This window comes from Pedobacter sp. BMA (assembly GCF_001027745.1).
Taxonomy (GTDB): Bacteria; Bacteroidota; Bacteroidia; order Sphingobacteriales; family Sphingobacteriaceae; genus Pedobacter.
In genome coordinates this window covers 230,687-346,029 of the sequence record NZ_LECU01000003.1, presented here as the reverse complement: position 1 = coordinate 346,029, position 115,343 = coordinate 230,687, and the positions used below count along the sequence as shown (strand labels likewise).

Here is a 115,343-nt window from a genome sequence, read left to right as displayed (position 1 = left end):
TGCTTCCATTACCGATTCTCTGGTAAAAGAAATTGAAGGGCTTGATTATAAATCGCCCGATAAAGCCCTCGAATCGAGTTACGATAATTGGGCACTTTCTGAAATCTTTAAAGTTCTGAAGAATAAAGACAAGTCGGATTACTATAAAAACAAAGCCCTCGAATATAAAAAGTACTGGAACAAGGATTTTAAAGACCTGAATAAAAATGATGTTGACCGGATGCAGGCACGTGGATTGTACCAGGGAACCATCTGGCAATACAGGTGGTTTGTTCCTTACGATTTTAAGGGCTTGATTGAATTGGATGGGGGAGAACAAGCTTACCTGGCGAAATTAGATGAGTTTTTTGAGCGAGATTTATACAATCATGCCAATGAGCCGGATTTGCAGGTTCCTTTAATGTATAATGTTACTAAAGCAGGATATAAATCGCAATACTGGATGCACCAGCTGGCCGCAGATACTGTGATACAGAACTACTTTAATGATAACAGCCGTGGCATTGGTTCATTCATTGGAAAGATTTATAAAAACGAACCGCAGGCATATCTGAGAACAATGGATGATGATGCCGGCGCCATGAGTGCCTGGTATGTTTTTACCGCAAGCGGCTTTTCTCCTGCATGCGTGGGATGGCCGGTGTATTACCTGAATGTTCCACTTTTTCCGTCTTTGTCTTATACATTACCGAATGGAAAGCGCTTTAAGATCGAAACCGAAAACTTCAGCCTTAATAACAAATACATTAAAGCGGTATACTTAAATGGAAAGGAATACCACAAAAACTATATTACGCAGGATGATATCAATGCGGGCGGTGTGCTCAAGATTGTTGCCTCAGCTACACCAATAAAACGCAGCAGCACTGAGAACTGGATATCTGCCATGGAATAAGTGTTTAATACTTCTGGTGAAACGTGCAGGTGTTTTTACTAAAATTCATTTTTTTCACTTTAGCGCTAAAACAAAATTTAAAATGCCATGTTGTGGATATATAAAACATTTACGTCATGGCACCATTAAAAATAAGCGAAGAGCAAAATGCAGCACTTACCAATAAAAGTAGTGTGGAGGAGCGTCAGGAACAGCCATTAGAGCTACATCCGGAAGCGTATAAGGTGAATGGTCCTTCACCAGAAAAAATGAAGACGGTATCATCTTCATTGAGAAGCTACGCAAGCGGTTTGTACGGTTTGTTGTAATAAAAACTTTTGTATTCAGGTGTTTGCTTTTTCAAATACCTTCAAATTAATTTTCATACCCATAGATGCATAAAGTCTGATGGGTATTTTTTTGTCCCGACGTCAGTGAAAGAGTAATTAAATCCCCGTTTTTTATTTTTAAGTGGATTTTATTCTACATAATATGCTGAAGATGTAGTTCGTAAGTTGATTGCCCGATTGGATTGATTTTTGAATTTATGTTTGAACCAAACAGATGTGCCTTATTGCTACACTATAAGGCTTTCGGACAAACATAAATCATTGATTAATGATCAAATATCTAAAGCTGCTCTTGATTACGGTAATCTTTGTTGCGGTACAATTAAGCAGAAGCCATGCACAGTACATGCTTAAAGAAGCTGATGCGCAATACCAGTTGTACAACTTTAAGAAAGCAATTGATTTTTATGAGCAGGCATATAAAAAGAAACCAACTCTGTATGCGGCTGAGCGGCTTGGTGAATGTTACGCGTTTACAGGCAACTATACACAAACCGAAAGCTGGTATGCTATTACTGCCGGCATGCCAGATACTCATCCTGAAAATGTACTGCACTATGCCCGGGCACTCCAGCAAAATGCGAAATATGCTGAGGCCAAACAGGCTTATAGAAAGTATAAAGAATTGAATAAAGATTCCGCTGCTACCCAAAACAACACCTGGCTTTTGAGCTGCGATTCATCACTGATTTGGATGCAGAATCCAACAAGAACCATTGTTTCAAACCAGGGAAAGCTAAATTCTCCCCAATCAGATTGGGGTGCCTTTCTGCACAACAATACTTTAACATTTGCTTCCGATCGGGGAAATGTTGCCAATGGCTCAATGTCGCAAATACCATTCCTGGTTTTTGATGGAGCCAAACGACCTGATAAAACAGTGTATGGCTGGACAGGGAATGCCTACCTCAAGCTTTATTCAGTAAACAGCGCGGGGAACCTTCAGTTATTTCCTGTAGATGCCAATACCGCCTACCATTTAGGACCCGCAAGTTTTACGTCAGATGGACTGGAAATGTATTTTACGGTAACCAAAATCCCTCAGAAACCTGTTTATGTCAGCGGTAAGCTGGCCACGGTAAACGTAGAGATATTCTCGAGCAAACAGAATGCCTCGGGAAAGTGGTCGGCACCAGTACCTTTTAAATTCAACCGGGTAAACGAATACTCCCTAGGCGATCCATTTATTAGCCCTGATGGAAATAGTTTATATTTTGTATCGAACATGAAGGGAGGTAAAGGCGGTACAGACATTTACCTGAGCAAAAAAACGAATGCCGGCGAATGGGAGCTTCCGGTAAACCTGATGGATATCAATACGGAAGGAAACGAACGGACCCCTTATTTTTATAATAATTATTTTTATTTCAGTACCGACGGAAGAATCGGGATGGGGGGACTCGATATATTTGAATCACAACTTATTGAAGGTAAATTTTCGGCAGCAAAGAATCTGGGCTATCCAGGCAACTCACCACAGGATGATTTTGCATATATCAAATCGGGCCCCAAAAGTGGCTATCTCAGTTCTAACCGAAACGGAGGATTGGGAAGCGACGATATCTATCGCTTCGAAGAGCAGCAGGTGTTTGCCTTCAAACTCAGTGGAAGGGTTTTCGATAAACTCAGTCGCCAGCCTTTAGGGGATGCCATTGCAACACTTACTAAAACAGACGGACGGACTTTAAAAATACAGACAGATGAAAACGGAACCTTTAGATTTAACCTGGACGCAATATCCAATTATAATCTAGTCGCCGATAAAACAGGTTTCAGAAGTGATGCAACTAAAATATCGACGGTAGAATTAGCCGCTTCAACGGAAATACATAAGGATCTTTATCTCGAAAAAATCGTTTTGGATAAGCCAATTCGTTTGGAAAACATTTATTACGATTTCGATAAATTTAACATCAGGCCTGATGCCGCCATTGAGTTAAATAAGCTCGTGAAAATGATGCAGGAAAATCCTACAATATGGATCGAGCTGGGCTCACATACCGATAGTCGTGGCAATGACCAGTATAACCAGTGGTTATCTCAAAGCAGGGCAAATGCCGCTGTAAAATACATTGTAGAGAGGGGGATTGATAAGAATAGAATTACTGCGATGGGTTATGGCGAGCGCAGATTGCTGAACGACTGTGCTAATGGAATAAAATGCAGCGCTGCCGAACATCAGCTAAACAGGCGTACTGAATTTAAGATTGTAAAGCAGTAATTGCCAGCGAACAGTTTGCCCGCTTATTTGTTATCAGGATGTCTCAATGATGTACAATATAACATGAATGTAATATGAGGGTAAGTGCTGGTATCTTACTGTTCCGCGAAACGAATAAAGAACTGGAGTTTTTTCTCATCCATCCGGGTGGACCAATTTTCGCAAAAAAAGAATTTGGTGTATGGTCTGTTCCCAAAGGGGAACTGGATAAAAATGAGGGACCTCTGGAAGCAGCAATCAGGGAGTTTGAAGAGGAAGTGGGAACAAAGGTTAATGGTGATTTTATTGAGCTGGATTACATCATTCAAAAAGGAGGAAAGAAAGTATTGTGCTGGGCATTGGAGGGTGATATAGACACGTCTACCGTAAAGAGTAATACCTTTGAAATGGAATGGCCCCCAAAATCAGGAAAGTTTCAGGATTTCGTTGAAGTGGATCGCGGGGAGTGGTTTAATTACGAAAATGCCTGCAAGGCCATCAAAGACAGGCAGGTTCCGCTATTGGATCAACTTGTTGCAATCAGGGCTAGGCAATAAGTTCAAAACTTAATTTATGCTTTTCAGATCCGTTAATAATAATGGAAACCTGATGATCCCCGGGATGAAACTTCCGGGTAGTAATGAGTACAAATTTTTGTGCCCTGGTGATGTTGATCCCCGATCCCGGCAGGTATTGCCGCTCGGATATTTTATATACCTTTTTGGTATTCTGACCATTTTGCTTTTTGTAATACACAGCATATTCCAGCCTGACTTTTCTTTCGCCCGGATTTTCATTTTTTATCGTAAAAGAAAAATGAAGACGTTCGCCAATTTTAACAACTGGGGTCAGAAGTTTGAAATTACTAAGCAGTATGCCGTCATCATCTAAACCATAATGTTTCAGTATAGCTGGATGGCCCTGTTTCAATAATGTTCTGCTGCCATGTTTAATTATCGCGTCGGTATGGCTACTTAATCCTGACCACTTCTTTGCAATGTCAACAATAACCTCAGGATGATCTTTTGCAATATCGTTCAAGCTGTTGGCAACACTTCTTCGCACATATTCAGAATCATCCTGTTTTAAATTCTCCAGTATCGGTAGAATTGATGAAGGATCTTTTTTCAGGTAGGGAATGCCCATCGCCCAGGGAAGGCGCGGCCTGCTACCCTCGCTGGCCAGCCGCCGCACTTTGTGGCTTGCATGCAACGACCATTCCTCCATTCTACAGATCATTTGATCCTGGTATTTTAAAATGAATGGCCTCACCGCGAATTCGCAGCTTACAAACTGGGTCACGAATTCCAGGGCTTCTGCAGATTCTTCAAAAAAATCTATACCATAGGTTTCCAGGTAATCAGGAAGAAACATGTATGCTAAGCCGTCAGCCCCAACGCCATTCAGCTTTAGCTGCTCAATTGTTTTTTTAATCAGCTGAATATTCTCCCTATAGTCGTCTGTCAGAAACTGGTGCACCACAGCAGTGGTGTGTTTCATCCGTTCTTTTAACTCCTTCGACTGAAAATCAGGAGTAAAAATTTTAGCAATGAATTTCTGCTGATCAAATCCCGGCACTGTTTTCGAAAGCGCATCGCTTAATTTATCGTAGAAAGAATGGGAATAAAGGTCTTTTAATAAGCTGGCCATGATCTGGGATTTACGATCAAATTTACTGGATATTGGGTTTCTTTTTAATTATTGTTTTGAACATTGCTCAGTGTCAGGTTCCGCTTTATTGAAATGTACTTGTTCTGTTAAAAATGATGCATACCTTACAGGTTTTAGCATTTTCTTTCTCAAATTTGTTAATCACTAAAAGCAGCATCAAAATGAATATAGGATGGATTGGTTTAGGCACCATGGGAGTTCCAATGGCCACACAACTTTTAAAAGCAGGATATCAGCTTACCGTTTATAACAGGAGTGAAGGTAAGGCTTCGGTACTTGAAGCATCCGGGGCGACTGTTGCCGCCTCGCCACAGTCGTTGATTGAGAAAACGGATGTAGTGATTGTGATGGTTACAGATGATCAGGCCATCAGGGCAGTTTTTGAAGGTGAAAATGGTTTGTTAAATGCCAGTACGTCCGGAAGAACGATCATTAACATGAGCACCGTTTCGCCAGCAATTTCAAAAGAGATGAGTGAAAAATGTAAGACTATTGGTTTTGAATATCTCGATGCTCCCGTTTCAGGCAGTGTAAAGCAAGCCGAAACCAGTCAGCTTGCCATTATGGTAGGAGGTGATCAAACCGTATTTGACAGTGTTAAGCCGATCCTTGAAACGATGGGTAAAATGGCTGTTTTAGTAGGGGCCGTCGGTGCCGGGAATTACGCTAAGCTGGCCATCAACTCTTTACTTGCTTTATATACGCAGGGTTTAGCTGAAACGATTTTGTTTGCGAATCAAAATGGTGTGCGTTCTGAAGATTTACTGAATCTGATTAACAATGCAGCAATAAGTAATGTATTTACCAAAATTAAAGGGGATGCAATACTGAATGACAACTTCCAGCCGGCCTTTACACTAAAAAATATTGTAAAGGATTTGCGTTTAGCTAAAGATGATGGTCTGGAATCGCCTTTGGCGAAAACCGCATTGGCATCTTTTGAGCAGGCAGAGGAAAGTTACGGTAATGAAGATTTGATTGCGATTATTAAAGCTTTGAAATAGCCAGTTCGGGCTCACTATCCATCATGGGTAGATCTATAAAATATCTGAGCGGATAGGTTATAGATCTATTTATATGATATAAAGCCAAGGCTCACATCCCCATTAATCCGGGATAAATTCTGATAAATACCTGGCCACTAACTGGATTTTTACCATAAAGTGAGTTTAATGCCGCGTTGGTATTATAAAAAGACAGCTGTCCGCCTAGTGCTGTTCGGAATTTTCCTAAGTTAAGAATATCATAGTTGATACCTAAGCTGAAGGCATTGACACCAAATGAACCATTTCCGAAAATATCTGTGTTGACATTCAGCTCCTCTGCCGACTTCTGAACCCATTCATACCGGGAATAAACAGCCAGCTTGTTCAACCTATAGGTGGCTTCAGCCAGTACCGCGTTTTCCCCAGCATGGCCTTTAGTTTTATTTAGTCCCCAAAGCAAGGTTGCATTCAGGTTTTCCTTTTTACCCAGTGGTAAGGCATAAATTGCAGAGGCAATTGTTCTCTTTACATTTTCGGTTTCATGCAGGCCTTCAGGGCTTTTAATCCACCCCTGTGATATCTGTAACGCCCAATTCTTAGTCGGGTTATAGGACAACCGTGCACTGTACGAATCAAAAAGGGGTTGATCAAAATCGAAGCGGTTCTCATCCGGCTCTCTGCCCGTAAACGAAGATGCTTCAAGCTTCAATTTATCATACCGGTATCCAATGGTGGCTACACCGAAAGTAATATGTGTTCCATCATTCCAGTGGTGGGAGATAGGCGCATCGGGATTGGACATGGCCGACGGGCGGTGCATGAAAGCTACAGATCCAAGCGCAGGTTCGCCAGGATAACCCAGATACAATGTAAGATCTGATTTTTTTGAAAAGGAGTAGGTATAAGCTACAGATAGTTCTGAAAATAAATCATGCGGATGTTGCCGGTCTACCAACGGCTGCCCCTTCCAGCTTTCACCTGTTTGAAATAGCAAAGGATAGCCGGCACCTCCCTCCGTAAGCCTGTCGAGGGAAAGCATGCTGCTGAAATGGAACAGTCCTTTTGCACCAACCTTTCGCTGTCCCATAAACATGAACCAGTTAGGTGCATCCAATTTCTCTCCCCCTCTGCTGCCTTTTTCTGCAAGGTCTTGTTTGGTATATCTGAGTGCAACACTACCATGCATCATGTACATCCACTTTTTGGAATGGTACATGGTGCCATACATTGGAGCGGCATCAGGCAGCCAGGAAGTTCCGGAACCGTTTCTTTGCATTGGTAGGTTTAAAGAGTAGGCATGACTCATAGGCACTTCGGTATTCATTTGCCCCATCTTGTGCCCGCTATGGTTCACTTCAGTAGAATCCTTTCTGGTGCTGTCATTTAACTTGCCCATATGCATATTGTGCTGCGCACGCGTAATGCCTGTGGCAAATAGCAAAACGGAAAAAAGAATCTTCAATTTCATAGGTAATGATCATTTGTGTTGTGCAAAATTAGTGAAGCACAAAGGATTGGCGTTATATGATTTCCTTAATTGTTTACATGATTTTTCTTTCATTAACGAAAAAATATCTGTAAATCAGTTTGTTAGAGAATTTTATAAAAATAAATAACATAATATTTGTATCGTACGAAAAACATCGTACCTTTAGTTTATGAAGAATAATAAGTCTGACATTAATTTACCTGAACCTACCAAAGCCGAATTAGAAATCCTGCAGGTGCTCTGGGAATTCGGTCCCTCTACCGTTCGTTTTGTAAACGACAAATTGAATGAGAACAGGGAGGTAAATTATACTTCAACCTTGAAGCAGATGCAAATCCTAACTGAAAAGGGAATCTTAAAGCGTGATGAAAGCCAAATGAAGCACATTTACATTCCCGTGGAAGCAGAAGAGAAGACAAAGGTGCAATTGCTCGATCGCTTTGTAAACACATTGTATAAAGGATCCGCATCGCAGCTGGTGATGCAGCTTTTGGGAAATGAAAAAACTTCAAAGGAAGAAATCGAAGAGATGAAGCGGCTATTAGATAGCATGGAGTAGTTACAAATTGCTAAAGAAACACCATTATGGAATTTAAGCTCATGAACCTGATGCCTGAAAGCTGGATACATGCTCTAGGTGCAACCTTATTTCACTCTCTATGGGAGGGGGTAATTCTGTCACTTTTAGGTGCTGTTATTATGTTTGCTACCCGGAAAACAAGTGCAACTATGCGGTACAATTTTCTTGTTGCTTCTTTATTTTTGTTTGTAGTGGCTATGGCTGTCACTTTTTGTCTGGAACTTCAAAAGCAGGGCGCATCCCTATCCTACCAGAAACTGGATGGGAAAGAGATTGGGATTAATCTTAAGGTGCTTAATAATGACAGTTTAGTAAGCTCGCCCGGATATATGGCGTTTTGGGGAGCAGAGGGGTTGCTGAATATCCTGAATGCCTATTCCCTGCAAATTGTACTCGTCTGGTTTCTAATCATTTGTGCCAGAAGCGTTCAACTGTTTGCCGGCTTAAATGGTATTGATCGCTTAAGAAAACATCAGGTTTACCCAGCAGGATTGATATGGGAGGAACATTTGATAGTACTTTCGGATAAAATTGGCTTCAAGAAGCAGGTAACATTGCTTCAATCCGGTATCGCGAAAGTGCCTATGGCTTTAGGACATTTCAAACCCCTTATTCTAATTCCCCTTGGTTTGTTTAATAGCCTGTCGAGCGCCGAAGTAGAAGCCATTTTATCTCATGAACTTGCCCATATTAAAAGACGGGATTTCCTGGTCAACCTGCTTCAGAGTTTTATTGAAATTATATTCTTCTTCAATCCTGCGGTACTTTGGCTATCGCAATTAATCAAAACCGAGCGTGAACATTGTTGTGATGATTTGGCCATTGCCTGTATTAGCGACCGGAAAAACTATGTTAAGGCTTTGATATCCTGCCAGGAGTTTGAGCAGTGTGCACCTGCTTATGCAATGGGGATAACGGGCAAAAAAGGCAGCTTGCTGAACAGGGCAAGCAGAACGTTATTAAAAACCAATTCAACATTAAACAAAATGGAAAAGACAATATTAACCGTCGCACTGGTATGTACAGTGCTATTTACGGTAGCCTTTAAAAGCGTAAGCAATGCTGCGGTTTTCAACCGAAATGACCGGGCAATAAGCCAGGAGCTGCAGCAGGATACCTCAAAAAAAATACCTGCGAGAGACAATAAATCAGCCGATATTCTGGAAAAGGAAATCGGGCAAAAAATTACAGATGCAACTCAGAAGTCAGTTGCTGCCGCAGACGCCAGGCAGGCAGCCATCGATGCTAAACAAGCTATTAAAGATGCAAAGCAGGCCCGGATTGATGCGAAACAGGCTGGCATAGATGCGAAACAAGCTAAAATTGATGCAAGGCAGGCGGCTATCGACAGTAAGCTGGCTGAAGAAGATGCCAAATGGATCGCTCAAGACCAGTTGCAAGAGCCAACGCCTGATAAGGCGCCCAGAATGCCTAAAGCACCCAGACCTCCAAAACCGGGAAGGGGAGCAGTTGGGGTTGTTCCTCCAATGCCTCCTACGCCTCCAACTCCGCCTACACCTATTACTGGCCCGGTTTCAATCACTCCGCCTGTACCACCCGCTCCTCCTTCACCTGGAAAAAGAACAGGCAAAACAAATGTGGAGCATGTGGTTACCTCGAAAAGTGTGACCAACGGAGATGGGCACGATTATACCACTGAGATCAATAAGCAGTTATTGAAAGATCAGATCATAAAAAACACGAATAACTTGTCCTATAAGCTAAACAAAGATGAGCTTATCGTAAACGGAATTAAACAAAGTGCAGAAGTTCAGAAAAAATATAAAAGCAAGTTCCTGAAAAATGACGGCCATAGTTTGATGTATAACTACCTGGTAGAAAAATCTTCTTCTGGTCAATAAGTGTACTTTTATATCAGCGATCCTAACCACGCTATGTATGAATGCCTACAGCACAATTCATAGCGTGGTTTGTATTCAGCATACTATAGCTTATCTCCTGTTGTTTAGACAATAAACTGATTGAGTATCAAAACACCCGCTAAGCCCAGCACCGAAACAATGCTTTCCATTGCAGTCCAGGTACGGAAAGTATCCTTCATTGACAATCCGAAATATTCTTTAAACATCCAGAATCCTGTATCATTCACGTGAGAGAACATCAGGCTGCCCGCGCCTACAGCCAGCACCATTAATTCAGCAGGGGCGCCTAAACCAATCAGCGGTAATACCATTCCTGATGCAGTAAGCGCTGCTACAGTGGCAGAGCCCAATGTAACACGTAATGAAGCAGTAATCAGCCAGGCCAGTAGCAGCGGGGAGAGGTTTAATCCGCCACTAAGCTGCTTAACAGTTTCACCGATGCCGCTGTCAATTAAGATCTGCTTAAAAGCACCACCCGCAGCAATAATCAGCATGATCATGGCAATACTTTTCACACCCTCAACACAGGATTCCATTGCTTTTTCAACCGGGCCGTTTTGAATGAGTAAGGTAGCCATAACTGAAACGAGCAGTGCAATGGTAGGATCTGCTAAAAAAGCAAAAACTGCCTTGCCGGAAAAGTCGGCTGCTATTCCATTTCCTACTGTGCCGATTACGATGAGCAGTATGGGAAGAAGGGCAGTAAGAAAACTTTTTGATGCAGATGGCAGATGTTCATCTTCAGAAATTTCGAAGCTCCCTGCGGTTGCCGTTTGATTTCGATTCAACGAAAGCCTGGGAAAATAAATTCCCGCAATAATTGCGATGGGAATACTTAAGGTTAGCCCGTAAATTAATGTTCTTCCGATATCGGCATGGAATATTCCAGCAAGCGCAACCGGACCAGGATGGGGCGGTAAAAATCCATGTGTTACCGAAAGGGCTGTTGCCATTGGCAAGCCAATGTAAAGTTTCGATAATCCCGTAGCGGCAGATATGGCAAACACCAGAGGTATTAAAACCACAAAGCCTGCATTATAAAAAAGGGGAATGCCCACTAACAGGCCCGTTAACAAAACAGCCCATTGAATATTTTTTTCACCAAATGTCCTGATCAGGATGAAGACAATCTTTTTTGCGGAACCACTGTCTTCTATCAACTTACCCATCATGGCACCAAGTGCCAGCACCATAATCATGCTTCCCAGGGTACTGCCGATGCCATCCGCCACTGAACCCATTACTTTCGCTATAGGCATTCCCAAACACAGTCCGGTTAATATTGCTACAGTGAGCAATGAAATCATGGGATTGATCTTTTTCAAGATCATAATGAAAAGTAAAAGTATGCCCGCTAACAGGATCAATAACGACATCAGCTATCTGGTTAAGAATGCAATTTACTTTTTTATCGTTATAGTTCTGCCTGTTACCAAATGAAATTCGAAAATTCTGTATAGTCCGTCATCGTCCCTTTCAATGCTTTCAACAATGCCGGTTTTACTAAAAGTGTCAGTTACCAGGTCACCAATTTTTACCTCGCTAAGTACATCATTGGGGGTGTCGCTGTTCAGTCTAATCATGAGGTAAATGTAAATTTAAATTTTGAAAGACTTAACAGAGATGTGCTTACAAGGTGGTTAATCCCATATAAGTTACTACAATAAAGAAGAGTGTCGCTAATAATAAAGTGTTTCTGAGCTTGATATTCATGTTTCGTCTTTAACAGTATAAACAGTCTTTTCTCCGAAAAAGTTCCCCTGGCTTAAAATTTAACATTATCATAATATGAACAGATCACCCTTAGGTAATCAGTGATACCCCAGCAGATTATTGAAATACAGGATTACAATCCGACCTACCCTTCAGTTCTCAAAATTTTTAATGGTGGTTGATTTAGAATACTTCTGGTGCTCAGCACACCGGTAATCACTACCAACAGCACCACAGATCCAAAAAGCAGAATTGTTGGTATAAGTGGCGGATAAAAAGCGGCATCAAAGCTGAATTTAGCTAACGCCCAGCTTCCCCCCAGGGCGAGAATTAATCCCGCTCCGGCAGCGAAGGTGCCAAGAAAGAAATACTCTATCGCATTTATAGCCAGAATCTGCTTGCGGTGTGCACCCATTGTGCGCAGCAGAATACTTTCTTTAATGCGTTGATTTTTGCTGGTCAGCACCGATGATACCAATACAATCCAGCCGGTTATCATGCTGAAACCAGCCATAAACTGAATCACAAAGCCTATTTTACCTAAAATATCATCCAACAGCTTTAATACCAGATCCAGATCAATTACTGATACATTCGGAAATTTCGTTACCACCTCACCCTGAAATTTCGCAGATAGCTCGCTGGATGGAATTCTGGTCATCAGCACATGGAATTGTGGGGCTTCCTCTAAAACACCTGCTGGAAACACGACCCTGAAATTCGTTTGCATCCTGCTCCAGTTCACTTCCCTCAAACTGCCTACCACTGTAGGAATCATCATTCCCTGAACGTTAAATAAAATCTTATCGTCGATATCAACATGAATTTGCTGAGCATAACGCTGATCAAGAGAGATGTATATCGTTTCATTGGGCTTAATTTTTCCAATCCATTTTCCTTCCACAATTTTTTCTGCTGCGGTTAATGAGTCCTGATAGGTAGCCCGGATCTCATTTCGATAAGCCCTCCGGTTGTTGGTATCTGCGTTGGCCTTTTTGCCGTTTATTTCTTCGATGCGCATGGTGATCACCGGTACCTGATTCATTAACGGAAGTTTATAGGCTTTTGTGAGGCTATCCAACCGGTCTTTCTGCGTGTTCTGAATGTCGAACATCACCATATTGGGTTGATTGCTCCCTGAAGAAAGGGTTACCCTGCTCATTAAAATGCCCTGCACAAAAAATAAAGTACATATAAAAGCTGTCGATAATCCAATGGAAACCGTTAGCATCAAAGTTTGATTATTCGGTCGGTAAAGGTTTGCAAATCCCTGTCTCCACAGATAACTAGCAGAATCTGGCAATATTTTCTTTACCAGATACATCAGGAGTTTAGAGAGTAAAATGAGTAAAAGAAAAGCGATTCCCAGGCTGGCGGTAAAGATCAGGGTTTGTATCCACGTTTTCATTTGAAGGTGAGTGAAACCAACTATGAATAGTAGCATCAGCAAATAAATAAACCAGATCAGGGGGTCGCGCCTTGATGCTGATTTTTCGAAAGACAATCGAATGGCATTCAGCGGAGATATCTTCCTAACCCCTAACAATGATGGTAGAGCGAATAAAACGGATATAATGAGTCCCAATAGAATACCCTGGGCAACTGCCGGCCATGAAACCTGCATGGTAATTTCTACCGGAAGGAAATCTTTAAGCACCAGAGGCAGAAGAAACTGTATCCCCGTACCGATAATAGCGCCTAATACAGCGGCGATCAGCCCAATGAAGAAAACCTGTATCAGATAGATGAAAAAAGCGTGTCTGGATTTTAAACCAAGACACCTTAATGTGGCAACTGCACTTAGTTTTTCCTGGATGTAAACGTGAATGGCGCTACCTACCCCTACGCATCCAAGCAACAAGGCAATAAAACCCGCTAACGCCAGAAAGCGATTTACGTCTTTGAACGACCTACCTGTCTGTTCTTTTCTCGATTCAACAGTATCAGCATCGAAGCCTTCTTTTTCGAGCTTTTGCTCATTCTGTTTTACCCATGCATCAACGCCGGATGGATTATCGTACCTGAAGTAAAACTTATTGTTGAGCCTGCTGCCGGTTTTGATCAGGTTCGTTTTTTCGAGATAAGTTAAAGGAATATATACTGTAGGTGCCACGCTTGAGGCAATACCGGTTTGTCCCGGCGCCTTGGTGATAGAGCCTGTAATTTTAAAATTAAGATCACCTACTTTTACCGAATCGCCGACTTTCGCATTATACTGCAACATCAGCGTTTGATCTACCAGCGCATTTCTCCCTTCCTGAAAGTGAGCTGCGGCTTCAGCAGGAACTGTTTCAATACTGCCATAATAAGGGTATCTGCCTTCCAGTGCTTTCATTTGTACCAGCCGGCTCCCGCCGCCTTGCTGAAAATAAATCATGGAGGCGAATGTTTTCTCCTGCGAACGTTCATCACCAAGGCTATCCAGCATGGCCTGCATGGCTTTGCTCACCCCTTTTCTGCTTTCCAGTACCAGATCTGCTCCGGTAAGTTCCTTCGCCTGGCCATCGATATCGCGTTGCAGGTTATCTTTAAACGAGTAAACAGCCACAAGCGCTGCAATCCCTAAAACAATTGATGAAATAAACAACAGCAGTCTCGATCTGTTCTTTCTGCTATCCCGCCACGCCATTTTCAGGAGCCACGACAATCTTACTTTCGGTGTTAAAACTGAATCAGGCATCATTGGTTTTTTCATCTGACAGGACTGTTCCGCCCTTAATTTTTATAATTCTTCCCGTTCTCGCGGCCAGGTCAAGGTCGTGAGTTACAATTACCAGGGTTGTTCCTGCATCTTTGTTCAGGTCGAAAAGTAACCTGATCACTTTTTCACTGGTTTCAGCATCCAGGTTTCCCGTAGGCTCATCAGCAAAAAGAATAGCCGGCTTGCTGGAAAAGGCCCTTGCCAGCGAAACGCGTTGTTGTTCACCTCCGGAAAGTTGCACAGGATAGTGATGGGATCTTCCGGCCAATCCAACTTTATCAAGCAAATCCATTGCATGGTCGCGAATGTTTTTTGCACCTCTGAGTTCCAGGGGAACCATAACGTTTTCTAAAGCAGTTAGGGTAGGCAAAAGCTGAAAGTTTTGAAAAATAAAGCCTACATATTGGTTTCTTACCGCTGCCCGTTCATCTTCATTAAGGGCTTCCAGGGCAATTCCATGAAGTTCAACCGAACCCGTGCTCGCCTGATCGAGGCCGGCACACAATCCCAGTAATGTTGTTTTTCCACTGCCTGAAGGCCCGGTGATGGCTACAGTAGATCCTTTTTCTATATTAAAATTTATGTTATCCAGAACTGTGAGCGATTGGCCCGCGCTTTGGTAAATTTTGCTTACATTTCGAATGTTTAATATGGTTTCCAAATTTCTTGTATTGGGATTTGAGTGATATTGATGCCAAACATAACCTGGCTTTGCCTGTTAAGTTACTGGTTTTTTATTAGAGATAGAATTAGTTATGATGTTACGAAAACGCTTTGCGTGCCTATTTGTTTTGGTTTTTATGTTTGCCGCATGTGGAAACAGAAAGAGCAACGGCAATGATGAAAAAAATTTAGATTCAGTTGACCAATCTGCGCCGAAGGCAACCGGCAAAACTAAAAATATCCTGTTTTTCGGCACCAGTTTAACTGCCGGATTAGGACTTGATCCTACAGAAGCCTATCCTGCACTGATTCAGAACAGAATTGATTCGTTAAACTTACCCTATAATGTGATTAATGGCGGTTTAAGCGGAGAAACATCGGCTGGTGGCAAATCAAGAATCGACTGGCTATTAAAGCAACCTGTTGATGTTTTTGTATTAGAGCTGGGTGCCAATGATGGCTTAAGGGGGCTGCCTGTGGCACAAACCATTAAAAATCTTCAGGATATCATTGATCGGGTTAAGGCCAAATATCCAGATGTGAAGCTGGTGATGGCAGGCATGCAAATGCCTCCAAATTTTGGTGCTAAATATGCGAATGATTTCAAGAATATATTTCCTGATCTTGCCCGTAAGAATAACATGGCCCTGGTACCATTTCTGCTAGATAAGGTAGGTGGCGTTCCTAAACTCAATCAGGCCGATGGCATACACCCTACCGCGGAAGGAGATAAGATTTTAGCAGAAAATGTATGGGTAGTACTTAAAGATCAGCTTTAATTTATAAATCCCTCTGCTTAAGTTAAGCAGAGGAGCCAATGATTAAAAAAGAAGCCTTTCATAGATGTGAGGCTTCTTTTTTGTTAGAGGTGTGAAGCACCCCTTATCAATATGATGCATGTTGTGGCTAATTAAATGGAAGCCATTTTGGTATTAAATTCTTTTCTTTACCGATTAGAGCTATACATTACAGCAGCAAGCCAGATCACATTATTTTATGCCAGTTCACAAAACGATTTCCGTCCTTCTACTCACCATCATTTGCCATATTTTATCCATGTGTACCTTATTTGCTCAGGTTCCACCCTGGTTAAATGAGGAAGTGAATGAGGAGAATCGTTTACCCATGCATGCCTCTTATTTTGTTTACGAGAATAATCTGGCGCTTAGCACAGGGCAATGGCAGCAATCCTCAAACTACCTGAACTTAAACGGCACCTGGAAATTCTTCTGGGCAGATAAGCCATCGTCACTTCCAAAGGATTTTTATTCCGCCGGATTAAATGATCAGGGCTGGAAAAACTTCCCGGTGCCTGCCAACTGGGAACTGAATGGTTATGGTTTTCCAATATACACCACCGATGGTTTCGAGTTTGCCTACCTGATGGACAAAAAGGTAAAGCCACCAATTGTTCCTATGGATTTTAACCCAACAGCGGTGTACCGGCGTGAGGTAAATATTCCAGCCTTATGGAAGAATAAAAGGATCTTCCTGCATATTGGCGCCGCGAAATCAAATCTTTCGGTTTGGGTAAACGGAAAGTATGTGGGCTATGGAGAAGACAGCAAGCTTCCCTCTGAATTTGACATTTCTAAGCACCTCAGGACTGGCAAAAATCTGATAGTTTTGAAAGTAATGCGCTGGTGTGATGGCAACTACCTGGAGGATCAGGATATGTGGCGTTTGAGCGGCATTACCAGAGATTGTTATTTACTTGCCAGAAATAATATCCACATCAACGATATTGAAATTAGGCCGCAAATCGATAGTACATTTCAGCATGCAAAAATTGATGTATCGCTGCAATTCAGTCAGCCAGCTAAAGGCTACACTGTTCAGCTTGATTTAAAATTTAAGGGACAACCAGTAGCGCAAAAAGAAATAAAGGTTGATCAGCAGCATATTTCCTGCGAAATTAATGTCGCCAAGCCGAGTTTATGGAGTGCTGAAAGTCCTTCGCTTTATGAGCTAACCATTAAATTAAAAAACAGTGCAGGGACGATTACAGAGCTAATCCCCCAACAAGTAGGGCTGCGGAAAGTAGAAATTAAGAATGGCCTTTTCATGGTAAATGGCCAGCCGGTTTTACTTAAGGGAATTAACCGGCATGAAACAGATCCCATTAGCGGCCACGTCATCTCCAAAGCTGCCATGCTTCGAGATATCCGGCTCATGAAAAAATTCAACATCAACGCCGTAAGGACCAGTCATTATCCCAACAGCGAAACCTGGCTGGATCTCTGCGATCAATATGGATTGTATGTTATCGGAGAAGCCAATATCGAATCGCACGGTATGGGTTACGACATCACTAAAACCATGGCCAACCGGCCAACCTGGGTATCGGCTCATTTAATGCGTGTACAAAGGATGATGGAGCGGGATAAAAATCACGCCTCTATTGTTACCTGGAGTATGGGCAATGAAGCAGGTAATGGGTACAATTTTTACAGCTGCTATTTGTGGATGAAAAAAAGAGATCAGTCGAGGCCAATACAATATGAACGTGCCGTGGCAGATTATCGCACATTTAGTTATGAATGGAATTCTGACATCATTTGCCCGATGTACCCCACTCCGGATGGGATGATTGCTTATGCAAAGGCAAATCCATCACCACAGCGTCCATTTATCATGTGCGAATATGCACATGCTATGGGCAATTCCCTCGGTAACTTTACCGATTACTGGGATATCATCAGGAAAAATAAAAAGGTTTTCCAGGGAGGCTTCATCTGGGATTTTGTCGATCAGTGTTTTCAATGGGTAAATGCCAAAGGCGATACAGTTTATACCTATGGAGGAGATTATGAACCCAAAGAAGCCATTACCGACTGGAATTATGCAGCAAAAGGGATATTCTATGCAAACCGAACCCCATATCCACATGCCTGGGAAGTGAAAAAGGTGTATCAGGATATCCATACTACCTTAAAATCGCCAGGTGTGATCAATATTTATAATGAGAAGTTTTTTACTGGCCTGGAAAACGTACAACTGGAATGGGAAATAACCAATAACGGCACTTCAGTACAAAAAGGCATTATCGATCAGCTCGAAATTCCGGCACAAGGGAACCGGGATTACCGAATAGATATCAAGTCAGGTAATGAGGGGGAACAATACCTCAGCCTCACCTACAGATTAAAAAAACAAGACCAGTTGTTGCCGGCAGGTCATATCATCGCCAGTGAACAACTCTTTCTGGGTGGAAACTTTCCATATCAGCAGGTGCTGGCCAAAGGAGCAGACGTAAAATTTACGGAGCAGCAATCGCAGCTTGTCATCCGGTCACAACGGGCGAATATAACCTTTGATAAACAAAGCGGGCAGCTAACAGGATACGAAATTAATGGAAAGGCATTTCTGGATGCTGGCTTCGGATTTAAACCTAATTTCTGGCGTGCGCCCAATGACAACGACTTTGGTGCCAATCTGCAGGTTAAGCTTAAGGCCTGGAAAGACGCATGGAGTAAAGCAAAGCTAACCGCATTCAAAGCGGTGAAGCAGGGCGAAAATGTGTTGGTAACCAGCAAATACGATTTGAATATGCCATCTTCTTCCTTGTCGCTCAGTTACCTGATTAATGGTGCCGGAGAGATAAAGGTTGATGCGCAGATTCAGCTGGATACGGCGAAAGTAAAGGAAATGTTGCCCCGTTTTGGCATGCAATGGATTTTACCGGCCGGATTTGAACAAATAGAATATTATGGCAGGGGACCTCATGAAAATTACCAGGACCGGAATTTTTCTGCTGATGTTGCACTTTACCATCAAACCGTATCAGCACAATATTTTCCCTATGTAACTCCCCAGGAAACGGGCAATAAAACAGATGTAAGGTGGTTTAAACTAATGGATAGCAGTGGTAAAGGTATTGCTGTGACTGCTCCTCAGGCACTCAGTATAAGTGCGTTGCACTATTTTGATGCTGATTTAGATGACGGTGAAAAAAGGCATCAGCGCCATGCTGCAGATTTAATTCCCAGACCCCAAACTCAATTGAATATTGACTTGAAACAAATGGGAGTAGGCGGTATCGATAGCTGGAGATCTACGGCCATGAAGAAATACTTAATCCCCGCCGCAAACTATAGCTTCACCTTTTTCATTGCACCAATCGGATAAAGTATTTTGCTTTTACGGATCAGCCTAGCCCCACTTATAAAACTTGGTGTAGCAGCTATAACATTTAAAACGTTTTGCGGGTAAAAAGGGAAGCAGGTTTTTTAATAGCGAACCGCGGTTTACTCTTCTGGTTTCTTTGCTTTTACATTTGGGACATTGAGCTAAAATAAGCGCATCAGTTTCTGTATTCATAATTTCTTACTATAGGGTGAATAATAAGCAAATCAAAAGCGTTGGGACGACGTATGTAAATATAGACTTTATTTTGCTAAAAACCGATAGTCCGGTTTGCTAAATCTTAATATAAATGGTAAAAGAAAATTCTTTAACCCAGGCTCGCTAATTCAAATCACAGTTTCACTCATTATAAGTACTTATTTACTAAGCAGCAGATAAAAGCATCTGTTTTTAGCGCTTATTTACGATGTAATCAGTTTTGAATAGGGTTTAAGCAATAGGTGACTAGCCTGGCGAAAGACTAGTCACTAAATTGCTGAACATTTTATCAGACAGCAATTTGTGTAGCCAGATTAAATAGACGAAATTTAAGACCAAATCTCAAAGATGTTAAAAGCAGTTATTTTGGATGACGAGATCAGGGGAAGTAAACTTTTAAGCCACAAGCTTGAAGAGTTTGCCGGTGTATTGTCTGTAGAAGCTGTATTCAACGATCCGGTATTAGCGCTTGCTTCAATCGAAGCTATAAAGCCTGATGTTCTTTTTTTAGACGTTGAAATGCCAGGAATGAATGGCTTTCAATTTCTTGAACATTTGGGAACTTTTAAGTTTGAAGTAATTTTTACTACGGCATTTGGGCACTATACTCTTGAGGCCTTGCGCTTGAGTGCGGTCGATTATCTTCTGAAACCTGTTGATCAGCAAGAACTGCAAAAAGCCATTGACCGGCTAAGAAAACGTTTATCCGGAAAACCGAACGTAAGAGAAGAAAAACCAGGCAAATTTTCCAGCCACCGCTTGTCCCTCATCACTGCAGAGGGAGTGTATCTTGTGGAAAAATCTACCATCACCAGAGTGGAGGCAATGAGCAATTACAGTGTTTTTATCCTGGCCGATTCAAGGAAAATTGTGGTATCTAAAACATTGAAGGAGTACGAGGCTGTGCTTGATGATGAGCATTTTATCCGGATCAGCAGATCGGTAATTGTAAACTTACATTATGTGGTGAAGTATAAAAAAGGAGACGGGGGAACGCTCGAATTTACTGACGGAGCTGAAGTCGAGGTGTCTCCGCTTAGAAAAGATGAACTGATGAAAAGACTCTTCTAGCATGAAATGTTGTTTTCTTTATTTCACGGTTATGATTTGCAGCTGGTCTGCACGCGCACAGGAGTTTCCTGCTTTAAAGTTTAATCAGTTAACGGTAAAGGACGGGTTGAGCACCAACGCCATTCGCAGTGTTTACATTGCCCGGAATGGTATAGTGTGGATTGCAACCTCAAAGGGTTTGAATAAATATGATGGAACAGGTGTAACGGTTTACCATCACGATGATGATGATAGTACTTCGATTGCGAATGATGCCCTGGAATCAATTACCGAGGATCGCGATAATACCTTATGGCTGGGCTCATTGAACGGTTTATCACATTTTAATCCCGAAACCGGGAAGTCAGTAAATTACTTCCACCAGCCAGGTAACAGGAACACTTTGGCAAGCAATGAGAAGTGTTATCCGCTTATAGACAGCAAAGGTACATTATGGATAGCTACCTGGGCAGGTGTACAGCGATTTAACCGAAAAACCAAACAATTTATTACATACGCTGCACCGGCGCTAAATGTTCCTGATCCGGATCATTACCATAACACCTTTACCATTGTTAAAGAAGATCGTAAACATCGAATCTGGGCGTTAAGTGCCTTTGGTTTATACCTGGTTAATGAAAAAAGCCATCAACTGGAATTTTACAGTCAGCACAATGCGAGTTTAAATACTGCATTTTATCAGGCAGCCAACGGTGCAATTTATGTCGGTACCAAGGGAGGCGGGTTACGGGTATTCGATTTTCAATCGCGTAAATTTGAATGCATCATGCCAAACCTTTTTAATGAACATGATACCAAAATAAATGATCTTATTGAATGGACAGACAATCAGAATAAAAGCTGGCTCTGCATTGGAGCGGCAGGCGGTTTAATTCTTAAGGATGTAAAAAGTAATCGGTATAAGGAGTATCGTTTTGATCACTTAAACCCATCATCACTCAAAGGCTTTACAATCTATCACATTGCAAAAGACAAGCAAAACAGGCTGTGGCTATCAACCGATGAGGGTATCAACATTATTGATCCCTTTTTGCAGAATTTCGAAAACCTGCCACTTTATCAGCAGTCAGGTTTTATGAATCCCAAGCTGTTCGGACTTCCAAATAACATGCTTGAAACCGAGGATATGTTTTACCTCACCGGGTACTTTGCCAAGGGTGTGTACTTATACGATAAAGAATGGAATCTAAAAGAACACCTTGAAAAGGTGCCCCCGGGTGCTAAAAGTGAATTGAGCAAATCAGTGAACAGTATCTATAAGGATGAAAAAGGTAGTTTATGGTTCAGCACCGACTCCGGACTGATTAGAAAAAAGATAAACAAATATGATTCTTATTTTCTGCCGGATGTAGATCTTAGCAACAAAAGCAACCTTGCAATATCAAAAATTTATAAAAGAAAAGACGGGTTGTTCTGGCTTAGGGCACGTGGCAATGGCATCTATATATTCGATCCGCTTAAAGGCAAATTCTTGAAGAATTATAAACCCGATGGAAAAAAGATTGATGGTGTAGTATATGCCTGTTACCTGGATCAGGACGACATTCTCTGGGTTGGAGCAACAAGGGGAATCAGTTATTATTTGCCAAAACAAGACTGTTTCAAAAAAGTCATTGTTCGTAATTCCTCAGGCAAAGAAGTTAATGTTACCTGGGTAACTGATCTTACACAGGATAGCGACAATACGGTATGGGCCGTATCTGATGTTGGATTGGTCAAAATAAACAAAGCAAGCGGCACAGGCTTACTGATTAATAACAAGATGGGCTTGCCAGAAAACTATCTAAAACGAATCCTGGTAGATTCACTTGGCAATTTATGGATCCCATCTCAACAAGGCATCATTAAGTACGATAGGAAAAAGAAATTCACCTTCTTTAATATCAATAACGGACTTCCTTTTCAGTATGAGGGACATGGGTTTTTTGAAAAAGATAGCAAAGGCAATTTCCTTTTAGGGTTTAGTGGTTTTGTTACTCGTTTCAATCCCTATCAGGTAAAAACAAATACCATGATGCCCGAAGTGGTACTGGTAAGTGTAAGTGCAGATGGACAAAGGCAGCAGGTTGAGGGTAAAGACAGAAAAAAAACCATAAGCTTCTCACCCGGAACCAAAATTATCAATATTCATTTCACTATCAGTAACTACACTGCACCGCAACAAAACAGCTATTTCTATCGCCTTGGAAACGATGCCCATTGGCAAAGGGTCAAAAATGGTGATATTGCCCTGGCAGGCCTTCCCGAGGGCGACTATAAATTGTCTATCAAAGGCAGTAATAATGATAATGTATTTAGCCGGGAGGAAAAATTGTATATCACCGTTATGCCCCACTGGTATGAAACACTTCTTTTTAAAATTATAACAGGCCTTACAGTTATCGCCATCGTTACTCTTCTAGTAAGAAAAAGAATTGATTTTATTCGGTCTGAGTCATCATTCAGACAAAAACTTGTAGAAAGTGAACTAACTGCAATCAGGGCACAAATGAATCCTCATTTTATTTTCAATGTATTAAATTCCATAGAGTCTTTTATTGTTGATCATGATGCAAAACAAGCCAGTTTAATGGTACAGAAATTTGCCAGCCTTTGCCGGCTGGTTTTGGAAAATTCAACACAGAGTTTGGTATCTGCCGAACGGGAATGGAAGGCCATTCAGCTCTACACTGAGCTGGAGGCTGTCCGGTTTAGCAATCAGTTTGCTTTCGATTTCAGTTACGATGAGCACATCGATATGGCGAAGCTCACCGTTCCACCAATGTTATTCCAGCCTTTGATCGAAAATGCAATCCACCACGGGCTCAGGAATTACCCGCAGGCAGATGGTGTTGTTAAAGTTACCCTCACTCAGAATGATAACCTCTTATGTTTTACAGTTAGTGATAACGGAATTGGTCTCGGCAAAGCAAGGCGTCAAAAGGTAAACAATATGCTAAAACAAAAATCGCTTGCCATAAAGGGAATTGAAGATAGAATACAGGCCATTAATGCCCTTACCCTCGCCGCAAACGCTTCCTTTGAAATTAAAGAAATTATTCAGGAGGGTAAATCAGGCACTATAGCAGTCCTTAACCTTCCCCTTACTTACCTGAACGAATTGTAGTTGCCCTGAAAATAAATCACGGGTAAACTTACATAGAGATTTCAATTGGCTTCGAAAGCACACTCATATTTCCGTTTGGAAGCTGCAGGCGAACTGCATATTTTATCGCATCTCCTTTTCTATATTCCAGATCGGTAAAGCTTAGCTTCAAATCCTCTATTAATTTGTATTGCTCCAGTTCATTATTTCCGTAGCTTTTATATAACATCAGTTTAGCCCCGGCAGGTAATGAAGTTTTTTGATCCCAGGATAGCACTACTCCTTTATCTGTTTTATCTGCTTTCAACTTTAATTCCGGAAGATCCACGGCCCTGGTAGCCAAAAGTATCCTTTGTGGAAAAGACTGCTCTGATAGCAAACCCGAACTGTCTACCGCGGCAATTGAATACCATAACACCCTTTTTTCAGGAAGCTTTAAGTCGGTATACATGCTATCAAGTTTGGAAAGGCTTCCGATTTTTTCAAAAACGGTGTCGGTTTTCCTATAAATGAAATAGGCTTTCAGGTCGCTGCTGTTACTGGGCATAAATTTAAGCTTCACACTGTTTTCGCTAATCCAGAAATCAGAGATTTGAGGAGGGGTAGGGGGAATATAGTCGGGCTTTTTAACGGCAATCATTTCAGAATAAGCGCTCGGGTTACTGGTCTTGTCTAAAGCTGCAATTTTATAGTATGCATGGCTGGTAAGCGAATTGATATCCACCATATCCATGTAATTATTATCAGCAACCTGCGCTTTATTTATTACACTAAATTGCTCTTTAGGACTATTGGCACGGTAAATATTGTAACCAGATAAGTCTGCCTCTGTACCCATATCCCAATGGAGTTTTACCACACCTAGCGAATCAATTAACGCAGTTAAACCCATTGGCTTTGCCGGTGCAGTGCTATCTGCTATAGTTACATAAGCCGGGAGAGATCTTGATGCATTTCCAGCAGTATCTACCGCAGAAACCAGATAGAAATTACGTTGATGCACATCTGCATTCATATCAAAGGCAAATGTATCTCCAATGCCATATAGCTTGTCATCAACAGGGGTATAAGGCCCCTCATAATTATCGCTTCTTCCAATTACAAAGCCTGCCAGATCTTTATCTTTAAAAGGTTTTGTCCAGGAGATTCTTACTTTTTTACCTCCTTGCGAAACCGCATTTACATTTGCGGGCGCTACCGGAGGCGTCAGGTCTCTGCCCTTTACGCTGATTTCAACCCATTCTCCAAATTCACCAAAGGCCGTTATGCCTCTTATTTTATAAGTGTAAGGAATGTAATTCTGTGGAATACTATCCATGAATACAATACTTTCATCATCCTTATCATCATTTGGGTTATCGGGGTTAACAAAGGGTGTAGTTGTTCTTTTTACATATGGCTTATTAGCTTCTTTTCGTTCAATCTGATAGGCCGTGTATTTGGAGTCTCCTTCAAGTCTGTTCCAAAACAGCCTCACATTTTTATCGAGCCCAATGGCATCTACAGAATGTAAAATCTCTGGCTTGATGTAAGTGGTCGTATTCACCATTGTTGCACTTTCCTCAAGCCCCATTCCGTTAATGCCTTTGATATCTGATTTAAGATAATACAGATAAGATTTTCCTTTTTGTGCCGATTTATCCACAAAACGCAAAGCCAGTGCTTTTGCGATTTCCGGATACAGATCAGCAAGGTAAGTGGCATAAACAAATCGGTTGGATTGATCAGCTGACAGTAAATCCAGGTTTTCTAAATTTTTACTGGTTTGATTGCCAGTCAGCACACCCCCATATAATATTTGTGCGGCCATAGCTGCAGTTGTATCATTGGGTTTAAAATGTAGCTTCATAGCGGCTAAAGTCATTGGTTTTAGCGGCGATACCGTTAATTTGGTTTCCGCCTGTAGAGAATTTGTGGTGGCATTAAATTCTGCCCGGAAAACTTCAACCCCCGCTTTGCGTACCGCCATCCACAAAGGATAGCTTGGTGCAGTCCACCGGACTACCACAGAGTCGCCAATATACTTGCTTATGACCAGCAGTTTATTTACATACTTTACACTATCTCCGGATTTGATTTCCTGTGCCCTGGTACTCAGTGTAAAAACAAATAATATCGCGAAGATAAAACTCAGCTTATGCATAAAATTCAAATTAATAGGTTAACGAAAAAGTTCTTACAAACCGCGTATTGTAAAGCCAGTACGCCTGATATGCCGGATCAACCTGTAACGATACAGGTTTTGTGACGCCAACATCGATATGTACGCTGGCGGGCCTGTCACTCTGATAAGGTAAATACCCGGGTTTATTGTTTGCAAAGTATCTGTAAGCGGGTAACACCTGATCTAAAATGGATTGCGCCACTCTTGGATCCTGCAGGTAATATTGACCATACGGAGCTAAGTATTTATGTATGGGAACATTTAAATAGTATCTGCTGTAAATATCAACAGTAATAAGCTGTGCATAGAAGGGGGAGTAATAGCCAAACCGGCTTGAAATGGTATTAAACGTATTCACCATCGCACCAGAATTAACTACTCCTGCAGCAGATGCGCTGAGGTTGCCAGATACTGTCTCTATCAGATTATTGGAATAACCGGATTGGGTATTATTTACGGTATTAAGTACAACCGACTGCGTGACATTGCTGTTTAATGCCGAGGTAGCCAAATTCATATTCATTTTAATCTGCGCCCGGGCGGCCATAGGGAAAACAATACATGTCAATATAATTAGTTTGTACCTTTTCATGCTGATCATCATTTTAGGTTAATATTCGATTGCAGAACTAATGTAGACCCTGTGAAATTTGAACTCATGTCGATGGCCCTTTTATAGGGATTGAGTTTTGCTTCAAAATCCCTGGTTTCCAATTGTGTAAGCGCTTTCTTACTCGCAACAGGTGCCGTTACATTTCTTTTGTCAATCCTGGTTTGCACAAGATTAAAGGCACGTGGATCCCAGAATCTTGCTTCTATCAGTTTCGGCAGTATATCATAGTCGAAATTGGTACCTACCGGAAATTCTGCATGTAAATTAAGGCTGTAAAAGTTTCTGGCAACCTCCCTCACGTGATTATTGATCCAGGTGTTAGTGTTGAGCTGTTCCCTGAATTCCAGTAGCGGCGGAATGATGTAGTTAGCTGTGGCACCGGGATAGTTCCATCCATGCAATTCATATTCATCAAACTCCTCACTTGAATTGATGGTAAAGTTTGAAACGTTCAGCAGCTCATAATTAAGCTTCTTATTAACGTTAAATGCGTTTACCTTTTCTTCCAAAGTCTGATATTTGGAAGTTTTGAAGTATAAAGTGTACATCACTTCTTCCCTTGTACGCATGCTGGCAGAGGCCTTGCTTACTGCATTTTCTATGGTGTTGCCATCTCCGAGCTGTAAGCTCGAAGCACTGGCCGATTGCTGGAAGCTTTGGTTAACTTCAACTGATATTGCAGCATTATTCAAAGCTTTCGCCCCAGGTGGATTTACGTTTGATCCTAAAGGCACGTTCATACTGGCATTACCAATAAACTGTGGTCCTGCATTCTGATTGCCCAGTGCCAACGATAAAGTTGTTGTGGTTAAACTCATGCCTGGAGGACTAATGCGATGCACAACCTGCATTCTGTACATTGTTCCTGGCTTCAAATCAGGCGGAATCGGGTAGGTAATTTTATTGCCTTCAATATTTACAGCTACCTCTATCGTATCGGTTAAAGAACGGAATATTGCAAGCGTTTTACTGGTTGTTGAACCCGCCTGGTTATTAGCCGCCAGGCATGGAAGAGCCAGTTTCAACCAAAGGTAACCTTTAGCTTCATGTTTTGGCGTAAAGAATTGCTGGCCTTTAAAAGGATAGCTACCTACAACAATCTGAATACCGTCTGCTGCACCCTGCAGGTTTTTTGGGCAGTCGCCCGTAGTAAAACTCACCTTTTTCTCCTGCTCAGAACCCGCCATAAGCATCCACCTGTTATTTTCCCACTTATAGCCTTCGGCCTGTACAACCAGTTCCATTCTCGTTTTTCCAGGTAAGGCTTCCTGCCATCCAAAAAAGACAGCTTCCTTGTCTCTCTTGAGGGATATTTTGGCATTTCCGCCTGTAATGTCATTTACGTCATTGGTGTAAATCGCCGAAAAGCCAGAACCATTTAGGGTGATTTTTCTAATCACTGCCTTAAATTTGATGTTTTTTTCATAACCCTGGTCATCAACTGTAGCTACCTCAAATTCCCTGTTTACATAATAGTTTAAGGCAGCAGTCATGTCTGATAATATTGAAACTTTCTGCTCGTTTTCTGCTGGTTTTAGCTCTGAAATAATTGGCAAACCGGCGAAAGGGTTAACATCTATTGTACACTTTTTTCCTACACTGGCTCTAAATCTCATATTTCCTGAAACCAGGTTATTAAGTACACTGTATCTGGCATTTACCCATCCTTCCAGCCAGGTTGGATTAGGAAGCCCTACATTCACACCGGCGTTCACACCAAGGCTCCCCGCGCTCACTTTCCCTTTGAAAAACCATGCATCAATAAATAATCCAAATTCCCCATACACATAGGCCTGTGCCCGGCCGGTAGCGTAATAGCCATCGAGCCCTATTTTACCATTTGTTCCCTCACACTCCACGTTCATGTTTCTCGTATTAATCAGGGCAACATCGAAGTTGAAACCTGCATTCAGTTTAAGGTAAAAGATCAGGAATTTTAAATCTATGTCAATTAATTTTTGGTCCGCTCCAAAGAAAAAGCCACTTGGATTGTTCATGTCTCCACCCGGAAATATGTCTTTCATGAGCGCGTTCATTCTCGGCGAAAAGCTCATGTCTTTATTTCCCACGTTCATGTAGAACGACCCTTTGAAAATCTTCATCATCTCGATCGATGTCCATGTGCTCGGCGTTCCCGCATCTCCGATTTTAAAGTGCCAGCCGTCTGGTGCAGATAAAATCGATAACTCTGAATGCGCTTTAATTATATCCTGATAATTCATGTCAACCTGTGCTTTAGCGCTGAAAACGCTGTGCTGAAAATCATAGAAGATATCTGCACCTGCTTTCGCCATCGCATTCTGAAGATTTGAAAAGCCTGGCGGCGGAGCAAATAAGGCTCCGGTTGCATTGATCTTTAAAACCTGCATGGCAAAGTTTTCGTAATTGAAGGTGGCTTCTAAATCTCCCATCATCAGCAACATCGTGCCATCGCTGGTGCCCAGATTTACGCCTGCTTTAAAGCCTAAGGAGCCTTTGTTTGGGCTGTATAAACTTCTAACCTGATCCGAAGCATAGCTGTAGCTAACCGAGCGTTTAGGGTCGGTGTTGGGGATAAGATTATAATAGGCGCCGCCACCAAAACCAAAAATACTGATTCCGGGGCCTACTACTATCCCCGGAGTAGGAAGGTTTAACCGCGCATCTAAGAACCAGTAACTATACTCACGCTTGCCAAATAAACCCCTCGCGGTGATTTCGAATCCTTTCAGAAAACCGACTTTTAAAAACCCGTCAACGCCATCTCCCCATTTTTGGTCGTTCTCAAAAAAGCCCAGCTTACCTTTGATGTCGAAGGATGCAAGTTTACCTTCCACGGTGATGGAATCTGCCCTCACCCTGCTGAAAGCAAAGCCGAGCCTGCCCTGGCTATTGGTAGAAAATTTGCCAAATACGCTAAAGGCTACTTCCGCCTTAGGTAAACTGGCCAGGTCGGCTAAGTTAATGGCAATTGGAAAGGATAAACCAATTTCTCCCGATTCCCCGCTCGCCAGAGATGGTGCTTTAGATAAAGTAATCGGAAAGCCTCCAACAAATTTTGGCGGACTGCTTTGACCAAATGTAACCGTTCCTTTTTCGAAATATGGCGCATTCGTTGAAAACTTAAGGTTTTGAAAATTAACCAGATCAAAATCTACATTCCCAACAACAGGTATTTTAGTTACGATGGATAAGGCACCATTCATGGTTAACATTGCACTCGTTGTAATGCCTGTACCTGCATTCACTTCGATTCTGCTGTTGTTTAAATTAAACCTCGCAAACCACATGGGAACTTCAAGGGCACTCACCTGAGCAATGTTAAAGTTGTATTTCATCCCGCTTGCATCACTCGATATGGTACTGGAATATTTCAGCTGTGATGATGTCTTTTGCTGGTCGGTAAAAGGAAGAAGAATTTTACCTGCTATCCGGCCATTTACAAAGGAATTGTATTTAAAGTTAATTTTTACAGTGTCTAACGAACAGCTCCAGCTGGAGAGCGTACCTTTTCCCAGCGTAAACACAGCCAGGGCCTGCAAATTGCCCGTTACGCCCCGGTTATCAATAATTAAATTCTCAGACTCAATAGATAAAGTGCTTTGGTTCCCCTGCTTCAACACAGCTGGAAGTGTTACAGCTATTTTTGGTGCAAAAAAGCCCCGCCATTGTGCTGGTTTTCCCTCCTGATAATCAGTAGGCATGTTTGCGGGGTTTCTGCTATCAGAATGATCATAAAATAACGTTGTCGGTTTAAAGGCAAAGTCAGTGTTATCTGCCATTTCAAAATCAGAAAGGCTTACTGATGCAATCCAGTCATTCCACGATATGGCATCCGCTATAATCGTGGCTTTGGCTGCGTCTCCTGTTCGGGCTTTGATCAGGGTTTTAGAAAAGCTATACTCGCCCTGTATGCGTAGTCTCGAGAAACCCGTTTGATCAAACACCACATAAGTCCCCGAATCAGTCGGTAGGTTTCCGCTTTTTCTCGCTTTCAATGCAATATCATTCCCCGATACGTTGATAGTTAAATCCTCTGAAAGGTATAATCTGCCCTGACCGCATAAACCTGATTCATTAAAGCATATGTTTGAAGCGCCCAAAGCTGCAACACCGGGGTTTGCATCAGGCATGTTCAAAACAAAACCCGCATCGAATGCGGCCTGGCGCGCATCGAAAACCATTTGTGTTATGGCCAGAACAGTTTGTTTATTGCCAATGGTTTTATCAATTCCCAAAGGAAGTTTATAGCCAATCTGGTCAGATGGATTCAAGTTTTTGAGCAGCCTCATTGGGTCTGCCATCTGATCGGTAAACGCTGCCAGGCTTGCGGTATTTAAAGTAGCATTAGGTTTATTCGGATCATAAGCCGGAATTAAACTCGCTGCCCCCTCCGCTAAAGCAGCGATGGCCTGTCCGGAAATCACCTGCTTCGAGGCATTTATTTTTAAATCTTTAAAGGTTACGAAAACGGGCATTCCACTTAAAAAAGCCGGTAGCTTCACACTACCACTTCCGGAAATCCCATCAGCATTTGCACTAGTCAGATTTCTTACAGTCAGTTCAAACGCTCCGATTTTAATCGTCCCGATTTCCTGAAGGGTTTTATTCCGCACATCTATGGCCGTTTGATTAGCAACCGTGGTCTTACACCCGCAATCTAATGTTCTGCCGGATGCAGAAAGGGGTGTGGTATTGTTTACAATGGCTTGCACGTTATCTTTAGTTTTGCCATAAATAAAAGAAATGACTTCACTTTGCCCATTATTCCGAAACACGGCATTGTTACTTGGATCAAAGGCCTGTACCATCATCGCATAGGTTCTCCCTGGGGTAAGTTGCGGACTGGCAGGATTAAAAATTTCCATATTGGTCATTACTTCCTTTTCATAGAAGTAAGGCGGTCTTGCGGTCATCAAGGCATCATTAGGATTTTTATTCCCTAATACTTCAGCCATCCGTATGCGGTACCGGATGCCTGGAGGAGTACCCACTGGTGTATTCCATCTCAGCTGAATAATTTGTCCTGCATCAGATGATAACACATCCTGGTCTCTGGGGCTTAAAATTACAGGTGGTTCTAAACTCGCTATCGAAAAAGGATTGCTACATCCGGCTGGCTCATCTGCGCTAATGGGTGCATCTGTGTCATAATCAAACGCCCTTATACACAACTGATACCTGCCTTCCGGCAGTCCACCTTTATTAATGAATTCGCTCTGCGTGATCCCTGCATATTCCAGTCTGTTATAATTAAAGAAATAGGAAACGTCGTTTCCATTTAGTAAGCGGGTTTGCCCAGGTCCCAGTTCTATTGCGCTGGTACTTCTATAGCCGGGTTTCACCCGAATCACTACGCCATTATCTCCGGTTACTGTGCCTCTTAGCTGGATCTTTTGATTTGTAGTGGAAGCATTGGTAACCGAAATAACCATTAGATGTGGCCTTGAAGCATAATCTGTAAACTTTGTAGGGTAGGGCGGTAATATTTGAATGGATACATTAACCTGAGCCATTACCTGAAGGTGAAATACCAGAAGGAGAAAAATATTAACCCATTTAAATAAAGAACGGTTTTTCATAAGATTAAAAGTTAAATAGGTAAATCAACTCAGCCCGTGTTTCAGTGAAATTTGGCTCAAAGGGATTAGCGGCCCTGTTTTTATTATTGGTTACAAAAAAATTAAAAGCAACTTTCTGTTTTTTACTCACCTTATAAGCCACACTTCCGTTAATATTGGTGATAAAACTATCAGATCCCATATTGCTGCTGGTATTGGTTAATGTACAGCTTAAACTGCTTTGCAGGTTCTGCTTAAAGAAAGTTTTAGTGGCTCCAAATGTTGCACCTGAAAAAGTGCTTTCTATATTTTGCCCACTCAGCTTTGTATTGTTCAGATTAGCAAACAGGCTCAACTCCTTCTTCGGGAAAGTGAGGTTATAGTTGATAAAATATTGGTTGGTACTGATGTTTCTGGAAGCCGCCTGGGCACTGAAAAAATTATTATAGTCATTTAAACTGCTGAAACTTGCCGACGCTGATAAGACATGGGTAGCCTCCGGACGCACCAGAAAGTACCTGGGCATAATGCCAAACGTCTGGTTCGTTTGCACAATTCGTAAAGAATCTGCAAATAAAGCCGTTTGTGGCGTTTGGTTATCCGAGAAATTAGTGTAAATCAAGTCGAAACCCAATTCTTTGGTCACCTCAACCCCCGCATTTGCAGATGCTATAACGCGTTTGTTTTCCGCCCGCTTTTGTTTTTCTAAATTGTCATGCTGAAAACCAATACTTCCGTTAATTCTCACTTTTCCTTTCAACAGGTTTACATTGGGGCTAATAGTCCAGTTTTCCAAATCAGAGTTGAAAAAATAAGCTCCCATGGTTTTAAAATCAGGCTCTATTCTTTTATAGTTGATTTTTACACCATAATTTTTTGACCGGTACCCCAGGCCCGACGAGAATGCCGTATAATACTCACTGGTAGCATTAAGCTTGAAGATGCCATTTGCTTTTTGGAGAAAATCATTCTGAATAGAATCTATATTAATAGGAGAATTGATATCGTTGGTGTATAAACTTACCGCACCGGTACTTTCTATAAACAGGTTTTTGAAAAAAGTGAATTTTAATGAATAGCCCAGCACATTGTTTTTTGCCGGGGAAACTAAGTCAAGCGCCGTAGGAACATCTGCAGGCCTGGTGTTATCATCGTCTTTGGCGCGTAAATAACTTAATTCAAAAAAATTATTTGCCGATCCGTAACCGAGTTTCGCAGCATAACCTTTTCTCGAGAAAGAAAACGGAATCAGTGCCTGTCTGGTAGTATCAATGGTAGTGGCCTTGTTCAGCCTCCCGTACATAAATCCAACCCTCAGTTTACCAGGGTTAAGTTCAAAACCTGCTCCAAGCATGGTATGTCCGCCCAAAGTGTAGGGCGAAAATGAAACGTTTCTATAGCCTGCATGCAGTGTAATCCATTTGTAAGTCGGACTAAGGCCATATTGATTAAAGGGTTGGGTAAACGACTTATCAGCTTCGCTGATGCTAAAGTTTAGAGGGATCTGGAGGCCGTAAATGTCAAAAGTTGGACTTCCGCTGAGCAGAAAAGACGTAGGTTGCCTGCGGTTTTGAATGCCACTGGCATGGTAAAACATACCCCGGGCTTCTATTGATCCTGAATAGGAGAACGGCCTCGACTGTGCAATATTTGAGAAATCCTGCGCCAATGCACGCTGTGCAAACAATGCCAGGCTCAGGCAACATAAGATTAAGAGAGATCGTTGTGCATTATTCATGATCTTATTTTTCCTTTAAATCCAAATAAGCATAAAATAATAATGGTGATTTGGGCTAATGAGCGAAATAGCATTTTAACTGAGCGAATGGCATTATTTATTGAGGCATTTTTTTTATTCGGTTGTAACTTGTTGCCAGTCAGTAGTTAATCGATCAGTAACAAACTACATTTATCACAAGGAGGGTTTTGTTGTTTTTGTATTACTTTTGTCCACATAAAATTTTTTCCCGGAGTTCATGAGAATAAGCAGATATGTGAGGAAGATTTCGATCCTGTTTTTATTAATTATTCACCTGGTTTTTTTGTTTCCAATCTTTTGGGAACATGCACACTCCTGGTGGCTGGTATTATCTTTATTCATCCTATGTCCTTTAATTTTCGTTACGTACTTAAGGGTGCAGCTTCATCACCACGAGCATCAGTATGAGCATATATTGGTTGTGGCCTGGATTCCAATAGGAGCGGTGGTTTCTTTTTACCTGAATCACTATCTAAAAGTGGGGCCGGTAATTTCAGCAGCCATGCTAGGAACTGTTGCCTCACTGATTCCGCTGATTAACCGTAAATCAGAATATCTAAAGCAATTACCAGCAGCAATCTACTGTGGTGCTTTCATTGGCATGTCGAGTACAGGTGTAGCGCCAAGCATTGCATTTGTACTTACTGCCAGCTTTTTCACTGCAGTACTGATTATTGTTTCGAAAAGCCTGTTCTCCGGCCTAGGCGGCAAGTTGGGCACGCTTGCTTTCGCTGGGGTAGTCATGGCTTCGCTGTTTTATTACCTTATTTTAACTTATGCTTAACAATTTCATCCTGGCCCTGGTTGGGTTGGCTGGAGCAGTCACTACATTTTATGTAAATGAGGGGCTGAAACAAGGGCCTGTGCGCGCTTCGGCTAGCCTTTCACTCATGATCGCAACATTTTTCCATTTTTGCCCGCCAGGAATAGATCCGTTTTTAAGCGAAAATATTCCCCTGGTATTTATAGGCTCATCTTTCATCGGAATGGTGTCAGGCCGGCTAGTTAACAATTATTGGTTAATTGCAGCTGCCGGTGTATTATTTTGTATTATATTTTTAAATGCGAGTCGCTATTTTAAGGGTTACGGAGGTGCCTTAGGTACATCGGCCTGTATCTCCCTTCTGGCCATTTTAAGTATACCCATTGTAACGAAAAAACAAAGGCTTACCAACGGCTTTGTCTTGTTAAGGAAGATGGTATTTAGAAAGGGGAAAGAATAAAAAACGGGATGTATCCACAGATTTGTGCTGAAAATTTGCTGCTGAAAAAGGGGGCAACGATTTTTGATCTTATTTAGGCTATTAACTCCTATCAAAAGCTCTCTAATGATTGAGAGATTAACCTGCCATTAAAAAGAAAAATCAAATAGCTGATCAATCAGCAATTTTTACCGAATCACTTGTGATCATAAATTCAAATCACCCTTAGCTGATTTTGATGGATATTCAGCTCACAAATGATACCGCTTTTTCCTGATTATCGTTATTAACGCTTATAATCGTTTTGTGGTAACAGCCATGTTTGATCCGCTTGATTACTTGCTCGGACCGGTATGAAAGGAACTTCACTATCCTCAGCTCAGCTACACCTGCTGCAGATAATTTAGTATGGCGAGCGAATTATCAGTTACTCCTTTTGATTATCAACTCTATTGAACAATCAGTTTACAGTTTTGTATCTTTAACCTAATAGAAATTATTTAGCAACCTTGAGCAAATACCATGAAAATCTTCTGCTATATCTTATTTTCTTTTTTTACCATTGATTTATTAACTGCTCAGGAGATCAAGAGTTCTTTGTACCTTGGAACAGTCGATAATCGTCCATTGATGCTGATAGAAACTGGTATGTTTTTGAATGTTCCTACAAAGAAACTCTTGCGGAATTGGCAGCAAAATTGTTAATCAATATCGTCACCTATGAAAACAAAATTAACATGCTCAACCTCTTTGCCCTTTTACTTTCAGGTAGCTATCTGTTCACTGAGGGTTGCAAGTCAGATCAGAAGAAACCTCCTGCTCAGAACGATAGCATTTTGATCCAATTAAAATCCTTTAATATGAAAACATATATAATCTTTCTGATAGCATTCTCATTACTCTTAGGCTGCAAACAGAAAAACGACAAAAAAATAACAGCAGCAGATTCACTTGTGCAAGGGAAACAAAAAATCATTGCCAACAGCCCGCGCCTGATATTGATAACCGAATTAGGGAAATTCAGGGATGCTATAGCCAAAAAAGATAAGGAACAAATATTAAGTTTTTTTACTTTTCCCCTGGCAGATACCGCTGTAAACTTTTTCGAGGTCGATTCCCTCTTTGATAAACAAAGGCAAGAACATCATGGAGCTATTACCCGAAACATGTTTCTCAAGTCCTTCGGTTCCATTTATACCCTTACTGAAATGGATGAATTCAATAATTTATTTAAAGCAGTTGATTTAAAAGAATTAAAAGTTAAAGACGAAATCAGCAAAGAAGTGCATGCCAAAAATGAAGGCTGCTACTTTATTTACAGCATTACAGTCCGAGGCAATGAAGTTACCCTGCAATATGGAACCAATACTGATGCGGAATACCTGAAGGCCCATCCCGATGAAGGTGAAGTTTGCGGAGAATATGCCGCCATTTGGATTTTCAAATTCGACGGTAAAAATATAAGGTTCCTGAAGCATCAGATTGCCGGTTAATTAATAATTGGCGCCATTACCTATACCCCCTGATAAAAAAGGCTCAATCATCAGCATCGACTTGATAATCTCCTCATCATATGGCTGGCAGATAATCCTGGCATGGGGGCTGGCCTCGTCAGCATCCCACAAACCGGAGTGGTGCCAGTAATGTAAATGGTCCCAATCCGGCCGGTCTATAATAGGGTAGAGGCAAATGCCTTTCAATGGTATACCCAACTTCAGGGTTTTTATACACTCTTTAGCAATAAGCTCCAGCCAGTTTGGCCGGTGCTCTCCCGGGTGACTGGTTTCAGATAATACAACGGGCTTATCGTAACGGCAATACGCTTCCAGAAAGAGTTCAGATAAACCTTTCCATCTCGGATCGGGATCAAGGTTTGCCCAGGGCAGGTTGGTATAATCATTGGCAACCCACTGGTTATTATAGTAAAAATTAAAGCCCATATAATCAATTAAATCCGGGCTTCCGCCCAGTTCCTCACATATCTTTCCTGTGAGCATGTCCGTAGCCTGGTATTGCTCATCGTGCTGTTGTGCAGCCTGAAGAACCATTTCCATACTGGCATCCAGTGAGGGTACTATGTTTACAATGGGCTCGGTAGTCATAATCTTCAAGCCGGGAGCAATTACTTTCATCGCCTTAATACCTTGAATATAGGCATCTACTAAAGCATATTTTACCTGCCAGCCCATTCCCCTTGCGTAGGGGCTTGTGCTGGCATGGTCGCCGCCAAGCCAGGAGAGAAATCCCACTTCATTGATAGGGGTAACAATCAATTGTTCTCCTGGGAAGCATTTCTGGTGAAATTGCACAAAAGCTTCACAAATCCCAACGAACCGGGCTTTGAAGTGCGGGTGTAGTGGGGTCAGGTCATCCGGAAATCCAAAATGGCAAATATCCCATATTTGTTGAATCCCCGTTTTCCTGGCCGCATCAATCATCACGCCGACGGTTGTAAAGTCATATTGATAAGGGCTTTGCTCAACTTTACTCCATCTTATTCCCTCCCTAACCGTGCGGAGTCCTTTGGCGGCAACCAGCTCATAATCGCGTTCAATATGTAATATATGGCCGGTTTCAATGAGTAAGTCAACGCGGTTTCCGTAATGATTTAACTGGTCAGAACACTCAAAACCTGCCATCCAGAAAGAGCGAAATGGTGTTTCACTGGTCATTAACTTGCCAGTAATTTATCAGCTTCAAAACGGGCAAGGATCATTTTTTCCTTCATTTGCTCAAAGGTATCTCCCCATGATTTATCCTCCAAAAACTTATCAGCCTTTTTCAGCCATTTCCCGTTTGTCCGGTCATCGAGGCAATATTCAACTGCTGCTATAAATTCATCTGCATCCGAAGCAATGCTTACCAACCCTTCCACGCCATATGGGCGAACCACATCACGAATAGGGGTAGATACAACACGTAGTCCGGCTGCCAGGTATTCAGGGGTTTTAGTCGGACTGATAAAGCGGGTGGAATTATTGATCGCGAATGGAATAAGCGCAATGTCCCATCCAGAAAGATAAGCAGGTAAATCTCCGTATGCCTTCTGACCCAGATAATGTACGTTTGGCCCCTTAGGCAAATTATCCATCGACACCTTCACCACGGGGCCAAGTAAAACAATTTGCCAGTCAGGCCGTTTAACCGCTACTTCATGTATAAGTGTGGCATCGAAGCGTTCATCTATCACGCCGATAAATCCGAGTTTAACGCCATTAATAGCCGCCTGATCTTCCGGCTCTTTTTGTACTGCTCTTGCCAGGTGGAAATGTACCTTATCAATACTGCTCGGAAATACATGAATGTTCTCATGCTGATCTTTCTTTGCTTCATGCAGCGAATAACCACCAGTGAAAACAATGTCAGCAACTTTTAATAACGACTTTTCAAGCTCAAGGAGTTCTTTTGGCGCAAAGTCGAAAGCAGATAACTCATCCATACAGTCAAATACCGTAAGAGATGCCTTAAAATGATCAGAAAACTGAAGCGCCATTGGAGTGTAATACCAAAAAGTCCATTCCGCCAGGTTTACCCGGCCCAGAAATTCATTCAATAAAAGTCTCATTTCTTCTTTTACCTGCTGCGGATCATGACCCGAAACCAAATGTGGTATCAAAATAGTAAGCATGGGCTCCCGGTGATCGTAAGCCATGTAAGCGCTTTCCGTAGCATCGAATATCGGCTCTTCCATTACATAAACGTTTGTTTCTTTGGCAAAGCGGCTCATCAGGTGCTGCGGGCGCTGAAATACAAAATCCCATCTGAGATGAGAAAAGCATAATAAATTCTGCGGAAGGGACGACTGTTTTATATTCATATTTTTTACATGGTTATCAGGTCTTTATCAGTAGTAAAATGTACTGATACAGTTTTAAGTGCAGAAGCTACAATCTGGTGCATATCATAGTACTGGTAGGTAGCTAACCGCCCGCCAAATATTACATTCGATTCCATTTCTGCAAGCGCCTTGTAACTGGCAAAAATGCCATTATTATGGGCGTCGTTTATAGGGTAGTAGGCCTCTTTTTCTGGTGTCCAGTCTTCAGGGTACTCTTTGGTCACCACAGTGTTTGCCTGGGTTCCAAACTCAAAATGTTTGTGTTCTATTATTCTGGTATAGGGTATTTCCCTTTCTGTATAATTTACCACAGCGTTACCCTGGTAATTAGGCATGTTAACAACTTCATGTTCAAAGCGTAGCGACCGATATTCAAGCTGGCCAAATGCATAACCATAAAACTGATCAATACTGCCAGTAAATACGGTGTGTTCGGCAATGTCGTCCCAGTGGTCGCGGTTAGCAAAATAGTCTGTTTCGGTTTTTACCTCAATCCCTTTAGTCAGGCCATCAATTAATTTATTGAAACCTCCTATTGGTATCCCCTGATATTTGTCGTTGAAATAGTTATTGTCATACGTGAAACGTACCGGCAATCTTTTAATGATAAAAGCAGGAAGTTCAGTTGCTGGCCTGCCCCATTGCTTTTCAGTGTAGCCCTTAATCAGCTTTTCATAAATATCCGTTCCAACCAGCGACAGCGCTTGTTCTTCCAGGTTTGCAGGTGATGCAGTTGTGCTTAACTGAATTTGATCATTTATTATTTCCTGTGCTTCTGCGGGTGTTTTTACACCCCATAACTGATAAAAGGTATTCATGTTGAAAGGCAGGTTATAAAGTTTGCCTTTGTAGTTTGCCAGCGGACTGTTGGTATACCTGTTAAACTCAACAAAAGAATTTACGTAGTCCCAAACAGCTTTATCGTTGGTGTGGAATATGTGGGCCCCATACTTGTGCACGTTGATACCTTCAATACTTTCGCAAAACACATTTCCGCCAACATGATTTCTTTTATCAATAATCAGGCACTTTTTTCCGCGTTTAGTGGCCTCATGGGCAAACACCGAACCAAACAAACCGCTCCCCACAATCAGGTAATCATATATTTTCTTTCCTTTATCTGGTTCAGTCGGCATAGCTCATGTTGGGGATAATTTGATTAGATTTTGTTGCTGCTCATTTAGCAGGCAAATAAGCTACGGTAACTTTAAATACCAGATTAGGGCTTTTCCTTCATCTGGTATTTTTATTTATTCCTACTCAGCCGCTGCCTCTGCATTTATTGCATTTACAGCAATTTCAGTAAGGGCAACGTCAGTTGCTTTTTCATTTTCAAGTGTTTGTCCCAATAGTTCTGCTACATCAGCACGATCCAGGTTTTCTGCGAATACCTTAAGGGTTCCATAAGTTGCAATTTCATAATGTTCCACTTTTTGAGCTGCAAGAATAAGACCTGCATCACGAATCATTGTACCTGAATCAGTATCTTCTATAATGCCGGTCGCTTCTTCCAGTAACCCTGCCATCGCATCGCATTTTTTTGCTGCAGCTTTTTCATCAAGCAAAGCAAATACCTGCTCCAGGGTATCAATATGTGTTTGAGTTTCCTGTGTATGTTTTTCAAACGCAGCTGCTAGCTCCGGACTGGTTGCTGCTTTCTTCATTTTTGGAAGCGCCTTAACCAAATGCTTCTCTGCCCAGTAAATGTCCTTCAATTCATCAATAAAAAATTCATGGAATTCTGAAGGTGTAATGTTTCCAGCACTTTTTGTCGCTTTTTTAACAGTGGTTTTTGCTGCGGCCTTTGCAGGGGCTGCTTTTGATGTCGTTGCCATATGCTTTATATTTTTGTTTCCACTAAAAACCCTTCCCGTATGGAATGGTTTAAACAAACGGTTAAACAGGTATTTGGCGCCGAAACGTGTAAGTATTTATACGCCGAATGTCGGTTACCTGTTTTTACCTTATTCCTAAAAAGAGAAAACAATTGTTACGGTATCAGGATTTTTCTCTAAAATACCATCATGGAAAAAGAAGACCTTATCCCTAGTCAGCAAGTCGGTCAGCAGACTGATGCAGAAGAGGAAAAGATATTTGATTCGCCAGCTGAGGCTTCACTGGCCTACAAACAAGCAGTATTGCGACTAAAGAATGTTAACCAGTGGCATACCATATCCAGGATTGAAGCGAGTTGTTTTGTGCTCTTCGATAAAAATGGAATCCAGGTTGCCAGAAATGCGAAAGAGAGCGATTATATCCGCATCGACATCCCCGGACCGGGCACGAGTGCTGGTAAAGGATACGATTGGGTATGTATCGAACACATGGAAGAGTTCTCCGGCCCGGAATCAGATGTGGAGTTTACACTTATTGTTGCCCGGCCAAGCAAAACCCCTGGTGTGGTGAGTGCTAAAATTGCTCATTTCTTTACCAATCAGGCCACTTCTACGTTTATGGTTTTTCGGCGCGGTAATGTGCTGAGTGCTGAAGTTCACGGGCGTAATGAAGTGCCAAATACCGAAAATCAGGCCTTTCTTGATAAAACACGAAATCTGGTAGTGAATGGAGGAAGCGCAATTGGCATGTCATATATACAATGGCACCTGTTGGCGTCAGGCATTTTAAAATAGTAGTACGTCAACAGCTTGCCGCGTTTCGATGTTGGAAAATACTTGCCCCGTGTGTAAATACCCGTTTTAATTATTATGCAAACCGGCAAGGCTTTTTGAGTGTGTTAATAACTGAAATCTCAATATAGAAAGATTCAACTAACAAAACAAGAGCTTATGTTTCATCATTCAAAAGACCTGCAGTTTAATGCCAGGGTTTCCAGGCCGGACCCAGTTTTTGCAAATATTTTATTAGAACAATTTGGTGGAGAAAATGGTGAGCTTGCGGCCGCCATGCAATACTTCACCCAGGCTTTCGGCGCCAAGCAGCCGCATCCCGATAAGTATGATATGCTGATGGATATCGCAACTGAAGAGTTTTCTCATTTGGAAATTGTCGGCGCAACCATCCAGATGTTGTTAAAAGGGGTAAATGGCGAACTAAAAGACGCAGCAGATTCTTCTGAAATCATGCAGGTACTCGATGGAAAAGCAGCGAAGGAAAATATCATTCATGCAGCATTAAGCGCTAATCCACATTTTGTGATGCTGAGCAGTGGCGGGCCAAGGCTGGCGAACAGTCAGGGTATTCCATGGTGTGCATCATATATACATTCAAATGGTGATTTAACTGTTGATTTAAGGTCTAACCTCGCATCTGAATCTCGTGCCAAGCTTGTATATGAACATCTGATGAAATTCACCGACGATCCTTATGTTAAAGAAACCCTTTCATTTTTGATGACCCGCGAAGTTGCCCATTATAAAATGTTCGAAGCCGCTTTGGATACCATTCAGCCAAACTTCCCTCCCGGTGTGTTACAGGCCGACCCAAGGTATACCCAACAGTATTTCAACCTCTCACCCGAAAATTCATTCTCCGGGCCATGGAATACAGGAGAGATGCCGGGAATGGGTAAAGAATGGGAATTTATCAACGACCCGGCAACGTTCGTTAGCGAAACTGAAGGGCTGACAGATCTTCCAGACCGGAAAGCCGAAGAGCTTGAAGAAACTGAAGCCCTGAATATAAAGATGAGTGAAGAAAAAAGTGCTGAGGTAAAATCTGCAGAACCCGATGGAATAGCGCAGTGGAGCGACTACGACGAACAACTTTAATTGTATTTACAGCTTAACCCCGGGGGATTAATACCCGGGGTTCTATCATATCTTCAAAATACAACCAGATCCCGGTTGTATGGTATGGTTTATTAAAACTTTCTGGAATAGTGAGTGTTGTTAAGGTGCCTGGCTACTTTGACAATCCAAGACAGCCTTGTCCTGATCACGCCCAAACATAATGAAAAACATCATTTTAGCAGAAGATCACAAGGTCATGAGAAAAGGACTGAAGATGCTTCTTGAGTCCACTAATCAATACAAAGTTGTCTTTGATGCGGGTAACGGTTTGGAAGTGGTAGAAGCACTTGATCGCGGACTCACAGCCGATCTGATTGTCTCGGATATCGGAATGCCGGTATTGGATGGAATTTCAATGGTGAGGATGATCAAAGAAAAACATTATCAAATTCCGGTATTGATTATGTCCATGCTTGAAGACGACTCCCATATTTTTTCAGCCATCAGAATAGGAGCACAAGGTTTTTTGACTAAATCTGTGGATCCCGACGAATTATTCTTTGCTCTTTCTAAAATCATCTCTGGTGAGCGTTACATCTGTGCTGCTTTATCCATCAGAATTATAGAAAGAATGGTAGACACTACCTTTATCGCGCAAAGTGGTATCAGTACATCTGAATTTTCTTCAAGGGAAATCGAAATCCTCAGGCTTATTGGCGAAGGACTTACCAATGCAGAAATGGCAGATAAGTTGTTTATCTCACGCCGTACGGTTGAAGGACATCGCCAAAGCCTGATTGATAAAACAGGCGCTAAAAATACAGCCGTACTCATGCGCTTTGCTTTCACCAAGGGGATTCTCAACTAGTTTAATTATTCACATAGCTCCATTAATATGATGCCGAAAGAGAACGAACAGATTTTTTGCCAGATGGGAAATGTTTCTTCAGATGGTTATTTTATATACGATCTCAAACATCAGGTATTTAGTTATTTTAATACTGCCCTGTGCAGGATTTTCGGACTGACAGAAGAGGGGGCGCTTACCGTCGATCAGCTCAGAGAGAAAATACACGTTGAAGATTTAGTACACGTAGCGAACTGCTACCAGGAGCTGCTTGAAGACGGAGGTGCTAAAAAGTATGTGTTCAGGATCAGTTTGGCCGATGGCGTTAGGTACCTCAAAAGTAACCTCTCCTGTGCTGATGGTGCAGGACATATTTATGGTATTGTTGAAGATATTACAGTTGAACAGGAAAATAAAATCCATATCGAACAGATTAATGCCCGTAAAAATATCACCCTCGAGGTGTTATCGCATGATTTGAAGGAACCGCTTGCCATGATCCGTATGACGGCCTCCTCAATACAAAGCAACATCAGGCAAATGGAAGAAAAAGACCTGAGAAACTCCCTTCAGTTCATTAGCGAAATGTGCGAACGTAACCTGAAACTGGTAAGAAGCATGGTTAATCATGAATTTATCAAATCAGCTGTTGTCGCCATCAAAAAGGAGCGGGCAGACCTCGTCTGGGAACTTAAAGACGTGGTACGGTTCTACAGTCGCTCACACCTCAGCAAGGTTAGAAATTTCAGTTTCTCCAGTCCACAGGATAAAATCTTTCTTTTCTTAGATAGTATGAAATTCATGCAGGTAATTAATAACCTGGTGTCAAATGCCATCAAATTTACCAGAGTAGGTGGAAACATCATGGTGCAAGCAGAGCAACGCGGAGACAAAGTTATTGTTTCGGTAAGCGATGATGGGATTGGTATACCAAAAGAGATGCGCAACAACTTGTTTAATCACAGCAAGGAAGTTTTAAGGAAAGGTCTAAAAGGTGAGGAATCAGGGGGGTTGGGCATGAATATCATCAAGGATATCGTCGACCTCCACGGGGGTAGAATATGGGTGCTAAGTGAGGAGGGCTTGGGGACAAGCTTTTTTATCGAACTTCCGGAGCAATAGCATTTTAAGTAGTTTACCTATTAAAAGAGGTATTTTTCGCATAAGCCACATTTGGCACTGTAGCATTAATCTATCATTTTGTCTGTAAAACTGGAAAGCATTTCAAACAATGCTTTCCAGCTCATTTTCTTATTGATATTGTTTCAGATTCTTTTTCAACAAGATCCGGGCTTCATGAATATAAGTTTTTACTGTACCTAATGGAATCTTCATTTCATCGGCAATTTCATGATACTTATATCCTTCAAAATAACGGATAAATGGAACAGCATATTTCTGTGGCAGCTGCGCCAGCGCAACATTAATATCCTGCATGGCAAAACTCCCAACTGAATCATTCGTAGTAGCGCTGTAATGCAGGTTTGCTGAAGTGATCTCATCTTCCTGCACTGTATTGTCCCTGGTTTTTTGGTTTTTCTTGTAATTGTTAATAAAGGTGTTCTTCATAATCACAAACAGCCATCCCTTCATATTCGTTCCGTCCTCAAACTTGGATGCAAACCTTGTGGCCTTTAGCAGGGTTTCCTGCATCAGATCATTTGCATCTTCAGAATTTTTTGTGAAATTAAGGGCATGCGACCTAAGAGATGGCGCATGCAGACTAATGGTCTCGCTGAATTCTTGCTGTGTCATATGTTTTGTTTTAGGTTGTGAGCCAGGTAAAACAAAACTTATACCACCTCGTCAACTCCGTAAAAACACAATTTTCCAAAACAGGTAGATGGCAAGCCGACCCCGTATTTCTACTTATACGATGATAATGCTGCACCACGGTCTTTTGAAAGCCCTTGCTGCTCTGTATCACACCCAAACCGTTGAATCATGGCGTCGCTTTTTGCGCTAATTATAGTTTCCGAATTCCTTTTTTCGTATTATTGAACTAAGTCCTGATATTATGAACCTGTTTAATAATTCCAAAGTTATTTTACTGCTGTGTTTATGTCTTTGTTCACTCAGTTCACTGGCACAGCAAGCAGATACCACGAAAACCTCAAAGATTAATGGTAATGGAGCAAAAGGCTTTGTCGACAGAATGCAGGATTTCGCCAGGAAATCAGCATTAGATAGCCGGCAGGAATTTGAGGCAGATAAAGCACTTGCCGTGCAGGTGAGAATCTTTGAAGAAACCAGGTTGACCATGCAGAATGCTAAAAGTTATATTAAGTCCGGTCTGGATACGCTGGAATTTAAAATGACATTAAGTGATATCAAAGCTGACTATGAAATTGCCGCGGATGGCGTTTTTAAACATAAAGGAACCGCCCAAACGTTTAGAAATCTAACTGCCACTAAAAAAGTGATCAGTGAACTAATTAAAGAGGCCGGAGAGCGGAAGTCGAGACTAGACTCCCGGCAGGCCGTGCTAAATGGTTATCGTTTCAGGCTCGACTCATTACTTACTACATCAGAACTTTTTAATTTTCCTAAAGACTCTGCAGAATTAGTAAAATATCTTGGCAGCCTCGTTACCATTGCAAAGGAAATTCATCCCATTGATTCAACCCTTAAGCTTGCCGGACGTAATGTTCAGCTCCTGCTTAATGCTTACAATATGGAAATTAACGGCTTAAAAATAAGTGTTGATGAAATCGAGCAGATTGAACGCGGAATGGCAATGTCACCTTTCAAGCGCGATTTTTCAAACCTGGGTGATAGCCCTATATACTCAAGGCCCTTTTCGGAAGTGTTAACCTTTTCAAAAGTGAAGGGCATGCTAACCTTAAAGTTTTATGCGATTAATAACAGTATAAAGTTATTCATATTGCTTGCTCTTACCGCATTGTCGTTTATTTATTTGCGGTCACTTAAACAGATCTATACAGCAAAAAGGTTATTGAATAAGGATTACGAAGGCCAACTGGTAATTAGGTATCCCTTACTGTCGGCACTGCTGCTGGTCATCAGTATTTTTCAGTTTATTTTCATCTCTCCACCTTTCATTTTAAATGTTATTTTCTGGGTCATCTCCTGTACCTGCCTTAGCTTGATTTTTCGAGGGTATATTACCACATACTGGATGAGGGTTTGGCTGTTAATGGTATTTTTATTTCTTATGGCTGCAGTTGATAATATGGTACTGCAGGCCTCGAGGGGAGAGCGTTGGTTTATGGTTGCTGTTGCTATGGCAGGGGTTATCGCTGGTTCAATCATTCTTTTTCAAAAACGTCAGCACGAATTGAAGGAAAAATGGATTGCCTATTCGATTGGTTTCATGATAATCCTTGAGTTTTCTTCAATAGTTTTGAATGTTATTGGTAGATATAATGTAGCCAAAACCCTGTTTATTGGTGGCTTTTTGAATGTTGTTATTGCGATATTATTTCTTTGGGTAGTTCGGTTCATTAACGAGGGATTGGTTCTGGCTTTCGACGTTTATACCGTGCAGGATAAAAAACTGTTCTACCTCAATTTTGGGCGGGTGGGATCCAGGGCTCCGTTTTTACTCTACGTTTTGCTGGTATTGGGTTGGATAATTCTATTGGGACATAATTTTCCCCTCTTCGAATACCTGTCTCAACCCCTTGTTACGTTCTTAGGTAAAGACCGAACTATTGGAGATTATACATTCAGTATCAATTCCCTTTTCCTTTTCTTCGCTATTATGTCCCTATCGGTCATTGTTTCTAAAATTGTATCTTTTTTTACATCTGATGAGCATCTGGTATCCAGCCGCAATAAGGACGCAAAAAAACAAGGTTTGGGGAGTTGGGTATTGCTGGTAAGAATATTTATTCTCTCCACAGGGCTTTTCCTGGCCATTGCCGCCGCTGGTATTCCTATGGATCGGATTACCATTATTATTGGGGCACTCGGAGTTGGTATTGGTTTCGGTTTGCAAACTCTGGTAAACAACCTGGTTAGCGGCTTAATTATCGCGTTTGAAAAACCCGTTAACGTTGGTGATATCGTAGATGTTGACGGACAGGGTGGAACGATGAAATCCATCGGCTTCCGTAGCAGCGTTATCACTACCTGGGACGGGGGAGACCTGGTCATGCCAAATGGCGACCTGCTCAATTCTCATCTGATGAACTGGACACTTGCCGGAAATCGGAAACGTGTAGCAGTTGTCATTGGCGTGGCTTATCACACCGATCTGCAAAAATGTAGGCAAATTCTAATGGAAACGCTCGAGGCGGAAACACGCGTACTTAAATCCCCGCCACCAGTAGTTCAATTCGAACAGTTTGGTTCCAGCACAATCGATCTCAAAATTTATTTCTGGACTAAACACATGTCGGAAAACAATTCTACCAGAAGTGATTTGGTGATAGCCATTACGAATGCTTTTAAAATCAATGAAATTCAGATTCCATTTCCGCAGCAGGATGTTTACCTGCACCAGCCCAAAGAGAAAAACGAAGGAGATTTTATCTGATGCCGGTATCACAAAAGCCAGCTTTTTTAATAAAGACGGCGTACTTGTTTGGAGGAAAAACGACTGCCTGATGATATTCAGATAAGCTAAAACATCAATAGCGGAAATAAACAAAAAAGCCTGAAATATGCTATTTCAGGCTTTTCTTTTTCCAGCGGAGAGCGAGGGATTCGAACCCCCGGACCTGTTACAGTCAACAGTTTTCAAGACTGCCGCATTCGACCACTCTGCCAGCTCTCCGAGGGCAAAAGTAGTAATTTGGCGGCATTCTGCAAATCATTTTTTACTTATTATTTAATGCCAGAGATTACCTGCTGCTAACCATTTAGTTAGCCTTCAAAAAAAATAAATAATACCCTATAATTGGCCTCTTTTACGATACTACGGCCTCCCGGTCTACTGCAATTACACCATTTCCCTCAACAATAAAGCATAGAAGTCCTGCAAGTACCAGGGAGGACAACCAGAACTCTGAGTATGGATTGAAAATTCCGGCCGACATATTGATGAAAAATACCGCACCAATCAAAATCGGTAAGTTCAAAATACAAAAAAATCTGGTGTGTGTACCAATCGCAATGGCCAGCCCCCCGATCAGGTGTGCCAGTATAATCATATGTGCCAGGGCACTAATGCTTACTGCCGTGCCGAGCATGCTCCCATGCATCAGCTGACTGAAAACATCCATGTGCCGGTAGAAGTCGATTCCCTTCCAGATTAACACAACTCCAAGTAACATCCTAAAATAATCTAACCATTGTGGATGATGGCGATCGCCCCAGTCCTGAATTTTCCTAAGCAGTTTCATAACTTTATATTTTGGTTAATTCAATTTACGAAAACAAAATTGTAAATAACTAAAGTTCAGTCATTTTTAACATTTGTTACATTCACTCACGCTCGTGTTTCAACGCTGGAGTGTTATCACTCTAATCTCTAATCTCCCGCCTCCAGTATCAATTTCAAATCTGTTATCTCCGCTTAACTTTCGGTTAAAATCCTAACAAAGTCAGTGAAAACACTAAACAAAAAAATCAGTTTAATTCTGTTACTTGCAGCACATGAAAAAGATCCTGTTCGTTTTGCTTTTCGCAGCCATTTCATACTCTGCAGTCGCTCAATACCCAATTCCGGTTCAAATCGATTTTACCAAAACTGCACAAACCATCGAAAATATTGGTGCCTCGGGATGCTGGTTTTCTGAAGGAATAGGCAAATACTGGCCAGAAGAAAAGAAACAGCGGATTGCCGAATTATTATTTAGTAAAGAAGTTGATCCAACTGGAAAGTTAAAGGGCATAGGATTATCTTCATGGCGCTTTAATATTGGCGCAGGCTCTCTTGAGCAGGCCGATAGCAGTGGCATAAAAGATTTCAGAAAAAGAACCGATGGCTTTCTCAATAACGATGGAACTTATAACTGGGACAAGCAGGCTGGTTACCGGTTCTTCCTGCAAAAAGCTAAAGATTATGGCGTAGAAACGCTCATTGCTTTTTCCAACTCACCCCCGGTACAATTCACCAAAAACCACCTCAGTTTCAAAACAGAAAAAGATTACCAATCCAACCTTCGCGATGATGCCTATGGCGATTATGCCCGTTTTCTAACCGAAGTGATCAGGCATTTTGAAAAAGAAAAAATCCATTTCGACTATATCAGTCCGGTAAATGAGCCCCAATGGGATTGGTCGCATAAATTTAGGGAAGCAGACCAGGAGGGAAGCCCGTGGACTAACGAGCAGATCTTCAACATTACTAAGCAGCTAAATAACGAATTAGTCGAAGCAAAGTTAAACACACGGATTCTCGTTACCGAAGCAGGCATGCTGAATTATCTGTATGGCTCAAAAGGAAAAGCGGCGCAGCAAATCCAGTCTTTCTTTAATCCCACGAGCGCAGTTTACATGGGGAATTTATCTCAAGTGCCGAAACTGATCGGTGGCCACAGCTATTTTACCGAAGATGGCGACAGCACCTTGTATGCTACCCGAAACCACCTGGCTGATACCGCTTCAGCTTACAAACTTAAATATTGGCAAACAGAATATTCTATGCTGGGCGATGGTTTTCGTGAAGGAATAAAAGCCGATCGCTCAGCGATAGATTGTGCCCTTTTTCTTGCCAAAGTCATTCATGCCGACCTCACCACAGGTAATGCCACCGCATGGCAATTCTGGAATGCCTATGAGCCGGGCAGCGCCGAAAAAAACACCCGCTATTACCTCATTGCCTTAAAAGGTAACCCCGATTTTAAAGATGGCAGTTTTACCCAAACCAAAAACCTTTGGGCATTGGGGCATTTTAGCCGTTTCATTCGCCCTGGGATGGTGCGACTGGACATTAACGCCGGCCTAACGGAAAATAAAAAATTACTGGTTTCAGCCTATACAGATCAAAAAGGTAAAGTGGTTATTGTGGCGATTAATCAGCATGATCAGGGAGCTGAAATCAACATGAAATTGCTCAATAACAAACGTAAATACAAAACGATAAAAAGTTACCGCACTACAGGTGCCGAGGGCGATGATATGAAATTGCAGGCTTTTAAAGGGATAGATCACGGGATCGCATTACCAGCGAGGTCTATCACCACCATCCTCATGGAGTAAGCTGTATCTCACAATCGGGCATCCATTATCAACCCGCTTTAGCGAATCTCCCATCTGCAATCTTGTACAAAAATCAGCGGATGGCCTCCCGGTAAACTTGTTTCTTATAGGCCCCCGGCGATAAGCCGGTGATTTTTTTAAAGCTTTTCGAAAAATAAGATAAGTTATCAAAACCAAGAGAACAGGCTATCTGCGTATAGTTCATGGAGCTGGTAGCCATCAGGTACTGCGCCCGTTCAATTCGTTTATGGTTAATGTAGTGTAAAGGGCGTGTACCAACCTGAAGCTTAAATTGCCTTGAAAAATAATCGGTATTTTGATTTGCGCGGCCGGCCAGATCAGCAACCGATAACTCGCTGTCAAGATTTTTCAATATATAAGATTTAGCCTCAAAGATCATTTTCGAGTGCTGATTGTATTCGTGAACAAAAGCTTCCTTACTTGCCAAAAATCTTGAGCTTAATTGCTTCAATATCCCCTGCGTTTCATAAAATTCCGCCAGGCCCTGATTTAAATTTAACTTCTGGCAATACTGGTAAAACGCCTCATTTTCGTAAGTTTTCGGGTCGTAGGAGTTATTAATTCCACGGTTCGGATTAATCTCAATCAAACGACGGAACAACTGCACATCCAGTTCCGATGCCGGAACTTTGACAATCGCTTTAATCTCTTCAAACATGGAAAATCCGATTTCCGAATCTTCAAAAAACTGAACAAAATACTGCGACATGGTATCCGTACATACCATATCACACATGGTATAACTCGGTATAAGATATAAATAACCTTTTTCCAGTTTCACTGTTCCCTGCGCATCATGCAGTTGTCCCTCGCCCGATTCTATATAATAAAAACGGGCGTATGGGCTGATAATGCCCTTGTATCGCCAGGTTGAGGTGAGTTGAACCTGATCAGCGTTAAGCAAAGAATAAGTATGTCTGATTAAACGGTTTTGCATTCGCGATAAATAGGGATATTGAAGACGTTAAATTACTAAAAAAATAACAAGTCGGATTTTTACAACAAAAAATCTTTTTCTTACAAACATTGTTGCGTATTTTCATATATGTTTGACTAAACAGTTATAAATTTCGTCTCTCTTAAGTTTTTCAAAATTTAAAGGAAGTTAGATTCGCAATAATAGCAAATTGTGTGTTGATCGGTGAGTGTCTAGCCCTATTTTATAAATAGTAAAATAAGTTGTTATACTTGTATTTAAGTGCAATTAATGGAGTATATCCGCTAAACAATCATAAATCCTTTAACTACAAACCGCTATCCATCAGCAATATGTGAATATCATCAGCGCTAAAGGCGTACAATAAATGAATGACCAGTTTGTATGGCACTTATTTAGTCCAGGTTCCTGAACAAACTAACAAATATCTTAACTACAACTAAACTAATACAGGTATGAAAATGAGGAAACTCTATTCCACAAGGTGTGCCATGAAAAAAGCATTTTCCAGCACCACCAAAAGCGTAATCAAGCTCGCACTTCTCAGTGCCGCTGCGCTAAGTTTACAAAATAATGCCCGGGCAGGGGGTATTGGCAGAAATACAGGCATCATTCCAAACCCATCCGGGTTAGTGAACACCCCGGGTACAAGGCTTCGGTCAGTCTTCAAACCCATCACTGGTCTGGTTACCGATGAGGTTGGAAATCCGCTTCCAGGTGCAACCGTGGTAGCAAAGGGTACCAGTGCAAAAACGTTAACGAATTCCGAGGGTAAGTTTTCATTGAATGTGCCCGATAACGCCACCGTACTAGTCATATCTTATATCGGCATGACGCCTCAGGAAATCAATATCAGTACGCAAACGAATATAACTGTCAAACTATTGCCTTCTGGTGAGGCTAACCTCAACGAGGTTGTAGTAACCGCTTTAGGTGTAAAACGCGAAAAGCGTGCGCTTACCTATGCGGCACAACAATTAGCCGGTACCGAATTAACCAAAGCAGGGGCGCCTAACTTCATGGAAGCGCTCAGTGGTAAAGCTGCCGGTGTCGATATCGGCATCAGTAACTCCGGGGTAGGTGGTTCAACCAAAACCGTTCTTAGGGGATCTAAATCAATTGCCGGAAGCAGTGAAGCTTTATTCGTAATTGATGGTGTTCCTGTAGTAAACAATAAAGGCGGACAACCAGGCTCATACGGTGGAACAGATGGTGGTGATGGTCTTTCTGCTTTAAATCAGGATGATTTCGAATCCGTAACGGTTTTAAGAGGCGCCAATGGTGCTATTTTATACGGTAGTCAGGGTGCTAACGGTGTAATCCTCATCAACACCAAAAAAGGTCAGGCCGGTAAAATAGCCATCGCTTTAAACTCTACGCTCAACTTTAGTAATGTTGCTACCTTGCCCGAGTTTCAGTATAGCTATGGTGCCGAGGGCGGTGCCGACAAGAGCTGGTCATCGGTAAAAGGTAACTATCAGAGCAACTATATTGACGATTTCTTTCAAACTGGCGTAAATGCCATTAATACCTTATCGGTATCCGGTGGGAACGAAAGAACAACGACATACTTTTCATATGGAAATAACTATGCATCAGGTGTTGTCCCAACTAGTAACTATAACAAACATAATGTAACCTTAAGTCAGGAAACCAAATTATTTGATGATAAACTTACGCTAAGCGGAAACGTTCGTTTTTCTTACGAAAAATCTAAAAACCGCCCGGGAGCAGGTTATTACAATAACCCATTAACAGGTTTGTATCTGTTCGCCCGCGAAAGAGATTTTGACTATTATAAAAACAACTATCAGATTTTCGATGCAACACGCAATCTGAATAAACAAAATTGGTACTCTACCGAAGAAAAACAAAATAATCCTTACTGGGAATTAAATGAAGATCCTAAACTCACTACCAGTAGTCGTGTTATCGCAACTGCAAAAGCTTCTTATGCCTTTGCGCCGCATTTTAAGTTCGATGTGCGCGGAAATATCGACTATAATGATAAGTTGTTAGATTACCGTTACGCTGCGGGCGGTAACCCGGTTAGCGTTAGCTCTAATGGTACCTGGAATTACACCAAATACAACGATAAAGCACTCTACGGTGACGCTATTGTAACCTATGATAACAACTTCGGTAAATTTAGCTTAAGCAGTGTAGTGGGGGCGAGTATACAGGATTATACCTTCAATGATGGGATGACTTTCAACAATGGTACAAACGCATTACAGTACCCTAACTTTTTCAGTTTTGCCAACCTGCCTTACAATGTCATTGTGAACCAAACCTACAGTAGGGTTCAAAAGCAGGGTCTCTTTGCCAATGCATCATTAGGCTACAAAGACATGATCTATTTGGATTTATCTGGACGTAATGATTATGCTTCTACGTTAGCCACAACTGGTAACGATTCTTATTTTTACTATTCAGCAGGTCTGTCGGCAATCATCAGCCAGATGATCACCATGCCCGATGCCATCCGCTTCTTAAAGTTAAGGGCGTCAACCTCTCAGGTAGGTAATGAAGTACCTTATAACATTATCAATCCTGGAAATACCATAGGTGGCGCTGGTACACCTGATGGAATCGGTGGTATCACCAGAAATACACAAACACCTTTTGCCAATCTGGTACCCGAAAAAATCATCAGTAACGAGATCGGTTTAGAAAGTCGTTTCCTCAACGATCGCTTAAGCCTTGATTTTACGTACTATAAAAACTCAAGTACAAATCAGTTTTTATCACTAACAGCGCCATCTGGTTCAGGCTATACCTTCTATTATGTAAATGCGGGTAAAGTAACCAACCAGGGCTTCGAACTAACATTAGGCGGCGATCCGGTAAAAACAGAGAACTTCAAATGGAATACTACCGTTAACTTATCGCAAAACAAAAATAAAATTGTAGAACTGATTGCCGATAATCCGGGTTATCAGGTGGGAAGCGACAGTGAAGGTTTCAACTCCATTATCAAATCCGGTGGTTCTTTTAATGATTTATACATTTACAGATTTGCACGTAATGCAGCCGGCCAGCTTATTCTCGATGGAGATGGCAGACCAACAAAAACAGCAACACAAGAGTATGTAGGTAACTTAAATCCAGACTTTATTACGGGTTGGAACAACACCTTCAGCTACAAAGACTTCACTTTAAGTGCTTTAGTATCGGCCAAATTTGGCGGCGTAGCTTTCTCAAAAACCGAAGCATTCCTTGATTCGTATGGTGTGAGTAAAAGATCTGCAGATGCGCGCGATGCTGGGGGAATCCCGGTAAGTGCTATTCAGGGTACCACAGTAGTCACATCAATCAATCCTAAAACCTACTATGAGGCAGTGGGCGATAGAAACGGTATTATGGAGCCTTATGTATTCTCCCGTACTAACGTTCGTTTAGCACAGGTATCCTTAGCTTACAATATTCCCTTAAAAGGCTCAGCCATTAAGTCAGCATCGGTATCGCTGATCGGACGTAACCTATTCTTCTTCTACAAAAAAGCACCGTTCGATCCTGAACAGGCAATGAGTACCAATAACAGCATGCAGGCGAATGATGTGTTTGCTGTGCCGGCTACCCGTTCTTATGGTGTAAATCTTAAGTTGAACTTTTAATACTGTACAATAATGAAAAAATTATGTTTAATGGTGCTCGTTTTGATTGTTTTCAACTCCTGCACCAAAAATTTCGAAGATATCAATACCAATCCCAATCAAATAACAGATAAGTTATTAGAGCAGGATTTCAACCTTGTCGGATCTCCTTTCTCCGTAATGCTCTACAACCTGATGGGCGGACAGATTGAGGAAGATTTATGTTACGATAACTGGATGGGTTACATGGGTACACCAACACCTTTTACCTCAAATGTCAATAACACCACTTATTATCTTCAGTGGAATGCATATTGGGATCGTGTATACAGCAGTGTAATGTCTCCGTCAAAGCAGGTAATAGAGCTTGCTCAACAGAAAAACTTACCATTGTTTGGCGACTGGGCTAAATTCGTACGTATCCTGGCTATCTCTAAATTAACTGCTATCCATGGCCCGGTAATTTTCTCTAATTATGGTACAGGCGGTCTCGGCACCATCAAATACGATAAAGAATCCGATTTGTACACCAACATTTTCACACAGCTCGATCAGATTGAAACCAATTTCAAAGCTAATTTAACATATACAAGCTTCACCAAGTTCGATCAAAGCTACAAAGGCTCAATACCTTCATGGCTAAAACTCATCAACTCCATCCGTCTGCGCCTGGCCATGCGTATAGTTAAAATAAGTCCGGCTGTAGCGAAAACACAGGGTGAAAAAGCCCTGGCTGATCCGGCAGGATTAATTACTACCAATGCCGATAACTTCATGATTGCCTTAAATGGAAACGTAATGCCGGTATCCATGATCTCTTTCGACTGGCAAGACACACGCATGGGCGGGCCAATTGAATCTTTCATGGTAGGCTTAAAGGACGCACGTATATCTAAATACTTTGCCGAAGTAAGTGATGCTTCATTAGTTACCGATCATCCTACCTATAAGTTCAAAGGTATTCGTAACGGGGGCTACGTAAATGCGAAAGACGACAGGTTATCATTCTCAACAGTGAGCGCCGACTTTAAAACGGTTCAAAAAAGAAGAGGATTCACCGCATCGGAAATATCTTTCTTAAAAGCTGAAGCCGCATTAAGAGGTTGGGCTGGTGCCGGTGATGCAAAAACCAATTACGAAGATGGTGTCCGCTTATCATTTGCCGACTGGGGCGCATCAGGAGTAGATGCTTATCTGGCCGATGCGACCAGCAAACCCATCAGTTATATTGATCCGAAAGACAGTAAAAATAACTTTACACCACTTTCTACCATTACAGTAGCATGGAACGCGGGCGATTCTAATGAATTGAAACTGGAAAAAATCATTACCCAGAAATACCTGGCAACTTTCACCAATACCTTAGAAGCATGGGTAGATTTCCGCAGAACCGGTTATCCTAAGATTCCTCATGTAGCCAAAAACGACAGCGGACCAACCTGGGGTGTAATCCCAGCCGATCAATGGATTAAACGTTTGGTATTTGTTAATGCAGAAAGAACCGGAAATGCCCCGGCTGTTGCAGAAGCCGCTACTTTCTTAACTTCAGGTAAAGATGATATTGCATCCCGCCTGTGGTGGGATACTTCAACAGTAAGTAACTTTTAATTTATCCGCATACATTCAATATAATGGCCACCTTTGAGGTGGCCATTGTTGTTTATTTAATGGGAGAATATAAATGAATTCTCCTGCTTTTTTATCTAAGCTACCGTGCAATGCTTTGATTATAATTTAATAATTCGCCTACCTTTTTTACTAAGCCGTTTACTGTGTTATTGGCACTAGAATCCTTTAGCTACCATGGTAACGCTTTGGCTAGCCAAAGCAGTTTTGCTATTAAAATCTGTAGGTCCTGAAGTATAATCGCCATCAAAAGCAACCCTGCCTTGACCCTGGGCAATGGTATTAGCACCAGTGTGAGAATCGTCTATATTCAGAATTCCTGCTATTCCATTTTTAATGTTATTACCATCTTTTTCTCCAGACATTAAAAATGCGAAAAAGTTATAACCACCATTTCTGTAAGCTTTAACTTTTCCGTAAACAGTAAATTTATTTCCACTTCCACTAATGGCCGTTACCACACTGGTATCTGCTGCACCAATGAAATTCTTGCCCAACATTTTTATGCTGAAATCACTGGTACTTTGCTCATAAAGCTTGATAACTCCATCAATAAGTACATAACCTGGTTGATAAGTATCATAAGGGATATTACTGCTTTTTATGGTGAAAGGCTTGAATAAGTAAGTGCCATTGATATTTGGAGGTGTTGTGCCTGTATTGATAACAAAACCAAGTTTGGTCAGGCTATCCACATACTTTTGGGGAACAATCTCTTCTATTTTCTTGCTTAAAATTTCCTCATCGCTTGGATTAATGTCTTTGCTTTTAGAGCAGGATGTAAGTTGCAGCACTGCGCCCAATATTAATGCAAATGCACATCCTTTGGCTACCTTAGTTAGCTTTGTTGTTTTTTTCATCATTGATTTCTTTTTAAGTTTTGAAAAGCCCAACTGCAACGCTAATGCCAATGGTCGATAATTTGTCTTAAATAGATAAAAATAATGATAACTAACTATACAAATCTACCTGTAATCAGGTATTTGTTTTAGTCCTTAAATAAACAACTGTCCTTTTTCAAAGAAATAGATAAGCAGATATCAAAGACCTCGTATTGTGTTATAACTTTTCCCCTGCCGCCAGCTCATAAGGCGCTTTTCCCCGTTCAAATATCCTTGTACTTTCGCTTCCCTCTGTGGTAATGCAGTCGCCAATCCTTCTAATCCAGTTGCCTTCCCTTAATCCGACAACCTTCACCTCATTTTGCGTTAAAAACTCAGCAATTCTCGTTTCCCGGGTTTCCCCATTGTGCTTTAAGGTCGGGTCAGGATCCAGGTAATGCGGATTTAAATTAAAAGGAACCAGTCCCATACACTCGAACGAGGCCGGGTAAACAATCGGCATATCGTTGGTGTTTTTCATATTCAGTCCGCCGATATTGCTGCCCGCACTACAGCCCAGGTAAGGCTTGCCCTGCACTATGTTCTCCCTGATTTCAGCCATTAAACCCAGGTCATGCAAGGTCTTTACCAGCAGAAAGGTATTCCCGCCACCAGTAAAAAAGCCCTTTGCTTCATGAACAGCAACAGCCGGATCATCAAACTCATGCAGCCCTTTCACTTTGATGTTAATGCCCTCAAAAAAGCTTCTGGCCTTTTGCGTATAATCATCATGGCTCATCCCACCAGGCCTTGCATAAGGAATAAAAATAATCTCATCAATCCCGGTAAAAAGTTCAATGATTTCAGCTTTCAGATAAGCTAAATATTCTCCGCCATACAGAGTCGAGGTAGAAGCCAGTATTACATTCATAAATAAAAGTTATATGCACCGGCAAAATAACCCCCGGCAGCAGTACAAAGGTATTAATCCAGTCCAATATCCCCAACCCGGCAGCAAACCCTTTACCAGGCCGTCCTCAGTCTCACATCCCTGTCTAATATCTCACATCTAAACTTAGGCTATCCTTAGTGCCCCGTCCACAACTTCCCTGTTCCTGATTCTGCTCAGTGTTTCCAGCCTCATGCCCAGGTAACTCGCCAAATAACGCTGCGGTATCCTGCAAATGTCAAAGTTCATACTTTCCAGTTTCAGGTACCGGCCTAAAGCTGTCGGTATTCTGGCTAACATCGAGCGTTCCGAAGCCAGGTAGTATTGCCTCTTTAACAGCTTTCTGGCAATAATAGTTGCCTCGGGGAAACTGGCAAACAATCCGTCGATAATGCTGTAAGGAATTCTGATCAGTTCGCAATCCTCCAGCGCCTGCAGGTACTCCATCGAATGGATAGAATGCTGTTCAGGATGGCGCATGGCCTCCACAATCTCACCTTCAAAACCGAACCAGGTGCTAATGTCTTTTTTTCCGTCTCTGATAAAACCGCGAACCAGGCCATTCAGTAAAAAGTACATGGCATTGTTCGAATCGATTGGCGAAAGGATGAATTTGTTTTTACGTACCGTAACCAGCTGGCAGTTCAATTCATAGCACTCCATAAACTGGGGTGATAGCGGATGAAGCTTTTCCAGATAGTTGAAAAATGGCTTCATAAAATGGCGATCTTCAGAAACTGTAAACATTTGTTAGCTTTTGGGATGATAAGATTTGGGTGACGATTGGTGTTGTCCCAAAAGTATCAGCTATTCCCAAAAGATGTCGGCGTAAAGGCCTCCGGTGTGTCTAACGATTCAATCGTTGGAGTTAAAAGGTTTACAAACCGCGTCCAGAACGCCTAAATCTATGCTACGTGTATATTTCCTGTTAAGCTAAACGCTCCCGGCTCTCCGTTTCCTGCGCAAAGAAAACCTTAGGCATCACACCCTTTTCTTTCTTAAAAGCATTGTAAAACGTAGCCTGACTTTTAAAACCAGCTTCCTGTGCGATCGCTTCTATGGTCATTTTATCTGCCAGTATCGGGTGTTGAGAAAGGAAATGATCAATCCTGTAGCCATTAATCCAGTCGCGGAAATTCTTACCAATGTGGTTATTGATTACATGCGAACATTGATGTACAGGGATAATTACACGGGTAGCCACATCAATGATCTGTAGCTCGGCGTTAAGGTAAAGGCACTCGCCTTCCATCTCATTTTTAATGAGTTCAATATACTGCTCCACTTGCGCAGCAGAAAGGTTAATCTTCTTACTCGCAATAGTAACGAGCTTCCTGATCTCCGGTACATCGTTCATTTGCATATCAACATCCCGGGGCTCAGTGTCAATGTCCGATCTGTCCTGCCATTCCTCTTTTTTCAGGTCGATGGCTACCAGTAAAAAACCGTAAAAAATGCGGGGTTTATGCAAAGCATAAGCAAGCACCAGCATCAGGCCAATACAATTTATGGCCACGAAGGTGATATTATCAACAGGCGCGCCAAAATATCTGAGTAAACGACGAAGCAAACCCAGCAGCTGGAAAAACGTAGCCACATTTAGTAAAAACAAAGCCCAGCCACGTGTTGCTGCGTCAATGGTGGTTTGCCATAAAATCTTCGATCTAACCACCGCTAACCAGGTCAGGCACAAATACATAATCGTAAGCGCCGGCCTCAACACCGAGTGGAGATAAGATGGGAACAGTCCACTCTTCGCATTCAAACTATAATACGCATCCAGCTGAAGTTCACTTGCAATCAGGTTCCAGTTTAAGGTTTCCAGCCCCGGCCAGGGGATCACATGTAACAGCCCGATTATCGCAGGGATAAAATGGAGGAAATCTGTTTTCCTGAACCCCTTGCGCTCATAAACAAAGCCCGTAATGTATAAATAGAAACAAGCAGGCGCAACGAGATAAAAAGGGGTAAAGAACTGAAAGAACAACGATAAGGGGAATGAACGTCCGCTGGCAATAAAAAGTGAGTTAAGCACCTGCCCGAAACGTGCAAAAAGTAAAACAGACAGCAAAATATTCTGCCTTCTGTTCCCATTCTTCGCAAAAAACAAGTGAAGTGAAATCAAAAGCAGAAAAAAACACGTGGTGCCAGCAAGGAAATTGACGAACTGCATATTGTGCCTCCAAGATAAGGCTTTAATGTTAATTAAAGATCACTAATCGGATATTTATAACATTATTCACTACGCAGTTCTTAAATAAATTGTCTTATTTTTAAGGCCGTAATAGAAACGCTATGATTTTAATTTAAATCTACTAATTTTGTAGAGTATGCGTGTGGTGAATATTTCAGAGGAGGCTTTACTATCCGGTTTAAAACTCGGAGAGGAAACTGCATTTGCTAAAATCTATGCACTGCATGTTAAAAGCATCTATGCTTTCGTATTAAAAATCCTCAAATCGCCATCAATCAGTGAAGATGTAGTACAGGAAGTGTTCATCAAACTCTGGGAAAATGCTGCTAGGATTGATACCAGCACCTCTATTAAACCCTATGTTTTTACAATTGCGCGCAATCTTTCACTTAACATCATTCGCAATGCCGGCAGAGAACAGTGGATCAGTGATGAAATTGCCGCACATGCATTTGATTCTGCCGAAGATGGACTTGCCTTTACCCAGCACAGGCAAACCCGCCAGTTTTTAGACCACGCCATCGCGCAACTTCCGCCAAAACGAAGGGAGATTTATGAATTGTGCCATGGTGATGGATACACCTATAAACAGGCAGCACAAAAACTCGGCATTAAAGACAGCACCATCAATAGCCAGATGGTCAAGGCAATCCGGTCCATCAAAGCATACCTTATTAAAAACGGTGCGCTGCTCCTCCTTTTCACCCTAAAATAACTTTCTGAAAAAAAATACAACTATTTTTTCATCCGGAGTACATGTACCACCGTCTTTATGTGTTATGCTAATAAATACCAGACAAATTGGAACAGTCTATCAAGCAAATTTTCGTGAAGTACATACAAAATGAGGCTTCTCAAAGCGAAATTGAGCAGGTACTGTCGTTGATGCAAAGCGATAAATACGCCACTGAATGGGAGGCCGCTATGGTCGAGTTTCAATCCGGTTTCGAAACCAGGGGAGAAGAGCTAGGACTACCCAATCAGGATCAGCTTTATCAAAACATCAAACAGCGTACAGTCAATAAACCCCGCCGCTCCCCGCAATGGCAATGGATCGGATACGCTGCAGCAATACTTGTTGTTTGCGCCACCGCCTGGTGGACAGTTCAACCACATGAAGCATCCAATCAAATAGTTAAACAAGCAATAGCGCAGTCAGGTCCCGAAAAACCCAGCGGCCGCAAATGGGTAAAACTACCCGATGGCACCTCAGTACAGCTTAATGTAAACAGTCACCTCGATTACCCGGATACTTTTGAAGGGAAGCAAAACCGCGAGGTAACACTGGTAGGAGAGGCTTTTTTCGATGTCGCTCACGATAGTAAACACCCCTTTATCATTCACACCGGAAAAATAAAAACTACTGTATTGGGTACCGCTTTCAATATATCTGCCTATGATAACGAAAAGTCGGTTACGGTAACAGTAACGCGTGGAAAAGTAATGGTTCAGCGTGCTCAACAAACGCTGGCCATACTTACTCCCGATCAGCAGATCAGCTGGCATGCAAGCGAAAAAACACAGTCAAAAATTAACATCAATGCGGAGGAAGCCATCGCCTGGAAAGCACAGGATCTCATCATGGATGATATCTCACTGGCGAAGGCCGCCGATATGATTGCCGGGCGCTTTAAAGTAAAAGTCGTATTTAAAACCGATCAGGTAAAAGATTGCCGCTTTACAGCTGCATTTTTAAACCGTAATGATCTCAGTCAGGTAACTGAGGTATTGTCTTCCATCACAGGTGCAAGCTTCGAGCTTAAAGGCAATCAATTGTTCATCGATGGCCCGGGCTGTACCAATTAAGTAAAATCAACTCAACCCTATAAACCAAACCACTAATGAATCACAAAATCTTCCCAACCTAAAAACCACAACCTTAGAAAAAAGTAAACCCCGGCTGCCACCAGGGCTTACAACAGTTTTCAATCATCTTATCGAACAATCTAAAACCATTGCAATGTATTATAATTATACACCTTTTGCAAGTCTATGTCCGTGGGCTTGTCGCTTTACCATTATCCAAAAACTGGGATTTTTTATGAAAGTAAATGCAATCTTGTTAGTGATTTCGCTTTTTACCATCAACAGCTTATTTGCAACCCATACTGCTGCCCAAAACCTGCAGGAAATTCACCTCTCTGCCGGCTTCCAGGGCGGAAGCTTAAAACAGGCCTTTAACCGAATCGAACAGCAAACCGAGTTTCGCTTTGCCTATAGAAATGAGATCCTTGCTGGCATCAGTGCGCCCGCACTATCCGCAAAAGACCGTACGGTAAAAGAACTGCTCGATGTATTGCTGGAGAATACCGGCTTGTCGTACAAAGCCATTAACAACAGCATCATCATCACTCGCAAAAACGTTAAAACCGTTCAGCTTGCGGCCGAACCCATCAGCGGTATCGTGAAAGATGAAAAAGGCATTTCCATGCCGGGGGTATCCATCAAAGTAAAAGGCAAAAGTATCCAGGCCATTACCGATAGCAAAGGAAATTTCAATATCCAGGCATCCATTAACGATGTACTGGTATTCAGTTACATTGGGTATGAAAATACCGAAGTCAGCATCAGCTCGACCCAAAACATCATCATCAGCCTCAAGCCAGCTGTTGGTACGCTTGATGCTGTCGTCGTAATTGGTTACGGTACCACTACCAAAAGAAATAACACCGGTTCGGTAACCACCATCGGTGCCGCACAAATCGGCAACCAGCCCGTAGGCGATCCCCTGGCAGCGCTTCAGGGCCGTGTAGCCGGTTTGGATATCTCCTCCGTTACCGGATACCCGGGTTCAGGATATAACGTACGCCTTCGCGGACAAAATTCCATCACCGCAGGCAACAACCCGCTGTATATTGTAGATGGGGTGCCTTTCATTTCCGAAAGCCTTAGCCAGTTTACCGGTGCCAATGGCAATCAAAGTCCTTTAAGCAGCATCAACCCCGCCGATATCGAGCAAATCGATATCCTGAAAGATGCTGATGCAACCGCGATTTATGGCTCGCGAGGTGCCAATGGTGTCATCCTCATCACCACTAAAAAAGGCAAATCCGGCAAAGGCGAATTTAATGCCAATGTATTTACCGGATTATCTTCACTCAATAAACGCGTAGATATGCTCAGCACCGCCGACTACCTCGCCATGCGCCGCGAAGCCTATGCCAAAGATGCCGTAACCCCAACCGAAACACAGGCACCAGATTTATTGCTGTGGGATCAAACCCTTGATCAAAACTGGCAGGATAAACTCATTGGCGAGTCGGCCAACCTCAGCGAAGTTCAACTCGGCTTTCGCGGTGGAACCGAACAAACCAATTACCTGCTCAGCGGAACCTTCAGAAATGAAAAAATAATTCTGCCTAAAGACCTCGGCTACAAAAGAGGTGCACTCAACTTTTCACTCAACCACATTTCTTTAGATAAAAAATTCAGGTTTACCAGCTCCGTTAAATACACCGTCGATCAGAACAATACCCTACCCAGCGATGTCACCAGTTTTTTCAATCTGGCCCCCAATTATCCCGTATACGATGCGCAGGGCAATTACTACTGGTTTGGTAACGAGCAAAACCCTATGGCTTACTTCGAACGCACCAGTAACCACAACACTACCAATATCTTTGGTAATACTTCACTTAGTTACGATATCCTTAAAGGCTTAAATGCTAAGGTCACTGCCGGCTTCAACCGCATGAACATGGATCAAACCCAAACCTTTCCCAAGCTGGGCTTCAATCCATTAACTTACAGCGGCAGCTCGGCCAACTATGGTGATGGAAAGTTGAACTCCTACATCGTTGAACCACAATTAAACTACAATGTAAAACTGGCCAAAGGAAACCTCTCGGCATTGGTAGGAGGTACCTGGCAGCACAGCGTGCGCGAAACTGAATCGCTGCAGGGCAGTGGTTATGTAAGCGATTTACAGCTCGAAAACATGAAGGCCGCCACCACATTAACACCACGTACCTACGCTTATACCAAATACCGCTACACATCTGTTTTCGGCCGGCTAACCTATAATTGGGATGAAAAATACATCGTAAACGGAACATTCCGTCGCGATGGCTCCTCTAAATTCGGGCCCAATAATCGCTTCGGTAACTTTGGCGCCGTGGGTGCAGCCTGGTTGTTCAGCAACGAAAGCTTCATTAAAGATAACCTGAAGTTCCTTAGCTTCGGTAAGTTAAGGGGAAGTTTCGGTACCACCGGTAACGATCAGATTGGCGATTACCAGTTTCTGGATAGCTGGAGCCCGGTAAGTTATCCTTATGGTGGCCTTCCAGGGATATCCCCCAGCCGATTCCCTAACCCCAACTACAGCTGGGAGAAAAATAAAAAAATCGAAGCCGGTATTGATCTGGGTTTCTTTAATGAGCGATTGCTTCTTACTGCAAACCTCTACCGTAACCGTTCCGATAACCAGCTTATCGGCAGTACGCTGTCCTCGCAATCGGGCTTCACTCAGTACGTAGCCAACCTCCCGGCACTGGTAGAGAACAAAGGCCTCGAGCTCGAACTTAGCTCAGTCAACATCCGAAACAAAAACTTTACGTGGAATACCTCTTTAAACATCACCTTCGCTAAAAACAAACTGCTCGAATATCCCAACCTTAAAACTTCTGGCGATGCCTATAAATATTTCATCGGCCAGCCATTATCAATCGTCATGGGCTTCGATTACCTGGGCGTAAACACGCAAACCGGTGTGCCTGAGTTCAGGGATGTCAATGGCGACAAAGCCATCACCGATCCGGGCGATCTGGTTATTCTGGGCAATACCATGCCTCAGTTTTATGGTGGTTTACAAAACAGCTTTACTTACAAAAATTTCAGTCTCGATTTCTTTGTCCAGTTTGTAAAACAAGAAGGGCCGGGCTTGAACTATGGTTACCTGAGCTATTCAAATGGCTATCCTTTCCGCAATAAAGATCTTAGCGCGCTTGAAAGGTGGACCACACCAGGCGTACCGGCAAATATCCCGGGGGCAAGTACCACAGCAGGTAAGCCCATTTATACCGCTTACCAGAATAATTACCGTTTATCCAGTGCAAACTGGGGCGATGCTTCATTCATCAGGCTTAAAAATGTATCCCTTAAATACAACTTTGCCGAGCTGCTAAAAAGCTGGAAATTCAGCAACATCTCATTATATCTGCAGGCGCAAAATCTGTTTACCATCACTGGTTACAAGGGTTTCGATCCTGAAACAAAAGGATACGCTTTGCCGCCTTTAAGTGTCTACACCGCTGGTTTACAGGTTTCATTTTAATCCCTAACTCTATTCCAATGAAAATTATTTATTATATATTAACCGTAGCAGTATTAAGCTCAGCAGTATCCTGCAAAAAATATGTAGATATCGAAGATCCTAAAGATCAGCTGGTCACCTCCAGCGTTTTCACAACCGATGCCACAGCCACCGCGGCCATGGTGGGTATTTATAGCGATATGAATGCCTTCAACTATCAGTTTGCCAACGTGCTTACCAGTTTTACCTGTGCCATGGCGGCTGATGAGTTTGTGTACGGATCCACACTGGCCAACTTTGATGAGTTTAAAAACAATGCCCTTACACCGGGCAATACCTACGTGGGCTTAATGTGGTCTACACCTTATAACTTCATTTACCGCGCCAATGCCGTAATCGAAGGGGTAACTGCCTCTACTACCTTAACGCCTGCCATTAAAAACCAGCTGCTGGGCGAGGCCAAATTCGTACGCGCCTTCTGCCACTTTTATCTCGTCAACTTTTTTGGCGATGTGCCCCTGATTTTAAATACCGATGTGCTCACCAATACCAGCAAAGCCCGCACACCAAAAGCCGAAGTATATGCATCCGTAATTCAGGATTTAAAAGATGCCAAACAATTACTGGTACTTGCTTATCCGGGCAATGCCGAACGCATCAGGCCTAATAAAACTGCCGCCACGCTTTTGCTATCCCGTGCTTATCTTTATACGGGTAATAATGCTTTAGCCGAAACGGAGGCCACTGAAGTCATTGCCACCACGTCACAATATTCGCTGTTGAACAATACCGATCCCAACAATGCGGCACACATCAGTAAAGTGTTTCTGAAAAACAGTAACGAGGCCATCTGGCAACTACAGGTAGTTAATACCCTAAACGGAAGAAACACCTGGGAAGGCAACACCATAATATCTACCGGTGTTCCTTTATACCGCTTAACTAAGGGCGCCCTTGGTCTGGAAAATAATTTTGAGGCGGGCGACAGGCGCTATACCAACTGGGTAGGTCAATATTCAAGTGCGGCCGTTCCACCAGTGCAGCACACCTTTCCATTTAAATATAAAGTTCGTTTAGGTACAGCGGGTGCCGCGGCAACTGAATATTCGATGGTGCTCCGATTTGCCGAAGCTTACCTTATCCGTGCTGAAGCGCGTGCACAATCAAACAGGTTGGGTGATGCTAAAGACGATTTGAATATCATCCGCAACCGGGCCGGCCTCGCACCTTTAACCACCGCGGCAAGCCAGGCCATCGCCATGGCACAGGTGGAGCAGGAGCGAAGGGTAGAGCTGTTTTCTGAATGGGGCCATCGTTGGTTCGACCTCAAAAGGTGGAAGAGCACATCAGGCGATGCGGCTAAAACCCGTGCTGATGATGTACTCAGCCTCACGAAAACCGGCTGGAAATCAACCGCAATCTGGTTCCCTATTCCTGTCGAAGCCATGCGCACCAACCCGAATATGGTTCAAAATCCAGGCTATTAAAATCTTACCCTATGAAAAACATCACCATAGTGCTGCTCCTGTTTGTGTCTGCAATACTGCAGGCACAGGCTCAGGCAGTCATCACCACACCCGAAAAAATACAGCGGGGCGATTCCGTTACCATTACCTATAACCCCGCAGCACCCGGTGCCAGTATCCCGGCCGATGCGCCATCGGTAACCATTGTATTTACCTATTCCACCTTTTACGATCTGCCCTGGAAAATGCCGATGATCAAAAAGGGTAACCTGTGGACAGCGAGTTTCAAAGCCGGGCGCTTTGCTACCTTCGCCACCTTCTACCTGCAAAGTGGTGAAATGCTGCAAAAACCAGCTGCCGATAAGCACTATACACTGCCAGTATATCAGGGCAATCAACGGATAAAAAATAGCCTTCTTCACGAATCCTACAGCCTCTCCACTCAAATGCCGAAAGCTCCCGATTTGCAGCAGCATAAGCTCGATCTGATCAATCAGGAGCTAACCAACAATCCCGATAATTATGAGGCAAAGGTGGCGCAAATGGTGGTGAAAATGGCTTTAGCTAAAAGCCCTGCCGAAAAACTGCAATACCGCGAGCTGGCCCGTAAAATCATTGCTGCCCGCCTCGAAGAAAACCCAACCCTTCCAGGCAACATGAATCAGGTAACCATGGGCTACCTCATGATCGGTGAAAAAACCCGCCTCGATTCGGTACGGAAAGTGGTCATGGAACGCTATCCCAGTGCCGATTTGTCTAAAGACCTGAGGGCGTCTATCATTTCCCGGGAGGAGAAAAATACCACGGTCAAAATTGCCAAACTCGAAGCCATGCTCAAAAAAGGCGATCAGCCCGGCGAAGAAGGTTCCGAAAGTATCCACAAAATGCTTTTTGATTTATACGCTGCCAATGGCGATTCGGTAAAAGCCCTGGCGCATGCTTCAAAACTATATGCCAAAATTAATCCCTACACACCCGAAACCTATAAAAGTATAGTCGTTAAGTTAACCGAAAGCAAAATTGCACCGGTAGCGGCCATTTCTTATGCCAATAAAGCACTGGCCATCGCTAACCAGTGGCCAGTGGGCATTATCCGGTATTTTCCAGAGTTCGGCTACATTCCATCTTACGTGCCAGATAGCACGCGCAGGCAGGCCGTGGCAGATGCGACAGCCGCACTGCTTTCCATCAAAGCGCTTAACTACCTCCGCTTAAAAAATACCGATTCAGCCAAAGTGCTTACCACTCGCACACTTCAGCAACCGGCCAATCGCGAAGCCACCATCAACGCCGCGCAGGTACTCAGTCAGCTAGGGGAACATGAGCAGGCTTTTAATGCGCTCTGGAAACTGCTCATCAAAAACCCGACAGACTCACTCATCCTCGCAAAGGCTAAAACCAGCTTCCTTAGTTACAATAAATCTGAAGAAAGTTTCCGCGCAAAAGTACAAGAACTCGAAGTGCTCGAAATTCAGCAGCTCACCGCGAAAACAAAAACCCTGATGATGAACAAACCCGGTCCCGAATTATCCGGCCTTACCGATTTGCAGGGCAATCCCGTTGCAGCCGCTATGATGAAGGGAAAAGTGGTCATTCTCGATTTCTGGGCCACCTGGTGCGTACCCTGCATGCAGGAAATGCCTTACTTTCATAAAGTATTTGAAAAATACCAGAATAATCCTAACGTCATGTTTATGGTGGTCAACAGCGGCGCCAACAATACCATTAACGATGCCCGCAATTGGGTAAAGCAAAACCCACAATACAAATTCCCAGTATACTTCAACAACGATAAAAACATTGGCGAAAAAGTGGGCTTCACACTTATCCCCACTATCGCCGTCATCGATCAGGAGGGCAAAATGCAATTCCGTACCATTGGCTTCGAAGGCGAAATCCTGCAGAAGAAACTGGATGTAGAAATCGCTATCCTGCTGGATAAGAAATAGGTTAGATTACGCTCGTTTAATCAGGTGCGGGAAGATTTTCTGCACCTTTTTTTGTGAACTCTTATTTCAAAAGGCTATCTTTCTCTCGTCGTTATTGGTAGCCCTTTTCCCGTTTTTATGAAGTTGCTTTTAGATAGAATTAAAAATAAAGTCCGTCGTCAATCTTATAATCTGTTCTTATCCCACCTGGGATTTGGAAACCGCGTATCCCGAAGCATATGGGAGCAGCAATTTGCTAATGGATCCTGGAATTACCTGTATGGAAAAGACGAGGAAGCGCATTATCAGCACATCGTTGAATGCGTAAAACAGAAAAAAGGAAGTATTCTGGATGTAGGCTGCGGTCAGGGGGTACTGTACAGTTACTTAAGCAACAATCAGCAGGGCGCTGATTATCTCGGAATTGACATATCCGGTAAGGCAATCGAAATGGCGAAGAAAACTTTTCCTGGCGCCACTTTTCGTCAGCTGGATTTTGACTATTCCAGGTTAGAAGGGCAGTTCGATGTTATTATTTTCAATGAGACCCTATATTATTTTAACCAGCCTCTAAAAACGATAGAGAAGTGTATTGAACACAACCTCTCGAAAAACGGAAGGTTAATTATTTCGATGTGCGATTTTAAAGGCCACGATGTCATCTGGCAAAAGCTAAGGAGCAAGTACAGGTTTAATTCTTTTAAAGAAATTATCAATGAGAAGGGGCAAATATGGAAAGTAGGGGTTATTAGCACAAGACCAAATGTAGCTTCCCTTCCAAAGTAAAAATCATTTAACCATCTTCAACACTTTATCAATCAGCGAGCGGTAAATCGCATAGCGGTTCGATAATTTGAAAGTAATTGACTTTTTGGAATCTGCGGCGTGGATGCCGATCCGGCGTAAGGCATAGCGGTTGGAGAAAGCCTGGTAAATAGAAGTGCCGTAGTGGTAACCAGCATCCTGAAGCAATTGTCTATAATTCTCAGGAACCTCTCCATAAGGATAGCAAAAGGAAACAACTGGTTTAGCTATAATATTTTCAAGGATGTTTTTAGAGGTGTGGAGTTCGTTGATGAACTGGGTTTCTGTAATTTTGTGTCCATATAGATGCTCATGACCGTGACTACCTACTTCCATTCCTTTTTCAGAAAGGTAGCGCAGTTGCGAAGCATCCATCAGATCGATTTTAGGGGCATTGGCACTCGTAACATCCCATTCGTTGTACCCGCCAATTTGAGCAGTCGGAATAAAAAACACAGCCTTCATGCCTTTCTGTATCAACAACGGTACGGCGAAATCGAATAATTTCGCTGCGCCGTCATCAAAGGTCAGGATCACTTTTTTGTTTAGCTGGTTCAGTTTCCAGCGCTGCTGCACAATTTCTTCGAAGGTGGTGGTTTCCAGTCCGAGTTGCTGTATGCAATCCAGCAATACATTAAACTGTTTTGTGCTAATTGTCCAGCCTTCGGTTCCTGTTGCCGGAGCATCATCCACATGATGCAGCATAATGATGGGAACCTTGATCAACTGATATTCCTGTCTTTTACTTTAACAGCAGGATGACCCTGGTAAATGCCATAAGCATCCAGATTGGTTGTCGCAGTACTGCCCATCGTTAATACCGAATGACTGTATAAGGTAAGCCCCGGACAAACCTTTGCAGCTGCCCCAACCCAAACACCGTCTTCGAGTACAATGGGTTTAGTGATGAGGTCGAAAGAAGTTTTACTGTAGTTGTGGTTTCCCGTCATCAAAATGGCCTGTTGCGATATACAGCAATTTGTGCCTATACTTACCCAATCTAAATTCTCAATATAACAATCGGCAAGCCAGCAGTAATCGCCCACGCTCAATTTCCAGGGGTATTTAATGTGTATTCCGGGTTTAATCCGAACATCTTTACCAATGCGGGCACCAAATAAGCGTAATAAAAATACTAGTATTGAACTCACCGGAATGATGCCACTCCTGAAAAAAAACACATCGGTAAAATACCATAAAAACTGCTTCAGTCCCGATGCACCAATCTGGTAACTGCCGGTATTAAAATTCTTCTGTAGTTGTGTTTTTTGCAAAGTGATGATGTTAACCGATAGGGGAGTTGTTATCGTTTTCAGCTTTTGGAATGGGGAGTCTTGTGTTCTTCCTGATCCAGAAATACAGCATTGCAAAAATACAGATGTATACAATTACATTGAAGATCTCATGGTGATAGGTGAAGTTTTGTCGCTGAGACTGAAAGAAACCGAGCAATACACCCAGTCCCGCTATGCGGCAGACATTTAAAATGTAAATACTCACCAGGCCAATCACCATCATTTTCCAGGTCGATTTCCATGAAGCAGGAAAAGCCAGTACAAAGGCTGCCAGAAAGCTCATTACACCTAAACCCAGGCAAGAATAGTTTACGCGCAGGTAAGGACCCGCAACCACCATCACATCCGAGTCGTTATAAATGGCATAGAAGCCAAACGCTTTAATAATCCAAACCGCTGGAATAATCAGGCCCGATTTTAGTCCCTGAATGTAATTGAAATGTTCCGCAATGCTGGCGTTATAAAATCTACCAGTCGGTGTCATTACACTATTCATAAATATATTGCCCTGACTAAACAGGATATAAAGTACAAACAATGCAATCACAAATTTAATTGCTTTCTTATCAGCTTGTTTCTTCGCGGCTTTCAGTTGTATTTCGTCCATCTTGTTTGTTCGGCTAAAATTCAGTTAAAGATAAAAATTATATCCTGAGATTTAATTTATTGTCGTTTTTGGAGCGCTTTGATTTTCTGATCTACCAGTTTTCTAAACCATAAACCCTGCAGGTAGTGGAAACGTCTTGCTGTTTTATCGTCCATTATACCCATTTGGAAAAACATCCTGAAACCATAGTACATATAAGGCCTGATGCCCAGCGGTAGCTTCCACCAAAGTCGTTTCAACCAGGCTTTGCGTTCATCAGGATTGCCAAACAGGGTAGGTTTGAGTGCCTGCTTCCTGAGGTTTTGCATGCGTTCAATTTCCTCCTGTGCAATCAGGTCGCTGTAACGTTCATGTTTTTGATACCAGAAATCAATTTCATTTTCTTTAAGGTTCTCTTCCAGGATATGTCCCCTCTTCCATACCACTGTTTTACCAGGAACGATAAAGCGATGATCCATATTTTCATTAAGGTCAGAATAACCAATACCTGTACGGAACATTTTCAGAAGATAGATGGGGTAGTAGCCGCCGTAACGGATCCAGGAGCCCTGAAAGAAATTCTTACGGTTGAAATAGATGCCGTTCACCTCCCGATGTTTTTCATCATCAAAAGTTTCCAGCAGCTCAAACAGTTCCGGCGTTACTACCTGATCGGCATCAAGCCCGATGGTCCAGGGTGTTTGAATATCAAAATGCTTCAATGCAAAATCCCATTGCTTTGGATGGTTCTCAAAGGGGTTGATTTTTACTTCTGCTCCATAACCCGCAGCTATTTCCAATGTTTTATCGGTACTTCCACTATCCAGGATGAATATGGGCGCTTCCAAATTTTTTATTGATTCAAGCAGCCGGGGTAAATGAATCTCCTCGTTATAGGTTAGAATAATAAAGCTAAACGGCCTGCTCATCACACCAGTTTTTTATAAAGAGCGAGATACCTATTCGCCAACACAGTGTCGTCAAAATCGTGTCTAATCAATCCAGGCGCAGTCTGTCTGATCTGGTGCCTTTTTTCCTGCTGAGCAATGGCTTTTATAAGTTCATCTTTAATCCGGTCTGCCTTCAATTCGCAAATCCATCCCAGCTCGTTCTTCATCACATAATCTGATAATCCAACCTGATCCGAAATCAAAACAGGGGTACCCACGCTCAGGCTCTCTACCACTACATTCGCAAAGTTCTCATTGTATGAGGTCAATACCAACAGGTCATGCTGCGCCATTAGCCTGTACTTATCATCATTGTTTACCTGACCGATCCAGTTGACCCGTGTATTAAGTTTCAGGCTCTCTGCTTTATCCTTAAGGTGCTTTACATATTCATCATTACCCCAGCCGGCGATGGTGAGCTGCCAGTTTATCTCCAGTTTTGCTAAAGCATCAAATAATAGTTCCAAACCCTTTTTCTCTTCTATGCGCGACAGGAAAATGAGCTTAAAAGCCGCCTCCACGTCTTGATAATCTGGCACTCCTTGTTGATACTTGCTGCCTGATTCCTGATACTCAAAACTTACTAAATTCGGAATGACTGTGATACTTTTCGGAGATACAATCCTCTGTATATCTTCTTTTTCCTGCTCACTGGTGGCGTGGATGTGGCAATACTTTAACAGCCTTTTTCCGATAAGCGTATGTAGCAGTTTCTTTGAAAGGGAATTGCGGTTATGCTGGCTATAGGTCGTAAGCATGCCTCTTGGCGAAAGTACAACAGGCACTTTGTACCATTTAGCAATAAAGCAACTTAATACAGAAACCAGGTTCCACCAGGCATGGATATGTATAATTGGCTTATCATTCTGTTTGTGATGAACGATCTCATTTCTTAAGTGTGATAATAAGTCTGGTGAGAAATGACTGTGGTCTTTGGTCCACCTTGTGAAGTAAGTTATGCGAACACCATCAACCAAAGTTGGTTGTCGGGTTTGTACATTTAGTTCTTTTCTACCGTTTGCCGTAGTGGTGAATACTTCAATATTTAATTTATCCTCTTTCCCCAGGTTCTTCAACTCTTCGCCAGGATTTTCTGAACTGATGATGGTGAACCTATTTAGGGCTTCGCACAACTTCCCAGCGCTTTGAATAGGGCCACCGTAGATGTAGGCTGGTTTGTAAGATGCTGTGACGTGAAGGATTTTCAATGTTTCACAATTAGCTATATTGGAATGATAATACTTCGCGCTTTGAAAAAGTTAAATATCAGAAATACGCTCACAAAAGACCAAAATACCGTATTAAACATAAATTCGAAGCAGTTACCCCTTAAAAGAATTTGGAATAAGCCGGTAAAAATTACTACTGTTCCCAAGAAATATCCACCAAATAATTCTTCCGATTTGAGCGCAATATATTGAGCGATGAAACCATAAAAGAATAAACCAGCTAGGACGCCTAAATGCCCAAATGATAAGTAGCAGTCTACAATATATGCAGGTTTAGCAGAAACGACTGCATCGCGGCTGATAATTCCAGCATTGTATGGCCTGTTCATTACCATCGACTCAGTATCGGGCTTCCCAGGCCAAAATGCCCTGGGAACGATGGAGAATATAGCCTGTTTAACTATATTTAGGTTATAATACGGTACTTTCGATGGAGTTGTTGAAGTATAGTTTACAAACATTCCTATCTCTGAGATCCGGTCAGTCAAGAATGCCCAATTATTGTTGTGCAATTCCTCTTGAAGATTTTCATTATCCACAATCGAGTTTAATGCCTGGTCCCTTGCTTCAATAGCACTAACACCTGATGAGGCTACACCTCTGTATTTTCCGATAAAGGTTGGCAAAAGTAGAAATAAGGCAACGATAGCCAAACCGAAAACAGGTATCAGCTTTTTGCCATATACAGGAAGTAAAATAAGCCCGAATAATACCACACTTAAAATTACAGGCTCTTTGAACCCTGATATCAGCGTATTGGCGAATGTCATTCCAAACAAAATCCCTGTTGCAATAATCATGTTTCTCCTTTTTTCATTTATTGCAAAGGCAAAAGCCACCGTACCAGTTAAAATACTCAGGTTACCCATTTGTACCCCCAATTGAATAACGGCATCAATATTAACCAGAAAACGATTTAAAGGCAGGGTAACCAATGAAATGACAAATAACAGAATACTCATTGATTTGGCGTTCGCAATATATTTTTTTTCTACAGGGTACCGCATAGCGCTTAGCAAGCCATGCAAAAAAGCCGCGTGCCCCAAAACATACAAGCGCTGGCACTTGGCAATTTCGTTAAATAGCGAGTCTGTCGCGTATGAGTTTCCCAGGTAGGTACTGTATTCATAACCTAAGGCATTCAGAAAATAAAAAATAGAAGTACAGGCCATGTACCCTGCAAATATTACATGCAAAATAAATACAGGCCTGAATAGCTGCTCAATGACAGGCCGGTCATTTGGTAAAGGCTTTATCTTGCCTGCATAACAAATATAGAATAGATAAAACGAACCCAGCCAGGCTAGTATATAAGATACTTTAGGCAAATCTGCTAACAGGAGTGCCATAATGAATGGGAAATATAAAATCAGGTATTTACTTCCGTTGTTTTGCAATTTTTGTTTCTTTAATAATTTTTTCTACCTGTTTTTGAAAAGTCCATTCTTTTATAATTTCCCCCGAACGGTTACCCATTAAAATTAACCTTTTTTTGTCTTCTGTTAAAACATTCAAAATTGTAGTCAAACTTTTTTGATTACCAACTTCAAATATGTAACCATTTATCTGGTTTTTTACAAGATCGGCAGCACAGCCGGCTTTGTCAGATACGAGTATAGCTTTTTTGGCCGCCATGGCTTCATTTACGGCCAAACCCCAGGTTTCACCTGGTCCCTGCGAAGGTAAACAAAAGAGATCACATGCCTGATAAACGACAGGCATTTGTGTTTGGTTCTGAAAATCCATAAAGTGTATATTTTTTAATTTACTACTCATAACTTTGGACTTCAAACTTTTTTCCAGTTCTCCGTTACCTACGAAAAGCAAGTGGACATTTGAACGATTCAGTTCAATGAATGAATGAAGCAAGTGCTCCGGATCCTTTTTCGACTCAAATTTGCCTGCAAAAAGAATCAGTGTTTCCTCATCCTTTATGTTCAGTTTTTGTCTTAAAACTAAAGCCTCTTCTTTTCTTAAGCTTGCATATCTTTCGTTATCAACAGTATGAGGGACAAAAACCAGCTGATCTTCTTTCAAACCTGAAAATTCAAAATACGCACGGTTTTTCTGTCCAACATACAATGCTTTATCTACAAAAGAATAAAGCCATGTTAAAAACAATTTTCTTAATATAGTTTTAAAAGTACTCTGTTTATCGAGCAAGGTACTATCGCCCCTAAACCAAACTGGTACTTTTTTATGAAAGTGCCGCATCACCTTTAAATGACTGCTATAAGCCCAGCCATAAACAAGAACAGCATCGGGTAAAAATTCAGTTAGTTTATCAATCAAATCCCGATTTTGTATTCCTTTGAAATGATGACTTCCTTTTTCCTTCGCTATATTTTCAATAAATTCATATTCATATCCCTCAAGTAGCGGAATATCCCAGTTGATCGTGGTGCCGAATCCCTTATCAACCAAATTACTTTCGCCCAGTGTGTAAAAAACTTTGAGCAAAATTTCTGTTTCTGTAAGTAGTTTAAAAAGGGGGGCATAATACTGTATAGGGTGGCTGATGACTATAGCTAATCTGAATTTTTTCATAAAGGATACGCTATAATTTCAGCACTTGAGAGCGCTTCATCATATTCTAATGCCCTGGTATTCCCATATCCATCAATGCATTCAAAGCGATAGTTAAATGACTGCAAAAATAAAAAAAGAGCATCAGGAGCTTGTGCAGCTTTAAGCTGGTAGGCACGGTCATATTCAAAAATGATAACGGGCCTGCTATGCGCTACAGTTAAAGATAAGCCTTTAAGGGCTTCCAGTTCATAGCCTTCAACATCAATTTTAATAAAATTAACTGTATTGATTTTAAGGTCATTTAATAAATCATCACCCTTAATACAGCTAACGCCGGTATTTTTTACACCCTGTTCCAGCAAACTGAAGGCTCCCGGGTTTTTGGCTTCAGGATCGATATGAATTTGAATCTCTTTGGTTTCGTTAGCCAGTGCTTTTTGTACATTGATAATGTTATCAAAACCATTTAGGCCGATATTTTTTTGCAAGGCCACAAAGTTTTGATTGATCGGCTCAACAGCGATTACTTTACCCGTTGGGCCTGTTAATGTTGAAAAATAAAGGCTGTGGAAGCCAATATTTGCTCCTACATCTAAAACAACATCACCAGGGCGAATTAAGCGTTTAAAGTGTTTTTTCACCCAAGGCTCATAATCGCCCATGTAATAAATGCTTGCTTCAATGAAATTATAGGTGTCTACATTGACTCTAAAATCCTTCTTTAGCGTCAGCACGGTTTGCTTCACCCCGCCTAATTTTCCACGGTCAAATAACCAGGCAAAAATTCTGAACTGTCCTTTAAACCCTTGCCGCCTTAGAATATATCTATATAGATTTTTTAATATCATTCGCAATTACCAGGTTAAAAATCTCGCATTGTTTTTTTGTAGTCGCCTTTGCCCTAAATTCTTCAAAAGCTTCCCAGTCCGTTTCTGGTTTGTTCAAGCTATTATTAACAACAGCATCCAGAAAACATGAAATGGTAGCCATCGCTTTCTTGAAGTTTAAAATGTCTGCAACATAGCCGGCTTTACATTCAATTAGTGTTTGGGCAGCACTACTTTGCATATTAAAGACCGATAAAATTGGTTTTTCGGTCATAATGTAGGGATAAATTTTAGAGGCCGTGTAAGCGGGCTTCTCGTGTCCAGGTATAAATAAAGCATCGGCGCATTGCAAGTTGTAAATGCTTTCATAAAAAGAAATCCTGTCGGTTTGTTCTGTTACATATTCGCCAACGCCGAGTTTTTCTGCTACACTAAATAAGGTTTTTTCCCCACTGCCTAATGGTGCATAACTTGTACCTATGAAATGGAACCTAATGCTTTTGTAAGTATCAGGATTTGCTTTCAAACCTTTTTTAAAGGCCTTAAACAATATCATCACTGCTTTTTGCATATCAAATCCACCTCTTCCTACATATACTATATTTTTATATGAAGGATCTGGATCAAAAGCTAATTTTAACTCTGCTCGATGTGATTTAGCAATTTCCATATCCTTTTTAAAGCCTCCGAATGTTATCGTAGATGCAGGTATATCCGCTAAATGCGGATATCGTAAAATTAAATCCTCTGTATAAGCATCTGATACTGAAATCAACCCATCAACCTTTTCCATTGCAATCGGTTCGAGGTATTTATCCAGGTAATAAGAAAACCAGTATTTTTTAGGCCTTTTGTGCTTTGGTTTATCTTCATAGTAATTGGTAAACCAAGGATCCTGCATGTCGATAATGTATGGAACACCAAATTTTTTTTTCCAGTATGCGCCTAAAATGCAAACAGGAAACTGTGTAGTCGAAAAGTATATCAGATCGAATTTTTCCCTTTTTAATAAACGGTTTACATATTGCTTATAAAACCACATTGACCTCAATGCAATACTTCCCAAACCAAATTTTTTAGTCAGGCCCTTAGGCAGGGCATTTACATGGTGTATTTTAATATCTTCAGGTACCGATTCACTTAATAAATAATCGAAAACGGCATCAGTAAACTGCTCTTTTACCGCTACAACCTCAACCTCCCACTCAAAATCTTTAAAAAAAGGCAGGCTCATACGTATGCGCTGCATATCTGCGGCATTGGATGGGGCAAAGTAAGGGGAAATAATGAGCGCTTTTTTCAAGATGATAATGTTTGATGGATAACTTCAAGGAATTTTTTACTTTCGATTTCCCAGTTAAAGGTGTTTTGACCTGATAAATATGCCTGCCTCCGATGTTCAAACAACAAGTTTCTGTTTTCGTGATACAAATCCAGTAATAACGATAGCTGTTGAACATCACCCTGTGCAAAAGTAAAACCAATTTGATCATGCTGGGTTAGCAGGTCAACCTGTGCAGTGGTATTGGTAGCAATGGTTGCTAATCCGGTCTGAATATAGGTAAATATTTTATTAGTGAGACAAATATCCCTGTTAAGGGGTACTCCGGTTTCTGTAGCTAAACCAATATCGAAAGTTGCTGCAATTGAAAATAAATCCTGCTGCGGAACAGGAGCGAGGAAATGTAAGGTATCGGAAGAACTTAGCATATTCATTAATTTTTGGCGATATATATCATCAACTTCACCCAAAAGGTAAAGGTTGAATTCGTACCCTGATAAATTAATCGCCTTGATTATCTCTTCTATTCCCCGATGGGGTCCTACTGTTTGTGAAAACCAAAATAATTTAAGTTTCTGTTCTTCTGTGGCCTTAACTGGGCTGGTAAATGGTTCGAATACGTTTAGTATTGAAACTGCATTCTTATTAAAAATTTGCTGATAAGCAGATGCGATTAATGGACTCGCGGCAGTTAAATAATTTGTTTGTGGAATATATTTTTCTTCCAGATATATATTGCGTTTAACATCAATATTAGTTTCGTCATCTGATGTTTCAAACCTGTGGAAATCTTCAGCATCAAAACCTACCCTTGCCCGATTATGCTTTGAAGCAAAAACAGCGGCAGGTAATGCACCAAGGTTATGAGCGATATATAAATCTGCCTTTATATTTCTGGCCACTAATGCCAGTAGCCAGCTACAGCGTGCAACAGAAAGTTCAGCAAGACCAAATCTTAAACCAATAAATCTACTGATAAACCTGTGCCATTTATAAAGTAATCTGGTTATAAAATAAGAAAGGCGTTTTTCGGCAGGATTTCCTCCAACAAGTATGGAAGACCATTTTTTATTTTTCAATAGTTCCTGATCAGGCCCGATGGCCCAGTTGCTCCAGTGCTGATATAAAACCGTGACGTCATATCCTTCCTTCACCAGTGCATCAGCCTCTTTTACCAAACGTGGGTTTAAGGTTGGCTGACCTGTAGATATTAAAACAATTCTTTTCAACTGACCAGCAACAGGTATTTTTTTGCGATTACATCCACATTATATTTAGACTTTGCCAAGTACCGGCAACCTGACCTGTCAATGGTATGTATGTTTAACAGGGCTTCAATCATTTCATGTTCGTTTGAAACAATATATCCGTTTTCGCCATTTACAATAATTTCGGGAACAGAACCTCTGTTAAATGCTATAACAGGTGTTCCGCAAGCCATGGCTTCTACCATTACCATTCCAAAGGGCTCATCCCATTCTATAGGAAACAACAAAGCTTTGCACTGCCCCAGATACTTGTTTTTCTGCTCATCGTTAAGTGCACCCAGGTAAATGATATCTGAATTATTGAAATGCGGTTCTATTTCTTGTTTAAAATAGGCATAATTATCTGCAGTGTTGGGGAGATTACCGCCAATTAAAAGGCGGTGACCTGTTTTTTTAGCTACACTGATAGCCGTATGTAAGCCTTTAATTTTATCTAATCTTCCCAGAAACATCAGTGGAGCATCTTCTTCAATCGTTTGGTTGAGTTTATAATCGCTGAAGTCTATTGCATTATAAACTGTTTCCCATTTTCCGGCAACATTGCCGGTAGACACACAGTAATTGCTGCAGGCAGTGAAATATAAATTTTGATTCGGCAGCTTATTAATTAACCTGATTCCTTTGGCAGAGACCGGCCTTCCATATGTCATTATTTTTTTTGCTGCTGAGTTTAATACAGGAAGCAGGTATAGTAAACGGCCGAAATTGTGAATTACATCATAGTCTTTTACATGGTTAATCAGGAAATTCCAGGCCATAAACAGCTCTTTGCTTTTTTGAATTTTTGAACGGTTAAGATCGTTTACCCCAAAACTGAAAGTTTTACCCTTAATATTAGAGTCAGGACCGGCTAACAGACTTACTTCATGCCCAAGCTGATTATAGGCATCGGCAAACATAGACACCAGCCTTTCGTGTCCGCCGTATAATTTTGGAGGGACGGGAATCCCGGGATCCATAATCAGGAGAATTCTCATCCGTAAACTTCCTCCAGTATTTCAAGCATTCTTTTTCCGCTTTTTTCGAGACTAAGGTTTATGATTACAAAATCCCTTGGCTCATAAATTTTACGTTCGACGTTTTCAATAAATAAAAGAAATACATTATAGAAATCAGCAATATTCTTAAACGTCAATCCACAGCTTTCGTCAAAAAAAGGTACAGAGGTAGCTGGAATTACGGGGTTTCCCCATTTAAACCGGTTAGGATCTAAACAAAATCCCTGATCCCAGGCCAATACAGGTACATTCATCGACATGGCTTCGCAGCAGGCAAAACCCTGACTTTCATGTTCGCAGAGAAAAATCATCATTTTGCTGCGGTTTAATAAATTAAAATATTCATCCTCATTGTAAAATCCGTATTTTATCATTTGATAATTCAGACCTTTGGTTTCTATTGATTTTATAATAGGCTTAAGCAAGGTTTCATCCAAAATTTCCTGATTCCATCTGATCTTATAATAGATTAAAACATCAATTTCTTTCTCAATTTTAAGGGGTTTCCATTTGTCTGTTTCTATTCCGGCAAACCAGTTGTCGCAAATGGTTTGGCCAAAATATGGTTTGTAAACCTGAGTTGCCCAATCTGAGTGCTGAAGGTATTTTACAACGGGAAAATCGGTACATAAGGTAGGCCACTCACTTGGGTGGGTCATAAGGCCAATACCGGCGATAATTTTATTGCCCCTATCGTATTTTTTTAAAACGTGTTTTCCACTTCCTAAAACAATCACCTTATCATCTGGTTTCAGTTGTTTAAAATCCTTATTAACTTTGTAAGGGATGCCTGACAGGGTAAATGATTTGCATAAATTAATAAATACCTTTTCTACACCTCCGGTTTTTTTTCCTTTAATTAAGTTTCGTAAAATCGGAATGATGAGTCCGTCACCCTTGATATACCGGTCATTTTCAGGCTCTTGTTTATAGTAAATACAAATATCTTTAGCCATTTTTAATTGATATGCGTTTAGAAAACTTTAATGCAGGTCGCTCAATTGCAGCGTAAAATAAGTTAGCTATAAGTGTACATAATATAACCAGTATGAGTATTAGAAGGTAAATGTTTAATTGAAAGTGTTTAAGGTAATCTGCCAGATAAAATCCTGCCAGTGGATGTGTTAAGTAAAGTGAGTAAGAAATACGGCCAAAATAATCAGTAATGATATTGCGAAATGAAAGATGTAATATCGCTAACGCACTAAAATAACCTATACAACCTGTTAAAATTGATATTGAGCAAGATAAAAAAAAACATAAACCAAACAGTAAGATATGTCCATAAAGTATGGAGATTCTTTTTTTATAAATAAGCAATGTTAATATTCCGAAACCAAAATAGTGTGCACTATGAAGAATAAAGCCATAGTTATTTTTAAGTTGGATAAAATATCCTGTCATTGAAATCAGGAGGATAAAAAATACAATTACTTTGATGTTTTTATTGATAATCAGTCCTATAGTCAATCCAATAATCAGATAAAACTGGAATTCAATTCCAAGTGTCCAAAACACACCATTATACCATTTATAGCTATCTGAGAAGGGAACAAGATAAAATATATTATAAAGGATTCTTACGATATTGAATTCATGGGTTATTAGAATCGTGATCATTATAATAGCTAAAACCGGCGGATCTATTCTAAGCGATCTCCGGGCCAGATATCTGAAGAAATTCCTGATAGTATAATTACTGTTCCATAAAGAATACGGAATTATAAATCCAGATACAACAAAGAATATTGCAACTCCTTGTTGTCCGTAAGTAAGCAGCTTAGAAACAGGATAAGCATTTAAACCAATAAAATAATGTAAGTGTACAATACAAACAGCCATGCTCGCAATTGCCCTTAGTACATTTATTATCGGAACGTATTTTTGTTTGTTAGTTTCCAGTTTAAAGTGATGATTTGATTTTTAATATGGAAGAAGGAATTGAGAGCGTATTTAATGCTTTTTGCTGGGCATTCATTCTCAGGTTTTTGCGCTTGCCAGGCTCCTGTTGTAAATGTTTAAGCTTTTCTATTAATTCTTCCTGATTGCTAAAAACTTCAATTTCCTTTCCAATCTCATACATGCTTTCCAGTCCTGGTGTAAATTCTGTAAGATAACAGGCACCAAGCATTGGTGCTTCAATATCACGCAACCTCGAGTAGGTATTTGGTTTGTGTATTGGGTAATTATAACCCGGATAACGGTTAATACCCAGAACAATCCGGCTCTCCCTTGTAATTCGGATATAATTTTCGAAATCAGGTTTAGGTTTGACCAACTCTTTTAATTCAAGGCTTAAATTTTCTTGTTTGCCTGAGTATAAGATTTTGTTTTTAAAAGCATAAATGCCGTTTTTACGAATAAAATCTTTCTGGTTAATTAGCTTTTCATAAAGGGATTGTTTTTGAAAACAATGTGTTGATGATTCTTTATCTTCCCATCCGGTTCCGTAAATATCAATTTCAATATTTGAATTTAACTTTACAAATCTTTCAAAGAACAACTGTCTCTGAACATCTTTCGAGCCTATAAAAGCAATGTTAGTTGATTCATGTTCAGGTACTGATCTGTATTTATAATCTACCCACATTGGCATAGGCAAATGGATGTATCTGAAACCTTGCTTTTTATACATTTGCTGCGCCTGATATTCTGGTACCCAGCTTAAATCAAAGACACCAAATTCATTGGGAATCTGCCTGAATTCCCTGATATGATCACAAAAAAAATTAACACAGGGGATTCCCATTTTTTTAATTTCTTTTATAGAATCTGCATCAATCTGAGCGGGATAAAGGTAACTCAAAAATAAATCCACCCTGTTTTTCTTCAAATAACTTATTGTTTTCTTCCAGGTGTCTTCTTTCCATCTTTGAAAGCTTTCTTTCGATTGCGGTACTAGTCCAAAAGCCCAGTCAACCGCCGGTGCTTCCACCCAGCTATTCCCGCTTTCTTCAATACCATTTTTAATGTAATATTCCCAAAAGCTATATGCAGGAATGGGGTGATCGGGCTTGCCTTGCAAAAATGAGAGAAAGATTTTCAAATGTTTATTTATTGATCTTGTTTTGCAAATACTACTCTTCTTCTGAGTGTTAGAATGTATGAGGTATTTCTAAATCCTAAAATTTTGTACAGAATTTTTTTCAAGCCTTCACTCTTAATTTTAAACTGTGGTTTTAAGGTTTTTATCCATTCAAACGTTTCAGTTGCATCCTGAATACTGAATTTGGCAATCCACTCTGTTAATGGCCACAAAATATTTATAGAGGCATCTAATCTGCGTTCTGTCAGTTCGCCCTTTTTATTTAAAATACCCAGAATATCTTTATAGATATTTAAGTGCTGAAAATTTTGAACTGCCTGTTTTAAATTGGTATTGAACTGTAGTCTGCTGTTATTATGATGTCTGTGCCTGAGTGCAAATCCCTGATGTATCTGGTATTTTGGTAGTTTTAAAGCAACTTCTAAAATAAATCTTCTGTCATCACGATAAGCAAAATCGGGCCGGTGCGGAACATCTTCAATAAAACTTTTCCGGAAAAGGTATGCCGAATAATGAGAACTATCACATTCGCCAAGTTGCTGTGCAATAAAATCATCACAAAAAAACCAGGGGTGTTCCCTGATAACCTTGTCCGATACATCAATAACCAAATGGCCGCTTACTACAACATCTGCTGTTGTTTGTTCGGCAATTTGAAATTGTTCTTCATTTGCACCTTTACTAAGGATGTCGTCTGAGTCTAAGAATCTGATATATTTTCCATTAGCTATTTTAAAACCCGCATTAACCGCCCAGCACTTGCCCAGATTATTTTGCCTGATAGAAATAATGTTTTTTTGCTGTTCCAGCCATTCCCATGTTCCGTCTGTACTACCATCGTCAATAACAACGATCTCAATATTTAACAGTTTGGACGTACAACTTTTAATAGTTTCCGGCAAACTCCATAGCCTGTTATACGACGGAATGATTATACTAATATCTATCATGAAACCCGGTTAGATATTTTAATCTTTCTTGTGCCAAATGCTTTGCGAAAAACCGGGCGGAGTACATTTTTCATTCCAATCTTCAACCTTCCGGCCCAATTTATTGTTATTAATCCTTTCATATTGGTTAAAACTGATAGTTTGTTGTTAACCATTTTTGAGAGTTTGTAAGCCTCATATTTATATTGATAATCATCTGTATAATAGCCAACGAAATGAACAACGAGGGGCTTAACAATATGAAACGGATACCACGACTGATGTAATTTATGGGGGGCTTTGGGGTTGATCAGTAAAGAAGTACCCTTTGTTACATTGATTTTGTAATATCCCGGACAAGCCTGGGGATCGCTTAGTATTGTTCCGTCATCTATTATTGGCGATTGTCCGTTTAGCTGCATTGAAAGACTCATCAATACCTCGTCATTGGGACTGTTTCTAAGTCTTTTAAAACCAATCTGGTCATAAGTACGTTCCAGTTCTCTGGCTTTCGAGTAAACCTGTTCAGCAACAGAACCTTTTTCTAAATAATATATTCCACCATTAAACTTTGGAAGATGTGGTATTTCAAACTGACTGCATATATCTGCTATATTACCAAACCATTCTCCAGATTTAATGTAATTACCGATAACAGAAACCTGATGCCCGCTGAATTTATCAAATACCCGGTTCAGGCTCCCAAATATTAAACAGTCGCTATCTATAAAAAGTGTTTGCCCTTCGGGGGCTAACTTATCTAAATGTAACTTGGTAGAGAAACCTGTTCCGAGCTCATTTTCTTTAATGGCTATAACATTCACATATCGTTTAATATCGGCAGGAAGGTGTTCTCCCATGTCTGTAACCAGATAAAATCCGATATCATTATCTCTGTTCCAAATATAAAACGATCTGGCTAAATTAATCGCAAGCTCAAGATACACTCTTTTATTTGTGGCAATGGTTATTACGTTTCTTTTAGCTTGTGCCATTTATAATTTTAAGTCTTATAAAACTAACTAATCTGGCTGCTTTCCACCCAAGTAACTTACTGATCATTTTACTGTTAGTACCACCACTATAACCAAATTTTTTATTGCTTAATGTTCTGCTTTTCTTTATCGCTTTAGCTGAAAGCGTTTTATCAAGAGGGTATGAACTGAGTGCTAGTTCCCAGTAAAATCTTGAGAATATTATATCGATAATGCCAGGAGAAACAAATTTATTCAAATGGTCATATTTTAGTCCGATAGAATGATATATACTCCCGAAAGCGCTATGGTTTGTAGCATTTGATAGTGATACTAAATTTTTGTGTTTCCTGTAATAGTTTATACCCTTATCTGCAAATTTAATACCCGAAGAGTTAACTAAAACCCTGCAAAAAAACTCTCCGTCATCATCAGTAGTCAGCTTTTCATTCCATAAACCAGCTTTATGAATTAATGTTAGGGGTACTAACCATGCATTGGGTTGTATCATTCCACCAAAACCAGGCAAAATATCTGATCCTGAATATAGTTTGATTAGGAAATCAATTGGATCAGCAATGTCTTTACTATACCATTCATTTTGTGGAAGGTATTGAAAAGGATCTGTTCCATCATCAAAATGTACAGTATGGCATAGTGAAAGGTGTTCTTCAGAAGTACTCAGAGATTTAACCTGAGTAGCTATTTTTTCTGTCCCCAGTATATCATCTGCATCTAGAAACTGGATATATTTTCCCCTAGCTGCTTCCAAACCCTTGTTTCTTGCGGCAGAGGCACCTTTGTTTTTCTGGCTGATTACTGTAATCCGTTCATCATTAAATGAATTTACGATATTTAAGCTGTTATCTGTTGATCCGTCGTCAACCACAATTATTTCTTTATTTTCCCATGTTTGATTTATGGCAGAATAAATACAATCCTTTACAAAATCTTCTGCATTATAAAGTGGAATAATAATAGATACGAGTGGTTCTGTCATACTAAATTTAAATCTACCCTGCGGCGATAGAGCCACAAATAAAATCTTACGCCAAAAAATGAAGTTAATATTTCAGAAAACTTTGAATCAGGAATAACATGCAGACCTAAACTGAACGATAGTTTTCGTGCCTGCAGGCTTAATGTTTTATGATTTTCGCGGTAAAAATAATTAGATAAACGTGCTGCCTGTAAGGCAAAAACAGGATGATATTGAGGATGCATTCTTTTAGCATAGGCATCAATACATTTCAGTTTATCAGCCAGACATTGTGTCCAGTTTTGATGTGAAAACGATGTGCTGTGCTCTAATTTAGTAACCAGGAAGTGATCTACGTTTTTGATCCGGTAATTATTTTCGGCCAAACGAATATGTAAATCGGGATCTTCGTTGCCTTTTAAATCTTCCCAAAATCCGCCAATTTTATTTAAAGCTTTTTTACTGTATAAACCCATACTTGCAAAGCCTACATGATTTAAGAAATAAGCTAACTGATCATTTGCTTCAGCAAGATTTTGATATGTGATGTTCCCAAGATTTTTGGAACGGTCTTTTCTGTCAAGTACGTAAGCATTAGAAATAAGCTGAACGGATTCATCTTCAAGGTGATTACGCATGATTTCAACAAATTTCTCATCAATCAGGTCATCTGAATCGTGGAAATGGAAAAAATCACTTGTGCTGGCTTCAATCATCCGGTTTCGTGCGTATGCTGGTCCACGGTTATTTTTGCCGGAGATAACTTTAGCTCCCAGTGATTTCGCTATTTCAATGGTATTATCACTGCTTCCATCATCATAACAGATAATTTCATCAAAGGGAACACTTTGCTTTCTGATGCCTGTAAAAAGTTCAGGCAGATATTCAGCAGAATTATAGCATGGAATTAGAATGGCAATTTTCATTTGTACTTAATCGAATTACTCAACTTTCTGTGTATCTCATCAGGATTAAAATCAGTATCCGCGTATTTTTGAGCCTGTAACTGACAATTATTCCAAAAATCGCGGTTATTTAATTTTGCAATAGTAGCTGCTATATTTGCCGGTTCTCCGGTATTTTCGTAGGTAAGCCATTTATTTTCTACAGCCCATTTACCTATACTGCTCTCTGGTGGAGCAATAATAATAACAGGTAGTCCAAGCTTGCAATATTCAACAAATTTACTCGGAAAACTGGTAAACATTCTGAATTCCTTATCTGGTTTAAATGAATAAAATACCAGTAAAACATCTATACTAAGTGAAAGATAATTTAACAGTTCTGTAACTGTGTCAAACCGTTCAATAACCTTAACGTTGTTTCCAAATGAGTAAATATGTGCTGAAAGTTTTTCGGGCAGGTTAGTAATTAACTGAAGATGTGCATTCACTGTTTTAGCCGCCTTAACAATATTTTCAATGATCTCAAGATGGAGATCATCAAAAATTAATCCCGAATTACCTATTTGTAATTCAGTAAAATTCACATCTTCAAACTTTTTTGCACCGAAACTCCCTGATTCCGGAATAGGATATAAAAGCTCGCCCGCTCCTGCACCATACTTTTCTAGGAGTAGAGCCATAGGTTTACTAACAGGGAAAAAACAGGTTGTGGTCTTAATAATGCAATGCAGTTGATGATCTGATAAAAGCCTGTATTTTTTGAAATAATTAAAAACCGAATCATCGTGAAATATCATGTAAAGATTAAGGCCTTTTTTTTTTGATATTTTATACGCCAATAAGTTTGAATACTCCCCAAATAATGATAAAACTGCAGCTGGCTCATTTGATTGAATCTCCTTGCGTAAAGCCCTGTACATCATATTAATTCTGAGCTGCGTAAGCCACGGAGTTAATTTGCGCAGGGGAGGGTGCCACCACTTTTTTGGTATGTTGATTTCTTCAAATCCAAAATCATTTTTAAATCTTCCGGTGTTGATAATAATAACTTTAACACCTTCTTCCCTAAATCTTATAAAATGCCGGAGCAGAACCTGTTCACCTGCTCCCAACCCACCTTTATCTTTTTTGAGATTAAGATTATTTCCTATAAAGTATATTTTCTTCAAGTGCTAAGAATATGGAGCTTCGGTTGCTTTAGTTAAATAAGAGTCGAGTTTAGTGATAATGTTCTGCCAGATAAATTCTCTTTCTGCATATGAAGAAGACTTTCTGCTCAGTTTTTCCAAAATGGACTCATTATCGATAATTTTATTTATAACCGATATTGTTTTACTGTCATTATCAATTGGAATATTAAAGCCGTGTTGGCCAAAATCTGTTAATGTATTAAAGGCATATATTTTATCGCTTAATACTGGTACAAGGCCAAAGAATATTGCTTCAACGCCTGCATTAGGGAAACCTTCATGTTGTGAGGGCATCAACAATATTTTAGACCGATTGTAAAGTTTATATAATTCAGTTGGCTCAGTAAGATTACCTATAAATATAATTTTCTCTTTCAAATAGGGATTCTTCTCAAAGAAAAAGATTATTTCTTTCTTGAAATTTTCCTCAACAGGACCAGCCAGAATTATTTTCCAGTATTTTAAATTCATTTGTGGAGCTATTCTTAATATAAGCTCTGTGTTTTTTTGCTGGCTTCCAACTCTACCTACAAAAAGAATAATATTTTCCTTTTCATTGTATTCGAGCTTTTTTATAAGAAACCTGATTTTTAAATGATCTACTCCGTTAGGAATCTGAACTGTTTTATTCGCAAGTTTTGGAAATCGGGATTGAAAATATTTCAAACTGTATTCCGATTCAGCAGATAATAAATCTATCGTTTTATAAAATACAGGCATTAGAAACACAGAATAAAGGAATTTTTTAATAGAACCCAAAAAACTATTGGTGTTAAAAAAGCTTGTTTGGCTCTTATAAAAATCAACATCGATGTCTAATTTTATATATACTTTTCCTTTTGGGTTTTTAAGTTTATACAATAATGTATAAAAGATATTTTCTGCTGAAAAATGAAATAGATTTAAAATGTCAATTTTTTTTGATTCTGATAGCAGATAATTTACAATCGACTTCTCATAAAACTTACCTCTACCCAAATCAGGCATAAAATGAAGTTTTAATCCATTTACTTCAGACTTTAGGTATGGATAATCGTTATTAATAACATTTTCATCTTTTGGCGGATGCTTAACAGGCCCTTTTGATCTTCCTCCACTTAGTGTAAAGTAATAACTAACCAAGGTAGCATCGTAACCCAGCGTCCTGTAAGCATGATAGGGTATTTGGCCTGTATCTTTCCTCAATTCCAGGTTTTCAATATGAGAAACTATAGTAACAAATCTCTTCTTATTCAATTGAATATCCTTCCGCTTCTATATGTGTTTTCCAAAATTCCGGGCTGTATCGCATAAACGCATGGCATCCGAAGGGAAGTTCTTCTCCGATTGCCATGAAAGTTTTTTCAGGATCTAGTTCTATTGAAAATCTGGCCGCTTCAATTTCCGGAGGTAGTTTAAATATTGGGAACAGAACATTTCCCCAGTACTGGAAAAAATTATCTTCCATGAGTGTTGTCCATGATCGGGCACTTCTGTTACAAATAGTTAACAGCCTTAGCGTACTGTTAATATTTCTTAACGATAATCCTCCATTGCCTAAATGCCGGTACCTGTAGAAAGGAATATTCCACGAATGCAAATAATCTAATAACCGCCTGTATTTGGTTAATACCTTAATGGGGTAGGTGTTTAAATCTACATAAAGGTAGGGTGCACCTATGTAATCATAACCCTTATTGCACCAGTAGGTCAGCTCATCCTTAAAAACAAATGCATCCAGCTGATAAGTCAGGATATATTTAAAATCTATAAACCTTTTATAAAATGATTTGCTCAACATCAGCTTATTGTACCCAGCTATATCCGCAAAATATTCGTCATTAAAACGCTCTGTTACAAAAGGTATCTTTTCCTCACAAAATTTTTCATAATTTTTTGTATCTAATGAATTAGGAGCAAAAAAGATTATTGGGTAATTACCTAGTTTTTTGATCACCTGAGACAGAGATATCTGTTCTATAGGATCGATCTGAATTTTATAGATCGGAATAGTTACTGCAACCAGATTCTTCAATTTTTTTGTTTTATTTCTTTACGTAACAGTGAAATCAATACCTCGGTTCTTTTTGTTCTTCCCATGCTATCAAGATGATTGACAGTGTCGAAAAATAAACTGTCAGGAAAAACAGATTCGTAAAAAGATCCCAAAATCTTCACTTTCAGATTTTTTCTTAAGTATTTCTGATAACTCATGAATAGGCTTTTGTTTTTCTTAAACTCAGAGATTGGATAAGGAGGATTTATGTAGTAAACTTTAGCTAACTTTTCATCAGCCAGCTTTTTAAAATTGTTTAATAGTGAGATTTCTCTTTCATAATGAGTGGTAAAGCCACCTCTGTCATTAAGCTGTTTAGGTTTTATATTATTTAAATGGCTGATGAGATCTCCATATTGATTAAAACCTTTGCTGAAGTAAACACTGGTAGAGTCTGAAATAGTTTGATTTTTATTTAGAACAAAGTTTATTTTTTTTCCATTTAAAACAGTGCTCTGTATGCTTAAAACTGATTCAAGTATGCCAGCCTTAAATAATTTATAATACTGCAATGGTGTTCTTATGCCATTAATTGCAGATGGTTCATAGAACAATGTTTTAAATATGGCCTGATAGTTAGGTGCAGATGGAAATTCAGACACAATTACAATGTCGCCGGGGGCTAAATGTTTCCTTATCTGATTGATATCAAATTCTAATCCGAAAGCAGCACCTATAGCCATATTTACCACAGGCATTTTTAACGAATCCCCAATTTTTTTTGAATCTACACCGAAAGCAAGATTAGATCCGCCAATCAGAATTACTTTTGGAGAGCTTATTGAAGTCAAACGGTTAGTTTTCTGTCTGATTGAGAGGAAATAATCGTTTTCAATTGGGATTATCGGGTTGTAATAAAAAATTGATAAACAGCTAACAAATAATAAAATTGATAGAAGTAAAGAATGCTTTATTAAATTATACACTAAGTTAAAATTGAAAATAAATAAAGCTATTGTCCGACTTATAGAACCCAAAAATAACTATACTTATTATAATCAAATAACAGCAAAAGAACTTTATAATTACTGATGATTGATTAAACAGGGTTAATATTTTTGTCTGATTAAGTTCAAAAATAAACAATAAGCATATACTAAAAACAGCTATCAGAAAATGCTTGTTCATACCCTTAAACTCGGTTTGGAATTCCATGATAGTATGCTCCAGTCTCCAGTTTCTAAAAATATTTGAAATGATGTATATTGAATCTTTTAGTGTCGCAGATCTAAAAAATATCCAGCAAAATGAAGTAATGCAAAAAGTGATGCATATTTTTAAATACTGAAATTTCATTGTCCGAATCGCAGGAAATGCTCCATTAATAAGGTGGTTAATACTTACTATAATTCCATGTAAAGTGCCCCAGATAATAAAATTCCAACTTGCACCATGCCATAACCCGCTTAGTGTGAAAACAACCAGTGTATTTCTGCTGGTTACATATCTATTTTTTTTCCCTCCTCCCAAAGGAATATAAACATAGTCTCTGAACCATGTGGATAAAGAGATATGCCATTTCCTCCAAAAATCTATTACAGACATTGATAAATATGGACGATCGAAATTGCGAACAAGCCTGAAGCCAAGTATGGATGCTGTTCCTATAGCAATATCAGAGTAGCCCGAAAAATCACAGTAAATTTGAATACTAAAAAATAATGTCCCTGTAATGATAAGGGGTGCATGAAAATGGTCGGGATAATCATAAATTTTATCCACAAAAAATGCCAGTCTGTCTGCTATTACAATTTTTTTGAAAAGTCCCCATATTATTAACATAATTCCTCTTTTTATTAATAAGATATTGGGTCTGTGTTCCTCCTTAAATTGATAGAGAATATTTTGAGGTCGCTCAATCGGGCCTGCTACTAACTGTGGAAAAAACATTACATATAAAGCATATGTAATTAAATTTCTTTCAGCAATCTGATTTTTTCTACTTACTTCAATAATGTAACTAATGGCTTGAAAGGTATGAAAGGATAATCCAATTGGTAAAGCTATTTTTAGAAATGGAAGAGGATTATTAAACCCGAAATTTGATAAAATGAATGTAAAGTTCTCATTAATAAAGTTATAGTATTTGAATATTAATAAAACCGATAAGTTAGAAAATATACTTACTATTAACAGTAGATTTTTTTTGTGCCTGCTTGATGTTTGCTCTATTTTTTTAGCCAAAAAGAAATCCAGTATTATTGTTGCTGCAAGTATTAATATATATTCTGGTTTAAAGAACATATAAAAGAAACAACTTCCTGATAAAAGAAAGAAATTTCTAAATGTGAAAGGAAGATAGAAGTAAACTAATATTACAACGACAAAAAAAACAAGAAAATCAATCGAGGTAAATAACATTAAATTATTTGTAAAGGATTTTCAGCTTCGGCATAAGCATCCGGACGGGTTAGTGATTTAAGAAATGAATTATGGATTTTTTCCGGATTAAATTCATTTTGAGATAGAGCTATTGTCAGATTTGAATAGTATCTCCAAAAATAATTTAACTTTAATAATTTTAAAGATTCAGCTAAATCTGGTAAATCAGATTGGGTAAACAATAATGGCCATTCTTTTTTTTGCATAAACTTGTAAAATGAACTTTCCTGCGGGGCTATGCAAATAATGGGTAAGCCTGTATGAACAAATTCGACAAATCTACTTGGAAAACTATCAATTGCATAGGGGTTTTCTTCTAATGTTAGTCCATAGTAAAGGACTAAAGCACTACAGTTATTTACTGCATAATCCAGCGCCATACTACTCGTATCAAAAAAATCTATCCGCTTGAAATTATTGTAATTCAGAAAGGGATTTAATATAGGATGATCATAATAAATAACAGATAATTGGTCACTATCGTCAAATACATTGTTCAATAGATGATCGAAAATATATGGAGTATGATAATTAACCGTTCCTACATGCAGACAGTTTACAGACAATTTCATTTCTTCCCTCCATAAAGCTTTACCTGCGTGTCCGCATGGAACTGGTAGAAGTACTTGTGTTTTTTTTAAGAAAGAGGTGTCAAAGTAGCTAACAAGATCAGCTGTTACGGGTAGAATTTTTTCAGCACTATTTAATACCCGGGTGGCATATTTTTTTATGGGCTTTTTATCTTTTTCAACACTGTTTAGCCAGTTGTCGTGTATAAAAACGATAAAACTTAAATTTAACTTTTTGGCGTAATTAGCAGCGGTAATGCTAAACACACTGCTCAAAACCCCTATAACAGCAACCGGACTGACGCCTTTTAAAAGTTTATTAATTTCGTTGGCCCACAAAATATTTCTATACCATACAAGTGCAGATAATGACCATGAAAACGGAGGCCAGTAGCGTTTTCTCAGTGGAAATGTGTGCACGAAAAAATTCTCGGGATAATGGTCAGTAATCTCCTGATTAAAAGCATACTCAGGGATTACAATATGAATATCCCAATCTTTTAGTGCTAAAAAATGCCTCAGGAAGACAACACGCCCCGAAATACCCTCTGCGGGTAATGAATCGTGAATAAATACAAGACTTTTTTTCATTAAGAATTTAATGCTTTAGGCATTTTTTTAATTCTTGGGTAACCGCTTGTCCTGCCACCTTCCAGTTTAACCGTTTATGGTAAGCCTCAAGTGCTCCCTCGCTTAATTCCATGTATTGGTCTAAATGAGTATGGAGTGTGATAATATATTCTGCATAATCATCAGCGGGTGCATGGGTTTCAAAAAGCTGGCCGTTTATTCCGCTTTTAATAATTGTAGGAATTCCCCCTGTTTTCGTTCCTAATACCGGCAAACCGTAGGCATTGGCTTCTGCATAAACCAAACCGTAACATTCTGCTTTAGAGGGCAAAATCAGAAAATGAGAATTTCTGAGTAAATTTTGAAAAGCTTCATTTTGTACCTCATCTTCTTTATTTAAAAAACCTGGCTGATTAACAAAATCAGGCTTGTCTGCTGCAGAAAAAGGTGTACATCCTACTATAGTTAACGTAGCCTCAATATTTAAATCATTTAATTTTTTTGTAACTTCCAAAGCTAAGGGACCTCCCTTTCGTTCCCAGTAAACCCCGACAAACAGGAGGTTAATCTCTTGTAATGTTTTTCTGCTAATGATTTTTTTAATTTCATCATATTCCGGAGCAAAAGTTATATTGGCACCGAAAGGCACTACTTTTATTTTATCGCTATCTATATTATAATGCTTTTGAGCTGTTTTGGCTGCCCATTCCGATGAAAAAAATATTCTTGCTGCATTATCATATGCCTTTTGTTCGAGTGCATTCGCCCTGCTAATGGTTTCAGGATGTAATAAGCTAAAGTCGCTATAATAATCAAGCATTCCTGCAAAACAGGCATCAACCCAAAAAGCCTTTGGTATATCTGCCGAACATGCAGCTATAATCTCTGATGAATTGCTGAACAGAAATTCAGGCGTGTTAACCTTGTCCAGTTGCTTATTAATCTGAGATGTATATTGCTTATTTATGGCAGGGTAGCGTTGTGGCTGAATAAATTTGCCGGTAAACTTAGGATAGAGCTTTTGTTTTAGCCAGAATACAAAATTAGATCGGATATCAAATTCGTGAATATAAATTAACTCGTTTCCCGCATCTTTTAAAGAACAGCCTATAAAATGTGTTGTGCCCGACCAGCCGCTTAAAGAATGAGGATTATCATTTGTGATGTATGCAATTCTCATTAACTTATAAAATTAAGCAGAGTATCTTCAAATAAAGCCGGGTCAACCTTTACATCAGCGTAATGTGCATAAGTCATATTATCATCAGCCGGTTTACATGATAAATAATAATATGAGTGATTTAAGGCAGAGGCCATAATAAAATAACAATTCAGGTCTGTTTCCTTTTCAATTCTCAGTTCCAAAACTTTGCCCTTTTCATGCATAAACAACATATTTGTTAAACCCGCACCATGTATTCCTATTAGGTATTTACAGTGATACATTATTTCGAGCTGTTCTAAAAATGAATGATCCTCAAAGCAGATAATTTTAAAGCCATTTGCTTCTAAACATGTAAATAGCTCGTTTTCATTTTGGACCTTTCGCTTATTGGCTTTTTCTCTTGAAACATAAATTTTTTGGTAATGCAAGCTGTCCTTTATCTTTTCTCTTAGTTTTTTAGAAAGAGAGCGAATGATTTCGGGATTGAAATATCCGGTAGGGGCAGTATAAGATGGTATTACTATTTTCCCCGAAAATATAATTTCATTAAGTTTAATGTATCTTATATCCTCAAATCCCAATAACGCCAAAGTATCCGAAATATATAAATGTCTGAAGCTTTCGGGTATAATCACTGTACTGGATTTAACGTCTAGGGTATCCAATATTTTGATTAAACGTGGCAGGGAGTCGCAGCACCAGTGGAAGTAATTTTCAGACCAATCGTTAAAAGCAACGATTTTAGTATTCGAACCTAAATCTATTTTAAACTTTTTGTTTAGCAGTTCTTTTAGTATAAAATTAGTATTAGGCTTCTGTCTTCCTTCAATTAGTAAAACACTTTCATCAATTGATCTTAAACCTAAATTAAAAACATTGCCATTTGGGTGAATAAAACCGGCAATTAGTTTGCTGATTTTAAACGGAGATATTTTATAATTTAGATACTGCTTAAATAAATAAGAGTCATCAGCTTTTAAATTTAAAGGGATATTTACTTTTATTTCTGATTTACTCATTAAGTTTTAAAATGTAATTATATCAGTTTAGTCTAGTTTCTTGAGGCGCTAATTCTCTTATTAAATTTATTAATTAATAATTGCCCAAGTTTGATTCCCTTTAATTCTATAAATGTCTAGGTTAGATAACCCAAAAAACTACATATGATTAGCGTGAGGAGAAATCTGATAATACAATCAACTACAACTATTCCTGTGTAATATTGTAAAGAATATTGCTTAAATGCATTTAAGATGTACCAGTGTAATGAATAAATGCTAAAGCTCAATTTTCCAAGATTTCCAGTCAATGTATTAACCAGAATAATGAATCGGAATTTCGAGGTAAAAAAAGAAAATAATGTTAGAAATATCTTTTTGCATTAATTCCTGAATTTAAGAAGAATTATTTTTTTCAAAATTCTTCTAAATGGGTTTATCAGTAAATGCCCAAACTTATAATCAAGTGACATTTTGTACATTGATTTTAAATTACTGTTTTCTTCGAGGATACTGATGGGGCTTTTGAAATATTTGGTGTAGGTATCTATATGTTTTAAATAGATAAATAACTTGATTTTTTCAATCATTTCCGGCGTGATTCTGTTTTTCGACTGCGCCTTAATCCGGTAAAAGAAATATAGTTTCTGGATCTGAAATACTTTAGAATCTTCATTTAACAATCTGATCCAGAATTCCCAATCCTCCAGTCCATCTTTCATGCTTTCATCATATCCTGAAGTTTTATCGAAGTCTTCCCTTTTAAAAAGGGCAGTAGAAAAAATAAGGTTACCAACAAGCAATTTCTGATAGGCGTATTTTCCAAGATTCCATTGGTAATTTTCCAGCCCGAATTTTTCTACTAGTGAGTAAACAAGGCTAATCTCCGGGTTTGATTCAATGGTTCTGATACTTACCTCAATATAATCTTCATGAATATAATCATCGCCGTCAAGTGGCAAAATATATTTTCCTGACGATTGTTTTATGCCAAAATTACGTGCCGACGAAACGCCACCATTTTTTTTTTCAAAATACCTGAAGCGGTTATCACGATTAACCCATTTATTAGCTAGCTCATCCGTCTCATCATTGGATCCGTCGTTCACTATAATACATTCCCATTCTGCATAGCTTTGATTAATCACCGAATTTAGGCAGTCATCAAGGTATTGCGACTGATTATAACAAGCTACGATAATACTAACTTTAACCTGCATATCTTTTTGGAAAGCGGATTTTAAAAATGTAATTCAATGCGAGCTTAACAAGGGGAAAAAAACCTAGTACCTGAACGTTTTTCTTTCTGAAAAAGATTTTAGCTGTCTGTATATTCTTTGCAAGGCTTTCTTTTAACAGCATATTTAAAAAATACTGCTGTTTTTTTTGAACATAGTTTCTGAATAGTTCAGGATTGAAAGTTTGCTGATTCCGGTTACTGATTTCGATTTTTTTTAACAATAAAATCCTGCTAAAGATATTATCGTTAAAATCTGTTGTATTATTCGATATACTCCCCGGATGGTAGAAATGGTAATCGGGAGCAAGGGATTTATCAGCCGAATAAAGGAGATTAGTTCTGACTATATTGGTAATAATCTGCTGACTGGACGAGGCCACTTTTGAAACCTGCTGTTCATGTTTCCTGTATCTTAACAAAACGTGAGGCAGATTGGCAAGTTTGCCAGTTTCGGCCACGCGAACCCAAAGGTCATAATCCTCAGCATTTTGCATCGAACTGTTATACTTTAAGTTATTGGTCTTAAAAAAATCTGCCCTCAGCATGGCAGTTGGGTGTCCGATCACACAATAATCCAGTAAACCAATTTTTATCTGGTCGTGATCAACAGGTAGCTCAACAACGACGTTTTCTTCCATTATTTCGAACCAGGTGCCGCAAATGGCGATATCAGGATGCGCCTCCATAAATTCGTATTGCAAAGCAAGCCTTTCGGGATGTGCAATATCATCTGCATCCATTCTTGCAACATATCTGCCGCCTGCAACTTCAAGACCGTAATTTAAATTATATACAATACCTTTATTTGCATCATTCCTGATCAGTTTAATTCTGGAATCGTCAAACGAATTTATAATTTGAAGTGTTCCGTCTGTTGACCCGTCCTCGAGAATTAAAAATTCAAAATTACCATAGGTTTGGGCCAATATGCTTTTGATAGCTACAGCTATATATTGTTCTGCATTGTAAACAGGCATAACAACAGATATCATCCGTTTGGTGGTGTTATCCTTTAGATTTTTATCCAATTTTCAGGAATAATTTTCTGTACACTATTTAATGCCTCGTCTTTGAACCATTGTTTAGGTGCAATAATTTTCTTTTCAGGGTTTTTATTCAGCCATGCACCCCACCAGCTGAAAGTGCTGTTGGCAATAATATTGTGTTTGCAAGCGGTCATTAGCCTTAAATCTTCGTACATAGAGTTGCCAGAAACGAAATGTATTTGCTGATCAGGTAAAATTATATTTTTCACACACCATTCAGGGTCATCTGAGAAGATAAAGTAAACCGGATTTTCCATACTAAGATTCATTTTTTCAATAGCACCTTTATAATAATCCCAGGGCAAAATACCATGTACTTCATTAACAGATGGTTTCAGATAATCTCCCCGCCGTACATGGATGCTGATTGAGTTAGTCGAAGCAATGGAATCTCCAATAGTATCTGCTGATGTTTTTTCAAGATCATTTAAGTCAAAATCATTTACCAATATTGAACGTATAGATTCGAAATAAGCAGGATCCTGAAAATATCCATCCATATAAATTAACCTGGCAGAATTAAGGTCTTTTTTGGAAATAGCATTTCTTAAGGTTATCAGCTTACCAGGTTTTATTTTAGACAAGATTTGTATTAATTTATGTCCCACAGCAGGATATGTGAGTAATCCTGATAAAAAACTATTGGTCTTTAGACTTTTGAATACACTCAACTCATAGCCGCGTGCCGTAAACTCATTACCCGAATGCTTATTCGCATTCAGAAAAGAAAGGTCTATAATTATATTTTTAGGGGTTGTAATTGAACGCGCTGCCGCATACTGAAACATTTGATTACCTAAACCTCCGGAGAGTTTAAGAATTATCTTCGGCATTATATTTTTTCTTAAATAGCTTAATCTGATGAAAATCTTTATAGTTTAATTTTAACCATTCTTCATCTTTGTTCCACCATTCAAGCTTTTGTAGAAATTTAATTTCATCGCCATCGAATCTGAATCTGGTATGTTTTGCAGGCGAACCAAAAACAATAGAATATGGTTGAACATCTTTTGTTACAATACTGCCTGCACCAATTATAGCACCATCACCTATGATAACATCATCAAAAACCACCACGTTAGCACCAATCCAAACATCATTACCGATTGTTGTTTTACCCATTTCCCGAAAGTAGTTACTATCAGAGAATGTTGTGCCACATTGTTTCGATAATGAATAAAAAACGGGGCTTGTTGAAACAAATGTTTTAGAAGGATGCATACCTCCGCCAATTAATACATTCTGTGCAATTGAACAAAATTTTCCTAATTCTGTATTCATGATTGAAACACCTTGAGACAGATATGTATAACTTCCTATTTTTGAATTATAGAGATAACAGTTTTTTCCTATACTAACGTGCTCGCCAAATGTAGTATTATCAATTGTAGCATTCGGCCCCAGTCTTAATGTATTTTTTTTTTCTGTTTCAGAAGGAGAGCTAAAAAAAATACTGAGCATTTTTTTTAGGAATTTTATTGCCATATAGCAGGTGAATTTAGAAAACCTAAATCAGCGGAATTATAAATAGAATGTTCTCCTCCGGTATCTTCAATCTGAAAAGAAATACGGTTTGGAATCTGATCGATAAATTGAATATTTGGAATATGTAAAACAGGTTCCAAAAAATAATTTCCTGGTAAAAGTATCGTTTTAGGTATAATTAGAGTTAGCTGATTATTTTCTTCTCGAAGATTAAAATGAGAAGTAAATAATGCATTTTCATTTGTATCTCTTATAATTATACTGAAAGTAAGATCTGGAATACGATTAGCGTATTGAAACTCAGTTGTTATTTTGATGTCTTCACTAAAAAGAAATACATTCTTCTGTTCATTCTGATGGTTTAAAATTAAAACCGATAATATTTGAGTAGCAATATTTTTTGGTTCCTTTATAAAGGATTCGACGTGACTATTGTGGGCCAGGTATTTTTTTATAGCGTAATTTGTATTTCCTATAAAATCAACAACCCCACTTTTTAATATTATAGAATTGTTGCATAATTGAGCAATACTTCCCATATTATGGCTCACAAACAAAACTGTTCTGCCTTCTCCTTTACTAACATCGCTCATTTTACCCAGACATTTTTTCTGAAATTCGGCATCACCAACTGCGAGTACCTCATCTACAATTAAAATCTCACTTTCTAAATGGGCAGCTACTGCGAAAGCCAAGCGTACATACATGCCAGACGAGTAACGTTTAACCGGTGTATCCAGATAACGTTCAATACCGGCAAAATCTACAATTTCATCCAGTTTACGCTGTATTTCTTTTTTGCGCATACCCAGGATGGAGCCATTTAAGAAAATATTTTCCCGTCCCGAAAGTTCAGGGTGAAAACCTGTTCCTACCTCTAACAAACTGGCTATTCTGCCCTTGCCCGATATTTTGCCGGTAGTTGGCGCGGTTACTTTACTGAGTATCTTTAAGAGGGTGCTTTTACCAGCACCGTTTCTTCCTATAATACCAACTGCATCGCCCTGTTCTATTTCAAAATTAATATCCCTTAAACTCCATACTACATTACTTTCACTCTTAATATGCTGATCGTTACTTTCACCGATGCGCAAAAAAGGATCTTCCTTCCCACGTACCCGTGCATACCAGCGCTCCAGATCGCGACTGATTGTGCCCGTACCGATTTGCCCAAGCTGGTAAGCTTTGCTAAGGTTTTCTACCTTAATTGCTATGTTATTCTTCTGAATCATTAAATGATTAATTTGTTCAGGATTTTAGCGATATTTTTCTCGATATAGCTGAAATATAAAATACTGATGAATATTAAAAAACCTGCAGTCAAGATAGGAAACAATACCTCAAATGGATGGATGAATCCCCCCAACCGGTTAATCATGAGAACACCTATAGGTTCGTGAATCAGATACAGAAAATATGAACAGATTCCAATCTTCACTATTTTTTGATTTTCCAGCAGAGCGATCATTTTTGGATAATATATGAATAAAGCAAATAACAACAACATCAGGGCCATAGCGATTCTGCCAGCTGTATTTTCTATTAAATAAAGTTCAAAAGTAACCATAGTAATCAAAACAGAAATAATGGGCGCAGATATCGCTTTATTTAATTTTTTATCTTTAAACAGAAAGCAAAAATAAGTTCCAATAGCAAAGTAAGGAAGGTTGCTGGCTAGATTGAAATGATAAATAATAATGACCCTTGCTACCTCGAATGCCTTTCTAAAGCCAGCATGTAATATCAACTCGGGGTTGATCTGACTTAAAGATATATATATTATAACTGCGAGGGTAGACAGGACAGAAAAATTGAAAAGAAACTTAGGTTTATTAAAATAATAAATTAAACTGGAGAATACATAAAACTGAACCTCTGGCCAAAGACTCCAATAAGAACCATTTAAGTATTGTGTGAAATGTTCAAAACCCAGTAACTTGAGAAGCACATTAAATGTTAAAGGATTGATAAAAGTGAGGCTGGTAAAGAAATTTTTAAGTTCATGGCCCTCCGGAAACAATAGGTTATTGTCAAAGATATTTAAAATTGTTAAAATGATAACTGATGCAATTAGCATTGAAGGAAACAAACGAATGAATCTTTTTTTCCAGAATGTAATAAAGGTTTGGGTATTGCTTAAGGTATAATAGATTACAAACCCGCTGATTATGAAAAAGAACTGAACACCATACCTTCCAAAAGAAAAATAATTGAAATTATTTTTATAAGGATAGTAGTTAAACCACTGTGAGTAAAAATGAAAGAGTATAACTATTAAAATTGCGATGGCTCTGAACCCATCAAGTATAGCTATCCTGTCTTTTTCTTTATTCATATTTCTCTGCAAACCAGCGCTAAACTGTATCAACAAAATTTCGTTCTACCTTATTAAAAATCACTATCCCAAACAGGAGCAGAGCAATGGTAACCGCGGTAGCATACCCTAAACTGGGCCAGCTGAAACCTCCTTCACCCAAAAAACCGTATCTAAATGTTTCAATAATAGGTGTCATCGGGTTATATTCAATAATCCATGAGTATTTCGGATATTTTTCTAAAGCGGTAGAGAGAGGGTAAATCACAGTTGTGGCATACATTAGCAATTGTACACCAAAACCTACCAGAAAAGCCAGATCGCGGTATTTGGTGGTCAAGGCTGAAATGATCATACCCGCACCCAAACCTAACAGCGCCATTAAAATGACAACCAGGGGGAAAAGGCAAATGGCCCAGCTGACAGAAAAATGTGCCCCTGTAAGCAGGTAATAAGCCATTAAAATCAAAAACAATAACATCTGTACACCGAACCGTACCAGATTGCTTACTACGATACTTAAAGGCATAATTAATCGCGGGAAATAGACCTTCCCAAATATTCCTGCATTATCTCTGAATACTGTTGAGGTTTTTGTGAGGCAATCAGCAAAGTAATTCCATGCAGTGATACCTGCCATATAAAATAATGGCTTAGGGAGTCCGTCGGTGGAGATTCCTGCTAAATTTCCAAAAATAAAAGTAAAAATAATGGTGGTAAATAAAGGCTGGATAAAGAACCAAAGCGGCCCTAAAATTGTTTGCTTGTAGAAAGAAACAAAATCTCTTCTGACCAGTAGCCACAGCAGGTCTCTGTAAGCCCATACCTCATTTAATTTAAGATCAAATAAAGAGCTTTTGGCTTCTATGCTCCAGGTATGTTCGTGCTCGTTCATGATGAATGTATTAACAATTGTTGGAGTTTATTTTGATAATTAGCAAAACCAAAATGCTCAAGAGTTTTTGTTTGTTGTAGAATCGGGTTAGATGGAGTTTCAAGTGCTTTAATAACAGCTGATTGTAATTCACTTAAGCTGAACGGATCAATTAATGTACCCGTTTCGCCATTTAGCAACGCATCTCTGCTACCGTCCTGGTTACCTGCAATCACTTTACAACCACATACCGATGCCTCTATAAAACTAATTCCAAAACCTTCGGCCTTGCTGGGCATTACAAAAATATCGGCCAGTAAAAAATGTCTGCTAATTTCTTCATCAGCAATAAAGCCGGTTAAGGTTACGCGTTGTTGTAGCTGATATTGCTCAATCAGGTCTGTAATGCGTAGCTGTTCCGCTTCATCGGCTTTTCCTGCGAGTATGTAGTGAGTGTTTTCAGGCAAATTCTTCATTGCCCTTAATACCAGGTCATAACCTTTATATTGTTCTTCAGAAGATAATCTGGTCAGGGTAAACAGTATTTTTTTATCCGGAGTTAAGCTATACCGCTCAATCAGTTCAGCCGGTTTACCGAAAATTTGTGGTATCTCAAAAAAGGGATCAAGACAATTGTTGAGGATATGAATCCGGTTCAAAGGAATGTAATGTTGTTTTTGTACCGTATCAGCGGTGTATTGGCTTACTGCCCAGATTTCTGTTTTTTGCTGCAAAAATTTCTTTTTCCAGTTTTTTAATGGTTTCCAGATTTCAATGCCATGCGCAAAAAGAATAATTCTTGTTTTTGGTTTTAACTTCTTAATCAACCAGCCAAAAACAAGCAGGTTAATATGACTCAGGATGACAATTTCTGATTTCAGGCCCTCTCTGATGGTTTTCCAGCCAAATCCTGTCCGGTTTCCTTTGAATCCGCAAAAGTGATTAGCATCGGTATATCTCAGGTCTGCAAAATCATCATACATACTCAGGCATTGATAACTGCCGGTTATATTGCCGGCTTTTAATTCAGCCAGTGCTTTGGTAACCGCCCTGCAAACTTTTTCAATTCCGCCGGTAAACCCAAAAGTATAGAGTGATAAAAACAAAATCCTTTGTTTATGCATGTTGATGATTTGTACTTCCCTTCTCAAATCTCATATCTAACTTCTCACATCTTAAACCTTCCATCTCATATCTTCCATCACAAAGAGCGTCATTACTTTAGACCAATGTAAATCACCATTAACAAAATCAGCTTTTAGTTCAGCTGTTTTCGGGTTATCTGACTTTAGTCCCTTTAAAAAGAATTCATTTGTTTTTAACCAGGTTTGAAAAGGGAATGTAAATCCCATTTTCTTTCTGTTCCAGACAGATTCAGGCAGAATATTTAAAAATGTATCAATGAGAAAACCCTTAGGCTTTTGTTTTTGATATTTGATTTCAGCTGAAGTGTAGTCGAGTAGCTGAATCAGATCCTGATCCAGTAAAGGTACGCGAACCTCCACGCCATGTTGCATACTCATTGCATCGGTATCCTTAAGCAACTGGTTTTGCATGTAAAAATTCACTTCTATCCATCCTGCTTCTTCAGAAGGGCTGAGGTAGGCCGGAGGCTGAGGTGTAACCATCTGTTTAAGTACCGCATTAACCTCGTTAACCTCTATGTTTAAAATCCCGGCAATTTCATCGGGCGTAAATATGCCACGTAAAAAAAGGTATTTGCCAATGGTATTTTTATAAGTGAGGTAGTAGAAACGCTTTAAGGAAGGTTTTTTAAAGAGAATTCCCTTTTTGAGGATAAAACGTGGCAACTTCATCAGGCGCCTTAGCATTTTTATTCTTTTAAAAGAAGGATAACCGCCAAACAGTTCATCTCCACCAATACCCGATAATACAGCTTTTAAGCCCTTTTGTCTGGCGAAATAATTTACAAACCACGAATTAATACCGTCTGCACTGGGTTGATCCATGCTTTTTAAAGCCGCAGGAAGATGCTGATTAAATAAAGCTTCATCAATCAGATATTCAGAATGCTCACTACGGGTTTTTCCGGCTACCAATGCCTGATATGGCTGTTCTGAGAATTGCTGTTCGGAAAAATTGATGGATAATGTTTTAAGATTTTGCTGATCAGGAGTCTGATTAATGCTTTCATCAGCCAACAAGGTAAGTAAGGACGAATCGATACCACCACTTAAAAAAACGCCTATCGGTGCATCCGAAATCAGATGCTGTTGTACGGCTTGTTTCATTGTGTTTTTCAGGGCCTGTTTTGCAATAGTATGATCAGTGCAATAACTTTTCTGATCTTTTTGGTGGTAACAGGTTATTTCTCCCTGATGTATGGCATGATCCCAGACTAAATACGCTCCTTTTTGCAGCATTTTTACCTGTGCAAGCGTGGTGTAAGGCTCGGGGATATGCCCGAATGCTAAGAAGTAAATCTTCCATTCGGGAAGTTCATTAAGCAAAAGACTCGTTTGGCCGAAAGCCTTCACTTCTGAAGAAAACACCAGTTTCCCTGATTGACTATAATAGTAAAGTGGTTTAATTCCCGAAGGGTCTCGTACCAGAAATGTTTTATCTTCCAGCTGATCATATAGGGCAAAGGCAAACATTCCCTTAAGCAAATTAAAGGATGCAATTCCCCAATGCTGATAAGCAGCGAGGATTACCTCTGTGTCGCTTTGTGAAACGAAATTAAATCCCGCTTCAGTTAACTCTTTTCTAATTTCAGGGAAATTATAGATCTCACCATTAAAGGTGATGGTTAAATTGTTGTGATTGTACGACATGGGTTGATGACCGGTAGGGGAAAGGTCAATAATTGCCAGCCGCCGGTGACCAAATGCCAGACCCTTCGGTTCATTAGTATAAATGCCATGGCCATCAGGTCCGCCATGCGCCATTACTTCACACATTGCCTTTACTTCGAGCTGAAGTTGTGCAATATCTGCTTGATGATCAATAATTCCTGCTATCCGGCACATGGCTTTATCTCTAATCTTATATCTAACATCTCCCGTTTTCCATGTTCCATCTCACATTTAACATCCCTCATCACACAGCTTCGCCCTCTCAGTCACATTTTCTTTAAAAAAATGACTGGCAATTTGTAACGTAAATCTCCTCACATATCCCCTCTGAACAAAGTTCAGTATTTTTTATTTGCTTTTAGAATCTCTACGTCAAAACCCAAATATGACCCGATGACTATTCTAACCATTTCATTAATTCAAACAGTTAAACAAATCAGCTAACTCTTCCATCTTCCATTATCCATCTCCCATCTTACATCCCTCAAATAGGTTCCACAAATCCCATGGATGTATTAATCTCAATTGCATAGCCCATATTTTGTAAACGTAAAATAATACGCTGTTTATTATGTAAGGATACCATTTCTGCAATCATATCCTTAAACGGGCCTGCTTTAATCAATACTCTTTGGCCTGGCCGGATATCATAATCAAAAACTTCCAGATCAGCATCTGTAGCGAGCAGGAGTTTAAGGTTATTGATTTGTTGCTCGGGGATGCTGGCGATGTGACCGGAGAAATAAAGGAATCTCGCAATGCCATTCGTCATCAAAACCTTCGCATGTTCTCTGCCGGAAATATACACAAATAGATAAGATTTGATCAATGGTTCTTCTACAATCTTCTTCCGATCACTCCATTGTTTCACTGTTTTTTTTAATGGAAGATAAGCGGTGATGCCTTTCCTCAATAACTCATCATATGCTTTCTTCTCTGCTCTAGAGCGGGTGTAAACTGGATACCATTTGTACTGTTGATCAATCATATTTCACTTCAGGATCTGTGCGAAAATAAGCTACCATTGGGCGTTTCTTCAGTCATTGAAATAACTGGATAAAACTAAATTCGTAAATTTATTCGAAAAAGAAAGAAGATTCTGCCTGAAGAGAATTTAGAAAGGCATTTTTGGTTTTAAACCTCAAATAGGAGAAATAAATACGGGGAACAATCATCATGTCAACTAAGCTTTACAATTAAATCTGTTTGGATTCGCAGAAACGAAATCAAAAGTAATGAATTAATAATAGAGTGAGGTTGACTACAAATTTTAATCTTGCTTTTTGTCAAAAAGCTTTTGTTATTAACTTTATACAAGACTTACAGATATTATGGTTCCGCTGTTGCCGTTGTTCACCCATTCTCTACTCTTTGTTAACCCATTCTTAACCCCAGGGGTTACCAATGGGTTAACAATAGGTTAATAATGGGTACAGAAAAGGTTAACGATGGGTAAGGAAAAGGTTAACAATGGGTTAGCATGGTACGACCAAAGGGTTAACAAGCTTCCTATTTCTTTTTCCAGAACATCCACCATTTCCTATTTTCATCATCATAATAACCGGAACCTGCATATCCTGAATAATCAGAATAGTAATAGGTGCTGTTGCCACCACCACGTGAATAATCAGTGGTATAATAATTAGCATATAAAGCATCGTCTCCGAAGGCATTTAAAACGATGGCCATGTTATTTAGGCCGTATTCGCGAGATAAACGTTCCGGAATATTTGCTGCCCTCTGCTTCGATACACCAGATCTGATTACAAATAGATTCACATCAGAGTTTCTGATGAGTGGAATAGCATCCGAAACTAAACCAACTGGCGCAGTATCTACTAATACATAATCATAGTCTTTTTCGAGTTCTTTGAGCAAGTTTTTCATTGCTGCAGTGTGGAGGAGTTCAGATGGATTTGGAGGGACCGGACCTGATGGGATGAAGTCAATGTGATGTAGCTCATCATGTATCAATACATCCGAGAGCTGATGCTGGCCGGATAACAGGGAACTTAATCCTTTTTTATTGTCAACTCCAAACGCTTTGTGAAGCCTTGATCTACGTAAATCCGCAGCAATTAATATCACCTTTTTCTCAATCAGTGCCATTGTGCCAGCTAGGTTGACCGTCACAAAAGACTTCCCCTCACCGGAAATTTCTGAGGTAATACAAATGACTTTGCTCTGCTTGTGGCTGGCTAAGAAACTAAGATTGGTCCTTACCGACCGGACAGATTCAGCAAATACCGACTTGGGTTTAGCAATGGACAATGCCTGGCGATTGTCCTGATCGATATAATCAGGAAATTGACGAATAACCCCGATAATAGGTGTATTGGTTAAGCCCTCCACCATCTCCTTATCATAAATGAATGGATTTAAAAACCTGACAAGAAGAATTAACCCGAACCCTGCAGCTAACCCAAACATGATATAGGTAGTGTACACTTTGTTGTCATTCGGAGAGATTGGGTAAAAAGAAGGATATGCAGGATTAACGATTGATGCTCCGGGTACAATAGCCGCAGCATTCATTTCGGCTTCCAGTTTTTTCTCTGATAAATAAGAGCGTACTTTATTGTTTACTTCGAAATTGGTTTGCAGCTTGACGAATTTCTGCTCTTTAACCGGAATACCACTAATGCTTTGGTTTACTCCGTTTAACTGGTTGTCAATGTATTTAATAGTTTGAAGGTTGCGTTCTAACATTCCTTTAATCGCCGACCGGATGCTATTTTTTACATTTAAAATTTGTTGTTCAACTAATTTGACTGGTTGAGAATCTGCGTTGAATTGATTAAGCTTAAGTTCTCTATTCGCTAATAGTGTGTTCAGCTGACCAACGAATGTGCTCAATCCGGCTGCAATCTCTCCATCCAGGTCTACACCAATTTCAATTTTGGATCGGTTATTATCTACTTGTTCCTGTAATTGTTTAATGCCTAATTGTTTGAGTTGTAACTCTGATTTTTGTTTTTCAAGGTCTGTGAGTTTTCCTACCGTCATAGATGAAGCTGAGCCCATGTCCATCATCTTGTTTGCAGACTTGTAATTTGCTAACGTGCTTCCTGCTTTGCCTGCTTCCTGATCGATAAATCCGAGTTGGTTGTCAATAAATTCAACGGTTTGCCTGGCAGATCTCCGCCTTTGAATAACATCGTATGATACATATTCCTTCATGATGGCATTGAGTATATCTGCCGCAAATACAGGGTTAGCATCAGTTTGGCTTAAACTCATTACGTTAGTAAACCGCGCCGCTTCTCCAATAAACAATCCGCCCATAGCCCGGCCAACAAAATCCTCTTTCGTGTTAAATTTAAACTGATATATGCTACCTGGAGAGATATGGTCTTTGATTTTGAAAACCATATTACCTTGTTTGATTTCCTGACCATAAGCATAAGTAGTTTTGGAACCCTTTTGATCAGCGATCGATAAAGCGAAGTGTTTTTCGTCTACTGCGGCGATTTCGTAATGTGAGCGTCCAAAATTCACACTGTCTTGTTTGATAATCTCGATTACGAAAGGGACAGTAGGATATAGTTCAGTCGTTCTGATGCGACCTTTAACGTAGTAGCTTATCTTATAATTGAGCGTGTTGATGGCATTTAGAATTACTTCGTTGCTTCGGATGGTAAAACTTTCTGCCTGGATTTTATCCGTGTAATTATAGTTTTGCATCGGCATGCTTCCTCCTGTGCTTACCGCAGGATTGCTATCCTCTAATTTTAACGAAGCACCTGTTTGATAAACAGGTGGCGTAAACATCAAATTTACTTTGGCCAAAACCAAAGCGATCAATACGCAGCCTGCAATCCAGTACCAGCGGCTTAAAAATACCCTGAATATTTTGTAAAAATCAATTTGCTGGCTAACCGATTTCTTTTGATTAAACTGATCTGCTGCTTCCATTAACGAGTTAAACTAAGAATTAAGATGCCAAGATTTACCACTACCAAAACAGGCTGAATAAAGTTATTAATGCTTGTCCATTTATCATTGAAAGCTGAACTTTTGGTAGGTAACAAAATGATAATATCGTTATTTTGAAGCGTTAATTTTTTACTGGCTAAACTATTTATATCAGTAAGATTAACATAAATAAGCTCAGGATGCGACCGGTCACCTCTAATTATCTTCAGGGTTTTCGGATCTGCATTTTTCGTGATCCCTCCGGCTTCGCCAATCATTTCAATTAAATTAATGTTGTCTCTTTCCAGGTAAAAATTTCCCTGTTTACCAAATTCACCTAACAGGGTGACTTTTAAATTCACTACCGTTAGTTCGATAATAGGGTCTTTTAGTAATTTACTTTTATAAGCATCTTGAATTTTAATGGCAGCTTCTCGTTTGGTCAGACCAACAACAGCAAGTTTTCCGATTGCAGGTAAGTTCACCATACCATCAGGCTCTACAGGATAAGATAACACATTGGATGATGTTCCTCCAGTCGCGCCCCCTGTACCTGTTGCAGCACCCGATGTTTGACTTCCTGCTCCACTTGATGCGCCAAACTCTGGATTTTGTACATTACGTACAGCAAGTTTATCCTCGACTTTTATTTTATAATACGCATCGCTTATACCTTGGTCATTCACTACATAAACTTGCTTGATGGTGTCAGTAACTATGTCGCTGGGAGCATTGAATAGTGCTCTTTCTTTACGTATAGAGCAGCTAAATAATAGGCTGACTAAAAGTATGAAGAAGCTGAATTTGCGTGTTTCTAGTTTTGATAACATAAGACCTTTGAACCTCTTAAAGTGAATATAAATGCGAAAATACGTTTTATATGACAAATCTTGTAAGAGTGGCTGATAATGATGCTTGAAATCATTTTATATGGGTAGCAAATTTTTTGTAAAAGTAAAATCTAACCTCCAAGTCATTACGTATATGTATCGTCTTCCCCGGATAAGCTAGGATTTAAAAATCCATAGCATGAAAATTAAATTTACTCTCGTATTCTTTTTCGTTATATTTTTTTTAAACAATCTGTATGCTCAGGTTCAACAAGGATGTAGATTGTCCAATGGCCGTGTTTACGCATTTGCTGGTTTCGGATATTCCTGCAACTTCTATAGTTTGGATAATTGTCCAACAGGTTCAACAACATTTGATCAATATGCAAGTATAACTCATACTTATTCCACCAACTGTACAACTTGTTTTGGAGTTGGCAGCAGTGGTAAAGTCGTAGATTATAATCTTCTAAACTGTCCTATAGATGATCCTTATCTGATAGCACTTCTTTCATTCATGATTTTATGTCCATTCTATATTTCCTTAAGAAGGCGGGTGAATGGAGAATATTTTATAACTGTACAGAATATTTGATCTACTAATATCATTATATCTGATGCCGATTTCAGTACGGCCATATTGTCTAATAAGATAGACGATATGGCGATTTTTGGTTTGAGAATTGTCAATAGCAAAAGCGGTTTCTAGTCAATTTAAGAATATTAATGCTCTAGTTTTGAGCTTTCTTTTATTGGTATGAAATCGCTTATCTTCTTTCTATTATTTTTTTCAATCTGCTATGAGCCTAGTGCTCAGCCCGTAATAAGTCCTGGATGTAAAGTGGGGACCCGACGCTATCAGGTTTCTATTCCAGCGGAACCCGGGTATAACCCATTATTCAGGAATGATTCTGGTGATCAAAATTCTGAATGGGAGAATTATGATTCTAAAGATTCTCGTTATTCATGTTACGCTTGGATAGTCGATGCAGGAACTTGTTATGTCAAACAAAGTGGCAGTTCTTCGGGGTGCGGATTGTTTGGCTGGTTTTCTTGCCCTACTACTTACACGCCAGGAACAAATGGTCACTTTACTGGTGTGGTAGGGTGTTCAATCGACAACTATACATTATTTTTATTATTTCTCATAGGAGCTTATGCTGTATTTAATATTCTAAATGATAGGAGCCTTAAATCAATATTTTAGTCACATTTAAATTATCATTTTCAGTTGACAAATACTGTCTAAAAATACTGGTCATCGGCATATATATATTTTGATCTTTTTCCAGAATGTTAAATAATAGTCAAAATAAAAGAATATAATGGCGATATTACATTTAAGCTTTTCAATATAATATATTTGTGGCATTAGTGAACTATTTAGCTAGCGGATGAATTGTTTGCTTTCTAATAGTTTAGTATTAGTCGTCGTCCCAAATTTTGATTTTCATGAAAAGTATAATTATAACAATTATACACGCGGTACTGCTATTTTTGGCATTCCCGGTATTAGCTGATACAGGTTGTTTAATAAATACCTCTGCTGGACCTAAAGTTTACTATGTTCCTCAGTTTTCGGGAACAACAACCTTTTATCAAGGTAGTGGTACTGTTAGATATGGTAATCAAGCTAGCTGTCAAGCGGGAAATTCTCCCTCAAATTCATATTATATACTTACCTCCGCTGCTGGTCCTACTTGCTATGCTGGCTATGACGGAAGCGGTGCCACAAACGATGGTGCAAATTATCAACAATCAGGTAACAGGGTTACCTTTAATGTAGCCAACTGTCCGTTGGATGATTATATTCCCCTATTAATTATTTTTGCTGGTTTCTTGGGATTATTTGGCATCAGACGAAGATATTCACCTCTTAACTTTTGATAAGCTTTCATAAATATAGTTTTCAAATAATTCAAAGGGATTTTAATTGTGATAAAATTTATTAAACTCATCTGTTGGATTAGGTGAGTGAGTGTGTGTAATATACATATACCACTGCAATACTAAAATTGTGTTTGTATAATTAATTAGTGATTGGTGTGTTTTTGGAACGTCTTTTGTGTAATATTCCAAAACTATATCAGCTCTATGAAGAACATCGCTATACTAAGCCTTTTACTATTTTCTGTGACTGTTTCTTCTAATAGTTTTAGCCAGACCTACCCAGCTTGCTATGTTGGGAATACTTCAGGAGGCGCAAGAGTATATATCATTAAACACCCTACTCGTACGGGAAATACTTTTACATCCACACCCGCAAATAACAATTACGCAGTATTTGGCACAGGAAATTTCAATTGTACAAACTTCCCCAATGGGGTGTTTGCTAGAAGCGTAGTAAATTCTTCAACACCTTGTGATGTTTATGGAACGAACTCTTCAGGAAATGAAATTTATATAGGAGGGGGTGTGTTGGTTAATAATTATATCATATATCGATGCCCGATTGACAAAACCCTTTTTATAATGCTATTCCCAATTTCATTTTTAGGTTTTTTTGTAATTCGAAAAAAAATGAAGTTTAAAGCATTATCTTAATCATTTACTCTACAAAACTAGCGGGCTTGCTGAAGCCTCCGTCTCGAATAGATTTAAAGGAACTATTGTTGAGCAAACTAACATTTAATATTTTTTTGTTGATGAATATCAACGAATGCAAAAGTTTGTATTCTATGTTAATAACACAAAAATTTACATTTATTCCCTCTAGAACGATTTAAACGTCATTTTTCATTTTTCGAATTGTTTAAAGTGAAAAACGGATTGTCATCCTAATCTGTATTCAGCGCTCGTTCATTTTGTTCAGAAGATTTTTTGTCTAATTTTGTCTTTTAAATAATACTTTTTGTAGTCGTTTTGTATTCCCTGATAATATTCTTTTATGTACGAGCCATTCGTTTAAGTCGTTTGTTGCTCAAAACTTCTCGCTTGCAAAAAATGTCCAGCTACAATGGTGTTGGATACATAGCAAAGATTTTATTAACTATACTTATTTTAGGTTTAACCAATAGTACTAAAGCTGCTACAATAGTTGGCTGCTTGCTGGATGGAGGGCCGGGCGTGATATATACATCTCCAATCGGGCAAACTAAATTCCATGGAAACGGAACATATAAAGTTTATAATAGAAACGGAGCGGTTAAATATAAGGTTTATAACCCTGTAGCGAACTGTGATGAATATTCACCTTCCGAAATAAGATCTCATAGTGAAGCAGGATATGCTGGATGTTGGGTAAATACTTATGTAAATGCAACAGATAACCAGGATGGAGCTGCCTATGGTTCATGGGTTGAAGTTGATGAACGCGCCTCATGTGTAGCAACTCTCCCAATTGATGACTATGTCCCTTTTCTTCTGATCCCAATAGGGCTGTTAATTTTTATTTATATGAGGGAAAAAAACAATTACTTATCCCAATAATTTTCCTCATACCGAGAACTTTTCTTCCTTTAAGATATAAAATTATTATTACGGACAACTAAATATTTTCGAATTTAAGTTATTGACACTTAATTCGTAATTATCTTGAAGTTAGTTGAACAAAAAGAACGAAGCCCCTAAAGTGGTATAGTTGTAAATTTATACCTACATCAAGTGTTGGGTATTATGCGAGGAGTAAGGTTGTCCATATTTGCAATCTTTTTATTGGTTACATCAAAAACATTTTCTGCTGAGGGATGTCTGGTTGGGAACACCATTTATTCAACAAGAACAAGCAGTTCTGTTCAAGTGGATCTTCTTTCGAACGGTATGAATGTGTTTAAAGCAGATTCTCCAATCGGTACAAATAATTGTATTTCAGGAACAATAATGGGTACATGTCAGGTATGCCATGGAAATCCCACCGTTGGAATTAGTTTAGGTGGAGTAAAAATTCTCCTGTGTACACTTGGTTTAGATCTTTTGCGGCCGGTTGACAATGGCATTTACTATTCAAGTTATATCCTGGAATGCAATCTCGATGACTACTCCTGGCTTTTCGGTGCCTATGTTGCTATGGTCGGTTTGTTGATGATTAGACGGAAAAGTTTAAGCAAAACCAATATTTAGCACTAGTTCAATGACAAAAGATAGTATTTGATCTTATATCTATTTCGCATCCTCGAATGCCATAGTTAAGACAGTAGTCAGGCTTATATTTCC

Annotated in this window: 91 protein-coding genes and 1 tRNA gene (1 of these 92 cut by a window edge); 32 read left to right on the top strand and 60 right to left on the bottom strand. The window is 39.9% G+C overall.

What is annotated here, in order from left to right; all coding sequences use genetic code 11:
• From AB669_RS05855 to AB669_RS05840, 4 genes are all read left to right on the top strand, one after another.
• A protein-coding gene (locus AB669_RS05855; protein ID WP_047798352.1) for a glycoside hydrolase domain-containing protein crosses the window boundary here: on the top strand, window positions 1–895 show its 3' portion. Its footprint begins 1,187 nt before the window's first position; 895 of the gene's 2,082 nt are visible here — the last part of the coding sequence; its start codon lies off the left edge, out of view; the stop codon is at window positions 893–895.
• Between the two features lie 116 nt (window positions 896–1,011).
• Window positions 1,012–1,203 (top strand): hypothetical protein, encoded by a 192-nt coding sequence (locus AB669_RS05850; protein WP_047798351.1) that lies wholly within the window; start codon window positions 1,012–1,014, stop codon window positions 1,201–1,203.
• A gap of 289 nt (window positions 1,204–1,492) precedes the next feature.
• Window positions 1,493–3,445, top strand: coding sequence for an OmpA family protein (locus AB669_RS05845; RefSeq protein ID WP_047798350.1), 1,953 nt, complete (start codon window positions 1,493–1,495; stop codon window positions 3,443–3,445).
• A 74-nt stretch (window positions 3,446–3,519) separates the two neighbouring features.
• Window positions 3,520–3,981, top strand: coding sequence for an NUDIX domain-containing protein (locus tag AB669_RS05840; protein WP_047798349.1), 462 nt, complete (start codon window positions 3,520–3,522; stop codon window positions 3,979–3,981).
• Here the strand turns inward: AB669_RS05840 and AB669_RS05835 are convergent.
• Window positions 3,971–5,074 (bottom strand): DNA alkylation repair protein, encoded by a 1,104-nt coding sequence (locus AB669_RS05835; RefSeq protein WP_047798348.1) that lies wholly within the window; start codon window positions 5,072–5,074, stop codon window positions 3,971–3,973. The genes AB669_RS05840 and AB669_RS05835 overlap by 11 nt on opposite strands.
• A gap of 113 nt (window positions 5,075–5,187) precedes the next feature.
• Between AB669_RS05835 and AB669_RS05830 the strand changes: the two genes are divergently transcribed.
• Window positions 5,188–6,099, top strand: a complete 912-nt coding sequence (locus AB669_RS05830; RefSeq protein ID WP_231582630.1) for an NAD(P)-dependent oxidoreductase — start codon at window positions 5,188–5,190, stop codon at window positions 6,097–6,099.
• 91 nt (window positions 6,100–6,190) lie between these two features.
• On the opposite strand, the gene AB669_RS05825 is transcribed toward AB669_RS05830, so the two are convergent.
• Window positions 6,191–7,549: a hypothetical protein gene (locus tag AB669_RS05825; protein ID WP_047798347.1), complete on the bottom strand. Its 1,359-nt coding sequence runs from the start codon at window positions 7,547–7,549 to the stop codon at window positions 6,191–6,193.
• 190 nt (window positions 7,550–7,739) lie between these two features.
• Here AB669_RS05825 and AB669_RS05820 point away from each other — a divergent pair, with 190 nt between their 5' ends.
• Both AB669_RS05820 and AB669_RS05815 read left to right on the top strand, forming a co-directional pair.
• Window positions 7,740–8,129, top strand: a complete 390-nt coding sequence (locus tag AB669_RS05820; RefSeq protein WP_047798346.1) for a BlaI/MecI/CopY family transcriptional regulator — start codon at window positions 7,740–7,742, stop codon at window positions 8,127–8,129.
• A gap of 26 nt (window positions 8,130–8,155) precedes the next feature.
• Window positions 8,156–10,012 carry a M56 family metallopeptidase gene (locus tag AB669_RS05815; RefSeq protein ID WP_047798345.1) on the top strand — a complete coding sequence of 619 codons (1,857 nt, stop codon included), beginning with the start codon at window positions 8,156–8,158 and terminating at the stop codon, window positions 10,010–10,012.
• A gap of 104 nt (window positions 10,013–10,116) precedes the next feature.
• Here the strand turns inward: AB669_RS05815 and AB669_RS05810 are convergent, their stop codons facing one another.
• The 4 genes from AB669_RS05810 to AB669_RS05795 form a co-directional block, all read right to left on the bottom strand.
• Complete coding sequence (locus AB669_RS05810; RefSeq protein WP_047798344.1) at window positions 10,117–11,409, bottom strand: gluconate:H+ symporter; 1,293 nt, start codon at window positions 11,407–11,409, stop codon at window positions 10,117–10,119.
• Window positions 11,410–11,433: 24 nt separating this feature from the next.
• A complete protein-coding gene (locus AB669_RS05805) occupies window positions 11,434–11,616 on the bottom strand; it encodes a hypothetical protein (protein ID WP_047798343.1) in 183 nt (60 codons plus the stop codon).
• Window positions 11,617–11,891: 275 nt separating this feature from the next.
• Window positions 11,892–14,429, bottom strand: a complete 2,538-nt coding sequence (locus AB669_RS05800) for an ABC transporter permease (RefSeq protein WP_231582628.1) — start codon at window positions 14,427–14,429, stop codon at window positions 11,892–11,894.
• Window positions 14,419–15,108, bottom strand: coding sequence for an ABC transporter ATP-binding protein (locus tag AB669_RS05795; RefSeq protein WP_047798342.1), 690 nt, complete (start codon window positions 15,106–15,108; stop codon window positions 14,419–14,421). The genes AB669_RS05800 and AB669_RS05795 overlap by 11 nt, the downstream gene beginning before the upstream one ends.
• Before the next feature lie 139 nt (window positions 15,109–15,247).
• Between AB669_RS05795 and AB669_RS05790 the strand changes: the two genes are divergently transcribed.
• The 4 genes from AB669_RS05790 to AB669_RS05775 all read left to right on the top strand — a co-directional run bounded on the left by AB669_RS05790 (window position 15,248) and on the right by AB669_RS05775 (window position 23,631).
• Complete coding sequence (locus AB669_RS05790) at window positions 15,248–15,889, top strand: arylesterase (protein ID WP_231582627.1); 642 nt, start codon at window positions 15,248–15,250, stop codon at window positions 15,887–15,889.
• 217 nt (window positions 15,890–16,106) lie between these two features.
• Complete coding sequence (locus tag AB669_RS05785) at window positions 16,107–19,238, top strand: glycoside hydrolase family 2 TIM barrel-domain containing protein (protein ID WP_047798340.1); 3,132 nt, start codon at window positions 16,107–16,109, stop codon at window positions 19,236–19,238.
• 564 nt (window positions 19,239–19,802) lie between these two features.
• Window positions 19,803–20,525, top strand: coding sequence for a LytTR family DNA-binding domain-containing protein (locus tag AB669_RS05780; RefSeq protein ID WP_047798339.1), 723 nt, complete (start codon window positions 19,803–19,805; stop codon window positions 20,523–20,525).
• A gap of 31 nt (window positions 20,526–20,556) precedes the next feature.
• Window positions 20,557–23,631: a two-component regulator propeller domain-containing protein gene (locus AB669_RS05775; protein WP_047798338.1), complete on the top strand. Its 3,075-nt coding sequence runs from the start codon at window positions 20,557–20,559 to the stop codon at window positions 23,629–23,631.
• Between the two features lie 28 nt (window positions 23,632–23,659).
• Here AB669_RS05775 and AB669_RS05770 read toward each other — a convergent pair whose 3' ends face one another.
• From AB669_RS05770 to AB669_RS05755, 4 genes are read right to left on the bottom strand one after another with little or no spacing between them, the layout of a single operon-like run.
• On the bottom strand, window positions 23,660–25,753 hold the full coding sequence (locus tag AB669_RS05770; protein ID WP_047798337.1) for a fibronectin type III domain-containing protein: 2,094 nt from the start codon (window positions 25,751–25,753) through the stop codon (window positions 23,660–23,662).
• A 10-nt stretch (window positions 25,754–25,763) separates the two neighbouring features.
• On the bottom strand, window positions 25,764–26,366 hold the full coding sequence (locus AB669_RS05765) for a hypothetical protein (RefSeq protein WP_156166691.1): 603 nt from the start codon (window positions 26,364–26,366) through the stop codon (window positions 25,764–25,766).
• Window positions 26,367–26,374: 8 nt separating this feature from the next.
• The gene (locus AB669_RS05760; RefSeq protein ID WP_047798335.1) at window positions 26,375–31,948 is read right to left on the bottom strand and encodes a hypothetical protein; all 5,574 of its coding nucleotides are present in this window, start codon (window positions 31,946–31,948) and stop codon (window positions 26,375–26,377) included.
• Window positions 31,949–31,952: 4 nt separating this feature from the next.
• Window positions 31,953–33,665, bottom strand: a complete 1,713-nt coding sequence (locus AB669_RS05755) for a hypothetical protein (protein WP_047798334.1) — start codon at window positions 33,663–33,665, stop codon at window positions 31,953–31,955.
• A gap of 238 nt (window positions 33,666–33,903) precedes the next feature.
• On the opposite strand from AB669_RS05755, the gene AB669_RS05750 reads away from it, so the two are divergent.
• The 3 genes from AB669_RS05750 to AB669_RS05740 all read left to right on the top strand — a co-directional run bounded on the left by AB669_RS05750 (window position 33,904) and on the right by AB669_RS05740 (window position 36,381).
• The gene (locus AB669_RS05750; RefSeq protein ID WP_047798333.1) at window positions 33,904–34,470 is read left to right on the top strand and encodes a hypothetical protein; all 567 of its coding nucleotides are present in this window, start codon (window positions 33,904–33,906) and stop codon (window positions 34,468–34,470) included.
• Window positions 34,463–34,909, top strand: coding sequence for a hypothetical protein (locus tag AB669_RS05745; RefSeq protein ID WP_047798332.1), 447 nt, complete (start codon window positions 34,463–34,465; stop codon window positions 34,907–34,909). Before AB669_RS05750 ends, AB669_RS05745 begins: the two co-directional genes overlap by 8 nt.
• 839 nt (window positions 34,910–35,748) lie before the next feature.
• Complete coding sequence (locus AB669_RS05740; RefSeq protein ID WP_156166690.1) at window positions 35,749–36,381, top strand: hypothetical protein; 633 nt, start codon at window positions 35,749–35,751, stop codon at window positions 36,379–36,381.
• On the opposite strand, the gene AB669_RS05735 is transcribed toward AB669_RS05740, so the two are convergent.
• The 4 genes from AB669_RS05735 to AB669_RS05720 form a co-directional block, all read right to left on the bottom strand.
• Window positions 36,382–37,560 carry an amine oxidase gene (locus AB669_RS05735; RefSeq protein WP_047798330.1) on the bottom strand — a complete coding sequence of 393 codons (1,179 nt, stop codon included), beginning with the start codon at window positions 37,558–37,560 and terminating at the stop codon, window positions 36,382–36,384.
• Window positions 37,560–38,705: a glycosyltransferase gene (locus tag AB669_RS05730; protein ID WP_047798329.1), complete on the bottom strand. Its 1,146-nt coding sequence runs from the start codon at window positions 38,703–38,705 to the stop codon at window positions 37,560–37,562. Before AB669_RS05730 ends, AB669_RS05735 begins: the two co-directional genes overlap by 1 nt.
• 5 nt (window positions 38,706–38,710) lie before the next feature.
• The gene (gene glf, locus AB669_RS05725) at window positions 38,711–39,862 is read right to left on the bottom strand and encodes a UDP-galactopyranose mutase (RefSeq protein ID WP_047798328.1); all 1,152 of its coding nucleotides are present in this window, start codon (window positions 39,860–39,862) and stop codon (window positions 38,711–38,713) included.
• Window positions 39,863–39,982: 120 nt separating this feature from the next.
• Window positions 39,983–40,561, bottom strand: a complete 579-nt coding sequence (locus AB669_RS05720) for a ferritin-like domain-containing protein (protein ID WP_047798327.1) — start codon at window positions 40,559–40,561, stop codon at window positions 39,983–39,985.
• A gap of 189 nt (window positions 40,562–40,750) precedes the next feature.
• Here AB669_RS05720 and AB669_RS05710 point away from each other — a divergent pair, with 189 nt between their 5' ends.
• The 4 genes from AB669_RS05710 (at window position 40,751) to AB669_RS05695 (ending at window position 44,384) form a co-directional block, all read left to right on the top strand.
• A complete protein-coding gene (locus AB669_RS05710; RefSeq protein WP_047798325.1) occupies window positions 40,751–41,356 on the top strand; it encodes a hypothetical protein in 606 nt (201 codons plus the stop codon).
• Between the two features lie 156 nt (window positions 41,357–41,512).
• On the top strand, window positions 41,513–42,454 hold the full coding sequence (locus AB669_RS05705) for a manganese catalase family protein (protein ID WP_047798324.1): 942 nt from the start codon (window positions 41,513–41,515) through the stop codon (window positions 42,452–42,454).
• A 181-nt stretch (window positions 42,455–42,635) separates the two neighbouring features.
• Window positions 42,636–43,283: a response regulator transcription factor gene (locus tag AB669_RS05700; RefSeq protein ID WP_047798323.1), complete on the top strand. Its 648-nt coding sequence runs from the start codon at window positions 42,636–42,638 to the stop codon at window positions 43,281–43,283.
• A 27-nt stretch (window positions 43,284–43,310) separates the two neighbouring features.
• The gene (locus AB669_RS05695) at window positions 43,311–44,384 is read left to right on the top strand and encodes a PAS domain-containing sensor histidine kinase (protein ID WP_053058283.1); all 1,074 of its coding nucleotides are present in this window, start codon (window positions 43,311–43,313) and stop codon (window positions 44,382–44,384) included.
• 129 nt (window positions 44,385–44,513) lie between these two features.
• Here AB669_RS05695 and AB669_RS05690 read toward each other — a convergent pair whose 3' ends face one another.
• Entirely contained in the window at window positions 44,514–45,017 is a 504-nt protein-coding gene (locus tag AB669_RS05690; protein ID WP_047798322.1) for an RNA polymerase sigma factor, read from the bottom strand.
• Window positions 45,018–45,279: 262 nt separating this feature from the next.
• Here AB669_RS05690 and AB669_RS05685 point away from each other — a divergent pair, with 262 nt between their 5' ends.
• Window positions 45,280–47,763 carry a mechanosensitive ion channel family protein gene (locus AB669_RS05685; protein WP_082120599.1) on the top strand — a complete coding sequence of 828 codons (2,484 nt, stop codon included), beginning with the start codon at window positions 45,280–45,282 and terminating at the stop codon, window positions 47,761–47,763.
• 155 nt (window positions 47,764–47,918) lie between these two features.
• Here the strand turns inward: AB669_RS05685 and AB669_RS05680 are convergent.
• Both AB669_RS05680 and AB669_RS05675 read right to left on the bottom strand, forming a co-directional pair.
• Window positions 47,919–48,003, bottom strand: a tRNA-Ser gene (locus AB669_RS05680).
• Window positions 48,004–48,136: 133 nt separating this feature from the next.
• Window positions 48,137–48,571, bottom strand: a complete 435-nt coding sequence (locus tag AB669_RS05675; RefSeq protein ID WP_047798321.1) for a DoxX family protein — start codon at window positions 48,569–48,571, stop codon at window positions 48,137–48,139.
• Window positions 48,572–48,824: 253 nt separating this feature from the next.
• Between AB669_RS05675 and AB669_RS05670 the strand changes: the two genes are divergently transcribed.
• A complete protein-coding gene (locus AB669_RS05670; RefSeq protein WP_047798320.1) occupies window positions 48,825–50,372 on the top strand; it encodes a glycoside hydrolase in 1,548 nt (515 codons plus the stop codon).
• A 73-nt stretch (window positions 50,373–50,445) separates the two neighbouring features.
• On the opposite strand, the gene AB669_RS05665 is transcribed toward AB669_RS05670, so the two are convergent.
• Window positions 50,446–51,330, bottom strand: a complete 885-nt coding sequence (locus AB669_RS05665) for an AraC family transcriptional regulator (protein ID WP_047798319.1) — start codon at window positions 51,328–51,330, stop codon at window positions 50,446–50,448.
• Window positions 51,331–51,821: 491 nt separating this feature from the next.
• On the opposite strand from AB669_RS05665, the gene AB669_RS05660 reads away from it, so the two are divergent.
• Both AB669_RS05660 and AB669_RS05655 read left to right on the top strand, forming a co-directional pair.
• Window positions 51,822–54,947: a SusC/RagA family TonB-linked outer membrane protein gene (locus AB669_RS05660; protein WP_082120606.1), complete on the top strand. Its 3,126-nt coding sequence runs from the start codon at window positions 51,822–51,824 to the stop codon at window positions 54,945–54,947.
• A gap of 12 nt (window positions 54,948–54,959) precedes the next feature.
• Window positions 54,960–56,534: a SusD/RagB family nutrient-binding outer membrane lipoprotein gene (locus tag AB669_RS05655; RefSeq protein WP_047798318.1), complete on the top strand. Its 1,575-nt coding sequence runs from the start codon at window positions 54,960–54,962 to the stop codon at window positions 56,532–56,534.
• A 176-nt stretch (window positions 56,535–56,710) separates the two neighbouring features.
• On the opposite strand, the gene AB669_RS21455 is transcribed toward AB669_RS05655, so the two are convergent.
• The 4 genes from AB669_RS21455 to AB669_RS05635 form a co-directional block, all read right to left on the bottom strand.
• Window positions 56,711–57,415, bottom strand: coding sequence for a hypothetical protein (locus tag AB669_RS21455; protein WP_053058281.1), 705 nt, complete (start codon window positions 57,413–57,415; stop codon window positions 56,711–56,713).
• A 196-nt stretch (window positions 57,416–57,611) separates the two neighbouring features.
• A complete protein-coding gene (gene pepE, locus AB669_RS05645) occupies window positions 57,612–58,304 on the bottom strand; it encodes a dipeptidase PepE (protein ID WP_047798317.1) in 693 nt (230 codons plus the stop codon).
• Window positions 58,305–58,448: 144 nt separating this feature from the next.
• A complete protein-coding gene (locus AB669_RS05640; protein WP_156166689.1) occupies window positions 58,449–59,069 on the bottom strand; it encodes a Crp/Fnr family transcriptional regulator in 621 nt (206 codons plus the stop codon).
• A 181-nt stretch (window positions 59,070–59,250) separates the two neighbouring features.
• A complete protein-coding gene (locus AB669_RS05635; RefSeq protein WP_197082361.1) occupies window positions 59,251–60,447 on the bottom strand; it encodes an AraC family transcriptional regulator in 1,197 nt (398 codons plus the stop codon).
• A gap of 205 nt (window positions 60,448–60,652) precedes the next feature.
• Between AB669_RS05635 and AB669_RS05630 the strand changes: the two genes are divergently transcribed.
• From AB669_RS05630 to AB669_RS05605, 6 genes are all read left to right on the top strand, one after another.
• The gene (locus tag AB669_RS05630) at window positions 60,653–61,231 is read left to right on the top strand and encodes an RNA polymerase sigma factor (protein WP_047798314.1); all 579 of its coding nucleotides are present in this window, start codon (window positions 60,653–60,655) and stop codon (window positions 61,229–61,231) included.
• A gap of 113 nt (window positions 61,232–61,344) precedes the next feature.
• A complete protein-coding gene (locus AB669_RS05625; protein WP_156166688.1) occupies window positions 61,345–62,322 on the top strand; it encodes a FecR family protein in 978 nt (325 codons plus the stop codon).
• A 235-nt stretch (window positions 62,323–62,557) separates the two neighbouring features.
• The gene (locus tag AB669_RS05620; RefSeq protein ID WP_047798312.1) at window positions 62,558–65,788 is read left to right on the top strand and encodes a TonB-dependent receptor; all 3,231 of its coding nucleotides are present in this window, start codon (window positions 62,558–62,560) and stop codon (window positions 65,786–65,788) included.
• Between the two features lie 17 nt (window positions 65,789–65,805).
• Complete coding sequence (locus AB669_RS05615; protein ID WP_047798311.1) at window positions 65,806–67,254, top strand: RagB/SusD family nutrient uptake outer membrane protein; 1,449 nt, start codon at window positions 65,806–65,808, stop codon at window positions 67,252–67,254.
• Window positions 67,255–67,265: 11 nt separating this feature from the next.
• Window positions 67,266–69,182 (top strand): TlpA disulfide reductase family protein, encoded by a 1,917-nt coding sequence (locus AB669_RS05610; protein ID WP_047798310.1) that lies wholly within the window; start codon window positions 67,266–67,268, stop codon window positions 69,180–69,182.
• Window positions 69,183–69,299: 117 nt separating this feature from the next.
• A complete protein-coding gene (locus AB669_RS05605; protein ID WP_047798309.1) occupies window positions 69,300–69,947 on the top strand; it encodes a trans-aconitate 2-methyltransferase in 648 nt (215 codons plus the stop codon).
• A gap of 3 nt (window positions 69,948–69,950) precedes the next feature.
• On the opposite strand, the gene AB669_RS05600 is transcribed toward AB669_RS05605, so the two are convergent.
• From AB669_RS05600 to AB669_RS05415, 38 genes are all read right to left on the bottom strand, one after another.
• Complete coding sequence (locus AB669_RS05600) at window positions 69,951–70,691, bottom strand: polysaccharide deacetylase family protein (protein ID WP_047798308.1); 741 nt, start codon at window positions 70,689–70,691, stop codon at window positions 69,951–69,953.
• A complete protein-coding gene (locus AB669_RS05595; protein WP_047798307.1) occupies window positions 70,688–71,239 on the bottom strand; it encodes a WcaF family extracellular polysaccharide biosynthesis acetyltransferase in 552 nt (183 codons plus the stop codon). Before AB669_RS05595 ends, AB669_RS05600 begins: the two co-directional genes overlap by 4 nt.
• Window positions 71,240–71,249: 10 nt before the next feature.
• Entirely contained in the window at window positions 71,250–71,867 is a 618-nt protein-coding gene (xrtY, locus tag AB669_RS21450) for an exosortase Y (RefSeq protein ID WP_053058279.1), read from the bottom strand.
• 56 nt (window positions 71,868–71,923) lie between these two features.
• Window positions 71,924–72,775, bottom strand: a complete 852-nt coding sequence (locus tag AB669_RS05585; protein WP_047798306.1) for a glycosyltransferase family 2 protein — start codon at window positions 72,773–72,775, stop codon at window positions 71,924–71,926.
• The gene (locus tag AB669_RS05580) at window positions 72,775–74,004 is read right to left on the bottom strand and encodes an XrtY-associated glycosyltransferase XYAG1 (RefSeq protein ID WP_047798305.1); all 1,230 of its coding nucleotides are present in this window, start codon (window positions 74,002–74,004) and stop codon (window positions 72,775–72,777) included. The genes AB669_RS05585 and AB669_RS05580 overlap by 1 nt, the downstream gene beginning before the upstream one ends.
• Window positions 74,005–74,018: 14 nt before the next feature.
• On the bottom strand, window positions 74,019–75,374 hold the full coding sequence (locus AB669_RS05575) for an exosortase Y-associated Wzy-like protein (protein ID WP_047798304.1): 1,356 nt from the start codon (window positions 75,372–75,374) through the stop codon (window positions 74,019–74,021).
• 28 nt (window positions 75,375–75,402) lie between these two features.
• On the bottom strand, window positions 75,403–76,572 hold the full coding sequence (locus AB669_RS05570; RefSeq protein ID WP_047798303.1) for a glycosyltransferase family 4 protein: 1,170 nt from the start codon (window positions 76,570–76,572) through the stop codon (window positions 75,403–75,405).
• Window positions 76,569–77,402, bottom strand: coding sequence for an FkbM family methyltransferase (locus tag AB669_RS05565; RefSeq protein ID WP_047798302.1), 834 nt, complete (start codon window positions 77,400–77,402; stop codon window positions 76,569–76,571). Before AB669_RS05565 ends, AB669_RS05570 begins: the two co-directional genes overlap by 4 nt.
• Window positions 77,380–78,684, bottom strand: coding sequence for a glycosyltransferase (locus tag AB669_RS05560; RefSeq protein WP_047798301.1), 1,305 nt, complete (start codon window positions 78,682–78,684; stop codon window positions 77,380–77,382). Before AB669_RS05560 ends, AB669_RS05565 begins: the two co-directional genes overlap by 23 nt.
• Window positions 78,681–79,892, bottom strand: coding sequence for a hypothetical protein (locus AB669_RS05555; RefSeq protein ID WP_047798300.1), 1,212 nt, complete (start codon window positions 79,890–79,892; stop codon window positions 78,681–78,683). The genes AB669_RS05560 and AB669_RS05555 overlap by 4 nt, the downstream gene beginning before the upstream one ends.
• A complete protein-coding gene (locus tag AB669_RS05550; protein ID WP_047798299.1) occupies window positions 79,889–80,908 on the bottom strand; it encodes a glycosyltransferase in 1,020 nt (339 codons plus the stop codon). Before AB669_RS05550 ends, AB669_RS05555 begins: the two co-directional genes overlap by 4 nt.
• Window positions 80,905–81,885: a glycosyltransferase gene (locus AB669_RS05545; RefSeq protein ID WP_047798298.1), complete on the bottom strand. Its 981-nt coding sequence runs from the start codon at window positions 81,883–81,885 to the stop codon at window positions 80,905–80,907. The genes AB669_RS05550 and AB669_RS05545 overlap by 4 nt, the downstream gene beginning before the upstream one ends.
• Window positions 81,878–82,798, bottom strand: coding sequence for an acyltransferase (locus AB669_RS05540; protein ID WP_255352142.1), 921 nt, complete (start codon window positions 82,796–82,798; stop codon window positions 81,878–81,880). The genes AB669_RS05545 and AB669_RS05540 overlap by 8 nt, the downstream gene beginning before the upstream one ends.
• A gap of 34 nt (window positions 82,799–82,832) precedes the next feature.
• On the bottom strand, window positions 82,833–83,975 hold the full coding sequence (locus AB669_RS05535; RefSeq protein ID WP_047798296.1) for a glycosyltransferase: 1,143 nt from the start codon (window positions 83,973–83,975) through the stop codon (window positions 82,833–82,835).
• Window positions 83,976–83,983: 8 nt separating this feature from the next.
• Window positions 83,984–84,925 (bottom strand): glycosyltransferase family 2 protein, encoded by a 942-nt coding sequence (locus tag AB669_RS21445; RefSeq protein ID WP_053058278.1) that lies wholly within the window; start codon window positions 84,923–84,925, stop codon window positions 83,984–83,986.
• On the bottom strand, window positions 84,922–85,899 hold the full coding sequence (locus AB669_RS05525; protein ID WP_047798295.1) for a hypothetical protein: 978 nt from the start codon (window positions 85,897–85,899) through the stop codon (window positions 84,922–84,924). Before AB669_RS05525 ends, AB669_RS21445 begins: the two co-directional genes overlap by 4 nt.
• Complete coding sequence (locus tag AB669_RS05520) at window positions 85,886–86,878, bottom strand: glycosyltransferase family 2 protein (RefSeq protein WP_047798294.1); 993 nt, start codon at window positions 86,876–86,878, stop codon at window positions 85,886–85,888. Before AB669_RS05520 ends, AB669_RS05525 begins: the two co-directional genes overlap by 14 nt.
• Window positions 86,875–87,783, bottom strand: a complete 909-nt coding sequence (locus tag AB669_RS05515; RefSeq protein WP_047798293.1) for a glycosyltransferase family 2 protein — start codon at window positions 87,781–87,783, stop codon at window positions 86,875–86,877. Before AB669_RS05515 ends, AB669_RS05520 begins: the two co-directional genes overlap by 4 nt.
• Window positions 87,780–88,442, bottom strand: coding sequence for a hypothetical protein (locus AB669_RS22315; protein WP_197082359.1), 663 nt, complete (start codon window positions 88,440–88,442; stop codon window positions 87,780–87,782). Before AB669_RS22315 ends, AB669_RS05515 begins: the two co-directional genes overlap by 4 nt.
• Window positions 88,443–88,934: 492 nt before the next feature.
• Window positions 88,935–90,188: a glycosyltransferase family 4 protein gene (locus tag AB669_RS05505; RefSeq protein WP_047798291.1), complete on the bottom strand. Its 1,254-nt coding sequence runs from the start codon at window positions 90,186–90,188 to the stop codon at window positions 88,935–88,937.
• Window positions 90,181–90,966 carry a DUF5672 family protein gene (locus AB669_RS05500; protein ID WP_047798290.1) on the bottom strand — a complete coding sequence of 262 codons (786 nt, stop codon included), beginning with the start codon at window positions 90,964–90,966 and terminating at the stop codon, window positions 90,181–90,183. Before AB669_RS05500 ends, AB669_RS05505 begins: the two co-directional genes overlap by 8 nt.
• Complete coding sequence (locus AB669_RS05495; protein WP_156166686.1) at window positions 90,963–91,778, bottom strand: hypothetical protein; 816 nt, start codon at window positions 91,776–91,778, stop codon at window positions 90,963–90,965. The genes AB669_RS05500 and AB669_RS05495 overlap by 4 nt, the downstream gene beginning before the upstream one ends.
• Before the next feature lie 139 nt (window positions 91,779–91,917).
• Window positions 91,918–93,348 carry an MBOAT family protein gene (locus tag AB669_RS05490; RefSeq protein ID WP_047798288.1) on the bottom strand — a complete coding sequence of 477 codons (1,431 nt, stop codon included), beginning with the start codon at window positions 93,346–93,348 and terminating at the stop codon, window positions 91,918–91,920.
• Entirely contained in the window at window positions 93,348–94,277 is a 930-nt protein-coding gene (locus tag AB669_RS05485) for a hypothetical protein (RefSeq protein ID WP_156166685.1), read from the bottom strand. The genes AB669_RS05490 and AB669_RS05485 overlap by 1 nt, the downstream gene beginning before the upstream one ends.
• 259 nt (window positions 94,278–94,536) lie before the next feature.
• Window positions 94,537–95,688, bottom strand: a complete 1,152-nt coding sequence (locus AB669_RS05480) for a glycosyltransferase family 4 protein (protein ID WP_047798286.1) — start codon at window positions 95,686–95,688, stop codon at window positions 94,537–94,539.
• Complete coding sequence (locus AB669_RS05475) at window positions 95,688–96,692, bottom strand: DUF563 domain-containing protein (protein ID WP_047798285.1); 1,005 nt, start codon at window positions 96,690–96,692, stop codon at window positions 95,688–95,690. Before AB669_RS05475 ends, AB669_RS05480 begins: the two co-directional genes overlap by 1 nt.
• Before the next feature lie 362 nt (window positions 96,693–97,054).
• The gene (locus AB669_RS05470) at window positions 97,055–97,891 is read right to left on the bottom strand and encodes a glycosyltransferase family A protein (protein WP_047798284.1); all 837 of its coding nucleotides are present in this window, start codon (window positions 97,889–97,891) and stop codon (window positions 97,055–97,057) included.
• A complete protein-coding gene (locus AB669_RS21440; protein ID WP_053058277.1) occupies window positions 97,881–98,939 on the bottom strand; it encodes a glycosyltransferase family A protein in 1,059 nt (352 codons plus the stop codon). The genes AB669_RS05470 and AB669_RS21440 overlap by 11 nt, the downstream gene beginning before the upstream one ends.
• A complete protein-coding gene (locus AB669_RS05460; RefSeq protein WP_047798283.1) occupies window positions 98,924–99,790 on the bottom strand; it encodes an alpha-1,2-fucosyltransferase in 867 nt (288 codons plus the stop codon). The genes AB669_RS21440 and AB669_RS05460 overlap by 16 nt, the downstream gene beginning before the upstream one ends.
• Window positions 99,771–100,442, bottom strand: coding sequence for a CatB-related O-acetyltransferase (locus tag AB669_RS05455; RefSeq protein ID WP_053058276.1), 672 nt, complete (start codon window positions 100,440–100,442; stop codon window positions 99,771–99,773). Before AB669_RS05455 ends, AB669_RS05460 begins: the two co-directional genes overlap by 20 nt.
• Window positions 100,433–101,674 (bottom strand): ABC transporter ATP-binding protein, encoded by a 1,242-nt coding sequence (locus tag AB669_RS05450; RefSeq protein ID WP_047798282.1) that lies wholly within the window; start codon window positions 101,672–101,674, stop codon window positions 100,433–100,435. Before AB669_RS05450 ends, AB669_RS05455 begins: the two co-directional genes overlap by 10 nt.
• A complete protein-coding gene (locus AB669_RS05445) occupies window positions 101,674–102,777 on the bottom strand; it encodes an acyltransferase (RefSeq protein ID WP_047798281.1) in 1,104 nt (367 codons plus the stop codon). The genes AB669_RS05450 and AB669_RS05445 overlap by 1 nt, the downstream gene beginning before the upstream one ends.
• Window positions 102,778–102,796: 19 nt before the next feature.
• On the bottom strand, window positions 102,797–103,651 hold the full coding sequence (locus AB669_RS05440; RefSeq protein WP_047798280.1) for an ABC transporter permease: 855 nt from the start codon (window positions 103,649–103,651) through the stop codon (window positions 102,797–102,799).
• The gene (locus AB669_RS05435) at window positions 103,648–104,754 is read right to left on the bottom strand and encodes a glycosyltransferase family 4 protein (RefSeq protein WP_053058275.1); all 1,107 of its coding nucleotides are present in this window, start codon (window positions 104,752–104,754) and stop codon (window positions 103,648–103,650) included. The genes AB669_RS05440 and AB669_RS05435 overlap by 4 nt, the downstream gene beginning before the upstream one ends.
• Before the next feature lie 51 nt (window positions 104,755–104,805).
• On the bottom strand, window positions 104,806–106,620 hold the full coding sequence (gene asnB / locus AB669_RS05430; protein ID WP_047798279.1) for an asparagine synthase (glutamine-hydrolyzing): 1,815 nt from the start codon (window positions 106,618–106,620) through the stop codon (window positions 104,806–104,808).
• Window positions 106,621–106,930: 310 nt separating this feature from the next.
• On the bottom strand, window positions 106,931–107,434 hold the full coding sequence (locus AB669_RS05425) for a UpxY family transcription antiterminator (protein ID WP_047798278.1): 504 nt from the start codon (window positions 107,432–107,434) through the stop codon (window positions 106,931–106,933).
• Window positions 107,435–107,955: 521 nt separating this feature from the next.
• A complete protein-coding gene (locus AB669_RS05420; RefSeq protein WP_047798277.1) occupies window positions 107,956–110,361 on the bottom strand; it encodes a tyrosine-protein kinase in 2,406 nt (801 codons plus the stop codon).
• Window positions 110,361–111,191, bottom strand: a complete 831-nt coding sequence (locus AB669_RS05415) for a polysaccharide biosynthesis/export family protein (protein WP_047798276.1) — start codon at window positions 111,189–111,191, stop codon at window positions 110,361–110,363. Before AB669_RS05415 ends, AB669_RS05420 begins: the two co-directional genes overlap by 1 nt.
• 1,452 nt (window positions 111,192–112,643) lie before the next feature.
• Between AB669_RS05415 and AB669_RS05410 the strand changes: the two genes are divergently transcribed.
• The 4 genes from AB669_RS05410 (at window position 112,644) to AB669_RS05400 (ending at window position 115,250) form a co-directional block, all read left to right on the top strand.
• The gene (locus AB669_RS05410) at window positions 112,644–113,078 is read left to right on the top strand and encodes a hypothetical protein (protein ID WP_047798275.1); all 435 of its coding nucleotides are present in this window, start codon (window positions 112,644–112,646) and stop codon (window positions 113,076–113,078) included.
• Window positions 113,079–113,285: 207 nt separating this feature from the next.
• Complete coding sequence (locus tag AB669_RS22090) at window positions 113,286–113,735, top strand: hypothetical protein (protein ID WP_156166684.1); 450 nt, start codon at window positions 113,286–113,288, stop codon at window positions 113,733–113,735.
• 399 nt (window positions 113,736–114,134) lie between these two features.
• The gene (locus tag AB669_RS05405; protein ID WP_047798274.1) at window positions 114,135–114,620 is read left to right on the top strand and encodes a hypothetical protein; all 486 of its coding nucleotides are present in this window, start codon (window positions 114,135–114,137) and stop codon (window positions 114,618–114,620) included.
• A 186-nt stretch (window positions 114,621–114,806) separates the two neighbouring features.
• The gene (locus tag AB669_RS05400; RefSeq protein WP_047798273.1) at window positions 114,807–115,250 is read left to right on the top strand and encodes a hypothetical protein; all 444 of its coding nucleotides are present in this window, start codon (window positions 114,807–114,809) and stop codon (window positions 115,248–115,250) included.
• Window positions 115,251–115,343 lie beyond the last annotated feature (93 nt).

What these genes read in the sequence shown, in the direction of transcription:
- AB669_RS05850 (WP_047798351.1), top strand. Translation starts at nt 1,012, where the DNA reads ATGGCACCATTAAAAATAAGCGAAGAGCAAAATGCAGCACTTACCAAT.
- AB669_RS05845 (WP_047798350.1), top strand. Translation starts at nt 1,493, where the DNA reads ATGATCAAATATCTAAAGCTGCTCTTGATTACGGTAATCTTTGTTGCG.
- AB669_RS05840 (WP_047798349.1), top strand. Translation starts at nt 3,520, where the DNA reads ATGAGGGTAAGTGCTGGTATCTTACTGTTCCGCGAAACGAATAAAGAA.
- AB669_RS05835 (WP_047798348.1), bottom strand. Translation starts at nt 5,074, where the DNA reads ATGGCCAGCTTATTAAAAGACCTTTATTCCCATTCTTTCTACGATAAA.
- AB669_RS05830 (WP_231582630.1), top strand. Translation starts at nt 5,188, where the DNA reads ATGATGCATACCTTACAGGTTTTAGCATTTTCTTTCTCAAATTTGTTA.
- AB669_RS05825 (WP_047798347.1), bottom strand. Translation starts at nt 7,549, where the DNA reads ATGAAATTGAAGATTCTTTTTTCCGTTTTGCTATTTGCCACAGGCATT.
- AB669_RS05820 (WP_047798346.1), top strand. Translation starts at nt 7,740, where the DNA reads ATGAAGAATAATAAGTCTGACATTAATTTACCTGAACCTACCAAAGCC.
- AB669_RS05815 (WP_047798345.1), top strand. Translation starts at nt 8,156, where the DNA reads ATGGAATTTAAGCTCATGAACCTGATGCCTGAAAGCTGGATACATGCT.
- AB669_RS05810 (WP_047798344.1), bottom strand. Translation starts at nt 11,409, where the DNA reads ATGTCGTTATTGATCCTGTTAGCGGGCATACTTTTACTTTTCATTATG.
- AB669_RS05805 (WP_047798343.1), bottom strand. Translation starts at nt 11,616, where the DNA reads ATGATTAGACTGAACAGCGACACCCCCAATGATGTACTTAGCGAGGTA.
- AB669_RS05800 (WP_231582628.1), bottom strand. Translation starts at nt 14,429, where the DNA reads ATGATGCCTGATTCAGTTTTAACACCGAAAGTAAGATTGTCGTGGCTC.
- AB669_RS05790 (WP_231582627.1), top strand. Translation starts at nt 15,248, where the DNA reads ATGTTTGCCGCATGTGGAAACAGAAAGAGCAACGGCAATGATGAAAAA.
- AB669_RS05785 (WP_047798340.1), top strand. Translation starts at nt 16,107, where the DNA reads ATGCCAGTTCACAAAACGATTTCCGTCCTTCTACTCACCATCATTTGC.
- AB669_RS05780 (WP_047798339.1), top strand. Translation starts at nt 19,803, where the DNA reads ATGTTAAAAGCAGTTATTTTGGATGACGAGATCAGGGGAAGTAAACTT.
- AB669_RS05775 (WP_047798338.1), top strand. Translation starts at nt 20,557, where the DNA reads ATGATTTGCAGCTGGTCTGCACGCGCACAGGAGTTTCCTGCTTTAAAG.
- AB669_RS05770 (WP_047798337.1), bottom strand. Translation starts at nt 25,753, where the DNA reads ATGCATAAGCTGAGTTTTATCTTCGCGATATTATTTGTTTTTACACTG.
- AB669_RS05765 (WP_156166691.1), bottom strand. Translation starts at nt 26,366, where the DNA reads ATGAAAAGGTACAAACTAATTATATTGACATGTATTGTTTTCCCTATG.
- AB669_RS05760 (WP_047798335.1), bottom strand. Translation starts at nt 31,948, where the DNA reads ATGAAAAACCGTTCTTTATTTAAATGGGTTAATATTTTTCTCCTTCTG.
- AB669_RS05755 (WP_047798334.1), bottom strand. Translation starts at nt 33,665, where the DNA reads ATGAATAATGCACAACGATCTCTCTTAATCTTATGTTGCCTGAGCCTG.
- AB669_RS05750 (WP_047798333.1), top strand. Translation starts at nt 33,904, where the DNA reads ATGAGAATAAGCAGATATGTGAGGAAGATTTCGATCCTGTTTTTATTA.
- AB669_RS05745 (WP_047798332.1), top strand. Translation starts at nt 34,463, where the DNA reads ATGCTTAACAATTTCATCCTGGCCCTGGTTGGGTTGGCTGGAGCAGTC.
- AB669_RS05740 (WP_156166690.1), top strand. Translation starts at nt 35,749, where the DNA reads ATGAAAACATATATAATCTTTCTGATAGCATTCTCATTACTCTTAGGC.
- AB669_RS05735 (WP_047798330.1), bottom strand. Translation starts at nt 37,560, where the DNA reads ATGACCAGTGAAACACCATTTCGCTCTTTCTGGATGGCAGGTTTTGAG.
- AB669_RS05730 (WP_047798329.1), bottom strand. Translation starts at nt 38,705, where the DNA reads ATGAATATAAAACAGTCGTCCCTTCCGCAGAATTTATTATGCTTTTCT.
- glf (WP_047798328.1), bottom strand. Translation starts at nt 39,862, where the DNA reads ATGCCGACTGAACCAGATAAAGGAAAGAAAATATATGATTACCTGATT.
- AB669_RS05720 (WP_047798327.1), bottom strand. Translation starts at nt 40,561, where the DNA reads ATGGCAACGACATCAAAAGCAGCCCCTGCAAAGGCCGCAGCAAAAACC.
- AB669_RS05710 (WP_047798325.1), top strand. Translation starts at nt 40,751, where the DNA reads ATGGAAAAAGAAGACCTTATCCCTAGTCAGCAAGTCGGTCAGCAGACT.
- AB669_RS05705 (WP_047798324.1), top strand. Translation starts at nt 41,513, where the DNA reads ATGTTTCATCATTCAAAAGACCTGCAGTTTAATGCCAGGGTTTCCAGG.
- AB669_RS05700 (WP_047798323.1), top strand. Translation starts at nt 42,636, where the DNA reads ATGAAAAACATCATTTTAGCAGAAGATCACAAGGTCATGAGAAAAGGA.
- AB669_RS05695 (WP_053058283.1), top strand. Translation starts at nt 43,311, where the DNA reads ATGATGCCGAAAGAGAACGAACAGATTTTTTGCCAGATGGGAAATGTT.
- AB669_RS05690 (WP_047798322.1), bottom strand. Translation starts at nt 45,017, where the DNA reads ATGACACAGCAAGAATTCAGCGAGACCATTAGTCTGCATGCGCCATCT.
- AB669_RS05685 (WP_082120599.1), top strand. Translation starts at nt 45,280, where the DNA reads ATGAACCTGTTTAATAATTCCAAAGTTATTTTACTGCTGTGTTTATGT.
- AB669_RS05675 (WP_047798321.1), bottom strand. Translation starts at nt 48,571, where the DNA reads ATGAAACTGCTTAGGAAAATTCAGGACTGGGGCGATCGCCATCATCCA.
- AB669_RS05670 (WP_047798320.1), top strand. Translation starts at nt 48,825, where the DNA reads ATGAAAAAGATCCTGTTCGTTTTGCTTTTCGCAGCCATTTCATACTCT.
- AB669_RS05665 (WP_047798319.1), bottom strand. Translation starts at nt 51,330, where the DNA reads ATGCAAAACCGTTTAATCAGACATACTTATTCTTTGCTTAACGCTGAT.
- AB669_RS05660 (WP_082120606.1), top strand. Translation starts at nt 51,822, where the DNA reads ATGAAAAAAGCATTTTCCAGCACCACCAAAAGCGTAATCAAGCTCGCA.
- AB669_RS05655 (WP_047798318.1), top strand. Translation starts at nt 54,960, where the DNA reads ATGAAAAAATTATGTTTAATGGTGCTCGTTTTGATTGTTTTCAACTCC.
- AB669_RS21455 (WP_053058281.1), bottom strand. Translation starts at nt 57,415, where the DNA reads ATGATGAAAAAAACAACAAAGCTAACTAAGGTAGCCAAAGGATGTGCA.
- pepE (WP_047798317.1), bottom strand. Translation starts at nt 58,304, where the DNA reads ATGAATGTAATACTGGCTTCTACCTCGACTCTGTATGGCGGAGAATAT.
- AB669_RS05640 (WP_156166689.1), bottom strand. Translation starts at nt 59,069, where the DNA reads ATGTTTACAGTTTCTGAAGATCGCCATTTTATGAAGCCATTTTTCAAC.
- AB669_RS05630 (WP_047798314.1), top strand. Translation starts at nt 60,653, where the DNA reads ATGCGTGTGGTGAATATTTCAGAGGAGGCTTTACTATCCGGTTTAAAA.
- AB669_RS05620 (WP_047798312.1), top strand. Translation starts at nt 62,558, where the DNA reads ATGAAAGTAAATGCAATCTTGTTAGTGATTTCGCTTTTTACCATCAAC.
- AB669_RS05615 (WP_047798311.1), top strand. Translation starts at nt 65,806, where the DNA reads ATGAAAATTATTTATTATATATTAACCGTAGCAGTATTAAGCTCAGCA.
- AB669_RS05610 (WP_047798310.1), top strand. Translation starts at nt 67,266, where the DNA reads ATGAAAAACATCACCATAGTGCTGCTCCTGTTTGTGTCTGCAATACTG.
- AB669_RS05605 (WP_047798309.1), top strand. Translation starts at nt 69,300, where the DNA reads ATGAAGTTGCTTTTAGATAGAATTAAAAATAAAGTCCGTCGTCAATCT.
- xrtY (WP_053058279.1), bottom strand. Translation starts at nt 71,867, where the DNA reads ATGGACGAAATACAACTGAAAGCCGCGAAGAAACAAGCTGATAAGAAA.
- AB669_RS05585 (WP_047798306.1), bottom strand. Translation starts at nt 72,775, where the DNA reads ATGAGCAGGCCGTTTAGCTTTATTATTCTAACCTATAACGAGGAGATT.
- AB669_RS05575 (WP_047798304.1), bottom strand. Translation starts at nt 75,374, where the DNA reads ATGGCACTCCTGTTAGCAGATTTGCCTAAAGTATCTTATATACTAGCC.
- AB669_RS05570 (WP_047798303.1), bottom strand. Translation starts at nt 76,572, where the DNA reads ATGAAAAAATTCAGATTAGCTATAGTCATCAGCCACCCTATACAGTAT.
- AB669_RS05565 (WP_047798302.1), bottom strand. Translation starts at nt 77,402, where the DNA reads ATGATATTAAAAAATCTATATAGATATATTCTAAGGCGGCAAGGGTTT.
- AB669_RS05550 (WP_047798299.1), bottom strand. Translation starts at nt 80,908, where the DNA reads ATGAGAATTCTCCTGATTATGGATCCCGGGATTCCCGTCCCTCCAAAA.
- AB669_RS05545 (WP_047798298.1), bottom strand. Translation starts at nt 81,885, where the DNA reads ATGGCTAAAGATATTTGTATTTACTATAAACAAGAGCCTGAAAATGAC.
- AB669_RS21445 (WP_053058278.1), bottom strand. Translation starts at nt 84,925, where the DNA reads ATGATAGATATTAGTATAATCATTCCGTCGTATAACAGGCTATGGAGT.
- AB669_RS05525 (WP_047798295.1), bottom strand. Translation starts at nt 85,899, where the DNA reads ATGGCACAAGCTAAAAGAAACGTAATAACCATTGCCACAAATAAAAGA.
- AB669_RS05520 (WP_047798294.1), bottom strand. Translation starts at nt 86,878, where the DNA reads ATGACAGAACCACTCGTATCTATTATTATTCCACTTTATAATGCAGAA.
- AB669_RS05515 (WP_047798293.1), bottom strand. Translation starts at nt 87,783, where the DNA reads ATGAAAATTGCCATTCTAATTCCATGCTATAATTCTGCTGAATATCTG.
- AB669_RS22315 (WP_197082359.1), bottom strand. Translation starts at nt 88,442, where the DNA reads ATGGCTCTACTCCTAGAAAAGTATGGTGCAGGAGCGGGCGAGCTTTTA.
- AB669_RS05490 (WP_047798288.1), bottom strand. Translation starts at nt 93,348, where the DNA reads ATGTTATTTACCTCGATTGATTTTCTTGTTTTTTTTGTCGTTGTAATA.
- AB669_RS05480 (WP_047798286.1), bottom strand. Translation starts at nt 95,688, where the DNA reads ATGAGAATTGCATACATCACAAATGATAATCCTCATTCTTTAAGCGGC.
- AB669_RS05475 (WP_047798285.1), bottom strand. Translation starts at nt 96,692, where the DNA reads ATGAGTAAATCAGAAATAAAAGTAAATATCCCTTTAAATTTAAAAGCT.
- AB669_RS05470 (WP_047798284.1), bottom strand. Translation starts at nt 97,891, where the DNA reads ATGCAGGTTAAAGTTAGTATTATCGTAGCTTGTTATAATCAGTCGCAA.
- AB669_RS05460 (WP_047798283.1), bottom strand. Translation starts at nt 99,790, where the DNA reads ATGCCGAAGATAATTCTTAAACTCTCCGGAGGTTTAGGTAATCAAATG.
- AB669_RS05455 (WP_053058276.1), bottom strand. Translation starts at nt 100,442, where the DNA reads ATGGCAATAAAATTCCTAAAAAAAATGCTCAGTATTTTTTTTAGCTCT.
- AB669_RS05450 (WP_047798282.1), bottom strand. Translation starts at nt 101,674, where the DNA reads ATGATTCAGAAGAATAACATAGCAATTAAGGTAGAAAACCTTAGCAAA.
- AB669_RS05445 (WP_047798281.1), bottom strand. Translation starts at nt 102,777, where the DNA reads ATGAATAAAGAAAAAGACAGGATAGCTATACTTGATGGGTTCAGAGCC.
- AB669_RS05440 (WP_047798280.1), bottom strand. Translation starts at nt 103,651, where the DNA reads ATGAACGAGCACGAACATACCTGGAGCATAGAAGCCAAAAGCTCTTTA.
- AB669_RS05435 (WP_053058275.1), bottom strand. Translation starts at nt 104,754, where the DNA reads ATGCATAAACAAAGGATTTTGTTTTTATCACTCTATACTTTTGGGTTT.
- asnB (WP_047798279.1), bottom strand. Translation starts at nt 106,620, where the DNA reads ATGTGCCGGATAGCAGGAATTATTGATCATCAAGCAGATATTGCACAA.
- AB669_RS05425 (WP_047798278.1), bottom strand. Translation starts at nt 107,434, where the DNA reads ATGATTGATCAACAGTACAAATGGTATCCAGTTTACACCCGCTCTAGA.
- AB669_RS05420 (WP_047798277.1), bottom strand. Translation starts at nt 110,361, where the DNA reads ATGGAAGCAGCAGATCAGTTTAATCAAAAGAAATCGGTTAGCCAGCAA.
- AB669_RS05415 (WP_047798276.1), bottom strand. Translation starts at nt 111,191, where the DNA reads ATGTTATCAAAACTAGAAACACGCAAATTCAGCTTCTTCATACTTTTA.
- AB669_RS05410 (WP_047798275.1), top strand. Translation starts at nt 112,644, where the DNA reads ATGAAAAGTATAATTATAACAATTATACACGCGGTACTGCTATTTTTG.
- AB669_RS22090 (WP_156166684.1), top strand. Translation starts at nt 113,286, where the DNA reads ATGAAGAACATCGCTATACTAAGCCTTTTACTATTTTCTGTGACTGTT.
- AB669_RS05405 (WP_047798274.1), top strand. Translation starts at nt 114,135, where the DNA reads ATGTCCAGCTACAATGGTGTTGGATACATAGCAAAGATTTTATTAACT.
- AB669_RS05400 (WP_047798273.1), top strand. Translation starts at nt 114,807, where the DNA reads ATGCGAGGAGTAAGGTTGTCCATATTTGCAATCTTTTTATTGGTTACA.